Origin of the sequence: Belliella pelovolcani (assembly GCF_900156785.1) — a bacterium.
In the GTDB taxonomy this organism is placed as follows: domain Bacteria; phylum Bacteroidota; class Bacteroidia; order Cytophagales; family Cyclobacteriaceae; genus Belliella; species Belliella pelovolcani.
The window spans coordinates 57,672-173,014 of the sequence record NZ_FTOP01000005.1; the positions used below are offsets into that span (position 1 = coordinate 57,672).

The 115,343-nt window shown below is 40.0% G+C and carries 107 protein-coding genes, 1 tRNA gene and 1 pseudogene (1 of these 109 only partly in view); 62 read left to right on the forward strand and 47 right to left on the reverse strand.

Annotation, left to right across the window (positions count from 1 at the left end):
• The 12 genes from rsmH to ftsZ all read left to right on the forward strand — a co-directional run.
• On the forward strand, positions 1 to 748 hold the 3' portion of the coding sequence (gene rsmH / locus BW935_RS07245; protein WP_076500037.1) for a 16S rRNA (cytosine(1402)-N(4))-methyltransferase RsmH. 158 nt of this gene lie to the left of the window's left edge; the window shows 748 of its 906 coding nt (coding positions 159-906); its start codon lies beyond the left edge, outside the window; it ends in the stop codon at positions 746 to 748.
• Between the two features lie 3 nt (positions 749 to 751).
• Complete coding sequence (locus tag BW935_RS07250) at positions 752 to 1,132, forward strand: FtsL-like putative cell division protein (RefSeq protein ID WP_076500039.1); 381 nt, start codon at positions 752 to 754, stop codon at positions 1,130 to 1,132.
• Complete coding sequence (locus BW935_RS07255; RefSeq protein ID WP_076500041.1) at positions 1,129 to 3,240, forward strand: penicillin-binding protein; 2,112 nt, start codon at positions 1,129 to 1,131, stop codon at positions 3,238 to 3,240. The genes BW935_RS07250 and BW935_RS07255 overlap by 4 nt, the downstream gene beginning before the upstream one ends.
• Positions 3,241 to 4,704, forward strand: coding sequence for a UDP-N-acetylmuramoyl-L-alanyl-D-glutamate--2,6-diaminopimelate ligase (locus BW935_RS07260; protein WP_076500043.1), 1,464 nt, complete (start codon positions 3,241 to 3,243; stop codon positions 4,702 to 4,704).
• A gap of 3 nt (positions 4,705 to 4,707) precedes the next feature.
• Positions 4,708 to 5,919 (forward strand): phospho-N-acetylmuramoyl-pentapeptide-transferase, encoded by a 1,212-nt coding sequence (mraY, locus tag BW935_RS07265; protein WP_076500045.1) that lies wholly within the window; start codon positions 4,708 to 4,710, stop codon positions 5,917 to 5,919.
• A gap of 1 nt (position 5,920) precedes the next feature.
• Entirely contained in the window at positions 5,921 to 7,276 is a 1,356-nt protein-coding gene (gene murD / locus BW935_RS07270; RefSeq protein ID WP_076500047.1) for a UDP-N-acetylmuramoyl-L-alanine--D-glutamate ligase, read from the forward strand.
• The gene (locus BW935_RS07275) at positions 7,273 to 8,445 is read left to right on the forward strand and encodes an FtsW/RodA/SpoVE family cell cycle protein (protein WP_076500049.1); all 1,173 of its coding nucleotides are present in this window, start codon (positions 7,273 to 7,275) and stop codon (positions 8,443 to 8,445) included. Before murD ends, BW935_RS07275 begins: the two co-directional genes overlap by 4 nt.
• 12 nt (positions 8,446 to 8,457) lie before the next feature.
• On the forward strand, positions 8,458 to 9,567 hold the full coding sequence (gene murG, locus BW935_RS07280) for an undecaprenyldiphospho-muramoylpentapeptide beta-N-acetylglucosaminyltransferase (protein ID WP_262484358.1): 1,110 nt from the start codon (positions 8,458 to 8,460) through the stop codon (positions 9,565 to 9,567).
• Positions 9,564 to 10,958 (forward strand): UDP-N-acetylmuramate--L-alanine ligase, encoded by a 1,395-nt coding sequence (gene murC / locus BW935_RS07285; protein ID WP_076500052.1) that lies wholly within the window; start codon positions 9,564 to 9,566, stop codon positions 10,956 to 10,958. Before murG ends, murC begins: the two co-directional genes overlap by 4 nt.
• Positions 10,948 to 11,703 (forward strand): cell division protein FtsQ/DivIB, encoded by a 756-nt coding sequence (locus tag BW935_RS07290; RefSeq protein WP_076500054.1) that lies wholly within the window; start codon positions 10,948 to 10,950, stop codon positions 11,701 to 11,703. Before murC ends, BW935_RS07290 begins: the two co-directional genes overlap by 11 nt.
• A gap of 10 nt (positions 11,704 to 11,713) precedes the next feature.
• Positions 11,714 to 13,033 (forward strand): cell division protein FtsA, encoded by a 1,320-nt coding sequence (gene ftsA, locus BW935_RS07295; RefSeq protein ID WP_076500441.1) that lies wholly within the window; start codon positions 11,714 to 11,716, stop codon positions 13,031 to 13,033.
• 115 nt (positions 13,034 to 13,148) lie between these two features.
• Positions 13,149 to 14,801, forward strand: coding sequence for a cell division protein FtsZ (gene ftsZ, locus BW935_RS07300; protein WP_076500055.1), 1,653 nt, complete (start codon positions 13,149 to 13,151; stop codon positions 14,799 to 14,801).
• A gap of 3 nt (positions 14,802 to 14,804) precedes the next feature.
• Here ftsZ and BW935_RS07305 read toward each other — a convergent pair whose 3' ends face one another.
• A complete protein-coding gene (locus tag BW935_RS07305; protein ID WP_076500056.1) occupies positions 14,805 to 15,329 on the reverse strand; it encodes an NADPH-dependent FMN reductase in 525 nt (174 codons plus the stop codon).
• An 87-nt stretch (positions 15,330 to 15,416) separates the two neighbouring features.
• On the opposite strand from BW935_RS07305, the gene BW935_RS07310 reads away from it, so the two are divergent.
• The 8 genes from BW935_RS07310 (at position 15,417) to dnaN (ending at position 24,593) form a co-directional block, all read left to right on the forward strand.
• A complete protein-coding gene (locus BW935_RS07310; RefSeq protein WP_076500057.1) occupies positions 15,417 to 16,256 on the forward strand; it encodes a purine-nucleoside phosphorylase in 840 nt (279 codons plus the stop codon).
• A gap of 544 nt (positions 16,257 to 16,800) precedes the next feature.
• Positions 16,801 to 17,613, forward strand: coding sequence for a purine-nucleoside phosphorylase (locus tag BW935_RS07315; protein ID WP_076500058.1), 813 nt, complete (start codon positions 16,801 to 16,803; stop codon positions 17,611 to 17,613).
• 106 nt (positions 17,614 to 17,719) lie between these two features.
• Positions 17,720 to 18,631, forward strand: a complete 912-nt coding sequence (gene gldA, locus BW935_RS07320; RefSeq protein WP_076500059.1) for a gliding motility-associated ABC transporter ATP-binding subunit GldA — start codon at positions 17,720 to 17,722, stop codon at positions 18,629 to 18,631.
• Between the two features lie 4 nt (positions 18,632 to 18,635).
• Positions 18,636 to 19,358 (forward strand): gliding motility-associated ABC transporter permease subunit GldF, encoded by a 723-nt coding sequence (gene gldF, locus BW935_RS07325; protein ID WP_076500060.1) that lies wholly within the window; start codon positions 18,636 to 18,638, stop codon positions 19,356 to 19,358.
• Positions 19,355 to 21,028: a gliding motility-associated ABC transporter substrate-binding protein GldG gene (gene gldG, locus BW935_RS07330; protein ID WP_076500061.1), complete on the forward strand. Its 1,674-nt coding sequence runs from the start codon at positions 19,355 to 19,357 to the stop codon at positions 21,026 to 21,028. The genes gldF and gldG overlap by 4 nt, the downstream gene beginning before the upstream one ends.
• A 626-nt stretch (positions 21,029 to 21,654) precedes the next feature.
• Positions 21,655 to 21,846, forward strand: a complete 192-nt coding sequence (locus BW935_RS07335; protein WP_076500062.1) for a hypothetical protein — start codon at positions 21,655 to 21,657, stop codon at positions 21,844 to 21,846.
• Positions 21,847 to 21,894: 48 nt separating this feature from the next.
• Positions 21,895 to 22,983, forward strand: coding sequence for a hypothetical protein (locus BW935_RS07340; RefSeq protein ID WP_076500063.1), 1,089 nt, complete (start codon positions 21,895 to 21,897; stop codon positions 22,981 to 22,983).
• A gap of 485 nt (positions 22,984 to 23,468) precedes the next feature.
• A complete protein-coding gene (gene dnaN, locus BW935_RS07345) occupies positions 23,469 to 24,593 on the forward strand; it encodes a DNA polymerase III subunit beta (protein WP_076500064.1) in 1,125 nt (374 codons plus the stop codon).
• Positions 24,594 to 24,675: 82 nt separating this feature from the next.
• On the opposite strand, the gene BW935_RS07350 is transcribed toward dnaN, so the two are convergent.
• Both BW935_RS07350 and BW935_RS07355 read right to left on the reverse strand, forming a co-directional pair.
• Positions 24,676 to 25,872 carry an ATP-binding protein gene (locus BW935_RS07350; protein ID WP_076500066.1) on the reverse strand — a complete coding sequence of 399 codons (1,197 nt, stop codon included), beginning with the start codon at positions 25,870 to 25,872 and terminating at the stop codon, positions 24,676 to 24,678.
• 317 nt (positions 25,873 to 26,189) lie between these two features.
• A complete protein-coding gene (locus BW935_RS07355; RefSeq protein ID WP_076500068.1) occupies positions 26,190 to 28,073 on the reverse strand; it encodes an alpha-amylase family protein in 1,884 nt (627 codons plus the stop codon).
• A 224-nt stretch (positions 28,074 to 28,297) separates the two neighbouring features.
• Here BW935_RS07355 and BW935_RS07360 point away from each other — a divergent pair, with 224 nt between their 5' ends.
• Positions 28,298 to 28,825 carry a lipocalin family protein gene (locus BW935_RS07360; protein ID WP_076500070.1) on the forward strand — a complete coding sequence of 176 codons (528 nt, stop codon included), beginning with the start codon at positions 28,298 to 28,300 and terminating at the stop codon, positions 28,823 to 28,825.
• Between the two features lie 46 nt (positions 28,826 to 28,871).
• Here the strand turns inward: BW935_RS07360 and BW935_RS07365 are convergent, their stop codons facing one another.
• Entirely contained in the window at positions 28,872 to 29,483 is a 612-nt protein-coding gene (locus BW935_RS07365; protein WP_139325516.1) for a hypothetical protein, read from the reverse strand.
• Positions 29,484 to 29,567: 84 nt separating this feature from the next.
• Positions 29,568 to 30,857 carry a M20/M25/M40 family metallo-hydrolase gene (locus BW935_RS07370; RefSeq protein WP_076500074.1) on the reverse strand — a complete coding sequence of 430 codons (1,290 nt, stop codon included), beginning with the start codon at positions 30,855 to 30,857 and terminating at the stop codon, positions 29,568 to 29,570.
• A 157-nt stretch (positions 30,858 to 31,014) separates the two neighbouring features.
• Here BW935_RS07370 and BW935_RS07375 point away from each other — a divergent pair, with 157 nt between their 5' ends.
• The 3 genes from BW935_RS07375 to BW935_RS07385 are packed head-to-tail and all read left to right on the forward strand — an operon-like array spanning position 31,015 to position 33,114.
• Positions 31,015 to 31,527, forward strand: a complete 513-nt coding sequence (locus BW935_RS07375) for a hypothetical protein (RefSeq protein WP_076500457.1) — start codon at positions 31,015 to 31,017, stop codon at positions 31,525 to 31,527.
• Positions 31,528 to 31,550: 23 nt separating this feature from the next.
• Complete coding sequence (locus BW935_RS07380) at positions 31,551 to 31,994, forward strand: DUF2147 domain-containing protein (RefSeq protein ID WP_076500076.1); 444 nt, start codon at positions 31,551 to 31,553, stop codon at positions 31,992 to 31,994.
• 10 nt (positions 31,995 to 32,004) lie between these two features.
• Entirely contained in the window at positions 32,005 to 33,114 is a 1,110-nt protein-coding gene (locus BW935_RS07385) for a DUF6268 family outer membrane beta-barrel protein (RefSeq protein ID WP_076500078.1), read from the forward strand.
• Positions 33,115 to 33,370: 256 nt separating this feature from the next.
• On the opposite strand, the gene BW935_RS07390 is transcribed toward BW935_RS07385, so the two are convergent.
• The 5 genes from BW935_RS07390 to BW935_RS07410 form a co-directional block, all read right to left on the reverse strand.
• A complete protein-coding gene (locus tag BW935_RS07390) occupies positions 33,371 to 34,018 on the reverse strand; it encodes a hypothetical protein (protein ID WP_076500080.1) in 648 nt (215 codons plus the stop codon).
• A 1-nt stretch (position 34,019) separates the two neighbouring features.
• Complete coding sequence (gene murA / locus BW935_RS07395; RefSeq protein WP_076500082.1) at positions 34,020 to 35,327, reverse strand: UDP-N-acetylglucosamine 1-carboxyvinyltransferase; 1,308 nt, start codon at positions 35,325 to 35,327, stop codon at positions 34,020 to 34,022.
• A complete protein-coding gene (locus tag BW935_RS07400) occupies positions 35,328 to 35,993 on the reverse strand; it encodes a DUF4290 domain-containing protein (RefSeq protein ID WP_076500084.1) in 666 nt (221 codons plus the stop codon).
• A gap of 81 nt (positions 35,994 to 36,074) precedes the next feature.
• The gene (locus tag BW935_RS07405) at positions 36,075 to 38,330 is read right to left on the reverse strand and encodes an ATP-dependent helicase (protein ID WP_076500459.1); all 2,256 of its coding nucleotides are present in this window, start codon (positions 38,328 to 38,330) and stop codon (positions 36,075 to 36,077) included.
• Positions 38,331 to 38,519: 189 nt separating this feature from the next.
• On the reverse strand, positions 38,520 to 39,362 hold the full coding sequence (locus BW935_RS07410; protein ID WP_076500086.1) for a lysophospholipid acyltransferase family protein: 843 nt from the start codon (positions 39,360 to 39,362) through the stop codon (positions 38,520 to 38,522).
• Between the two features lie 208 nt (positions 39,363 to 39,570).
• Between BW935_RS07410 and BW935_RS07415 the strand changes: the two genes are divergently transcribed.
• The 4 genes from BW935_RS07415 to nadD are packed head-to-tail and all read left to right on the forward strand — an operon-like array spanning position 39,571 to position 41,631.
• Complete coding sequence (locus BW935_RS07415; RefSeq protein WP_076500088.1) at positions 39,571 to 40,164, forward strand: sigma-70 family RNA polymerase sigma factor; 594 nt, start codon at positions 39,571 to 39,573, stop codon at positions 40,162 to 40,164.
• A gap of 47 nt (positions 40,165 to 40,211) precedes the next feature.
• The gene (locus tag BW935_RS07420; protein ID WP_076500090.1) at positions 40,212 to 40,484 is read left to right on the forward strand and encodes a mycothiol system anti-sigma-R factor; all 273 of its coding nucleotides are present in this window, start codon (positions 40,212 to 40,214) and stop codon (positions 40,482 to 40,484) included.
• 5 nt (positions 40,485 to 40,489) lie between these two features.
• Positions 40,490 to 41,062, forward strand: a complete 573-nt coding sequence (gmk, locus tag BW935_RS07425; protein WP_076500092.1) for a guanylate kinase — start codon at positions 40,490 to 40,492, stop codon at positions 41,060 to 41,062.
• Positions 41,063 to 41,064: 2 nt separating this feature from the next.
• Positions 41,065 to 41,631, forward strand: a complete 567-nt coding sequence (gene nadD / locus BW935_RS07430) for a nicotinate (nicotinamide) nucleotide adenylyltransferase (RefSeq protein ID WP_076500094.1) — start codon at positions 41,065 to 41,067, stop codon at positions 41,629 to 41,631.
• A gap of 138 nt (positions 41,632 to 41,769) precedes the next feature.
• Here the strand turns inward: nadD and BW935_RS07435 are convergent, their stop codons facing one another.
• The gene (locus BW935_RS07435) at positions 41,770 to 42,381 is read right to left on the reverse strand and encodes an RNA polymerase sigma factor (RefSeq protein ID WP_076500096.1); all 612 of its coding nucleotides are present in this window, start codon (positions 42,379 to 42,381) and stop codon (positions 41,770 to 41,772) included.
• Entirely contained in the window at positions 42,372 to 43,511 is a 1,140-nt protein-coding gene (locus BW935_RS07440; RefSeq protein WP_076500098.1) for a glycosyltransferase, read from the reverse strand. The genes BW935_RS07435 and BW935_RS07440 overlap by 10 nt, the downstream gene beginning before the upstream one ends.
• 135 nt (positions 43,512 to 43,646) lie before the next feature.
• Between BW935_RS07440 and tgt the strand changes: the two genes are divergently transcribed.
• Genes tgt through BW935_RS07455 form a run of 3 tightly spaced genes read left to right on the forward strand, consistent with a single transcriptional unit; the run spans position 43,647 to position 46,774 of the window.
• Positions 43,647 to 44,777, forward strand: coding sequence for a tRNA guanosine(34) transglycosylase Tgt (tgt, locus tag BW935_RS07445; RefSeq protein WP_076500100.1), 1,131 nt, complete (start codon positions 43,647 to 43,649; stop codon positions 44,775 to 44,777).
• The gene (locus tag BW935_RS07450) at positions 44,778 to 45,851 is read left to right on the forward strand and encodes an LptF/LptG family permease (protein ID WP_076500102.1); all 1,074 of its coding nucleotides are present in this window, start codon (positions 44,778 to 44,780) and stop codon (positions 45,849 to 45,851) included. It abuts the gene before it with no gap.
• 2 nt (positions 45,852 to 45,853) lie between these two features.
• On the forward strand, positions 45,854 to 46,774 hold the full coding sequence (locus BW935_RS07455; protein ID WP_076500104.1) for a DMT family transporter: 921 nt from the start codon (positions 45,854 to 45,856) through the stop codon (positions 46,772 to 46,774).
• A 263-nt stretch (positions 46,775 to 47,037) separates the two neighbouring features.
• On the opposite strand, the gene BW935_RS07460 is transcribed toward BW935_RS07455, so the two are convergent.
• The 3 genes and pseudogenes from BW935_RS07460 to ispE all read right to left on the reverse strand — a co-directional run bounded on the left by BW935_RS07460 (position 47,038) and on the right by ispE (position 48,612).
• Positions 47,038 to 47,370 (reverse strand): type II toxin-antitoxin system PemK/MazF family toxin, encoded by a 333-nt coding sequence (locus BW935_RS07460; protein WP_076500106.1) that lies wholly within the window; start codon positions 47,368 to 47,370, stop codon positions 47,038 to 47,040.
• Positions 47,357 to 47,581 (reverse strand): annotated as a pseudogene (locus tag BW935_RS07465) (ribbon-helix-helix domain-containing protein); the annotation flags it as partial. The pseudogene BW935_RS07465 and the gene BW935_RS07460, both read right to left, overlap by 14 nt.
• A 224-nt stretch (positions 47,582 to 47,805) precedes the next feature.
• Positions 47,806 to 48,612: a 4-(cytidine 5'-diphospho)-2-C-methyl-D-erythritol kinase gene (gene ispE, locus BW935_RS07470; RefSeq protein ID WP_076500110.1), complete on the reverse strand. Its 807-nt coding sequence runs from the start codon at positions 48,610 to 48,612 to the stop codon at positions 47,806 to 47,808.
• A 569-nt stretch (positions 48,613 to 49,181) separates the two neighbouring features.
• Here ispE and ilvD point away from each other — a divergent pair.
• The 10 genes from ilvD (at position 49,182) to truA (ending at position 61,632) form a co-directional block, all read left to right on the forward strand.
• The gene (ilvD, locus tag BW935_RS07475; RefSeq protein ID WP_076500112.1) at positions 49,182 to 50,858 is read left to right on the forward strand and encodes a dihydroxy-acid dehydratase; all 1,677 of its coding nucleotides are present in this window, start codon (positions 49,182 to 49,184) and stop codon (positions 50,856 to 50,858) included.
• Between the two features lie 14 nt (positions 50,859 to 50,872).
• Positions 50,873 to 52,555, forward strand: a complete 1,683-nt coding sequence (gene ilvB / locus BW935_RS07480) for a biosynthetic-type acetolactate synthase large subunit (protein ID WP_076500115.1) — start codon at positions 50,873 to 50,875, stop codon at positions 52,553 to 52,555.
• Positions 52,556 to 52,566: 11 nt separating this feature from the next.
• Positions 52,567 to 53,079: an acetolactate synthase small subunit gene (gene ilvN / locus BW935_RS07485; RefSeq protein WP_076500117.1), complete on the forward strand. Its 513-nt coding sequence runs from the start codon at positions 52,567 to 52,569 to the stop codon at positions 53,077 to 53,079.
• A 12-nt stretch (positions 53,080 to 53,091) separates the two neighbouring features.
• On the forward strand, positions 53,092 to 54,135 hold the full coding sequence (ilvC, locus tag BW935_RS07490) for a ketol-acid reductoisomerase (protein WP_076500127.1): 1,044 nt from the start codon (positions 53,092 to 53,094) through the stop codon (positions 54,133 to 54,135).
• Positions 54,136 to 54,138: 3 nt separating this feature from the next.
• A complete protein-coding gene (locus BW935_RS07495) occupies positions 54,139 to 55,650 on the forward strand; it encodes a 2-isopropylmalate synthase (RefSeq protein ID WP_076500129.1) in 1,512 nt (503 codons plus the stop codon).
• Between the two features lies 1 nt (position 55,651).
• The gene (gene leuC / locus BW935_RS07500) at positions 55,652 to 57,052 is read left to right on the forward strand and encodes a 3-isopropylmalate dehydratase large subunit (protein ID WP_076500131.1); all 1,401 of its coding nucleotides are present in this window, start codon (positions 55,652 to 55,654) and stop codon (positions 57,050 to 57,052) included.
• Positions 57,053 to 57,070: 18 nt separating this feature from the next.
• Positions 57,071 to 57,664 (forward strand): 3-isopropylmalate dehydratase small subunit, encoded by a 594-nt coding sequence (leuD, locus tag BW935_RS07505; protein ID WP_076500133.1) that lies wholly within the window; start codon positions 57,071 to 57,073, stop codon positions 57,662 to 57,664.
• Positions 57,665 to 58,043: 379 nt separating this feature from the next.
• Positions 58,044 to 59,672: an alpha-isopropylmalate synthase regulatory domain-containing protein gene (locus tag BW935_RS07510; protein ID WP_076500135.1), complete on the forward strand. Its 1,629-nt coding sequence runs from the start codon at positions 58,044 to 58,046 to the stop codon at positions 59,670 to 59,672.
• Positions 59,641 to 60,702: a 3-isopropylmalate dehydrogenase gene (leuB, locus tag BW935_RS07515; protein ID WP_076500137.1), complete on the forward strand. Its 1,062-nt coding sequence runs from the start codon at positions 59,641 to 59,643 to the stop codon at positions 60,700 to 60,702. The genes BW935_RS07510 and leuB overlap by 32 nt, the downstream gene beginning before the upstream one ends.
• A gap of 138 nt (positions 60,703 to 60,840) precedes the next feature.
• Entirely contained in the window at positions 60,841 to 61,632 is a 792-nt protein-coding gene (gene truA, locus BW935_RS07520; RefSeq protein ID WP_076500139.1) for a tRNA pseudouridine(38-40) synthase TruA, read from the forward strand.
• A gap of 228 nt (positions 61,633 to 61,860) precedes the next feature.
• Here truA and BW935_RS07525 read toward each other — a convergent pair whose 3' ends face one another.
• The 16 genes from BW935_RS07525 to BW935_RS07605 all read right to left on the reverse strand — a co-directional run bounded on the left by BW935_RS07525 (position 61,861) and on the right by BW935_RS07605 (position 78,411).
• Positions 61,861 to 63,000, reverse strand: a complete 1,140-nt coding sequence (locus BW935_RS07525) for a hypothetical protein (protein ID WP_076500141.1) — start codon at positions 62,998 to 63,000, stop codon at positions 61,861 to 61,863.
• Between the two features lie 14 nt (positions 63,001 to 63,014).
• Entirely contained in the window at positions 63,015 to 64,157 is a 1,143-nt protein-coding gene (locus tag BW935_RS07530) for a DUF4221 family protein (RefSeq protein WP_076500143.1), read from the reverse strand.
• A gap of 32 nt (positions 64,158 to 64,189) precedes the next feature.
• Positions 64,190 to 65,266 carry a 6-bladed beta-propeller gene (locus BW935_RS07535; RefSeq protein WP_076500145.1) on the reverse strand — a complete coding sequence of 359 codons (1,077 nt, stop codon included), beginning with the start codon at positions 65,264 to 65,266 and terminating at the stop codon, positions 64,190 to 64,192.
• Positions 65,267 to 65,421: 155 nt separating this feature from the next.
• Positions 65,422 to 66,546: a hypothetical protein gene (locus BW935_RS07540; RefSeq protein ID WP_076500147.1), complete on the reverse strand. Its 1,125-nt coding sequence runs from the start codon at positions 66,544 to 66,546 to the stop codon at positions 65,422 to 65,424.
• A 63-nt stretch (positions 66,547 to 66,609) separates the two neighbouring features.
• Positions 66,610 to 66,858, reverse strand: coding sequence for a hypothetical protein (locus BW935_RS07545; protein ID WP_076500149.1), 249 nt, complete (start codon positions 66,856 to 66,858; stop codon positions 66,610 to 66,612).
• A gap of 81 nt (positions 66,859 to 66,939) precedes the next feature.
• Positions 66,940 to 68,064 (reverse strand): hypothetical protein, encoded by a 1,125-nt coding sequence (locus BW935_RS07550; RefSeq protein ID WP_076500150.1) that lies wholly within the window; start codon positions 68,062 to 68,064, stop codon positions 66,940 to 66,942.
• A 459-nt stretch (positions 68,065 to 68,523) separates the two neighbouring features.
• Positions 68,524 to 68,760, reverse strand: coding sequence for a hypothetical protein (locus BW935_RS07555; RefSeq protein WP_076500152.1), 237 nt, complete (start codon positions 68,758 to 68,760; stop codon positions 68,524 to 68,526).
• A gap of 60 nt (positions 68,761 to 68,820) precedes the next feature.
• The gene (locus BW935_RS07560; RefSeq protein WP_076500154.1) at positions 68,821 to 69,462 is read right to left on the reverse strand and encodes a DUF2911 domain-containing protein; all 642 of its coding nucleotides are present in this window, start codon (positions 69,460 to 69,462) and stop codon (positions 68,821 to 68,823) included.
• A gap of 327 nt (positions 69,463 to 69,789) precedes the next feature.
• Positions 69,790 to 70,605, reverse strand: a complete 816-nt coding sequence (locus tag BW935_RS07570) for an enoyl-ACP reductase FabI (protein ID WP_076500158.1) — start codon at positions 70,603 to 70,605, stop codon at positions 69,790 to 69,792.
• A 107-nt stretch (positions 70,606 to 70,712) separates the two neighbouring features.
• A complete protein-coding gene (gene recN, locus BW935_RS07575) occupies positions 70,713 to 72,365 on the reverse strand; it encodes a DNA repair protein RecN (RefSeq protein ID WP_076500160.1) in 1,653 nt (550 codons plus the stop codon).
• 44 nt (positions 72,366 to 72,409) lie between these two features.
• Positions 72,410 to 73,312 carry a type IX secretion system protein PorD gene (gene porD / locus BW935_RS07580; RefSeq protein ID WP_076500162.1) on the reverse strand — a complete coding sequence of 301 codons (903 nt, stop codon included), beginning with the start codon at positions 73,310 to 73,312 and terminating at the stop codon, positions 72,410 to 72,412.
• Positions 73,313 to 73,348: 36 nt separating this feature from the next.
• Positions 73,349 to 74,557, reverse strand: coding sequence for a bifunctional phosphopantothenoylcysteine decarboxylase/phosphopantothenate--cysteine ligase CoaBC (coaBC, locus tag BW935_RS07585; protein ID WP_076500165.1), 1,209 nt, complete (start codon positions 74,555 to 74,557; stop codon positions 73,349 to 73,351).
• A complete protein-coding gene (locus tag BW935_RS07590; RefSeq protein WP_076500167.1) occupies positions 74,557 to 74,871 on the reverse strand; it encodes a DNA-directed RNA polymerase subunit omega in 315 nt (104 codons plus the stop codon). Before BW935_RS07590 ends, coaBC begins: the two co-directional genes overlap by 1 nt.
• 8 nt (positions 74,872 to 74,879) lie before the next feature.
• The gene (locus BW935_RS07595; protein WP_076500169.1) at positions 74,880 to 75,821 is read right to left on the reverse strand and encodes an outer membrane protein assembly factor BamD; all 942 of its coding nucleotides are present in this window, start codon (positions 75,819 to 75,821) and stop codon (positions 74,880 to 74,882) included.
• A 72-nt stretch (positions 75,822 to 75,893) separates the two neighbouring features.
• Complete coding sequence (locus BW935_RS07600; RefSeq protein ID WP_076500171.1) at positions 75,894 to 76,604, reverse strand: T9SS type A sorting domain-containing protein; 711 nt, start codon at positions 76,602 to 76,604, stop codon at positions 75,894 to 75,896.
• 187 nt (positions 76,605 to 76,791) lie between these two features.
• Positions 76,792 to 78,411 (reverse strand): OstA-like protein, encoded by a 1,620-nt coding sequence (locus BW935_RS07605; RefSeq protein ID WP_076500173.1) that lies wholly within the window; start codon positions 78,409 to 78,411, stop codon positions 76,792 to 76,794.
• Between the two features lie 50 nt (positions 78,412 to 78,461).
• Here BW935_RS07605 and tilS point away from each other — a divergent pair, with 50 nt between their 5' ends.
• From tilS to BW935_RS07630, 5 genes are all read left to right on the forward strand, one after another.
• The gene (tilS, locus tag BW935_RS07610; protein WP_076500175.1) at positions 78,462 to 79,778 is read left to right on the forward strand and encodes a tRNA lysidine(34) synthetase TilS; all 1,317 of its coding nucleotides are present in this window, start codon (positions 78,462 to 78,464) and stop codon (positions 79,776 to 79,778) included.
• Between the two features lie 3 nt (positions 79,779 to 79,781).
• A complete protein-coding gene (locus BW935_RS07615) occupies positions 79,782 to 80,306 on the forward strand; it encodes a Crp/Fnr family transcriptional regulator (protein ID WP_076500177.1) in 525 nt (174 codons plus the stop codon).
• A 198-nt stretch (positions 80,307 to 80,504) separates the two neighbouring features.
• Positions 80,505 to 81,443, forward strand: a complete 939-nt coding sequence (gene mdh, locus BW935_RS07620) for a malate dehydrogenase (RefSeq protein WP_076500179.1) — start codon at positions 80,505 to 80,507, stop codon at positions 81,441 to 81,443.
• 141 nt (positions 81,444 to 81,584) lie between these two features.
• Entirely contained in the window at positions 81,585 to 84,308 is a 2,724-nt protein-coding gene (locus tag BW935_RS07625; protein WP_139325517.1) for a hypothetical protein, read from the forward strand.
• Between the two features lie 42 nt (positions 84,309 to 84,350).
• Positions 84,351 to 86,015: a mechanosensitive ion channel family protein gene (locus BW935_RS07630; RefSeq protein WP_076500181.1), complete on the forward strand. Its 1,665-nt coding sequence runs from the start codon at positions 84,351 to 84,353 to the stop codon at positions 86,013 to 86,015.
• A gap of 57 nt (positions 86,016 to 86,072) precedes the next feature.
• Here the strand turns inward: BW935_RS07630 and BW935_RS07635 are convergent, their stop codons facing one another.
• From BW935_RS07635 to BW935_RS07650, 4 genes are all read right to left on the reverse strand, one after another.
• On the reverse strand, positions 86,073 to 86,600 hold the full coding sequence (locus BW935_RS07635; protein ID WP_076500183.1) for a transporter permease: 528 nt from the start codon (positions 86,598 to 86,600) through the stop codon (positions 86,073 to 86,075).
• A 110-nt stretch (positions 86,601 to 86,710) separates the two neighbouring features.
• Positions 86,711 to 87,262, reverse strand: a complete 552-nt coding sequence (locus BW935_RS07640; protein WP_076500186.1) for a hypothetical protein — start codon at positions 87,260 to 87,262, stop codon at positions 86,711 to 86,713.
• A gap of 46 nt (positions 87,263 to 87,308) precedes the next feature.
• On the reverse strand, positions 87,309 to 88,733 hold the full coding sequence (locus BW935_RS07645; RefSeq protein ID WP_076500188.1) for a site-specific DNA-methyltransferase: 1,425 nt from the start codon (positions 88,731 to 88,733) through the stop codon (positions 87,309 to 87,311).
• Between the two features lie 183 nt (positions 88,734 to 88,916).
• Positions 88,917 to 90,104 (reverse strand): ATP-binding protein, encoded by a 1,188-nt coding sequence (locus BW935_RS07650; RefSeq protein WP_076500191.1) that lies wholly within the window; start codon positions 90,102 to 90,104, stop codon positions 88,917 to 88,919.
• A gap of 211 nt (positions 90,105 to 90,315) precedes the next feature.
• On the opposite strand from BW935_RS07650, the gene BW935_RS07655 reads away from it, so the two are divergent.
• Positions 90,316 to 90,675: a DUF2237 family protein gene (locus tag BW935_RS07655; RefSeq protein WP_076500193.1), complete on the forward strand. Its 360-nt coding sequence runs from the start codon at positions 90,316 to 90,318 to the stop codon at positions 90,673 to 90,675.
• A 399-nt stretch (positions 90,676 to 91,074) separates the two neighbouring features.
• On the opposite strand, the gene BW935_RS07660 is transcribed toward BW935_RS07655, so the two are convergent.
• From BW935_RS07660 to BW935_RS07670, 3 genes are all read right to left on the reverse strand, one after another.
• Positions 91,075 to 91,156, reverse strand: a tRNA-Leu gene (locus tag BW935_RS07660).
• Between the two features lie 69 nt (positions 91,157 to 91,225).
• Complete coding sequence (locus BW935_RS07665; RefSeq protein WP_076500196.1) at positions 91,226 to 91,522, reverse strand: putative quinol monooxygenase; 297 nt, start codon at positions 91,520 to 91,522, stop codon at positions 91,226 to 91,228.
• Between the two features lies 1 nt (position 91,523).
• Positions 91,524 to 92,300 (reverse strand): SAM hydrolase/SAM-dependent halogenase family protein, encoded by a 777-nt coding sequence (locus tag BW935_RS07670; protein WP_076500198.1) that lies wholly within the window; start codon positions 92,298 to 92,300, stop codon positions 91,524 to 91,526.
• Positions 92,301 to 92,403: 103 nt separating this feature from the next.
• Here BW935_RS07670 and BW935_RS07675 point away from each other — a divergent pair, with 103 nt between their 5' ends.
• From BW935_RS07675 to BW935_RS07735, 13 genes are all read left to right on the forward strand, one after another.
• Positions 92,404 to 93,405: a PhoH family protein gene (locus tag BW935_RS07675; protein ID WP_076500200.1), complete on the forward strand. Its 1,002-nt coding sequence runs from the start codon at positions 92,404 to 92,406 to the stop codon at positions 93,403 to 93,405.
• A complete protein-coding gene (locus tag BW935_RS07680; RefSeq protein ID WP_076500202.1) occupies positions 93,362 to 93,799 on the forward strand; it encodes a GNAT family N-acetyltransferase in 438 nt (145 codons plus the stop codon). Before BW935_RS07675 ends, BW935_RS07680 begins: the two co-directional genes overlap by 44 nt.
• Positions 93,800 to 93,838: 39 nt before the next feature.
• Positions 93,839 to 94,384, forward strand: coding sequence for a DUF3575 domain-containing protein (locus BW935_RS07685; protein WP_076500204.1), 546 nt, complete (start codon positions 93,839 to 93,841; stop codon positions 94,382 to 94,384).
• A gap of 92 nt (positions 94,385 to 94,476) precedes the next feature.
• Positions 94,477 to 96,426, forward strand: coding sequence for a ComEC/Rec2 family competence protein (locus BW935_RS07690; RefSeq protein ID WP_076500206.1), 1,950 nt, complete (start codon positions 94,477 to 94,479; stop codon positions 96,424 to 96,426).
• A gap of 82 nt (positions 96,427 to 96,508) precedes the next feature.
• Positions 96,509 to 97,285, forward strand: coding sequence for an enoyl-CoA hydratase/isomerase family protein (locus BW935_RS07695; RefSeq protein ID WP_076500208.1), 777 nt, complete (start codon positions 96,509 to 96,511; stop codon positions 97,283 to 97,285).
• Positions 97,286 to 99,193 (forward strand): RecQ family ATP-dependent DNA helicase, encoded by a 1,908-nt coding sequence (locus BW935_RS07700; protein ID WP_076500209.1) that lies wholly within the window; start codon positions 97,286 to 97,288, stop codon positions 99,191 to 99,193.
• Complete coding sequence (locus BW935_RS07705; protein ID WP_076500211.1) at positions 99,193 to 99,780, forward strand: hypothetical protein; 588 nt, start codon at positions 99,193 to 99,195, stop codon at positions 99,778 to 99,780. The genes BW935_RS07700 and BW935_RS07705 overlap by 1 nt, the downstream gene beginning before the upstream one ends.
• Before the next feature lie 6 nt (positions 99,781 to 99,786).
• Positions 99,787 to 100,338 (forward strand): NUDIX hydrolase, encoded by a 552-nt coding sequence (locus BW935_RS07710; protein ID WP_076500213.1) that lies wholly within the window; start codon positions 99,787 to 99,789, stop codon positions 100,336 to 100,338.
• Between the two features lie 5 nt (positions 100,339 to 100,343).
• A complete protein-coding gene (locus BW935_RS07715; protein ID WP_076500215.1) occupies positions 100,344 to 100,784 on the forward strand; it encodes an acyl-CoA thioesterase in 441 nt (146 codons plus the stop codon).
• A gap of 78 nt (positions 100,785 to 100,862) precedes the next feature.
• On the forward strand, positions 100,863 to 101,534 hold the full coding sequence (locus BW935_RS07720) for a tetratricopeptide repeat protein (RefSeq protein ID WP_076500217.1): 672 nt from the start codon (positions 100,863 to 100,865) through the stop codon (positions 101,532 to 101,534).
• The gene (locus tag BW935_RS07725; protein ID WP_076500219.1) at positions 101,534 to 102,499 is read left to right on the forward strand and encodes an L-threonylcarbamoyladenylate synthase; all 966 of its coding nucleotides are present in this window, start codon (positions 101,534 to 101,536) and stop codon (positions 102,497 to 102,499) included. The genes BW935_RS07720 and BW935_RS07725 overlap by 1 nt, the downstream gene beginning before the upstream one ends.
• 37 nt (positions 102,500 to 102,536) lie before the next feature.
• Complete coding sequence (locus BW935_RS07730) at positions 102,537 to 103,736, forward strand: phosphoglycerate kinase (protein WP_076500221.1); 1,200 nt, start codon at positions 102,537 to 102,539, stop codon at positions 103,734 to 103,736.
• A 163-nt stretch (positions 103,737 to 103,899) separates the two neighbouring features.
• Complete coding sequence (locus tag BW935_RS07735) at positions 103,900 to 104,259, forward strand: hypothetical protein (protein ID WP_076500223.1); 360 nt, start codon at positions 103,900 to 103,902, stop codon at positions 104,257 to 104,259.
• 127 nt (positions 104,260 to 104,386) lie between these two features.
• Here the strand turns inward: BW935_RS07735 and BW935_RS07740 are convergent, their stop codons facing one another.
• The 5 genes from BW935_RS07740 to pruA form a co-directional block, all read right to left on the reverse strand.
• Positions 104,387 to 105,430 carry a proline iminopeptidase-family hydrolase gene (locus BW935_RS07740; RefSeq protein WP_076500225.1) on the reverse strand — a complete coding sequence of 348 codons (1,044 nt, stop codon included), beginning with the start codon at positions 105,428 to 105,430 and terminating at the stop codon, positions 104,387 to 104,389.
• A 292-nt stretch (positions 105,431 to 105,722) separates the two neighbouring features.
• Positions 105,723 to 106,835 carry a DUF4221 family protein gene (locus BW935_RS07745; protein WP_076500227.1) on the reverse strand — a complete coding sequence of 371 codons (1,113 nt, stop codon included), beginning with the start codon at positions 106,833 to 106,835 and terminating at the stop codon, positions 105,723 to 105,725.
• A complete protein-coding gene (locus BW935_RS07750; RefSeq protein WP_076500229.1) occupies positions 106,832 to 108,013 on the reverse strand; it encodes a 6-bladed beta-propeller in 1,182 nt (393 codons plus the stop codon). Before BW935_RS07750 ends, BW935_RS07745 begins: the two co-directional genes overlap by 4 nt.
• 76 nt (positions 108,014 to 108,089) lie before the next feature.
• Positions 108,090 to 109,241: a hypothetical protein gene (locus BW935_RS07755; protein WP_076500231.1), complete on the reverse strand. Its 1,152-nt coding sequence runs from the start codon at positions 109,239 to 109,241 to the stop codon at positions 108,090 to 108,092.
• 410 nt (positions 109,242 to 109,651) lie between these two features.
• Positions 109,652 to 111,289 (reverse strand): L-glutamate gamma-semialdehyde dehydrogenase, encoded by a 1,638-nt coding sequence (pruA, locus tag BW935_RS07760; RefSeq protein ID WP_076500234.1) that lies wholly within the window; start codon positions 111,287 to 111,289, stop codon positions 109,652 to 109,654.
• Between the two features lie 200 nt (positions 111,290 to 111,489).
• On the opposite strand from pruA, the gene BW935_RS07765 reads away from it, so the two are divergent.
• Positions 111,490 to 111,990, forward strand: coding sequence for a hypothetical protein (locus BW935_RS07765; protein WP_076500237.1), 501 nt, complete (start codon positions 111,490 to 111,492; stop codon positions 111,988 to 111,990).
• Here BW935_RS07765 and BW935_RS07770 read toward each other — a convergent pair.
• The 4 genes from BW935_RS07770 to BW935_RS07785 are packed head-to-tail and all read right to left on the reverse strand — an operon-like array spanning position 111,987 to position 114,318.
• Positions 111,987 to 112,595, reverse strand: coding sequence for a hypothetical protein (locus tag BW935_RS07770; RefSeq protein WP_076500240.1), 609 nt, complete (start codon positions 112,593 to 112,595; stop codon positions 111,987 to 111,989). The two genes, BW935_RS07765 and BW935_RS07770, sit on opposite strands and share 4 nt — an antisense overlap.
• 12 nt (positions 112,596 to 112,607) lie before the next feature.
• Positions 112,608 to 113,186 carry a hypothetical protein gene (locus BW935_RS07775; RefSeq protein WP_076500252.1) on the reverse strand — a complete coding sequence of 193 codons (579 nt, stop codon included), beginning with the start codon at positions 113,184 to 113,186 and terminating at the stop codon, positions 112,608 to 112,610.
• A gap of 47 nt (positions 113,187 to 113,233) precedes the next feature.
• Positions 113,234 to 113,929, reverse strand: coding sequence for a YjjG family noncanonical pyrimidine nucleotidase (locus BW935_RS07780; RefSeq protein ID WP_076500255.1), 696 nt, complete (start codon positions 113,927 to 113,929; stop codon positions 113,234 to 113,236).
• 5 nt (positions 113,930 to 113,934) lie between these two features.
• Positions 113,935 to 114,318 carry an ArsR/SmtB family transcription factor gene (locus BW935_RS07785; RefSeq protein WP_076500258.1) on the reverse strand — a complete coding sequence of 128 codons (384 nt, stop codon included), beginning with the start codon at positions 114,316 to 114,318 and terminating at the stop codon, positions 113,935 to 113,937.
• Positions 114,319 to 114,476: 158 nt separating this feature from the next.
• On the opposite strand from BW935_RS07785, the gene BW935_RS07790 reads away from it, so the two are divergent.
• A complete protein-coding gene (locus BW935_RS07790) occupies positions 114,477 to 115,094 on the forward strand; it encodes a carboxypeptidase-like regulatory domain-containing protein (RefSeq protein ID WP_245802665.1) in 618 nt (205 codons plus the stop codon).
• Positions 115,095 to 115,343 lie beyond the last annotated feature (249 nt).

Below are 115,343 nucleotides of genomic sequence, written 5' to 3' on the forward strand. Positions count from 1 at the left end.
CGATCAAGATGCTGATGCGGAAGCAAATATTCCACAAAGCGATAAGTTCACTTTTGTGGCGGCAAATTTTAGAGATCTGAAGCGATACCTCAGACTTTATGGGGTCACACAGGTGGATGGAATCTTGGCAGATTTAGGGATTTCTTCCCACCAGATAGATGAGCCGGGAAGAGGGTTTTCGACCCGATTTGATGGAGACTTGGATATGCGAATGAGTGATGCGATGAGCCTGACGGCAAAGGATGTGCTCAATACTTATGAGGAAGCTAGACTTCACAAGATCTTTGGAATATATGGAGAGATCAAAAACGCCAAGACCTTAGCGCAAGCAGTGGTGGCACAGCGTGCTTTGACACCTTTCTCCACGATCGAGGGATTCAAGTCGTTGCTCAAGAAGTTTGCACCAAGGGGCAAGGAGTTCAAGTATTTCGCGCAAGTCTTTCAGGCATTGCGGATAGAGGTCAACGATGAGATGAAGGCACTAGAAGAGATGCTGCTACAGACAGTGGAAGTATTGAAGCCTGAAGGTCGCTTGGTGATCATGAGCTACCACTCTTTAGAAGATCGCTTGGTGAAGAATTTTATAGCCAAGGGAAAGTTTCAAGGTGAGGTAGAGAAGGATTTCTATGGTAATTTGATCAGACCGCTAGAGCCAGTGACTCGCAAGGCAGTGACTGCATCTGCGGAAGAGCTAGTGGCCAATAACAGGTCTCGAAGTGCCAAGTTGAGAATAGCCAAAAAACTATAAATCATGAGTCAGAATACATTCAAAAAGAAAATCAAGCAGGGTGCTGCTCCCAAAGGGAAGAGAAAGAATCTCTTTACCCTGATGGAGGAGAAGCTCGATGTGCGTGGGATTCTAGGTGAAGGTATTCCAGTGAAGTTTGGACCGCCCTTTTTCTTCGCAGCATTTCTTGCGATGATTTATATCTGGTCCAATCACCGTGCGGACAATATGATCCGCAAGATCGAGCGCATGCAGCAAGAGGTGGAAGACCTCAGGGCAGATGTGACCACGCTAGAAGCGGAGTACATGCTCAGCAGTAAGCAATCTGAAGTAGCAAAAAAGATTCAGCCACTTGGCATATATGAAATAGACGAGCCTCCTATAAAAATCAAATACAAAAAGTGAATATCAAACAATCCATAGTACTGAGAGTAAGAGTTGCCTTCATTGTGGTGACCTTATTTGCTGGGCTGATCTTTTATAGGGTCGCCCATTTGCAGTTTGTGGAGGGGGAGAAGTGGCAAGCCAAATCCGAAAGCCTAAATTTTCAATACAGACAAGTCAGCGCTACTCGGGGTAATATCTATGCGGCAGATGGAAGCTTGTTATCCACCAGTTTGCCTTTTTATAGGGTAGTTATAGATCCATTAGTTGCCAAGCAAGAGGTGTTTGATAAGGGGATTGATTCCTTATCCTATTTACTTTCCTCTTTTTACAGAGACAAATCAGCAGATGCTTACAAGCGTAGCATCAAGGATGCGAGAGTCAGTGGCAAGCGCTATTTGATTTTGAATAGAAAACAGATTGGCTATCAAGAGATGCAAGCCATGAGCAACTGGCCGATCTTCAGAAATGGCCGCTTGGGAGGTGGGGTAATTTTCGAAAAAGTAGAAAAACGCTACCGTCCTTTCAATAATCTCGCTTCTCGTACCGTCGGTTTCCTCAATGAAGACAAGTATGGTGTAGGTGTAGAGTATAGCTTCAATGAATACCTAGAGGGGAAAAACGGCAAGGCACTTTTCCAAAGAATCGCTGGGGGCAGCTGGAAGCCTGTCTTCGATGCAGAGGATGTGAAGCCAGATGATGGATTTGATGTCTATACGACTTTGGATGTCAATATTCAGGATGTGGCTGAGTCTGCACTTTTGCGTCAGCTGATGAGCAAAGATGCAGAATATGGCTCTGTGATCGTCATGGAAGTGGCTACTGGCAAGATCAAAGCCATAGCCAATCTCCAGAAAAACAAGTCAGGGTATGGCTATTCCGAGAATTACAATTTCGCAGTTGGAGACCAAGGGCTGACAGAGCCAGGGTCTACGTTCAAGTTACTCTCAATGCTAGCGCTACTAGAAGAAGGTAAGATCAACCTCAATGAAAAGATTGAGACAGGTGATGGCACATTCAGGTTCTTTGATCGTACCATGCGTGATGCGAAGCAGGGAGGTTACGGAGAGATCACCATCAAAGAGGCCTTCGAAAAATCCTCCAATGTCGCAGTTTCCAGACTGGTCAATGAGCATTTTGGACATCAGCCGAAGAAATTCATGAGCTACATTGAAAAGGCAGGACTTAATCAACCTATTGGATTTCAGCTGAAAGGTGAAGGTGCGCCATATTTCAAAAATCCTGATGAAAGGAACTGGTATGGTACTACGCTACCATGGATGTCTATCGGTTACGAGACAAAACTGACCCCACTACATACACTGATGCTTTACAATGCTGTGGCCAATGGAGGGAAAATGGTCAAGCCAATGATCGTAGAGGGCATAGCCAAAGCAAATAAAATTGAAAAAAGATTCGATACCGAAGTTCTGAGAAAAAGTATTGCTTCAGCTAAGACCATCAGGCAGTTGCAGGAGCTATTGGAAGGCGTAGTGGAAAATGGTACCGCCAAAAATGTACACAACAAAGATTATAAGATCGCTGGAAAGACTGGAACTGCACAGAAGTTGATAGATGGTCGCTATACGCAGCGCTACTACACCTCTTTTGCAGGCTATTTCCCAGCTGACAATCCAAAGTATTCTGCCATCGTGGTGATCGATAGTCCGAAGGGCTTCAATGCTTATGGAGGTGATATCTCAGCACCTGTATTCAAGGAGATTGCAGACAAGATCTATTCTCAAGACTTGGAGATCAATGTCAAATCTCAACCTAAGTTTCAATTTGCAAACTTGAAGACAGATGAATTTCCTTACATCCAAGCTGGAAAAGTCGACGAGCTACAGATGCTTTGTAACAAATTTGGGATTTCAAATCACTACAATGACGGTGGAGAGGCATGGGTCAAGTCTACCGTGGTCAATAAGGCCATTCAATGGAAAGCCAATAAAGTCGAGGCTCCGACAATGCCGGATGTGAGTGGCTTATCCTTAAGGGATGCATTGTATGTATTGGAAAATAAAGGATTGAGAGTAGTCTATCAAGGTAAAGGCAGGGTCAAAAATCAGTCTATCAACCCTGGAGCTACGATCAGTCAGAATAGCGTAATCAGTTTAGTATTAGGATAAATGAAGGATTTAAAAGACATATTATACAAAGTCTCTTTGACAGGAACCATAGGTGATATGGATCAAAATGTCAATAAGCTTGCTTTCGACAGCCGCAAGGTAGACGAAAAAGATGTCTTTGTAGCCATCGCCGGTACACAGGTAGATGGGCATGCCTTTATCCCGACAGCCATTGAAAAAGGTGCGAGTGTAATTGTCTGCGAACAGCTTCCTGAGGACATTCAGGAAGGGATCACTTATGTGACCGTAGCTCATTCCACCAAAGCACTGGGCATCATGGCTGCCAATTATTATGAAAATCCATCTGAAAAGTTGAAGATCGTGGCGGTGACGGGTACCAATGGTAAAACCACAACCGCCACTCTTCTCTATCAGCTGTATATAGAAATGGGCTATCAGGTAGGCTTGATTTCCACGGTCGAAAACAGAATTTCGGATCAAGTTGTACCAGCCACACACACGACGCCTGATGCTTTGAGCCTTCAGGAGTTACTCAAGAAAATGGTTGCAGCAGGTTGTACCCATTGCTTCATGGAAGCTAGCTCTCATGCCATCGTGCAGGAGCGATTGGCAGGGTTGAAGTTGATGGGGGCTGTGTTTACCAATATTTCCCATGACCATCTGGATTACCATGGGACTTTCGATGAGTACATCAAAGCCAAAAAGTTACTATTTGACAGGCTGCCGAAGGATGCATTTGCTTTGACCAATGCGGATGATAAACGTGGAATGGTAATGTTGCAGAATACACAAGCCACGAAGCAGTCTTTTGGTCTAAGATTCCCAGCAGACTTCAAAGCCAAAATCTTGACCAATTCCATAGAAGGATTGGAGCTTGAAATCCAAGGCAAGCAAGTATGGTTCCGCATGATTGGGGAGTTCAACGCTTACAATATATTAGCGGTATTTGGAGTGGCAGTTTTGTTGGGAGAAGAGGAGGAAGAAGTCCTGATGCAACTGTCCAAAGTGCCAGGAGCACAAGGAAGGTTTGATAAGATCACCATTGCGGGAGTGACTGCGATTGTAGATTATGCGCATACACCTGATGCTTTGGAAAATGTCCTCAAGACGATTCAAGGCGTGCGAACAGGTGGGGAGCAGGTCATCACAGTGGTAGGCTGTGGAGGCAATAGAGATAAGACCAAGCGCCCAGTTATGGCTAAAATCGCCACAAACCTCAGTGATAAAGTCATCTTGACTTCAGATAATCCACGTGATGAAGAGCCTATGGCAATCCTTAGAGAGATGGAAGCTGGCGTCAATCCGGTAGACTTCAAGAAGACCATCATCATCGAAGATCGCAGAGAAGCCATCAAGACTGCTTGTGTCATGTCCAACCCTGGTGACATCATTTTAGTCGCTGGCAAGGGGCATGAGACTTATCAGGAAATCAAAGGAGTAAAACATCCTTTTGATGACCGAGCTATAGTGAAAGATTTACTCAACCTTTTGAATAAAAGCTAAAAGATGTTATACCCGATTTTTGAATATTTCGACAAAGTATTGGATATCCCTGGCACCGGGGTGTTTCGCTATATCTCCTTCAGGGCAGGGATGGCGGCACTCTTGTCATTGATCATCACGATTACTTTTGGAAAAAACATCATCGATTGGATTCGCAATAAGCAGATTGGCGAGACGGTAAGAGACCTCGGTCTAGAAGGTCAGCAAGAGAAAAAAGGTACCCCAACCATGGGCGGATTGATGATCATGGCCGGTATCATCATTCCTACTTTGCTTTTTGCCAATGTCAATAATGTTTACATCATTCTTTTGCTGATTACTACCGTTTGGTTGGGCGGAATAGGCTTTTTGGATGATTATATCAAAGTATTTAGGAAAAATAAGGATGGACTTGCAGGTAGGTTCAAGATTGTGGGTCAGGTTGTCATTGGGATAGTAGTAGGTGCTACACTGTACTTTCACGATGGCGTAGTGGTAAGAGAGTTTACCAATCCAGTATCTATCGAGGAAGGTGTTGTAGAGACACCTGCCTTCAAAGACGTGAAGACAATGAAGACCACCATCCCATTTATGAAAAACAATGAGCTCAATTATGAGCGCATATTTGGATTCTTGGGTGAGGCTGCTACACCTATTTTCTACATCCTGATCGTGATTTTCATTGTGACTGCGGTATCCAACGGAGCCAATATCACAGATGGAATAGATGGATTGGCCGCAGGGACTTCGGCCATCATAGGGCTCACCATTGCAATCTTTGCCTACATATCTGGCAACGCCATTTTCTCCCAATACCTGAATGTCTTTTTCATTCCTAATTCTGGTGAGTTGGTGATTTTCTGTGCGGCTTTTGTCGGAGCTTGTGTAGGTTTCCTTTGGTACAACGCTTACCCAGCGCAGGTGTTTATGGGAGATACAGGAAGCTTGATGCTGGGTGGTGTGATTGCAGTATTGTCTTTGACGCTGAGAAAGGAACTGTTGATTCCTGTTTTGTGTGGGATTTTCGTGATTGAGAATGCTTCTGTGATTATCCAGGTGTCCTATTTCAAATACACCAAAAAGAAATATGGTGAAGGTAGAAGGGTCTTTTTGATGTCCCCATTACACCACCATTATCAAAAGAAAAATATTCATGAAGCTAAGATTGTGACCAGATTTTGGATCATCGGGATCCTATTGGCGATCATCACCTTAGCAACTTTGAAATTGAGATAAAATGAGCAAAAAGATAGTCATACTAGGCGCAGGCGAAAGCGGATTGGGAGCAGCATTGCTCGCCAAGCAGCAGGGCTATGCCGTGTGGGTATCTGATATGGGCAATATCTCTGAGTCTCGCAAAGTACAGCTCCATGCTGCTAATATTCCATTTGAAGAAGGGAAGCATACTGAAGCAGAAATCCTCAGTGCGGATGAAATTATCAAAAGTCCGGGGATTCCCAATAAAGCTCCAATCGTCAAACTAGCCTTAGAAAAAGGAATTCCGGTGATTGATGAGTTGGAGTTTGCTGCTAGGTATTCCAAGGGAAAAGTGATTGCCATCACAGGCACTAATGGTAAGACGACGACTACGCTATTGACCTATCATCTTCTTCAGAAAGCTGGATATGATGTTGGCCTAGCGGGGAATGTAGGACAAAGCTGGGCTGGTCAATTGGTCGATGGAGACAAAGCTTGGTGGGTGTTAGAAGTGAGTAGCTTTCAGATTGATGGTTTCTTGAGCTTTAAGCCCAATGTGGCCATCTTGACCAACATCACAGCTGATCATTTGGATCGTTACGATTACCAATTGGATAAATACATCGCTTCCAAAGTATCGCTCTTTAAGAATATGGATGCTGATGACTTGGCGATTGTGAATGGAGACGACTTAAACGTCCACAATGGACTGCTCAAGGCTCCGGTAAAAGCTCAGCTGGCTAAGTTCTCCATTGAACAAGCGCAAGCGTTTGGTGCATATTATGATGGAGAAGTGATAGCTATTCAAGGTGATCAGCATTTCAATATTGATATTTTGAATATCAATTTGAACGGTAAGCACAACATGCAAAATGCCATGTGTGCGATCTTGGCAGCTACCGCTGCGGGAATCAAACCTGATACAATCAAAAAAGCTTTGGCTGATTTTCAAAATGCTCCCCACCGCATGGAATGGGTAGCAGAGATCAATCAAGTGGCATTTGTAAATGATAGCAAAGGAACCAATGTAGATGCGACAATTTATGCATTGGAGAGCTTTGGAAACAAATTAGTCTGGATCGCTGGTGGTGTTGACAAGGGCAATGATTACACCGTGCTTTATCCATTAGTTGAAGAGAATGTAAAAGCTTTGATCTGTTTGGGTACGGACAATGAGAAATTGAAAGCAGCTTTTGCTGGTAGAATCCAAACGATAAGAGAAACTGAAGATATCGCACAAGCAGTTGCTTGGGGCTTGGAGCTTGGGGAAAGAGGATCCGTGGTATTGCTTTCGCCCGCATGTGCCAGTTTCGATCTTTTCAAAAATTATGAAGATCGTGGAGAGCAGTTCAAAGCGGCAGTGATTGCGCTAACAAAAGAAAAAGTCAAATCATGAATAAGGCCAAGGAATTTATAGATAGAAATCTCAAGGGTGACCCAATTATTTGGGCTATTGTGATCCTATTGTCTATCATCAGTATTCTGGTGGTCTATTCAGCGACAGGTACTTTGGCTTACAAATACAAGGGAGGTAATACCGAGACCTATATCGTCAAGCATGCCTTTTTGGTATTCTTGAGCTTGGGAGTGATGTGGGCTGTACATAAGATTCCATATAAGACCTTCGGTATTATTGGGAAGCTCTTGTTATTCGTTTCTGTACCATTGTTGATTTTTACTTACTTCTTCGGTTCCAACATCAATGACGCGAATAGGTGGTTGACCATTCCGGTCATAGATCAGGCGTTTCAGCCATCAGATCTTGCCAAACTTGCGCTGATAGCTACTTTGGCAAGTTTTCTTGCAGGAAAGCAACGGAACATCCGAGATTTCAAAAACACTTTCATTCCAGTGATGATCGCAGTTGGTGTCATTTGTGGATTAATCGGTATTGCCAACATGTCTACAGCAGTTTTGTTATTGGTGACTTGTTTGCTTTTGATGTTTATAGGAAGAGTTCCGATGCGATACACATTTCTAATTGTGATGGTAGGGATGTTGGCTTTGACTGCGGCAGTATTCTTCGGTCAGCGCGGGGGGACTTTTGTATCTAGGATAGAGAATTTTATTTCTGGTGAGGAGATCCCTTATCAGGCAGAGCAATCATATATCGCTATTTCCACAGGAGGGATCACTGGAAAGGGGCCAGGTAATTCGGAACAGCGCAATTCATTGCCCCACCCTTACTCTGATTTTATCTATGCGATCATTATTGAAGAATATGGATTAGTTGGCGGTGGTGGCGTATTGCTGCTTTACCTAGCCTTATTATACAGAGGCATGCGCATCGTCGCTTCCTCTACAAAGCCTTTCGGTGGATTGCTATCTGCGGGATTGAGCTTCGCCCTTGTTTTGCAAGCCATGGTCAATATGGCAGTAGCGGTTGGTCTTGGGCCGATTACAGGATTACCACTTCCATTGCTAAGTATGGGAGGAACCTCTTTGATATTTACTGGATTTTCCTTGGGGATTATCCTTAGTGTCAGCCGTGGAGACCATGAAGATGCAGAAGCACCAATAGTAGAAGGCAACAACAGACCAAGAAGAGCATTTCAACCAGCCTAAACATAAAGCACTATCAAAAAGAAAAGAACATATAGCATCATGATCAGCGGTGGCGGTACTGGAGGGCATATTTACCCTGCGATTGCCATAGCCAATGCCTGGAAATCCAAATATCCAGACAGTGATTTTCTATTTGTGGGTGCCGAAGGTAAAATGGAAATGCAGAAGGTGCCAGAGGCTGGCTACCGCATAGAGGGATTGAAAGTGGCTGGACTTCAGAGAAGTCTTAGCTTATCCAACTTAAGTTTTCCATTCAAGCTCCTAGGAAGTCTCAGCAGGGCAAAGCAATTGCTCAAAGATTTTCAACCAGATGTAGTCGTAGGTGTAGGAGGCTATGCAAGTGGTCCATTATTGTTTGCAGCGCAGAACAAAGGAATCCCAACATTACTTCAGGAGCAAAATTCTTACGCAGGCTTGACCAATAAGCTTTTGTCCAAGAGGGCGAAGAAAATATGTGTGGCTTATCCGAATATGGAGCAATTTTTCCCTGCGGATAGACTGATCTACACAGGCAACCCAGTCAGAAAAGATATCATGGAGTTGGAGGGGAAAAGGGATCAGGCAATGGTACATTTTGGGCTTGTTGAAGAACGAAAGACGCTCTTGGTACTAGGAGGAAGTCTAGGAGCTCGTACGATCAATCAAGCTGTATTGACTGAGATGGGAGCTTTTGAGCGAGCTGGCTATCAGGTATTATGGCAGTGTGGTAAATTTTATTTTGCTGATATGTCTGCTCAAGTGGCTGCGTCTGGATTGAAGCATATCCACGTGAGGGAATTTATCCGAGAGATGGATTTGGCTTATGCTTCAGCAGATGTGGTGGTATCTAGGGCTGGAGCGCTTTCAGTATCTGAGTTGAGTTTGGTAGGCAAGCCGGTGGTGTTTATCCCTTCGCCCAATGTAGCCGAGGATCATCAGACCAAGAATGCCATGGCCTATGTCTCTCAAGACGCAGCCGTCTTACTCAAAGATGCAGATGCAATCGGAAGCTTGAAGGCTACTGTAGACAGCATCACCAATGATGAAGAGAAGGCCAAAGAATTGGCTCAAAACATAAAAAAATTAGCAAAACCAGAAGCTGCCGCGGCTATCGTGGAAGCCATAGCAGCATTGATCCCATGAAGTTGAATCACCTACATAGCGTCCATTTTCTTGGTATCGGTGGTATCGGTATGAGTGCCTTGGCGAGATACTTCAACCACTTGGGTATACCTGTGTCTGGCTATGATAAGACGCCTTCACCGCTTACGGAAAAGTTAGCTTCAGAAGGGATGCAAATCAGCTTTTTGGATAGCGTAGCTGAAGTGCCAGCTCGTGTTAAAGCCAATAAGGAAAACACGCTAATTGTGTGGACTCCTGCCATGCCAAAGGATTCTGAGCAGTTGAATTTCTTTAGAAATGAAGGCTATGCACTGCATAAGCGTGCAGCAGTTCTTGGGATGATTACAGCTAATATGCCGACCATCGCGGTCGCTGGGACTCACGGTAAGACGACTACCTCGTCAATGGTGGCGCATCTATTGAAATCTGGTGGCGAAAATATCGCGGCATTCTTAGGAGGGATTACTCAAAACTATCAGAGCAACCTGATTCTCCATGACGAGCAGGCTGGAGCATCTACTGTAGTGGTTGAAGCGGATGAATTTGATCGATCTTTCCTTCATCTACACCCCAATACAGCAGTGCTGACAAGTGCAGATGCCGATCATTTGGATATTTATGGTGATGATCAAGTGATGATGGATGGGTTTAGAGCTTTCTTAGACTTGATTGCCCCTGACGGGAAATTATACATTCAGTCCAAGGCTTACGAGAAATTGGCTAAGTCGGACTTTGGAACAGTCAAAGTAACCAAATACGGCGTCAAAGCTGGAGAAATACAAGCTGAGAACGTCAAGGCTTTGCCGGGGTATTTCAGTTTTGATTTTGTCAAAGGGTCAAAAAGAATCAATAGCCTTGAACTGAGAATGCCTGGCTTCCACAATGTGGAGAACGCATTGGCAGCGATAGCGATTGCTTTGGATTACGGCTTGACTGAGGATAAAATTACAGCAGGATTGCGGTCATTCAGAGGAGTGAAGCGCAGGTTTGAAATACACGTGCAAGAGGATAGCCAGGTCTATATCGATGACTATGCACACCATCCAGAGGAGATATCAGCCTTTTTGGGATCGGTTAGGGCCATGTATCCTTCAAAGCGACTGACAGCTATCTTTCAGCCGCACCTGTTCACAAGGACAAGGGACTTTGCAGCAGGATTTTCAGAAAGTTTGTCCTTAGCGGATGAAGTGATTCTCTTGGATATCTATCCTGCAAGGGAATTGCCAATCGCAGGAGTGACTTCAGAAATGCTGCTAGCTGATATCAGTGCTGATAAGAAATCCTTGCAAAGTAAGGAAGCGATCTTGGATTACCTGAATGCCAATAGACCAGAAGTATTGGTCACCATTGGTGCAGGAGATATTGACAGATTAGTAGAACCGATAGCTAAATGTATGAGAGATGAAAACTAGAACGAAAAAGACGATCGTTTTTAGCCTCTTGGTCATGGTGCTGGCAGGCTTCATCGGATTTGTAGAGAAGCAAAGTGCAGATAAGCGTCTCAATCAGGTGCATATCAAAGTAAACCCAATCGCTGACGTGTATTTTGTGGATGAAAAAGATTTGCTTCAAAGATTAGAGACAGAGTTTCCGCTGTTGAAGACAGGTGTTTTGGTTAGTGAAGTAAACCTCAATCAACTTGAGAAAAAGGTTGAGAGTCATCCTTTTGTAAAAAATGCAGAAGTCTTTAGTGATTTGAAAGGGAATATCTGGGTAGAAATAGATCAACACAAGCCCATGGCTAGAATTGTACGACCTATGGCAGCGGACGGCTACATTTCTACTGAGGGGGTCATCTTACCTACTTCGCCCAAGTACACCACGCGAGTATTGACACTAGAGGGTAGTTATGCTGAGCGCTTGCTGCAAGAGCAAAAGTTAGGAGTAGAGCACCAAGGCCTGATGGACTTGATCAGATTTATTGAGAAAGATGAGTTTTGGAAAGCTCAGATCACGGGTTTGGAGCTCAACAGAAAAAATGATATCCGCATGTACCAGCAAGTAGGCAAGCAGGTGATAGAGTTTGGGGCAGCGGAGCAGATTGAAGAGAAATTTAAGAAGATAGCACTCTTCTATAATGAGATTCTACCTGCCAAAGGTTGGAATACATACAGCAGAGTGAATGTAAAATATAAGGATCAAATCATTTGTGAATAATTGAATGGCTATGGAAAATGACAAATTAATCGTCGGTTTAGACATCGGAACCACCAAGATCTGCGCAATCATCGGGCGTAAGAATGAATTTGGAAAACTAGAAGTACTCGGTATGGGCAAGGCTGTCTCTGATGGGGTCATCAGAGGAATCGTGACCAATATCGATAAGACTGTCAACGCCATTCAAAAGGCAGTGCAGGATGCTTCTGATATGGCGGATGTAGATATCGCAGAGGTGATTGTCGGCATAGCTGGACAGCATATCAAGAGCACTGTGCACCATGGCGTGACTTTTCGCAAGGCCAACGAGGATGAGATCACTGTCGAGGATGTCAGAAGGCTCTCCAATGATATGGAGAACATCGTCGTGCCTCCAGGGAATTCTATCATTCACGTGATGCCTCAGGATTATACGGTGGATTATGAAGATGGCATCAAAGATCCAGTAGGGATGTCAGGTTCTAGACTTGAAGCTGATTTCCATATCATCACTGCGCAGACCACTGCTATCAACAATATCAATAGATGTGTAAAGAGAGCAAGCTTGATCTCCAAAGACCTGATCCTTGAACCTTTGGCAAGCTCACTTTCAGTATTGAGTGATATCGATAAAGAAGCAGGTGTGTGCTTGGTAGATATTGGAGGTGGAACTACAGATATAGCCATATTCTACGACAATATCATCAGACATACAGCGGTGATTCCTTTGGGAGGAAATATCATCACTACAGATATCAAAGAGGGATGCATGGTCCTGCATCACCAAGCAGAATTATTGAAGACAAAATTTGGAAAAGCCATAGCCGAAGAAGCCAACCCAAATGAAATCGTCTCTATTCCTGGCTTAAGAAATAGACCGCCGAAAGAGATTTCTATCAAAAACTTAGCTGCCATCATCCAAGCTAGAATGGAAGAGATCATTGAGTATGTACAAAACGAACTCGTAGCCAGTGGACATTACAAAAAGCTAGCAGGAGGAATTGTCCTGACAGGTGGAGGATCTCAACTACAAGGTGTAGCTCAGCTATTTGAGTACATGACTGGACTAGATACCAGAATAGGTTATCCAAATGAGCACCTTGGTAAGTGTAAGATTGAAGAAGTAAAGAGTCCAATGTACGCTACTACGGTAGGATTGGTATTGGCTGGCTTCAAGTCTATCGATGATAGGGATACGCAATATAACGAAAGAACCAAGCAGGTAAAGGAGCATGAAATGAATGTCAGGACTTCAAAAGTGGTGGCGTCAGGAGATAACCTCTTTTCCAACATTCGCAATAGACTCAAAGACATGATCGGTAGTGATATCGATGAAGATAGTAATTACTAGGGCTTATCGAATTGTGGGGAGTTGATCGGTCTTACTGTTCAATTCCCCCTTGATCAAGCGCTGAAACATATGAAAAACAAGTTCACCAACAAATAATTTCAAAATGTCAGATAACATGAAAGATTACAAGTTTGATCTTCCAAAAAATCACAAATCTATCATCAAGGTGATAGGTGTTGGAGGAGGTGGTTCCAATGCGGTGAACCACATGTACAATCAAGGTATCAAAGATGTGGAATTCGTAGTAGTCAATACGGATGCACAGGCTTTGAAAAGTAGCCCAGTACCTTTGCGCTTGCAGTTGGGTGCCAACCTAACCGAAGGTCTTGGAGCGGGTGCCAATCCAGAGAGAGGTAGAAATGCCGCTTTGGAAAGCAAAGAAGAGATCAGAGAATTGCTTTCTGATAATACCAAGATGGTATTCATTACGGCTGGTATGGGAGGTGGTACTGGGACAGGTGCTGCTCCAGTGATCGCCAAGATCGCCAAGGATTTGGATATCCTCACGGTAGGGATCGTGACGGCTCCGTTCATGTTTGAGGGAAGAAAGAAAATGGCTTCTGCACAAGCAGGGATTGAAGCTTTGAGAGAAAACTGTGATACCGTTCTCGTGATCCTCAATGACAAATTGAGAGAAGTCTACGGTAATTTGGCTATCCGTTCTGCTTTTGCCAAAGCTGATAATGTCCTTACCACGGCAGCCAAGTCAATTGCTGAAATCATCACTGTACATCAAGATGTCAATGTGGATTTTGAAGATGTGAAGACAGTCATGAAGGATGCTGGTGCAGCAGTGATGGGTTCCGCAGTAGAAGAAGGTGAAGGCAGAGCGATCAAAGCTGCTGAGAAAGCAATCGCCTCTCCACTTTTGAACAATGTGGATATCAAGGGTGCTCAGAAAATATTGCTTTCCATCATGTCTGGTGAGGAAGAGGAATTGTCTATGGACGAATTGAGCGAAATCACGGAATACATCCAAGAGCGTGCAGGTGCTGATGCAGAGTTGATCTTCGGTCAAGGTATTGATCAAGATTTAGCTAAAGCCATCCGTGTGACTGTAATTGCTACAGGGTTTGAGATGGATAGCTTGACGACCCCTACAGCAGCCAAGGCTGTAGAACCTCAAGAACAGAAAAAGGTAGAAGTTTCAGAAACTCTTGAAGAGGAGAATGTGAAAAAAGTCATTCACCTAGAGTCTGGCAAGACCTCAAAAGTGGAAGAAGATGCACCAGCACAGTCTGGTCAGACTTTTACTTTCACTTTTCAAAAGCCGCTTTTCCCTACTCCAACTGAAAATAATTTCAAAATGGAGCAACCAAAAGCGGTTGAACCAGCGCAATCTATGGCACCAAAGCAAATAGAGGTGGAGCAAGAAGATGAACCAGAATTTGAGTTTGTCAAAGCCAATACAGCTGAGCCTGAGAAGAAGGTATTTACTTTAGAAGAAGAAGAGCCAGAGGTGCAAGCTTCACAAAAAGAGGAAGCTCCAGCTGATAGCCCAGCTTACAGCAATGACTATTATGAGCAATTGAAGCAGAAGGCCATCCAAAGAGCACACGAACGCTTCGAGAAGCTGAAAAGCTTGAAAAATAACGCACACAATCCAGAGGAATTCAAGGACAAGTTGGAAACTCCTGCTTATGTGAGAAGACAAGTGAAGCTGAATGATGTGCAACACAGTTCTGAAAGAAGTATCTCAAGATTCAATTTGACTGATGACAATGAATTCTTGAAGAACAATAGATTTCTACATGACAATGTTGATTAAGTCTTAGTACTTAATCAACATTTCAGCCTGGGAACGGAGCAATTCCATGTACAGCCTGTTGGTGAGCAGGTTATCTGACATATTTTCCTCGATCTTCGCAAATTTGAGTTTGAGGGGAAGTACATGCATCCCAAGGTAATGGAAGATGTCGGTGAGGTGGCTCAATGCGATGCCACCCCCGCCTATTCCTGAAGATAGCCCCATCAGGGCGCATTTTTTATCTCTAAATGTATTAGGGTAAGTCATTCCATCAATAAATGCTTTCAGAATTCCTGGAAATGAACCATTATATTCAGGGACAATAAAAACAAATTTTTCCCCTGTCTTGACTTGATCATGAAAAGCATTGTAAACAGGGTTTTTCCCATTGTTTTCGTAGAGTGCCGAAAACACAAAATCAGCAGGCAGATCTCGCATATCTAAAATTTCTGATGATACGTCCATGCTTGCTAAGGTTTCTTGATATATTTCAGCGAGTTGTCTCGAAAGTGAATTTTTGCGATTGGTACCTACGATAATTTTGATCATGTTTTTTTCTTTAGGAACAATTACAAAGTAAAGGCGGAATAGTTTAAACAAAAATGAATTCCTTATTTTAGACCAAAATTTAAAGAAATGCGACAGGAACCTCAAATAGACTATTCCACCCAAGTACAACATGCCGTAGATCATATTCACCAAGTATTTGCAGATCCAATTTCCATTGGAATTATTTTGGGAACTGGCTTGGGGCAGTTGATACAGCAGATCGAAATCGAGCATGAGATTCCTTATCAGGAGATTCCGTTTTTTCCTGTTTCTACGGTGGAGAGTCATAGCGGGAAGTTGATCATTGGGAAGCTTTCGGGCAAGCGCGTATTGGCCATGCAAGGGAGATTTCACTATTATGAAGGCTACTCGATGAAAGAGGTGACTTTTCCAGTGCGCGTGATGAAGCGCTTGGGTGTCAAGCAGCTGATTGTCTCCAATGCAGCAGGTGGTCTACACCCCGAGTATCAGGTTGGTGGGCTGATGATCCTCAATGACCATATAGATCTCTTTCCTGAAAATCCACTGAGGGGGAAGAATTTGGATGCATTTGGTGTGAGATTTCCAGACATGAGTGAGCCTTATAGCAGGAGGTTGATCAACAGTGCTTTGGAGATTGCTCAGGGAAATAAATTGGAAATCAATCAGGGAGTATATGCGGGTGTACAGGGTCCCAACCTAGAAACCAAAGCAGAATACAAATACCTAAGGACTATCGGAGCAGATGCGGTAGGAATGAGTACGATTCCTGAGGTCATCGTGGCTAGACACATGGATATGGAAGTATTTGCAATATCAGCCATCACTGACTTGTGTTCCCCAGGGAATATCAAGGAAGTGAGCATCGCAGAGGTCCTGGCTGCTGCTGCCATCGCCGAACCCAAAATGTCATTGATCATTAAAGAGCTGGTAAAGCGGGTAGCGTAGTGTTATTGTACCAAGTACCAAGTACAATGTACCAAGTACCAAGTATGATGTACCAAGTAAGAGGTGTCGATGTAGGATTTGAAGGCTATATCTGTGGACTGAGATGTGAATTCATGTAAAACAAAACATGTGAAAACCCGAAGGGGTTAAACTTAGATTAGCCCTGTATGAAAAGCAGGGTAAATAATTCAGATCTAATTGTTTTATCAACCCTGAAAGGGTTGAATTTCTTTATTCAAAGGGGAAAAATGCACTAATAAATAAAACAGCTTACTAAACCGTTTCTGTTACAGTAAAAAAGTTTCAGCCTAAACCATAAGTTGTACAAACTGCGGTATCCATAGCGCTCGCCGAAAGGAAAAAATATTAACTACTATTTTCCAAAAAAAAACCAAGCACCTCAACTTCAAATAACTCAATCAACCATTAACCAATCACTAATACATTCCTGAACCTACCAATTCTTCCACCCCTATTCCCCCAATAACCCAATAACTCAATCAACTAACAACCTTCCAACTTTATAACCTTTCAACTATCCCCCATGACCTATTTCGAAAAAGCAAATTCCGCGGCAGCCTATGTTCAGTCTCAAGTTTCTCAAACTGCTGACACTTTGGTGATATTGGGTTCTGGTTTGGGTGGGTTTGTGGAGGTTTTGGAAGAAGCTGTTTCCATTCCTTATGGTCAGATTCCATATTTCCCTGTTTCTACTGTTGCAGGCCATTCAGGTGAATTGATGTTGGGTAAGGTTGGAGACAAATGGATCTGGGTAATGAATGGCAGATTTCATTATTATGAAGGCTATGAATTGGGTGAGACCGTATTTCCTTTAAGAGTTTTGAGTTTGTTGGGAGTAAAAAATCTGGTCGTATCCAATGCTGCGGGTGGCTTGAATCCTGATTTCAAAGTAGGTGATTTGATGCTGATCACTGACCATATCGACAAGTTTCCATCTAATTCACTCAGAGGTAAAGATGCAATAGATTTTGGAGTAAGGTTTCCCGATATGAGTGAGCCTTATGATCTAGCTTGGAGAAATCTGGCCAAGGAAAAGGCAAAATCTTTACAAATCAACCTAAGAGAGGGAACATATACAGGAGTGACTGGTCCAAGTCTAGAAACAAAAGCAGAAATCCGATACTACAGAACATTGGGTGGTGATGCGGTCGGGATGAGTACAGTTCCAGAAGTGATCGCTGCCAATCAAATGGATATGAAGGTCCTCGGCTTCTCCGTCATTACCAACGAATGCAATCCAACTGACAACAAGCTTTTTGCACATGAAGATGTGGTGGACGTGGCCAGTAGATCTGGGAAAGCGATGCAGGAGTTGGTGAGATTGGTTTTGGGTTAGAATTTAAATACTCGTTAATTCAAAGAAAAACACCCTGTCATAGGGGATTTTTTTGCTACTTCCCTACATCTGCTTAACTTCGTCTGATAATTTTCAATAAGCGTCCATGTCCCTGATCGTTCAGAACCTTACCAAAATCTATGCGCAGCAAAAGGCCCTTGACCAAGTTTCCTTTGAAGCTGAAAAAGGGCAGGTTTTGGGTTTTTTAGGTCCTAATGGCGCTGGGAAATCCACCACCATGAAAATTGCCACAGGGTTTTTATTGCCAGATGAAGGGGATGTGCTGATCAATGGGATTTCTGTAATGAAGTCACCCCAAGCTGTGTCTAAGCTTATCGGCTATTTGCCGGAGCATAATCCGCTATATTTGGATATGTATGTGAGGGAGTTTTTGGGATTTATCGCTGGACTTTATGGCATCAAAGGTCAAAAAGCCAAAAGCAGAATCGATGAATTGATTCCGCTTTGTGGTTTGGAAGTGGAAGCACACAAAAAGATCCATCAACTTTCTAAAGGATATAGACAGCGTGTCGGATTGGCCAAAGCACTGATCCATGATCCTGAAGTAATCATCTTGGATGAGCCGACCACAGGTCTAGACCCTAATCAATTGGTGGAAATACGTGCTTTGATTAAGAAAATTAGCAAGGAAAAAACCCTGATTCTCAGCACACACATCATGCAGGAAGTGGAAGCCATCTGCGAGAAAGTAGTGATTATCAACAGAGGAAAAATTGTAGCTTCTGACCTTTTATCCAATCTAAAGTCTGAAGCGGGTAAAGTAGCACTGACTTTAGAAACAGAAGAGCCTTTAGAATTGGATTGGTTTGAGGGGATTGGAAAAGTTGAATTTGTGCCTAACAAGCAATTTGCTGTTTCGATTCTCGTTGAAGATGGCAGTGTCGGAAGAAAAGCTTTACTTCAAATCGTACAAGAAAAAGAGTTGAATTTGATCAGTATTCAGCAAAAAGAAAAGAATTTGGAATCTATTTTTCAACAAATCACCCAAAGCAAATAATTTGATGCGCGCATTGTATTGGAAGGAAATCAACGCATTTTTTGGAAACCTTTCAGGATTCCTAATTTTAGCTGTTTTCCTGATTTCCATTGGTTTGATGGTCTGGGTTTTCCCTGACTCTTCAGTGTTGGCTTATGGTTTCGCGGATTTGGAGCCACTATTTGTTTATACACCTTATGTTTTCACTTTTCTGATTCCTGCGATCACGATGAAGATGATTGCAGAAGAAAGAAAATCAGGGACTTGGGAAATTTTGAGAACTTCACCACTAGGAGATTTGGCAATTATACTAGCAAAGTTTCTAGCCGCATTTACACTGGTTTTTATCGCCGTGTTACCCACTTTAGTCTATTATTACAGCATTGTGCAGCTAGGTGAACCTGTAGGGAATATTGATCATGCTGGATTCTTTGGATCTTGGATTGGGCTTTTGCTGATTGGCGCGGTCTTCGCTTCCATTGGGATTTTTGCCAGCGCATTGACAAGCCATCAGATCATTGCGTTTATCTGGGGAGTATTCATGATTTTCTTGCTTTACTTTGGACTGACAGCTTTGGTGCAGTTGCAGGTGATGTCTTCCTTTGCACTCTTGTTGGAAGAATTGAGTTTGAGTTACCACTATGAAAGTATGAGTAGGGGAGTAATCGAAGCGCAGAATGTCGCCTATTTTCTCTCTATTATCATTTTGATGTTGGGTTTGACTGTTATTTTGATCAGAAGAAAATGAAAAACAAAAGCAGCAAACATATTCTGAAATCACTCGGTTTGATCCTTTTGATCATCGTAGTAATCAATATGCTTTTTAGATTGGTCCATTTTAGGATTGACTTGACGGAGGAAAAAAGATATTCCCTGCATCCTGCTACTGTGCGGGTATTAGAGCATCTTGAAGAGCCACTTGAAGTAGAAATCCTACTCACTGGCAACCTTCCAGGAGGCATGCGCAGGCTACAAAGGTCGATAGAGCAAATGGTCCGAACTTTCAATGCCTACAGTGCTCAGAAAATCAGTTTTTATTACCTCGATCCGCTTGCACTTCCTGCTGAGCAACAAGAGGACTTTATTGTTGGTTTGACGGACTATGGAATCCAGCCCACCAATCTTTTTGTCAATGAAGATGGAGGACAGAAGACCAGAATGATTTTCCCAGGAGTATTGATCAAGGATTCCGAGTATGAAACAGGAGCATTGCTCCTCCGGGGAGAAAAGGGCATGTCACCGGATCAAATTTTGAATAATTCTGTGGAGAATTTAGAGTTTGAGCTGATCAATGCAGTGCGTAAGCTCGTGAGCAAGCAGCAATATGCCGTAGGTATGCTGATGGGAAATGGTGAGTTGGAGGGCGATGATGGCTTTGGGATCGTAGAAGCATTGGTGGAGGATTTTGAAGTTTTCAAGATACCACTGGAGCAAGCAAAAAAGGTAGAAGATTTGGATCCTTTTGATGTGCTGATTATAGCCGGTCCAAAGGAGACTTATTCAGAGAGAGAAATTTACCTTGTCGATCAATACTTGATGAGAGGCGGGAATCTTGTCATCTTGCCCAATGCTTTGGCTTATGATATGGATGAAGCTGGTGGAGATGGAACAGTGGCTATGCCCTTCGATAATGGGCTGGATCAGCTGCTCTTTAGGTTTGGTATTCGGGTCAACAAGGATTTTGTTCAAGACATGAATTTTGGATACCACCCTGTGATGGCAGGTAATTTTGGGGATCAGCAGCAGTTGGTTCCTTTGCCTTGGCCATTTTACATTGCCGCAGGGAGGATGGCAAAGCATCCTGTTACCAAAGGCCTAGATCAGATCGTTTTTAGATTTACTTCAAGCTTAGATACAGTCAAAGCTGATGGTGTGAAGAAAACGCCCTTGATCTTTGGATCTGATTTTGGAAAGAAGCTAGCAGCGCCTGTTCGGGTTGCTTTTCAGGATATGGAGGATGGTCCTGACTTGGAATCCTATGCCTTACAAAACCTACCCCTACTTTATTTACTGGAGGGAGACTTCACATCTTTGTTCAAAAACAGATTTTTGCCTGATGGGATGCCAAAGGAAGGTTTTTTGGAATCAGGTAGGCAAGGAAAAGTATTTGTAGCAGGTACTGGAAGGCTATTTGAAAGTTCTTTTGATCCGAGGTCAGGCGAACCTTTGCCAATAGGCTTGGATCCTTACAGTGATATGCAGTATGGCAATCGGCTATTGCTCCAAAACATGATCAATTATTTGGTCGAGCCAGAAGGTATCATCGCCACCAGAACCAAGCAATTCCAAATCCGTCCGCTCAACAAAGTAAAGGTCAGTCAAGAGAAAGTAAAATGGCAAGTGATCAATGTCTTGCTGCCAGTGGTATTGTTGGGTTTACTTTCATTGGTTTGGATGTTTGCTCGCAAAGGCAGATAAGGTGCAAAGGAATGTAATTGAAATGAATATGTTGATTTTCAGACTTTAAAAACTTGCCCGTCGAGGCGGATTTAAATATTGAGAAAACTGACAGACCCCCGTCGTTAGATACATCTATTTTTATGCGATTCACCGACCACGAAGTGGTCAAACCTCTCAATAGCCTCGGGTGAGACCCGTGGCGATAAATGACAAATGCCCTGCCAATTTCAGACCCTGACAGGGTCTGAACACTCTCTTACAAAAGGTTGAATCGCTTCAGAGGTCTTGATCTTTCCTGTGGCGCTTATCAATTTTAGCTGATATCCAAAAAAAATTACACTCTCCTATCACTCGAGGTAAATTTTATATGGGGATATAGGTGATAATCATCAATTAAATTTTTTCAATAAGTGAAAATTGTTTTTTGGTGATGAAAATGGCTTTTAGTAATAACAAGCTGTTTGAATAGGTAAATAAACAACTATTATGTTTTTTTAAACAATATAAAAAATTGAAATTATTATAAAAAATATTTAGGGAGAACTTGTTTTTTAATTTCGGGGGGGTACTTTGAGCATCGAAAAGTCTTCGATATCTAATCTGAATACTTTTTAGGAGTGTGTGGAAAAACTTATCTAATTCTTATGAAAAATTCAATTTTAAAATCAGGTTTAATCATGTTTGCCATGGTTGGGATGTTCTTCGTTAATGTGCAGGATGCAAATGCTGTTCCTTGTACATTGAAAAAGATAAATGAAGGCGGGGCTACTGCAATATATGATTGTGGTGAGTATGGAGAAGTGACAGTTGCAAGAGGTACTACTGTAAGAGCCTAATAATTTTGGAGGGGAAACCCTCCACTTTTTTACCATTAACAAAATAATATGAAAATTAAAATATATTCGTGTCTTCTTATTGTTATTAATTTGATTTCATGTCAACAGTCAGAAGAAAGAGTTTTCAAGATTGAATCAGGAAATTTAAAAATTATCGACTCGGTTCAAATCGATGATAGTGGATTTAGTTTTTCATCAGTTTGGAATACCAAGATTTATAATGACACTCTTCTGGGATTTGGAGATGGTTCATTTTCCAGCATTAATATATTTCATACCAAAACAGGAGATTTTCTGATGACCTTTGAATCAGATAGTATCGAAAGTTTTATAATTCCCAAAAAGAGTTATTCAAATTTTGCCGTAAATGGAGACAATTTCTTTCTTCTTAATCACCTTTTAAGTAAAGTATATGTCTTTACCTTAAATAAAGAATTTATTAGAACAGTTGATTTAAAATTTGAAAAGGAGTTATTTAAAGCTCAGTTTGACACTTTTTTTGAGTTTTATGATAATCAATTTTTTGTAAGTACAGAATATTCAGGTGGGACAATAAAAGAAACCTTTTCATATTCTCCTCTACTTACAATTATTAATAGCAATGGAGAATTTAAATACAAAGTAGGGAATTATCCAAAGCCTTATACAGAGGGTAATTTGGTTTTAAGTGCTAATGAAAACAAGATTATTAAAGACGGAAAAATCTATATCCTGAATGTGGCTGGAGTTCCGATTTTGAAAGAGTATTTGCTTAATGGTGACTTGGACGGCGTGTATAAGTTGGAATCTGAACATCATGATCCTGAAATTGGATATTACACCAATGATCCATTTTCCGCTCCGCTAACTGATCAGTTCAATGGATTGGCTTCCGATCAAAATTCTTCTGAAAAAATATTTTATGCGACTTACAGTTCATTTGATACCCGTGATAGAGAATATGGTTTGGGTACTTATAAATGGATGTTGATGAAAATTGATCTAGAGAATATGACAATCAAAGAAAAGGAACTGGCGGGATCATGGCATTTAAATGAATTAAGAAAATTGATCCCTCAAGTCAAAGGAGACACAGTGAGTATTTTAATCAGGGAGAAAGATGAGAACTTGTATTTGAAGCGATTGATATTTGATTAAAAGGGTAAGGTGTTTAGTTAATGTTTTGAGAAAATGATAGTTAGAATTATATGGGTTATTGTGTTTTGAATGGGGATATCAGGATGCAATCGACAACAAGAAAACATTTTTTAAATCATTCCAGGGGAGCTTACTATTATAGACTCTGTTCAAATAGATGATAGTGGATTTAGTTTTTCATCGGTTTGGAATACCAAGATTTATAATGACACTCTTCTGGGATTTGGAGATGGTTCATTTTCCAGCATTAATATATTTCATACCAAAACAGGAGATTTTCTGATGACCTTTTCTATAAATCCCATGACCCTACCGCATCTATGCTCCTTTGAAATCTTTGCGAGAAGCTTTCCTCCTTCATCCTTTTGAATTCCTCCTTTCCATCACTTTTTTTCAATCAAAATTCCAGTCATTGGCTGTCTTTATGATTTTATTTATAAATTTACCCTGTTATAATATTTCGACATTAAATAAGCCTTATCGATATGAAATTCATTGTTTCCTCTTCTGCACTATTGAAGCAGCTTTCCGCAATCAACGGAGTAGTGACTACCAATCCGGTAGTGCCTATTTTGGAAAACTTTCTCTTTGAAATCAAAGAAGGGAAATTGACCATCACTGCCTCAGATTTACAGACTTCTATGATGACTGAAATCGATGTAGAAGCTAAGGAAGATGGAAACATCGCTGTACCAGCAAAGATCTTGATAGAGACTTTGAAGAACCTACCTGAGCAGCCAGTGACTTTTAGCATTGATCATGATACTTATAGCATCGAGATCAGTTCTGACAATGGTAGGTACAAGTTGGCAGGAGAAAATGCAACAGATTTCCCAAAAATTGCTGCCGTAACCAACGCTTCTTCTGTAGATATGTCTACTGAGGTATTGAGTAGTGCTATTAGCAATACCATCTTTGCAACAAGCAATGATGAATTGAGACCTGCCATGACCGGGGTGTACATCAACTTGAGCAGCACCAATACTACTTTTGTAGCAACTGATGGACACAGGTTGATCAGGTACAGAAGAGTGGATGTGGCTTCGCAGGATGCAGCCAGTATCATCATTCCTAGAAAAGCGCTTAACTTATTGAAGTCTACTTTGCCATCTGAGAATATCCCTGTGACTGTAGAATTCAATAGCTCCAATGCATACTTCAATTTTGGGAGCATCAAAATGATTTGTAGATTGATCGACGAGCGTTTCCCGGATTATGAAAATGTCATCCCTGTAGACAATCCAAACCACATGACGATTGATAGACTTGAGTTTTTGGGCTCTCTAAGAAGGATCGCAATCTATGCAAACAAGACCACGCACCAGGTGAGGTTGAAGCTTGCAGGTAGTGAGCTACAGATTTCTGCCGAAGATTTGGACTTCTCTAACGAGGCCAATGAAAGGCTTTCTTGCGAGCATGATGGGGAGGATATTGAGATTGGATTCAACGCCAAGTTTTTGGTAGAGATGCTGAATAATATTTCTTCCAAAGAGGTAACACTTCAGTTTTCAGCACCAAACAGAGCTGGTCTAATCGTGCCTTCTGACAAATCAGATAATGAAGACATCTTGATGCTTGTGATGCCAGTGATGTTGAATAATTATGTATAAAAAATGGTTTTAGATACTTTTCTGCTCTCGTAGAATTGATATATGTAAATATTCAAAAAAGCCCCTTTAGATTGGGGCTTTTTTAGTATAAAAATCCAAAAAGATACAATGGGATTTTGTTACCAATGCCATGGAGCATTTCATCAGCAGCTACAAAAGAATCTGGAATATTGGCTATCTGATTGAAATTTTTGTTTTTTCCTCCAATCTCAAATTCGAATTTATTGTCAATTAAAAAATCACCATTTTTTGCTGTGGTGAGAGATGCACCACTGTTTTCAAGTTGATTATAGAAAAAAGTCTCTCTGATATTTCCTTGGTTTTGATTTTCCAATGCGAGGGCATAAATAAGGTTGGTATTTGAGAGATAAATCTTGTCTGGTTTATTCATCATACTTATTCCTTTAGAAGAGCTCCTCAGGTTTTTGATTAGTTTGGACACTTCCAACATATGGAGCATTTCAAGTAGCCTTGGTCTTGTCGTTTCTGTTTTTTCTGCAAGTTTTGTAATGTTTGGACTGAAAGGAACAGAAGTAGAAAGAAGATAGAGAAGCTTTTTCAATTTTGCCTGTGTACTTGTAGATATGTCTTTTCCTTCTGGTAGATCATAATCAATGATGACGTTTATCAGTTGATTGATTTTAGAAGTATAATCTCTTTCACCCTCCAAGAAAAAGGGATAAGCGCCAGTTTTTTTATAAGATTCAAATTCCAACATCAAATTGGGTATCAACTCTTGAATCTGATATGTGATTTTCTGATGGTCATTTAAGAGTGTATCGAAAGAATAGATTTCCAGGTTTATTTTCAATTTCAGACTAAGATATTCTCTAAATGATAATTCAGGTAATTCAAAATAGACCAGTCTTCTACTCAAATCTGCTTGAGATTTTTGCAGTTCCAAAATTGAAGATCCAGATATGATAAGCTTCAGATCAGGATAGAAATCATAAATATTCTTTACGGCAGTTTGCCAATCCTCATATTTATGAACTTCATCCAATAGTAGATTTCTACCTCCCAAATGATAAAACCTTTCTGCTAGTTCAACCAAGCTATTTTGTTTGAAATATAAGTCATCCAAACTCAGGTAGAGAGATTTGTCAAGTGGCAAGTTTTCTTTGAGATATTGCAGCATCAATGTTGATTTGCCTGTTCCTCTAGCGCCCAAAATACAAATTCCTCTACCACTCCAGTTGATCTTCTGGTAATGACTTCTCTTAAAGTCTGTCTTCACAGACTGTAATAAGTTTCTATATCTATTTAATAATGCTTCCATTGTATTTTCAAAGATACAAAATTAATTTAAAAACGTATCTTAGAACATACGATTAAATTGTAAAAATGTATTTTTGGAAATACAGTTTGTTTGTATCAATTGTATTTTTAGATCTTGGTATTTGAAGGTTAAGGTAAAGCTAATTCAAATAGCCCTCCGTTCTAAGGGAGGGCAAAAGCAACATTCCAATTGAAAAGAATCGCAACTTCGATTGACACTTGCTTTAGCTGGAGGCAAACAATTCAATGATTCAGTTTTGGCTTTAACCAAATCAATTTCTACTCTCTAATCCTTCAATAACTTAATGAACTTAATTTCTAATCAACTCCTTTAAGCTCCAAAATCCAACTCTCCAATGGCTCCAAATCTACCCTGACTGTTCCTAGACCAGCATGGATATGTAGTTTTGCCTTGGCTGACTGGTATAGCTTTTCCTCCAATTCATATTCTCCATCTTCCAATCCCCAAGCGGTGATGATGCTGGCAGGGATTTGTAAGTCAAAGCCAAAGGTGTCATTTTGAGCAAAATTGGTGATGATGATGAGCTTTTGTTCATGCGACCACCTGATGTAAGAGAATACTCGGTCATTGTACCATTCAGTATTACCTCTATTGAATGCATGGATTTCAGCATAATTACCTGCAAGTGCAGGACTCTTGATCGTGAAATTCAATAATCTTTTATAGAAATCTCTGAGCTCTTTTTCAGAAGTACTGAGTTGACCTCCATCAAATTTCCCATCATTCATCCATCTTTGATGGTGGGGAACGCCAATGTAATCGAAGATAGACGTCCTACTCGCACTTCCAAAGCCTGCATGCTCTACCGCTGGCTCGCCAACTTCCTGTCCAAAATAAATCATCATTGGTGCTTGATCGACGGTGGCCGAAAGCACTGCAGCAGGTTTGGCGATTTCCGCTTTTCCTGCAAATTCTGGACTGGCAATTCTTTGCTCGTCATGATTTTCTAAGAAATGCAACATGTGCTGACTGATATCAGAAAGCCCCTGCTGAATCTGGATAAGATTGTCAGTGGAGCCTCTGCCTTGCATGATGTTTTTCAGCGTATCATAGAGCTCTACCTTATCGTAGAGATAGTCCATTTTGCCCAATTGGATGTAGTTTCTGTGTTCTCTTGGATTGTAAATTTCAGCCAAGAGAAAAGCATCAGGATTAGCCATCTTAATAGCGGAGTTCATGTAACTCCAAAATTCCACAGGAACCATTTCCGCCATGTCAAATCGAAAGCCATCCACACCTTTTGCTGTCCAGAATAGGGCAATATTTCTGAATTTCTTCCATGAATCTGGTACATCCTTATCTTGCCAAAATTCAAAATGTGCTTCAAAATCAGCTTCTCTGAAATAGTCTGGCAGCTCAGGGAAGTCCTTGCTCCCATCTGGCTTGATACCATAATTGATCTTCACTGTCTCGTACCAATCATTGAAATCAGGTCTAGCTTCTCGTGAGCCATTTCCAGTCCATTTGGCAGGGTTTTCATCAAAACTTCCATCAGCTAAGGGATGATCTTCCCCTCCGAGTGGACGATAGTCACCTTGTGGCAATGGAACTTCAAATGCTTTCTCTGGAATGTAATAGAAGTTATTATCTCTTTTGTATGCTACACTAGTATCATCATCGGCTCCAAAGTCTTTGACTCCCTCAGGATTGTTTTTGCCTTCGTACTTTCTTGCCACATGATTGGGGACGATGTCTATCAGAACTTTCAATCCTTGAGCATGGGTTCGCTTGATTAAGGCCTCGAATTCCTCAAGCCGCTTGCTTGGATCATCAGCCAGATCTGGATTGACTTGGTAGTAGTCCTTGACCGCGTATGGCGATCCAGCTCGACCTTTGACCACATCTGGATCGTCATTAGAAATTCCATAAGCTGTATAATCCCTAATCACTGCATGGTGAGGAACACCTGTGTACCAGATATGGGTGGCACCTAAATCTTTGATTTCTTGAAGTGCTTTTTCGGTAAAATCTGAAAACTTCCCGACACCATTTTCTTCCAAAGTACCCCAAGGTTTATTATTGGTATTGGTATTTCCAAAAAGCCGTGTAAAAACCTGATAAACGACTATTTTATGATTTTCTTCCATTTCGGATGTTGGTTCAATAGGGTTACTGTCGCATGCCAAAAAGCCTAATGCTAAACTTCCAGCCACAGACATAGAGGTAAGTAATTTCTTCATAAGACCAAATATAAAAAATGTTAGCAGGCAAAAGTTTAAAAACGCTTAAAACTCAAGCCTAAGAAATAAGAGTTATGGTTAAACGAGTGATTTGAATTGTAGTTAAGTTTAAATAAAACCAAAAAAATGAATTTATATAAAAATTAAATCATTAAATATTATATAAATAAATGGAAATATTTTATTTTAGAGAAAATATGTTTCTCTTTAAACTACAGACGAGTATGAAAAATTCTTTACTGAAATTCTCATTTGCAATATTTGCAATCCTTAGCCTTACTTTCTTTACTTCATGCGGGAATGATGATGACCCTGAGATGGTGAGTATTGAGGGTACTTGGGATTATGATGAATTCGATTTAGAAATCAGTATCAATAATATGTCAGATGTTGATTTTTTTATTCAAGAATTTGGAGCTACACCTGCTCAAGCAACAGCAGCTTCTCAATCCTTAAAAGATGGTTTCTTTGAAAGTGACGATTTCGAAGGAACAAGATTTATTTTCGCATCAAATGGTTCTTATGAAATCAGAGTTGATGATCAATTAGATGAATCAGGAACTTACTCAGTAAATGCTGACAATACAATATTAACATTAAGTTCAGATTCGGAGTCAATAGACTTTGAAATAGCAGAATTGAGCAGAAATAGACTAACAATCAGTGTTGAAGAAAGATTTGAATTTGACCTGACTGATGATGATATTGATGAATTATTAGAGTTAAAAATTATCATATCTTTCATCCGGTAATGATAAATGCTAGAGGTTGCAGGTATATCTGCGACCTCTAGCTTCTTTAATTTTTCAAGTTTGATCTCCCAAAGAAGTATTTAATACCTAGATTAACCTGTCCCAGCCTAGCTTCAAAATTTCTTTCCTCTGAGAAAGGGTTTCTATAGTTAGCTCCATATCTAAAAGTCCCAATATTTGCATCAAATCCCCATTTTTGATTCGGTAAAAACATAAATGCTGGAAATATGGAGAAATTATAAATGGTGCTTTTTGATTCAGTAAACTGTGACATAGAGTCCCTATTGATCTGTCCAATTATAGCGCTTCCTTCTAAACTGAAAAGAAATATTTCTGTAATTGGGAAAAATTTTCTGATAAAAATTCCACCTGCCAAACTATTACTTCTCCTTTCTTCAAATAGATTGGTAGCAGGATTAATAGTTGGGATTTTGGTTCTGTTAAAATTAATTGTTGGGCCAATGGCAATAGACTCATTCAAAAATATCCCTAAATGAGCGTGTGATGAAAAAAACAAGTTGTAAGGTGTCATTCCAGCACCAGTATCATATTTATAGGTCTCGAGAGAAACGGACCCTCCCAGATATTTTGTTCCTTTGGAAAATTGACCAAAAGAAAGGAAGGGTAAAAAGAATAGAATGACGAAAAGCTTTTTCATAGCATATAAATAATATCCTGAAAGGTAAGCTTTAGTTTTGAATTTCAAACGATATTTTCTTTAGTAAAATTTAGAATGTAGACTTTACTTCAATAACCTATATACAAACAAAGTGCTTCTCTTGATCAAGTCAGGGTATTGCTTCATATTGATGGTCTCAGCTGGTGAATGTGCGCCTGAGCCAGAGGCACCAATTCCGTCTATACAGTCTAAGAATTCAGCTACATAAGAAATATCGCCTGCTCCCCTAGACCCTGGATCTCCAGCTTTCACTTCCCCGTAACCCATATCCATACTGACTTGATTCAAAATGTCAACTAGTGCCATATTCCCTTCAGTAGGAGGCATGGATGGAATCCCATCTTCAAAGGTGATCTCAGCGGTAGTTCTATTGAGATTTTGACCTACTATCCCTCGCATTTTTTCTCTTGCGGCTTCTTTTTGTGGTTCTCCCAAAAACCTTAAATCACCTGTTACTAAGGCTTCTATTGCCACAATGTTGGTCTTACCAAGTGCCTCTCCTTTACCCGTTTCGGAATTATAGCTGATGTCAGATCCTCCAATAAATTGACCAGGGTTGAAAGTAAGGTATTGCTCCTCCGATAGTTGCACCCTGAATTCATTCAAAATCCTAGCAGCTTCATAGATAGCACCATAGCCTGCATTTTCTTTGAAAACACCCGAAGAGTGCACTTGTCTACCTGTTGTTTTGAGTGTCCATCCTGACGCACCTCTGCGGGCAACGGTAGCAATATTGAAGCCTTGTGCGGTTTCACATCCTAACGCGACATCGTGCTGCTTGGCTCTTTCTACAAAATCTAATCGGCTGACCCAGCTAGGTTTGCCGGCATTTTCTTCATCACCTGTAAAATAAACAGTGATCGTTCTATCTTCTAATAAACCCAATTCATGCAAAGCCTTGAGACTAGCAAAAATCATAGCGTTTCCTCCCTTCATGTCATTCACTCCTTGTCCTTTGGCGGTGTTTTCGTCCACCATGGTGAAAGGGTGAAATGGCATGTCTTTTTCAAACACCGTATCCAAATGACCTATGAAAAACAATTTTTTACCCTGTGACCCTTTTCTAGTGGCTACAAAATGTCCTGCTCTCCTCAATGAATCTGGAAGTGTAACCCATTCAGTTTGGAAACCGATTTTAGCAAACTCCCTTTCATATACTTTAGCTACTGCTCTGACTCCTTCTAAATTGAAAGTGCCTGAATTGATATTGACAGTTTCTTCCAGAAGTTTGACCGTCTCTTCATAGTTTTTTTCGATCTGCTCTAAGAGCTTTTGTTCAATAGGATCAAGATTCTGAGAGAAAACTGACAGAGGAGCAATCAATAAGAAAATAATAAGAAGTTTGGTTTTCATGGTTGTGATTCTAAGTATTCTGTGTTTCTTTTGTCAACACAAGATATCCAAATAATCAGATTTCTGTAACAAGTCTTTCTGTAAGTGGTTAAAAACTGGAATAATTTTGGTTTTGAATCATTATGAGATCTGATTCGTAAAACTAAACATGTTACTTATGCAAAATCATTTCCAAAAGCTGTTTTTCAGCATCTTGGCTATCATAGCCTTGTCCGCTTGTTCGGGCAACCTGACTACTGTTGAAATTGAAACACCCGAAATGCAACTTTCCGCTGAGGGGCCGCTCTTTGAAGGCGCTAACTCAGCCACTGCAACTTGGGAATTTGATATCAATCAATTGCTTGGTGAAGTCGAAGGAAAGGTTTCAAAGGCAAAGGTGTCTGCCGTAGAAGTGACCTTGAAGCCGTCAGAGGGTAGCCCAGCATTGGAGAAAATGGTTTTTGAAGTGACATCTAAAAACACTTCCATGACACGCGTGGGGCTTTTCGAGGGAAGTATCAATGAAGGCGAGACTTTTTATTTAAATATCGCAGATCAACAAGAAAATTTGGCGAAAGCTTTTGAAGATGGTAGAATCACCTTTGTGGGGGATTTTGATCTATTGGAAGAAGAATTCTGGGAGAATCTTGAATTTTCGCTAAAAGTCAAATTTGAATTAGGAATCAAATAATCATCTATAAACTCAAAATAACTATGAAAAGATTAATCGCAATAATCGCATTCCTTTTTACAGGAACTTTCGCAATGGCGCAAGATGCTGACGCAATCGTCGGTGTATGGGAGCCAGGTAATGGCAAAGCTAGGGTGAAGATCGATAACATCGATGGTAAATACTATGGTAGAATCGTATGGCTAAAAGAGCCAAACGACCCAGAGACTGGCAAGCCAAAAACAGATGTCAACAACTCCGATGAGAGTATGAAAAATGTGCCTTTGAGAGGTTACAGAATGCTGAAGGATTTTGAATATAAAGGAAAAGGAGTGTGGGAAGAAGGTACTATTTATGATCCTGAGACAGGAAATACCTACAGTTCTGTGATCACCATGAAGGATGAAAACACATTGGATATCAGAGGCTATGTAGGTGTCAAGACCTTTGGGAGATCTGATACTTGGAGAAGATTAAAAGTCAATTAATTCAGCCGTTATGAAGATCAAACTCCTATTGGCAAGTATTGCCCTGTTATTGACAGGGCTTTTTCCATTGTTGGCGCAAGACGATGATGACGAGGATTGGGATATCTATGGAGATCTTGAATTGGTCGATGATACCAAAGTAAAGCGATTTGCAAAACCAACAATAGTTGGCATGAGTCCAACACGTTTTTTGAGTCTTTCTTATGATCGCCAGTTACCTTACAACATGAATCTTTCTGCAACGAGATTTCCCGCTAGTGGAAATTCAGGTTGGGGAGTAGACGAGGATGCTCCTGTTTCTGAGACTGGGAGAGTGAATTTCACTGGTGGTATTCGCTTCAATTCAAATATTCCGGTGATATCCAAAAGTAACTTGGTCTGGCAGACAGGTATTAATTATATGCGAACAGGCTACAGTATTACTGATATAGAAAACCAGGGAAATGGAACTGGCTTGGCTACAATCTTGGACGAAAGAGGATTAAACAATTTGAATTGGACCAACACCTTCTTCGTACCGATCAGTGAACAAAATTTCTTCATCTTTCAAGGTTCTTTTGACATGAGCGGAGATTATGGCTGGAATTTACAACCTTTCAATACAGTGAGGTGGAGCTTAGCGGCTGTGTATGCTAAGCGTGTGAGTGAAAATAAGCGTTGGGGGCTTGGCCTTGCTAGAACTTACAGAGTGGGTAATCTAAATTATGTTCCAGTAGTGATGTATGATGTAACAAGTGCAGATAGGAAATGGGGAACAGAAATCCTCTTTCCTGCGAGAGCCCATGGTAGATACAATTTCAGTAAGACTTCTCTTTTGTTGTTTGGCTACGAGCTCGAAGGGCAATCCTATAGAATTGATCAGTTCTCAGTAGGGAATAATAGCTACGAAATCAGAAGGGGTGAATTAAGACCGAGGCTGGAGTATCAAAAACAGTTATCGGGACCTTTTTGGATGAATGTTCAGGCAGGTTATAGGATAGATTACACCTTCAATGCTGACGAGTTGGAAGGTAGCCGAGAGTTTTTCAGAGGTTTCTTTGGACAGCAGCAATACGGCATGATCAACAATCTCGGGAATGCAGTTTACTTTAATATAGGAATCAGTTTTGTGACTTTATAATTGCTTATTAAATCTTCAATAGTCCACGGTTGATAGACCACAGTATCCCTAACTTAATTTGTGACGTAATTTGGAGGTTAATTTAAGTGTAGACAAAAATTTGAAGGTGAACTTCCCCAAAGCTATGATCAATATGATAGCGTTTTGGGGAAGTTTTTTTTGGGCCATTTTTTCTTTTTAGGACTTTAAAAGTAACTCTTGGTTTTATCAATGGATGAAATGGTGAAGATTGATTCAATTGTTCTACCGAAATCAATTAATCCACTTTGATATCGGTAAACCAAATAAACTTCACTCCATCTGCATTGAAATGTTCTGTGGCGAAAGTGACCCCATTAAATACTCGCTCAGCTTCCCAAGTAAAGGCTCGCCCTTCTGCACCATTTCCTTTTCTGAAAACCCATTCTTTGATCATGTATTTTTCATCTAAATAAAGATCATAGGCATCTCCCGGAGTGTAACCATCTTCATTGTTATAGATGATGGTGAGTTTGGTGCTGTTTTCTCCAGAAATGGGGGCTAAGACTTCATCCTCTTCTTCAAAAGTATAGCCTGTATCCCAAATCAGTTGGAAAGGGTACATCAACCAGTATTTGTCATTGATAAATGCAGCATCCGCTCTTGGAAGTTCGTCTTTTGGTAAATCTAAGCTATAAGTATAACTCGTGTCAGCATCAGCATAGTAGACTGTTCTTTCTTTGATATTCCATTGCCAGTCTCGGGTCCGGACCACATCTCCAGCTTGGACATTCCAAGTATAGGCGATGGAGTTGAGGTTTTCGAACTTGTCAAATCCATATGCTGCAGCTACTTTTTGTGGAGTAGTCATGTCTGATTCTGAGGAAGCACAAGAGATCAATAGCGCAAAACTGATTAAGCTTAATATTTGAGATATTTTTTTCATTTCAGTCAATCCTCACTATATCTGCTCCTAACGCATTCAATCGCTGATCAATGTATTGGTAACCTCGGTCGATCTGTTCAATATTATCGATGATTGAAGTACCTTCTGCTGAGAGCGCAGCTATCAATAGTGCAACTCCTGCTCTGATATCAGGCGAAGTCATGCGGATACCTCTCAGTGGGTATTTTCTATCCAGTCCAATTACAGTAGCTCTGTGTGGATCACAAAGGATGATCTGTGCGCCCATATCGATCAGCTTATCCACGAAAAACAAGCGACTTTCAAACATTTTTTGATGTACCAAAACTGTCCCTTTGGCTTGTGTTGCCGTCACCAAAACAATGCTCAATAAATCTGGGGTAAATCCTGGCCAAATCGCATCCGCAATGGTCAAAATCGAGCCATCGATGAAAGTTTCGATTTCGAAATGCTTCTGTGCTGGAATATGAATATCATCACCTCTAAATTCTAAGTTGATGCCCATTCTTCGGAAAGTATCAGGAATAATTCCCAATCTGTGGATTTGAGCATTTTTAATGGTGATTTCGGACTGGGTCATCGCTGCTAAGCCGATAAAAGATCCAATCTCGATCATATCAGGAAGTAGCGTGTGCTCTGTTCCTTTGAGCGATTTGACGCCTTCTATGTTCAATAGGTTAGAGCCGATTCCAGTGATTTTTGCTCCCATGCGGTTGAGCATGTCGCATAGTTGTTGCAGATAGGGTTCGCAAGCGGCATTGTAGATCGTAGTCTTGCCTTTGGCAAGCACTGCGGCCATCACAATATTGGCAGTACCTGTCACTGAAGCTTCATCGAGCAGCATATATGCTCCTTGAAGGTTTTTGCCATCGATATGATAGATTTCACGTTTTTTGTCGTAGTGAAATTCCGCTCCAAGTTTTTGGAAACCTGTGAAGTGAGTGTCCATCCTTCGACGGCCAATTTTATCCCCTCCTGGCTTGGATAGCCTACCTGTCCCAAATCTTGCCAATAATGGCCCCAGGATCATCACCGAACCTCTTAGGGAAGATGCTTTTTTCAAGAAATCTTCTGTGTCTAGGTACTTCAGGTCGATTTTGTCAGCTTGGAAAGTATAAGATTCTGGTCCAATTTTTTCCACCTTAACACCCATGTCAGCCAAAAGCTCAATGAGCTTATTGACATCGCGGATGTTAGGAATTTTGTTGATGGTGATTTTTTCTGGAGTCAATAATACAGCACAAAGAATTTGTAGCGCTTCGTTTTTTGCTCCTTGTGGAGTGATTTCACCTTTCAGCTTCAATCCTCCTTTTACTCTGAATGAAGCCATTTACCTTCTTTTTTTGGAGAATCCTCCGTTATTAGTTCTTCTTCTGTTGCTGCTGAAGTTCCTTCTATTGTTACCACTGCTCTCAGCTTCTACTGGGATTTTGAAATCCCTTCTGGTATTGGTCTCAAAAAGTCCCATTTCTTTTACCTTCTCAAAATCAATGTGCAGCTTACCTTTGGAAAGGGTTTTGATGTCGTCCAAAATGATCTGATCGTCAAAATTATCTCTGTTCCAAGTAGAATGAAAACTTCTCATCAGTTGACCTATATAGATGATGGCCGCTTCCTGTTCTTCATCATCTTCTATTTCTACGGCCTTCTCGATTAGTTTTTCGATGTTTCTACCATAGTGCTTAAACTTCACTTCCCCGACCGGGTAACCTATACGGTTTGGTTTTTTGCCCAATAGTTCTTTTTCTGGCATCGGGTAGGGGCCATCTACATCTAAAGTGAAATCGGACATGATATATAAGTCATCCCAGATCTTCTGATCACTTTCTTGCTTGAGAGAAGGATTGAGCTGTTTTACAATTTCGACCAAAGTATAGGCACTCTGTGTGCGCCTCTCTCTATCCTCGATTCCGGCAATGTGAATGGCCAGTCTTTGGATATTCTTTCCGTATTCTTTCAAAATGACTGTGTTTTTGTTGTCTTCAATTTGTTTCATAACCAAACCTTTTTGCTTCGCCTCCTTGAAGGTACAAAAAATATGGTTTCAGTTTGGGTTCTTTTTTTAATGCTGAGCAAGTCAGTCTATTATCCGAAGCTTCGCAAAGCTAAGTAATAAAGTTTTTTCTCCAAAATTCTCAAATTGTATCGTCGCTTTTTTATTGATTCCTTCGACTTCTATCTTCGAAACTTTTCCAAAACCAAACTTCGGATGCTCTACCAGCATATCCACGGCCAAGTTGTTGGTGTTGGAAGGTTTGAAGTCTGGACTTGGTGTATGTACCTTGGCGGTAGATTGAGGGCGCATGGCTGGGTTTTTTTTGATCCCGATAAATCCATTTCTGCCTTCGCTTCCTTCGTTTCTCAAGGCTCCTGCTGGGGATGCAGTCATGCGCTTGTTGACTTTGATACAGCTAGGGTCGATTTCCTCCAAGAATCTGCTAGGTTCACAGTTCAATAATCGCCCATACCTGTACCTGCTGAGCGCATATGTGAGGTAAAGCTTGTCCATGGCCCTGGTCGTTGCTACATAGAAAAGTCTCCTTTCTTCTTCCAAATCTTCCCTGCTCTGCATCATCATTTGGGATGGGAAAAGGTCTTCTTCCATGCCGACCACGAAGACTTGTTTGAATTCTAGACCCTTTGAGGAGTGAATCGTCATCAAAGTCACGGAATCTGTCGTGTCCTTATCCCTGTCATTGTCAGTCAAAAGCGCGATCTCTTGTAGGAATGCACCCAATGACTTGTCTTCATTCTCAGGATTGTCGACATATTCTTTGATGGCATTGAGCAATTCTTGGACGTTTTCGTAGCGATTAAGACCTTCGATGGTCTTGTCTTCATACAGGTCTCTCAATAAGCCCGATTGCTTGGCTATAGAACTTGCCGTTTCAAAAGCATCTTTCCGTTCCATTTCTATCCCAAAGCTTTTGATCATGGTGGTGAAATCTTCCACAGCATTGGAAGCTCTTCCTGATAGAAAGCTATTGGCATTGGTCATCACTTCCCAGAGTGGGATATCGTGTTCGTAGGCAGCCACCAGCATTTTTTCTACTGTAGTGTCACCTATGCCTCTTTTTGGATAATTAATGATTCTCTTGAAGGCCTCTTCGTCGTCTTTGTTGACGACAAATCTGAGGTAAGCCATCAAGTCTTTGATTTCTTTTCTCTGGTAAAATGAAAGTCCACCGACGATCTTATAGGTGATATTCATTTTTCTCAATGCCTCTTCCATAGATCTCGATTGAGAGTTGGTGCGGTAGAGAATGGCGAAATCGCTGTTATTGAGCTTTTTGTTGTTTTTTTCTTCAAAAATTGTGGTAGCTACCACTCGGCCTTCTTCATTGTCAGAGCTCGCTTTGATCAGTTCGATCATGTCTCCGTCAGCATTTTGAGTCCAGACATTTTTTTGAAGTTGCGCTTTATTTTTGGCAATGATGCTGTTGGCAGCTTGGACGATGTTTTTGGTAGAGCGATAGTTCTGCTCTAGTTTGACCACAAAAAGGTCGGGATAGTCTTTTTCAAAATTCAAGATATTTTGAATATCTGCACCACGGAAGGCATAGATGCTCTGTGCATCATCTCCAACTACACAGATATTTTGATGAACTGCTGCGAGCTTTTTGGTGATGAGGTATTGGGAGAGGTTGGTATCCTGAAACTCATCTACCATCACATATTTGAATCTTTGTTGATATTTGTTCAAGACATCAAGATGGTCTCGGAAAAGGACGTTGGTATTGAATAACAAGTCGTCAAAGTCCATGGCAGAGGACTTGAAGAGGCGCTTTTGGTAGGTTTTGTAGATCTCTCCCATACGAGGCTTCATGGCAGATTCATCATCGGCTTTGATGTATGGGTCATTGAGATAGGCCTCCCAAGAGATCAGTCTGTTTTTTGCTCCGGAAATCCGAGAAAGTACTGTGTTTGGTTTGTAGACTTTGTCGTCCAGCTTCATTTCTTTGACGATGGACCGGATGAGTGACTTGCTGTCATCAGTGTCATAGATGGTGAAGTTAGATGGATAGCCTAATTTTTCTGCTTCTACTCTGAGGATTTTGGCAAAAGTAGAGTGAAAAGTCCCCATCCAAGTGTTGCGTGCTTCCAGTCCTATCAGTTGTTCGATTCTGTGCTTCATTTCAGCAGCAGCCTTGTTGGTAAAAGTTAAGGAAAGGATATTAAAAGGGTCAATACCTTTGGCGTGGATCAGATGGGCAATTCGGTAAGTAAGTACCCTTGTTTTGCCCGATCCGGCGCCTGCGATGATCATCACAGGTCCATCAGTATGTTCTACAGCTTCTTTTTGTGGGGGGTTGAGTCCTTTGAGGTAATCCATTCTTAATCTATCCATTCTACAAGCTTCAAAGTTAATGGATTTTTTGGCTTTAATGGAACGCGGATGACGCAGATTTGGTAGATGATCGCGGATAGGTAGAACACTGATGGCGCAGATGTAGCAGATGGTCGCAGGTAAAAAAGATCAGCGTTTATCCGTTCTATCCGCGTCATTGGCGTTCCATTTCCATTACCTACTGACCTTCCAACGATTGTGGCTCCAGAGGTATAGGCTTGGGCTGTGGCGGATGGTCTGCTCGGTACGTCGGATAAATTCATCTGTAATACTATGATCAGCAGCTTCTTTATAAGGGGGTGTATCCATCAGGCTGTAGGTGAAGATGTAATGTCCACGCTTGGGTTTGCGTACATCAGAATAGATCACGGTATGATCGAACCGCTTGGCGAGTTTTTCTGCTCCCTCAAAGAAAATCGTCTCCCGATTCATAAAAGGCGCCCAGTAGCGAATCTCTGCATTTGTAGGCCTTTGATCAGCAGCCAGTACTATCAAGCGTGGTACTTTTCTATTTCTTAGATATTCCCTTTGAAATGCCGCTCTTTCTACCAGCATTCCACCAAATCTACTTCGGATGGTTTTCATCAGTTTTTCGAAAAAAGGACTGTTTACTTTGAGGTACACTACCTCGCATTGCGTACTGACATTGGCCATCATGTGTAGCAAATGCATCTCCCAGTTGAAAAAATGCCCTGTCATACCTACTACAACTTCACCTTTAGCGACAAGGTCTAACGGAATGTGCGCATTTTCGATCTGAACTCTTTGAGCCAATTCTTCTTGGGAAATCGTGTACATCTTGATGATTTCAGCAAAAGAATCTGTCAGATTCCTGAAAAACTCCCTTTCGATCTTTGTCCTTTCTTGATCAGTTTTCTCTGGAAAAGCATGTAAAAGGTTCTCTCTGATCACTTTCTTTCTATACCCGATCAAATAATACCCAATCAGATAAAGTAAATCCGAAAATACATACAACACACTTAAAGGAAGGTAAGAAATAAGTTTGATCAGAAGCATTACATTGTTTGATCTAGCAGGTTAAAGTTGGGTGTTTCAGTTGACAAATATCCTAATATCTACCAATATCCAATAATATCAATCTTAAAAATCAGGACTTGTTAATTGACAATAATAGTTTTGCCTTAGTCTATTTGTTGAAATAGCTCTTTTTACTTTCTTCAAAAAAATTAGCTATAATTTACCTCAATGCTTACTTTTGAGTCTTATGTCTGAAGTGCAGCGAAAAAAATATACCGAGCAGGAAAAAAATAGGATCTTCGATGAGGAGTTTATGCCTCATATAGATTCCATGTACAATTTTGGCTACAGGCTTACCTTTGATGAGGATGATGCCAAAGACCTTGTGCAGGACACCTATCTTAAAGCTTACCGTTTCATCAATTCCTTTGAGCAGGGCACCAATGCCAAGGCTTGGTTGTTCAGGATTTTGAAAAATAGCTTTATCAATGATTACCGCAAGAAGAGTAAGCAGCCCGCCAAGGTAGATTATCAAGAGGTGGAAACTTATTACAACTCTGAGGATGTTGACTATAAGATGACCTCAGATCTTCGCGTAGATTCCTTGAAGGATATGCTAGGGGACGAGATTTCCAATGCACTGAATAGCCTAGCGGTAGATTTTCGTACAGTGATTATTTTATGTGATTTGGAAGGCTTCACTTATGAGGAAATGGCCAAGATTCTTGATATCCCAATTGGGACTGTGAGATCTAGGTTACACAGAGCGAGGAACTTATTGAAAGACAAGTTGCGTTCTTATGCGCAAAATATGGGATATAAAACAGATGAGGAAGAATAGATTTCCTTCAAAAAATAATAGTAAAGATTACCCTAGATTAAAGTACAATGGAAAATAATTTGGAAGGTTCAGGAGAAAGGAAGCTGCAATGCTCTGATGTGAGTAAGTGCTTTCAATTGCTGGAAAGCATCCTAGATGGAGCGAATATTCCAGACTCACAAGAGATTCTCAAGTCTAAATTGGCAAAATGCCAGCCTTGTTTTGAGCATTATCACCTAGAGCAAGCGATCAAAGAGGTGCTTAAGAATAAATGCACCAAGCATGAGGTTCCCTCCGAACTGGTAGCAAATATCCGCCAAAAGATCGAAGAGATAAAGTAAGTAATATGTCATCAGGAAAAGCAATTATTTTTTCAGCTCCTTCAGGTTCGGGCAAAACGACCATTGTCCGACATTTAATCAGTAAGTTTCCAGATTTGGGGTTTTCTATATCCGCTTGCACTAGGGACAAGCGTGGTAGAGCCGAGCAAAACGGAAAAGATTATTACTTCCTCAGCCCCGAGGAATTCAAAAGTAAAATAGATCAAGACGCATTTATAGAGTGGGAAGAAGTCTATGAAGGCAACTTCTACGGCACATTGAAAGAAGAAATCCAACGTATCTGGGACTCCGGTAGACATGTGATATTCGATGTGGATGTCAAAGGTGGGCTCAATCTCAAAAAATACTTCGGCGATCAGGCTTTAGCCATATTTGTCAAGGTTCCTTCCATGGATGTATTGACAGAGAGATTGAAGGATAGAGGGACTGAGTCCGAGGAGAGTCTATCACGTAGGCTATACAAGGCAAAATTCGAAATGGGTTTTGAGAACAAATTTGATGTGACCATTGTCAATGATGACATGCAAAAGTCATTTGCAGAAGCAGAGAAAATGGTAGGTGAATTCTTAGCAAAATAACTTTGAAAATCGGGCTTTTTTTCGGATCTTTTAATCCTATTCATATTGGACACTTGATTATTGCCAATGTGATGCAGGATCAGACTGATTTGGATGAGGTGTGGTTTGTGGTCAGCCCTCAGAATCCTTTCAAAGCTAGAAAAACATTACTTCATGAACATGATCGGCTAAAGATGGTAGAGCTCGCCATCGCCGATCATTTCTTTTTTCGGGCTAGCGATGTGGAGTTCCACATGCCCAAGCCAAGTTATACGATCGACACACTCACTTATCTTTCCGTACAACACCCACAGCACGACTTCAAATTGATTGTGGGAGGTGATAATCTGACACATTTTCATAAGTGGAAAAATCACGAGCAGATACTCGAGCATTATGGACTCTATGTATACCCTAGACCCGGGGAATCACCTAGCCTTGAGCATCCTAATGTGAGATTTGTAGCAGCGCCATTGATGGATATCTCGGCGACGTTTATCCGTGACTCTATCAAATCAAACCATTCCGTTCGATACCTGCTTCATGAAAAAGTGGAGGAGTATATCAGGGATAGGAAGCTTTATTTTTGAAATTACATTCCAGTGTTCCATAAGGATAGCACACGGAACTTGTCCCGATCCCTTTCGGGATAACGCAGATCATGCGAAAGATCGAAGAAAACAAAATCAGTGTAAATCTTCTCAATCTGTGTTATCCGCGTTCTATCATCAAATATGCTTCTCCTTTCCTGAAGCGATCTCAAAAAGCAGTTCTCTGGATCTATGTAATTGGGCTTTGACAGTGCCTAGGGGTTTGTCAAGTTTTTGTGCAATCTCGTCGTAGGAGAGTTCTTGGAAGTAGCGTAACTCTACCAATTTGCGGTATTTGGCAGGGAGCTTGTCTACGAATACACGCACCATCTCAATCCTTTGAGACTTGATAAACTCATCCTGTGGATTGTTGTCATCATCTTCCACATCGATTGTTACAGCATTACCACCATCATCACTGAGCGTGGTGTTGAGGCTCATGGTTTTGAGTTTTTTCTTTCTGATGAAGTCTATGGTGTTGTTTGTGGCGATTCTGAAAAGCCAAGTACTGAAAGTGTAGTCTTTTTTGAATTTGTGAAGGTTTTTGAAAGCTTTGGCAAAAGCTTCCATCGTGAGGTCTTCAGCATCGTCTGCATCTCTGATCATTTTTAAGATCATAAAGTACACAGCTTTTTTATAGCGCTTCATCAATGCAGCATAGGCTTGCTGATCTTTCTGATCTACGGCTTGATCGATCAGATCAAAGTCCTCTAATGCCTTGTTTGAAAAACCTCTTGAATTTACTTCCATCTAACTGTTTTTGAACGGTACCCTAATGTGCCTATGATCCAAAAATACCCCAGATATATGACATCAGAAAATATTGGCCAATACACTTTGCCTATTCCTTGCAATTTTTTCCTTGCCGATGTGAATACCCAAGTGAGCATCAATGATCTCACGGTAATTATACCAAGAATCACTGCAAAATGTTCCCATTTTTCGGCTAGACCTAAAAAAATCAATAAACTTATTCCTGTGATCCAAAATAAGAGATGGGAAAAGGTGTAAAGCCCGATTTTTTGTTTGTCTTTACCTCGGTAATATTTACCAGCATGAAAATGCCTTTTCTTCTGCGTAAAGTAATTCTTCCAAGTACTTTTTGGTTTGGATAAAGTGATACTATCTGGGGTGATGACTACAGCTGTGTTTTTCCCATTTGCATACTTGTTGATAAAAAGGTCATCATCTCCACAATCAATTTGCCATAGGTCTTTAAAAGCTTTTTTCTCCATAAAGAAGCCCCTGCGATAGCAAAGATTTCTTCCAACCCCCATAAATGGTGCTTTCCATAGTGCAAAAGAAAAATAGAGTAGTGCTGTCCAAATTGTCTCAAATTGAATCCATTGATTTAAGAGTCCCCTATCCTTCTCGTATGGCGCATAACCCAGTGCAAAGGTTTTGCCCTCTTCCCTAACAGGGGCTGTCATCAATTTGATCCACTGATCAGTTTGTGGAATACAGTCTGCATCAGTGAGGAGAAGTACATCATTTTTGGCTACTTTGATACCCAAAGTAAGCGCATATTTCTTCGATGTCACATGATCTGGCGTGTACTTGACTGTCACAGTACGCAACTGAGGATACTGCGCCATCATCTTTTCCAAAAGCACCCTTGTTCCGTCAAAAGAACGATCATTGATCACCATGACATCGTAGTTAGGGTAATCCTGTGAGCAGAGTATAGGGATCAGTTTTTTGAGGTTTTCTTTTTCATTGTGCGCTGCAACAATTACTGTCACACCTTCTGGATTAACAAGGTTAGATTTTTCAGTATTTTTAATTTTGAAAAATGCCAACCTGCTAAAAATAAATAGGATATAAATCAATTGTACCGCCGTAGCTGCTAAAAATACTATCCACAAAATCTCGTTGATCATTCTGAAAGGGTTTAATGGGCAAATATAAAAGCAAAATCAGCATTCAATTCAAGAATAAGCTTATATTTTTGTGGGCGGATTGATCTAGTAAGAGCAATATCCGTATATTGAATTCTGAGTGCCGAAAATCTTAAGATGAAATTTATACTAGAACATACAGACCCTCAATCTAAAGCGAGGGCTGGAATCGTCAAAACAGATCATGGGGATATAGAAACCCCTATTTTTATGCCTGTAGGGACTGCTGGCTCGGTCAAAGCTGTTCATCAGCGTGAATTGACTTATGATGTCAAAGCACAGATCATTCTAGGCAATACTTATCATCTTTACCTCCGCCCAGGCTTAGATGTTTTGGAAAAAGCTGGTGGCTTACATAAATTCAATGGCTGGTCCAAGCCGATCTTGACAGATAGTGGAGGCTATCAGGTGTTTTCACTAGCAGGAACCAGAAAGATCACAGAAGAAGGGGTAGTGTTCAAGTCCCATATTGATGGCTCAAAGCATGTGTTTTCGCCTGAGGGAGTGATGGACATTCAGCGTACAATTGGTGCAGATATCATCATGGCATTTGATGAATGTACGCCCTATCCTTGTGAGTTTGGCTACGCCAGAAATTCCATGGAAATGACACATCGCTGGTTGAAGCGCTGCATTGAGCGCTTTGATAGTACTGAGGGGAAGTATGGCTATAGTCAGACTTTATTCCCCATCGTACAGGGCTCAGTTTTCAAAGATCTGAGGAAGCAGTCAGCAGAGTTTATCGCTTCTTGTGACCGAGAAGGGAATGCTATCGGAGGACTATCGGTGGGAGAACCTGCTGAGATGATGTACGAGATGACAGATATGGTGACGGATATCTTGCCAAAGGATAAGCCAAGATACTTGATGGGTGTTGGTACACCAGCTAATATTTTAGAAGGGATAGCGCTTGGCGTAGATATGTTTGACTGTGTGATGCCTACAAGAAACGCCCGCAATGGCATGCTTTTTACCTCGGAAGGGATCATCAATATCAGGAATGAAAAGTGGAAAGATGACTTCAGTTCTATTGATCCAGGGATCAACTCTTATGTAAGTAGCTTCTATTCCAAAGCATACCTGCGACACTTGACCATTGCTAAGGAAATTCTAGCTGCTCAGATCGCAAGTATTCATAATTTGGCATTTTACCTCTGGCTAGTAGGTCAGGCAAGAGAAAAAATCAAAACTGGGGAATTTGCCATTTGGAAAGATCAAATGGTCAAAAAAGTAAGTACAAGGCTGTAAATGAAACTGTTGGATAAACTCATCATCAAGGATTTCCTCAAAACCTACTTCTTCGTGGTTTTGATGTTGATCCTTATTGTCTTAGTCTTAGACTTTACTGAGAAGAATGATGCATTTATCCGTAATAAAGTTCCAGCTTCTGAGATCCTGAAGTATATGGCCAATTATGGCCTTTATCTCAATAATTTGCTGACTCCGATTACGGTTTTTATATCCGTGATCTTTATCACTTCTAAGATGGCAGGACGTACCGAGATCGTTGCGATCCTGAGTTCAGGGACATCTTTTATCAGGATGCTTCTGCCTTTTTTTATAGGGGCTTCCTTGATTGGAGCAGCTAGTTTTTTATTAAACGGATGGGTGCTTCCAGGAGCGACAGCAGGAGTGACGGAATTCAAGACCCGCTACTTGGAAGAGACGAAGTTTTACAATGAATCCAATATTCATATCAAAGTAGCCCCAGATGTGTATGCATATATTTCTAGGTACTATCCTTCTGGAAATATGGGGTACAATTTCACACTTGAGCAAATCAGAGATGGAGAATTGGTAGCTAAGCTTTCTGCAGATAGGATAGTCTGGGATACTGCAATCAACTCCTGGACAGCCAAAAACTGGAAAATGCGTGTGCTGCATGAAAGAGGGGAAGATTACACGACAGGAGATAATCTGGACACATTGTTGTCTATTCGACCAGATGATTTTGATTTGCCTTCCAATCATCACGAAACCTTGACCTTGCCAGAGTTGAGTAGACAAATACAGATTTTAGAAGATCGAGGTGCTGATAATGTGAATTATTATAGAATCGAGCGCTATGTGCGGTATATGTCTCCATTTGCTGCTGTAATTCTGACGTTTATAGGAGTGATTCTTTCATCCAAAAAGACCAGAGGTGGCTCTGGTTTTCAGATTGCACTAGGTTTTATGTTGGCCTTTGTATACATCATTTTGTTTTTGCTGTCTCGTACTTTTGCAGAAGCCGGTACGACTTATCCGATTTTAGCGATTTGGTTGCCTAATGTTGTTTTTGCAGTCACAGGTTTGGTCTTATACAAAACAGTGCCTAGGTAGTCATGCTTCAGAACGCTACGATCAAAGATTATTTGATGCTTCATTTCATAGTGGTGATTTGGGGCTTTACTGCAATACTGGGATTGCTCATCAGTATTCCATCAGTGGAGATTGTCTTTTATAGGACTTTGCTAGCGAGTGGTTTTTTGGGTTTGGTGTTTTTGGTGAAGAAGCAAAAAGTCAGATTGTCTCAGCAGGAGTTAGGTAAAGTAATAGGGACTGGTTTTTTGATCAGTTTACACTGGATTTTATTTTTCTGGGCTGCTCGAGTTTCTACCGCATCTGTATGTCTTGCAGGTATGGCGACTACCTCGCTTTGGACAGCTTTTATAGAGCCGATGGTCAATAAATCCAAAATCAAGTGGTTCGAAATCTTGCTTGGCATGATGGTGATATCAGGGCTATATGTGGTATTCAGCTTTGAGGGTGGTTACTGGCTCGGACTGAGTATGGCGGTAGCATCGGCATTGATTGCAGCGATCTTTACAGTGATCAATGGCAGGCTGACCAAGAGGCATTCTCCTTATGTTTTGACATTTTACGAAATGCTGGGAGCTTGCATATTTTCAGTTTTATTTATGCCTTTTTATGCTGCTTTTTTCACAGAAGGAGCGGGGTTGCAACTGATTCCACAAGGTTGGGATTGGTTTTGGTTATTCCTATTGGGTGGGGTTTGTACTGTGTACGCTTTTTCTGTTTCGGTGGAGTTGATGCGCAGATTGACAGCTTTTGCGATCAACCTGACGGTAAATTTAGAGCCAGTCTACGGAATCGTATTGGCGGTATTGATTTTTGGAGAAAAGGAGCAGATGACACCTGGTTTTTATCTGGGAACTTTGATTATTTTGATTTCAGTATTGCTCTATCCAGTGTTCAATTATTTCAATAGGAGAAGGCAAGCTAAGAGGGTGTTGGGGGTGTGAGACAAAAGTTGAACTAGTGGGGTTTGTTTAAAGTGATAACCTTCTAATTAATAGGCACATTTCTTAACTTACCTTTTTGATCAAAATTGTTATATCCTTTAATTTTATCGATGAAGTAGAATTAATTTCAATCGCTAAAATTCAAGCGCTTTATCCAAACAATTTTTGATAGGAACACTGTTTTTTGGCCTGACTCCTAGCATTGGCCTTTTATTCTAAAAATTTGACGATCGGTGTATGGTATTGGTCACGTTTGTTGAATGCTAGAGCGTAATAATATCTCCCAAAGTTGCCAAAGCTATTTGCAGATCCTTCTCTGAAATTTTACCGATTTTTTCCACCAAGCGCTCTTTCGAAATGGAGCGATTATGAAATACCATCATTTCAGATATTTCCCTCAGGTTGTTAGTCGTGTCAGGGATTAAAATTGGGTTGCCTTGATAATTTTTTATTTTGGAAGTCAAAGGAACAGTGATGACTACTTTGAGGTGTTTATTGAGTAAGTTTCCGCTGATAATGACTACTGGACGAAAGCCAGCTTGCTCAGAACCTTTACTAGGATTCAGATTAGCATACCAGATTTCACCTTGTTTCATCTTCTATCTGCTTGAAATATTCCGCCATCCCTTCTTCTGCCAAATTGATCATGTCCTTGTCTTCTTTGGCTTGACTATATGATTTTACATAGGCAGCTCTTTTGAGATGCTCAAGGTATAATCTCAATGCTTTTTCAATTAGCTTGTTTTTAGGAATCTCTAATTTCTTGGCATGCTCGTCGAGCATTTCCAATAAGTCATTTGGAAGTGAGCTTGTGAATTTGTCATATTTTTACATTTGAAATAAAAATACAAAATATATTTATGAAATATAAATCAATGTCGTTTAGATAAAACTACAAGTTGAATTTAAACTTTTCCAAAGTTGTGTTAAAAGTAAATACAACCATTGTTTACAAATCTGAACTTTGGAAATTTACCCTAAACTAAACGACATTGAAATATAAATCTGACGTGAAATATATACGACCTCTATTACATCACTCCCTCAAATACAAAGTAACCTTCATTCCAACTCCCATTATTGACTTTCTTATCGAATAACCCAAACACTGTTGATCCTGATCCGGACATGGCAGCGTAGAAAGCACCCATTTCATAGAGTTTGGTTTTGATAGCTGCAATCTCTGGATATCGAGGGAAGATGCTGGCTTCAAAGTCGTTGACCAATTCATCCTTCCAGCGACTTCGGTCTGCAAGTACTGCTTTCAGATCCACGGCGGGGGCGGTTGGGGTCACGCCTGCATAAGCTTCTTTGGTTCCAATATGGATTTGTGGATTGATCAATAGCAGGTGCGTACATTTGAGGTCAAGGTCTATAGGTTCTAGGATTTCTCCTCTTCCAGTCGCGATTTTTGGAGTATTCTCTACAAAAAATGGACAATCACTCCCCAACTGCGCAGCGTAATCTTCCAAGAACCAATCTTCTAAATGAAGGTCAAAGAGATTGTTCATCAGTTTCAGTGCAAAAGCGGCGTCAGCTGATCCTCCTCCAAGTCCGGCGCCCATTGGGATATTTTTGTGTAGATGGATATTGAGGTGAGGTAGTTCATTGAAGTCTTTTCGAAAAAGCTTCAAGGCCTTCATGATCAAATTGTCCTTATCAGAGCCAGGAATTGGTAGGCCGGTACTCGTAAAAGTAGTTTTTTTATCCAAGATGATTTCAAGTGCATCATAAAGCGGGATGGGAACCATACAGGTTTCAATATCGTGATAACCATCTTTTCTTTTGGCTGTGATATGCAAGCCAAGATTGATTTTTGCATTTGGGAAACTGATCATGTGCCGAAATTAAAAATTCCTGATCAAAATTAACTCATTCTTAAAAAAACCATTGTTTTTGGAATACAAACAATATAAAATTCTGAAAACGCTTATTTTTCCTTTTCAATAAAACATGCATTTTATTAAATTATAATTGCTTAATAAATTTTATCATTATAAAAAAATTAACAAAATGCATATTTTGTTGCTGATTATGAAAAATCAGATTTTATTTAAAAATTTTTAAACAATTTCAATAAATTGGAAATTTTATTTTGAATTAAGTTAAAAAATATCTTCAAAATTTTTATAAAATAATTAAATACAGCGCTAAAAGATTGTGTTTATCGTAAAAAAACAATTAAAATATTGTAAGTATCGAAAATGGGCTTTAATATTGTATCGTTGATTGAAATTAAAAATAACCGCATGTCACGTCTAGTCATCTTTATTGGATTCCTAATTCTCATTATTGGAAAGCAATGAGGCGCTAGACTATATCATTCACACAACCATATAAATCTAGGTGCCTCATACAAGTGAGGCACTTTTTTTATAACCGCCTATTAAATAAACCTATTAGACCCATGAGTTTGAAAAAATACAGTTGGGAAATCAGTCAAAACGAAGAACATCCCGCAGGCAAGGCCATGCTGTATGCTACGGGTATGTCTGACAAACAGATGAATCAGCCTTTCGTAGGGGTGGCCAGTTGTGGCTATGAAAGTAACCCCTGCAATATGCACCTCAATGACTTCGCCGGTCTGATCAAAGATGCCACCAAAGCACATGATCTGACCGGTTTGGTTTTTAATACCATTGGAATTTCGGATGGGATCTCTATGGGAACTTCTGGGATGCGATACTCCTTGGTCTCGAGGGAAATCATCGCTGATTCCATAGAGTCGTTTATTTTGGGGCATTCATTTGACGCATGTGTTGCCGTAGCTGGATGTGATAAAAATATGCCCGGAGCGGTGATGGGAATGCTGAGGATCAATAGACCTTCCATCATGGTATATGGTGGTACTATCCGATCAGGTAATTATAAAGGAGAGAAATTAAATATTGTCTCAGCATTTGAAGCTTACGGAAAGCGTGTCAAAGGAGAGATGAATGATGTTGATTATCAGGGGGTCATTCAAAACGCTTGCCCTGGTGCTGGTGCTTGTGGTGGTATGTACACCGCCAATACCATGTCTTCTGCCATAGAGGCCATGGGAATGTCCTTACCTTATTCATCATCGAGTCCAGCAGATAGCCCTGAGAAACTAGCCGAATGCAAGGAAGCATCCAAATATATCAAGATACTCTTAGAGAAAAATATCACCCCCAAGGACATTGTGACTCGAAAGAGTTTGGAGAATGCAGTAAGGGTGGTAGTAGCTTTAGGAGGGAGTACCAATGCGGCGCTACATATACTTGCTATTGCCAAGACGGCCGGTGTAGACTTCACACTTGAGGATTTCAAGAGGATCAACGATGAGACTCCATTATTGGGTGATTTCAAACCTTCAGGTAAATTCATGATGGAAGATCTGCACGAGCAGGGTGGCTTGCCAGCATTTTTGAAGTATTTACTGAATCATGGCCTGTTACATGGCGATTGTCTCACAGTCACAGGAAAAACTTTGGCTGAGAATCTTGCTGACATAAATCCTGTCGTACCATCTGTGGTGAATGTGATCCATCCTTTGGAACAGCCATTGAAGGCCACGGGTCACCTCTGTGTACTCAAAGGTAATCTAGCTCCAGAAGGCTCTGTGGCCAAGATTTCAGGGAAGGAAGGAAAGTCATTTACAGGTCCTGCAAGGTGTTTTGATTCAGAATTAGAGGCCAATGAAGCAATTAAAAACAAGCAAGTCAATAAGGGCGAAGTGATCGTCATCAGGTTCATAGGGCCAAAAGGAGGGCCTGGAATGCCTGAAATGCTAAAGCCAACCTCAATGATCATAGGTGCAGGTCTGGGTTCAGATGTAGCCTTGATTACTGATGGTAGATTCTCAGGAGGTACGCATGGTTTTGTAGTAGGACATGTGACTCCAGAAGCTTATCTGGGAGGACCTATTGGTTTGCTCCGAGATGGAGATAAGATCACCATCGATGCTGATAGCTTAGCATTGAGCTGTGATGTAAGTGAAGAGGAGTTTGCCTCAAGAAGGAAGTCTTGGAAAAACAAAGACTTGAGTGACTTGCAAGGTACTTTGAAGAAATACAATCAATTGGTGTCTACAGCTTCTGAAGGCTGTGTGACAGATAAATAATCAATTCCAACACCATGATAAGAGGAGCAGATATCGTAGTGAAATCATTGATAGCTGAAAGTGTGCAGCACATTTTTGGCTATCCAGGAGGAGCCATCATGCCTGTATATGATGCGCTATATGATTACCACGATCAGATCAAGCATATACTGACACGCCACGAGCAAGGAGCAATTCATGCGGCGCAGGGCTATGCACGTGTATCAGGAAAAGTGGGCGTGGCTTTGGCCACCTCAGGCCCAGGGGCGACCAATCTGATCACTGGTTTGGCAGATGCAATGATAGATAGTACCCCGCTCGTTTGCATCACAGGACAAGTGGCAGCGCATCTCTTAGGCTCGGATGCTTTTCAAGAGACTGATGTAGTTGGGATTTCTATGCCTGTGACCAAGTGGAATATCCAAGTCAGAAGGGCTGAGGATATTGCTCCCGCTATTGCTAAGGGGTTTCATATCGCCAGATCAGGTAGGCCAGGTCCAGTACTGATTGATATTACAAAAAATGCTCAGGTAGAAGCTGGGATTTTCAATTATGTGCCATGCTTGAGTATCCGATCTTATAGACCTTTTTTTCCAGTAGATCCAAAAGCGATAGTTCAGGCTGCTGCATTGATCGATCAAGCAGAAAGACCTTATGTCCTTTTTGGTCAAGGTGTGATTATTGGGAAAGCCGAATTGGAGTTGAAAGCATTTTTGGACAAAACAGGTATTCCTGCAGCATCTACTTTACTAGGCTCGGGGGCATTGTCAGAAGATCATCCGGCATATGTTGGGAAGCTGGGTATGCATGGTAATTATGCACCTAATCTATTGACTAACCAGTGCGATGTCTTGATCGCCGTAGGGATGAGGTTTGATGATCGGGTGACGGGTGATTTGTCTAGGTACGCCAAGCAAGCTAAAGTCATCCATTTAGAGCTAGACCCCGCAGAGATCAATAAGAATGTCAAATGCGAAGTTCCTGTATTGGGTGATTGTAGAGAGAGTTTGTCCTTATTGATAGATGCTGTCCAGGAAAACAGCCACCAAGAATGGTTGGGGAAATTCAGAGAGTTGGAACTCCTAGAGCAAGAATCTGTGATCAATCATGACCTATCGCCGACCAAGACCGGCTTGACCATGGGGGAAGTCATTCGCTATATCAATCAATACAAAGCAGATGATGCGGTACTGGTGACAGATGTAGGACAGCATCAGATGATCGCCTGGAGGTATTTCAATTATAAGAAAAGTAAGACACAGGTTACTTCAGGCGGATTAGGCACCATGGGTTTTGCATTACCAGCAGCATTGGGTGCTCAGATGGCTGATTATAGCAAGCAGGTGATCTGTGTGGTAGGTGATGGCGGAATACAAATGACCATCCAAGAGCTAGGTACCATTATGCAGACTAAGGCACCTGTTAAAGTTGTCTTGCTCAATAATAATTTCCTCGGCATGGTGAGACAGTGGCAGCAAATGTTTTTCGATAGGAGGTATTCATTCACTGAGTTGGATAATCCGGACTTTATCAAGCTGGCTGATGCTTATGGAATCAAAGCAGTCAAAGTAGAAGAGAGAGAGGATCTCAGTGAAGCAATTGCAGACATGCTACTCCACAATGGTCCCTACTTCTTGGAAGTAGTAGTAGAGAAAGAAGACAATGTATTTCCAATGATCGCTACAGGATGCTCTGTAGAAGAAGTGAGACTTAGCTAAACTAGGCTTATATGAATCGTTACACCATATTAATCTACACTGAGAATTTTATCGGTATCCTCAATAGGATCACCATCATCTTCACTAGAAGAGGAATCAATATCGATGCATTGACTGCTTCTGAAAGTAGACTGGATGGAATCCATAAGATCACCATCGAATGTACCGTGACTGAGGCACAGATCATACACTTGGTGCAGCAAATCGAGAAGATCACTGATGTGATTAAGGCTTATTACTTCAAAGACTCGGAAGTAGTCTATCAGGAAATAGCACTCTACAAACTGCCCATAGATAGTCTAGACGCTAGCCTTGAGAAAGTGATCAGACAGTACAATGCCCATATCATTGCCGCAGAAAAGGAATTTGTGGTCATCGAATTCACAGGACACAAAGAAGATACTCAAGCCTTGTTAGAGACATTGAAGCCTTACAGTTTGCTTGAGTTTTCTAGGTCTGGTCGAGTGGCCATAGCAAAGCCTAGATTTTCCGTATCAGAATATTTAAATCATCAAACCTTATAAAAACCAATAACTATGAAACTGAAATTTGGATCAGTAGAAGAAAATGTAGTAACCAGAGAGGAGTTCCCTTTGGAAAAAGCTAGAGAAGTACTAAAAGACGAAGTGATCGCAGTACTGGGATACGGTGTGCAGGGGCCTGGTCAGGCACTGAACTTGAAAGACAATGGCTTCAATGTCATCGTAGGTCAAAGAAAGGATTCCAAGACATGGGATAAAGCTGTTGCAGATGGCTGGGTTCCTGGAGAGACTTTGTTTGAATTGGAAGAAGCTTGTGAGAAAGGAACTATCATTCAGTTTTTACTTTCTGATGCTGGGCAGATTGCACTATGGCCCATGGTGAAAAAATATTTGACACCTGGCAAAGCCTTGTATTTCTCTCATGGATTTGGAGTGACTTACAAGGAGAAGACAGGTATTGTCCCTCCTGCTGATGTGGATGTGATCTTGGTAGCTCCAAAGGGTTCAGGTACATCTCTGAGAAGAATGTTTGTAGAAGGTAGAGGCTTGAACTCTTCCTATGCCATCTTCCAAGATGGAACAGGCAAAGCAAAAGATAGAGTCGTGGCACTTGGTATAGGTGTTGGTTCTGGATATTTGTTCGAAACAGATTTCTACAGAGAAGTGACCTCCGATTTGACTGGAGAAAGAGGTACCTTGATGGGTGCTATCCAAGGGATCTTTGCAGCACAATATGAAGTATTGAGAGCAAATGGTCATACTCCATCTGAAGCCTTCAATGAAACTGTGGAAGAATTGACTCAGAGCTTGATGCCACTGGTAGCTGAAAATGGTATGGACTGGATGTATGCCAACTGCTCTACTACGGCTCAGAGAGGTGCTTTGGATTGGTGGAAGCCATTCAGAGATGCTACCAAGCCCGTGTTTGAGCAATTATACGATTCAGTCAAGACAGGTAAAGAGGCTCAAAAGTCAATAGACTCCAACAGTAAGTCAGATTACAGGGTCAAGTTGGAAGAGGAGTTGAAGGAATTGAGAGAATCAGAAATGTGGCAAGCAGGTGCTGTCGTCAGAAAGTTGAGACCAGAAAATAATTAAGTTATGAGTGAAAAGCTATGGATATTCGATACCACCCTGCGAGATGGGGAACAGGTGCCGGGTTGTCAATTGAATACCCGTGAAAAAATCGTGGTCGCTAAGGCATTAGAAGAACTAGGTGTTGATATCATTGAAGCTGGATTTCCAATATCTAGTCCGGGAGATTTCAATTCAGTAGTAGAAATCTCCAAGGCAGTATCCAATCCGATTATTTGCGCCCTTTCTAGAGCTGTGGAAAAGGATATTGAAGTAGCTGCCGAAGCGCTCAAATATGCCAAAAAGGGAAGGATTCACACTGGTATTGGTGTGTCTCCTTACCATATTCAATACAAATTGCGATCTACACCTGAAGATATCATTGAGCGGGCTGTCAGAGCAGTCAAATATGCCAAGCGGTATGTGGAGGATGTAGAGTTTTATGCTGAAGATGCAGGTAGGGCAGAGAAGGATTTTCTTGCACGTATAGTTGAGCAAGCTATCAAAGCAGGCGCTACCGTGATCAATATTCCCGATACCACAGGTTACACTTTGCCAGAGCAATACGGTGGTATCATCAGATATTTGAAGGAAAATGTGTCCAATATTGACAAAGCTATCATCGCCACGCATTGCCATAACGACTTGGGAATGGCGACAGCAAATACCATCTCAGGTGTGCAGCATGGGGCAAGGCAGGTAGAAGTGACGATCAATGGGATCGGTGAAAGAGCTGGAAACACCTCTATGGAAGAAGTGGTCATGGCGATCAAGTGCCACCATGATATTCCTGTGGAAACGAGTATTGTCACCCCTAAGATCTACGAGACTAGCAGGTTGATTTCCAAGTTGATGAATATGCCCGTGCAGCCAAATAAAGCCATAGTAGGTAGAAATGCCTTTGCACACTCCTCTGGGATTCATCAAGATGGTGTATTGAAACATAGAGAAAATTACGAAATCATTGATCCTAAGGAAGTTGGTGTACATGAGTCATCCATCGTCTTGACCGCTAGAAGTGGAAGAGCCGCCTTGAAACACCACTTGGATGCACTCGGGGTAGTATTGGAAGGGGAGGCATTGAGGGAAGTTTATGAAGACTTTCTCGTCCTTGCAGATTCCAAGAGAGATATAGGGCCTAAGGATCTGATGGGACTAGTAGGCAAATATATCGATGATTCTACTTTGATAGAATTGGAGCAAGTGAGCTATCAGTCTAATGGATCAATCCAAGCAGAAGTGAAATTGAAACTCGGAGATCAATCTCATCATGCATCATCTACAGGGAATGGGCCAGTAGATGCAGTACTCAAAGCCATCGAAAAAATTGTGAAACCAGAGATTGAATTGGAGGAATTCCTGATTCAGGCGATCACTGCTGGAAGTGATGATGTAGCCAAAGTGCACATGCGGATCATGCAAGGCAAAGTTCCTTACTATGGATTTTCATCAAATACCGATATAGTATTGGCATCAGCTCAGGCGTTTGTCGATGCACTCAATAAAATACCCGTCAAAAATAAAGTGACAGTAGCCTAACATGGAAAAGAAAACATTATTTGATAAAGTATGGGATGCTCATGTGGTCAAGTCAGTACCTGATGGTCCTGATGTGTTCTTCATAGATAAGCATTTTATCCACGAAGTGACCAGCCCAGTTGCTTTTCTCAATCTAGAGAAGCGTGGCGTAGGAGTTTTGTATCCCAATAGGACAGTAGGTACTCCTGACCACAATGTACCCACCATCGATCAGGACAAGACTATCAAGGACAAGTTGTCTAGAATGCAGGTCGAAAAACTAAGAGACAACTGCAAGAAGCATGGTATTGAGTTGCATGACTTGGGGACTGCCCATCATGGTATCGTACACGTGATTGGGCCAGAGTTGGGCATTACCCAACCAGGTATGACCATCGTCTGTGGGGATAGCCATACTTCAACCCATGGGGCATTCGGTGCAATAGCTTTTGGTATCGGTACCTCAGAAGTGGAAATGGTACTCGCTACACAATGTATCATGCAGAGTAAGCCAAAGAAGATGCGTATCACAGTCGATGGTGAACTTGGTGCTGGAGTGACTTCTAAGGATATTATTCTATACATTATTTCAAAAATCTCAGCTGCAGGTGCGACGGGTTATTTTGTAGAGTATGCAGGTACTGCTATTCAAAGTCTCAGCATGGAAGCCAGAATGACTATATGCAATATGAGCATAGAGATGGGAGCAAGGGGTGGATTGATTGCACCAGATGAAGTTACTTTTGATTATTTGAAAGGGAAGCAGTATGCGCCTCAAGGAGCTGATTGGGAAGCTGCAGTAAGTGAGTGGAAGTTACTCAAGACCGATGAAGGAGCGACTTTTGACAAGGAATATAGCTTCGATGCAGCAGATATTGAGCCGATGATCACTTATGGCACCAATCCCGGAATGGGGATCAAAGTAGTCGGTAACATTCCAACCACCGATGGCATGGAAGGTAGCAATAAGAAGACTTACTTAAAGTCACTTGACTATATGGGTTTCCAACCTGGAGAAGCAATCAAAGGCAAGAAAGTTGATTTTGTCTTTGTGGGCAGTTGTACCAATGGCCGTATCGAAGACATCAGGGCAGTAGCACAATTTGTCAAAGGCAAAAAGAAAGCAGAGAACATTACCGCTTGGATAGTGCCAGGTTCTAGGGAAGTAGAGAAGCTGGCTTATGAAGAAGGCTTGGTGGCGATTCTAGAGGCAGCTGGTTTTGAATTGAGACAGCCAGGATGCTCTGCATGCCTAGCCATGAATGATGATAAAATCCCCGCAGGAAAATATGCTGTGTCTACGTCCAACAGGAACTTTGAGGGAAGACAAGGGCCAGGTGCAAGAACAATGCTTGCCAGTCCATTGACAGTGGCTGCGGTCGCTGTGACAGGAGAGATATGTGACCCTAGAGAAGTGCTTTAATTAAAAAAATTAGAAAAAATGGCTTACGATAAATTTAATGTATTGACTTCTACGGTCGTCCCATTACCAACTGAAAATGTGGATACCGACCAGATCATTCCCGCAAGATTTCTTAAAGCTACGGAGCGTGAAGGTTTTGGAGACAACCTTTTCAGAGATTGGCGATATGATGTAGAAGGCAATCCAAAAGCAGATTTTGTGCTGAATGATGCTACTTATTCTGGCAAGGTATTATTGGCGGGGAGAAATTTCGGCTCGGGCTCTAGTAGAGAACATGCCGTTTGGGCGCTTTATGATTATGGATTTAGATGTGTTGTATCTAGCTTTTTCGCTGATATTTTCAAAAATAATTGTCTGAATATCGGAGTACTTCCTGTGACGATTACACCTGAATTTGCAGAGGTATTATTCTCAGCAATTGAGTCAGATCCTAGCACTGAAGTAGAAGTGGATATTGACAAGCAGACAATCACCCTTTTGAGTACAGGTCAATCCGAAACCTTTGATATCAATTCCTATAAAAAGGAAAATATGAAGAATGGTTTTGATGACATCGACTATCTCTTAAATCTAAAAACTGAGATAGAGGAGTTTGAGAAAGGGGTAAGGTAGAGGAAAGACATAAGACACAAGATTCAAGAGACCTTTGAGGTCTTCTAGACCTCGAAGGTCTTCAGAATTAAAGTTATTAAAATGAAAGTATAATGAGTCAAATCGAAGTCTTCTTTCATAAATCAAGAAGGTATTTTACATAAAATAGTGAAAACAACCCTGAAAGGGTTAAACCTTGAATATCTTGTCCGTCGTGGCGGAACCCCGGGTCGCAACCCAGCGATTAAGATGACATCATCAAGCACCAACCCTGAAAGGGTTGAACTTGAAGATCCTGTAAATCAAATTGATATCGTTTTTCCAATAACACATCAAATACCAAAACTTCATCCTTCATCCTTCCAAAATCTTAAATCCTTACGCTACAATCTAAAATCACATGGGTACGCACAGAAAAATAGAAATCATGGATACCACACTGAGGGATGGCGAACAGACCTCGGGGGTGTCATTTCTACCTTCTGAAAAACTCCAAATAGCCAAGTTACTCTTGGAGGAATTGAAGGTGGATCGTATTGAAGTGGCTTCTGCACGTGTCTCCAAGGGAGAGCTTGAGGGTGTGCAGAAGATTACCCAGTGGGCAGGAGAGAGGGGGTATTTAGACAAAGTAGAGGTGCTTGGTTTTGTCGATACGCCAGCTTCGGTAGACTGGTTGGTAGAAGCTGGAGCCAAAGTCATGAACCTCTTGACCAAAGGCTCGCTCAACCACCTCACCCATCAACTCAGAAAAACACCTGAACAGCATTTTGAGGATATCCGTAGCTGTGTCAATTATGCGAAAAGTAAAGGCATAACAGTCAATGTTTACCTAGAAGACTGGAGTAATGGTATGCGCAATTCTATGGATTATACGATGGAATTGATCGCTTTTCTCAACGAAATCTCTGTGAGAAGAATCATGCTCCCAGATACGCTTGGTCTACTCCATCCTAGAGAGGTTACCCACTTTGTCAAATTGATTACAACCGAATTTCCGGACTGTCATTTTGATTTTCATGCGCACAATGACTATGATCTCTCAGTGGCGAATGTGCTGGAGGCCATTTATAATGGAATTGCAGGCATTCATACCACTGTCAATGGACTTGGAGAGCGTGCTGGAAATGCCCCCTTGGAGTCAGTAATTGCCGTCTTGAAGGACTTTACAGATTATCGAATTGGGCTCAACGAGAACAAGATTTTCAGGGTGAGTAAATTGGTAGAGCAGTTTTCTGGTCAGCATATTCCTGCCAATAAACCTGTGGTTGGAGAGAATGTATTCACCCAGACTGCAGGGATTCATGCTGATGGAGATAACAAAAGGAACCTTTACTTCAATGACCTGCTTCCAGAGCGATTTGGTCGTCAGCGAAAATATGCTCTTGGCAAAACTTCAGGAAAAGCCAATATCCTCAAGAATCTTCAGGAGCTTGGAATATCCTTAGAACCAGATGAATTGACTAAAGTAACTGAAAAAATCATCGAGCTTGGAGATAAAAAGGAGCGTGTGACTACAGAGGATCTACCCTATATCATTTCTGATGTATTGCAAAACAATTCGATTTCGAAGAATATCTTTATCGAAGGATATCACATGACTCACTCCAAAGGTCTGAAACCTACCGTGCAATTGAAGATGAGTATACATGGGAAACCTTATGAAGAGCATTCTTCCGGAGATGGTCAGTATGATGCTTTCATGCGCGCATTGGTTAAAATTTATAGATCTCAAGGACTCCAGCTTCCTAAATTGACCGATTACCATGTCTCTATTCCTCCTGGGGGAAAGACAGATGCATTTGTAGAAACAGTCATTACTTGGGATTATGGAAAAATTTTCAAAACCAAAGGTTTGGATTCGGATCAGACAGTAGCAGCAATGATGGCTACTGAGAAAATGTTGAATATTATAGATAAAATGAGTCATAGCGCTCCTGATCGAGTAAATCTCAAGGAGCTGAAAAATCAAAACCCAGAACAAAACAAAGAGAATTTCTATGGAAATGAATATAGCGCTTCTGCCAGGTGATGGCATAGGACCTGAAGTAATCGCTCAGGCTGTAAAAGTGGTCAGAGCTGTTGGAAAGAAGTTTGGCCATACGATCAATTTTGAAGAAGCTCCTGTGGGTGCGGCTGCAATCGATCAAACAGGCAATCCCTATCCAGATACTACGCATGAAGTTTGCTTAAGAGCAGATGCGGTGCTTTTTGGAGCTATCGGAGATCCTAAGTATGACAATGATCCCAAAGCTAAAGTGAGGCCAGAGCAAGGTCTCTTGGAGATGAGAAAAAAATTGGGGCTTTTTGCCAATGTACGTCCAACTTTCACTTTTCCATCACTGATTCACAAATCTCCCTTGAAACTTGAAAGAGTGGAGGGTGTAGATTTTGTTTTCTTTAGAGAACTGACAGGAGGGATCTATTTTGGTGAACCAAGAGGAAGAAATGAGCAAGGGACCAAAGCATTTGATACCAATGTCTACACCAAAGAAGAAATCACGAGATTGGCTCGGATGGGTTTCGAAGCTGCGCAGAAGAGAAGAAAATTGTTGACTTGTGTAGATAAGGCTAATGTATTGGCTACTTCTAGATTGTGGAGAGAGACTGTACAAGAACTTGCTCCAGAGTACCCTGATGTCAAAGTAGAATATGAGTTTGTAGATGCAGTAGCTATGCGCTTAATCCAATGGCCAAAAGCTTATGATGTATTGATTACAGAGAATCTTTTTGGAGATATTTTAACTGACGAAGCTTCTGTGATTTCAGGCTCTATGGGTTTGATGCCTTCAGCTTCAGTTGGTACAGAAAACAAGCTGTTTGAACCTATTCACGGTTCCTATCCACAAGCAGCAGGCAAAGACATCGCGAATCCATTGGCTACGGTGCTTTCAGCAGCAATGATGTTTGAATACGCTTTTGACATGAAAGCCGAAGCCCAAGCCATTTCTGATGTAGTCAATAAATCCTTGGCAGAAGGAATCGTAACCGAAGATATCGCCGAAGGTGCCAAAGCCTACAAGACCTCCGAAGTAGGGGATTGGTTGGCGGAGAATCTTTGATTGCTATCATTGTCATGAATAATTACAGCTAGCTTTCGCAAAGTTTTAAAACTTTGGGAAAGCTTTTTTTCATTGAATTGCTACTTTTGTATTCCATTTACACTTCCCTATTTTTAAGCTTTCATTCAATTCAATTTCATGCAAAACAAACCCTTCACCTACCTTTTTTATATTCAATATTTAGGTCTGCGCTATCATGGCTGGCAAAGGCAGCCGGGATTGAAGACTATTCAGGGAAGGCTTGAGCGAGTGATCAAATATGTGCTAGGGCATGAGGAGTTCAATATTTTGAGTGCGGGTAGGACAGATTCGGGAGTTTCCTGCCACCGAGGTGCATTTGAGTTGTTCAATATGACTGAGATCGAACTGGAATCATTTATCACTCAAGTCAATGAAAATTTGCCAGATGATATCAGATTGCTCGAAGGGCAGCGGGTATCTTTAGACTTCAATATCATCCAGGATGTGACGGCTAAGGAATACAGGTATTATTTTGCAGTAGGGGAGAAGTTTCATCCCTTTGCAGCAGGCAGTCTTACTTTTTTTCAAGGAAATGTCGATATAGCACGGATGAAATCAAGTGCTAGACTTTTCATAGGAGCGCATGATTTCAGAAGATTCTGCGCCAAACAAAAGCAGTCGGATAATTACCGTCGTGAGATATTTGAATCTGAGATTTTGGAAGATTCATTGATTTTGGCAGATGGTTCTGAAGCGTGCAGATATTGCTACAGGGTAAAAGGAAAAGGCTTTCTGATGCATCAGGTCAGACTGATGATGGGGAGTCTTTTGGGTATAGGCCGTGGAGAAATCACCGAAAATGATATTCTAGAAGCTTTTCAAAGTCAAGATCAAAGTCCCTTTTGTGGCAAAGTGCCAGCGAATGGCTTGGTGTTGTATGGTGTTGAGTTTCTAAAGCAATCAAATTGACTTCCTCAGTGACATCAGACAATCTCACTTCATGGACATTTTTAGGATCAACTGCAATACGCCATAAATCATCTGTAGTGCTTTGATTGCAGCCTATCAGCAGTAAAACCTAGTAGTGTATTTGAAATTGATTATATGGTTTATATCTTCTCATTCATATTTTTTTAGTAAAAAGCTCTTCAAACCTTTCATTGGGTTTTGGAGCATTAGGATGAATAAAACGGCCTTTTATTGACTAAGTTCAAAAACCGAGTACTTAGAAAAATCCTGCTCAACCTCAACACTTTCTTGATTTCTAAATAAAATTGAAGCCTTTCCAATGGTTAAAATTTCCGAATGCGGCTCCATGTCTTTTGGAAATGGAATTTCTGTTGTTTTTTCACCCTCGATGTCAATAATCATCAATTGATAAGAACTTGGATCTTGATATGCTAGGTAGCTAGGGTTTTTCTCTGTTTCTATTTGTATATCTCCTTCTGATTTTCCGGTATAGTAAAGTAACAAGAGATGTCCATTTCCAAGTTTACTGAGAGAGACATTCCGAGCTTGATTCGTTTTTAAAAATGAAGCATGATTCAATTCAATTTTTCTAAGCAATTTGAAATCATCATTGAGATCATAGATTCCAAGCAAATTACTATTCCTGAAAGTCAAATACAGTAAGTTTTCATTTTGATCGAGATGAAAAAATTGAATAGGACTAAGGTATTGTTGCTCTAGTTCAGCCTGACCAAAGAAGTCTAGATCTAAATTCAAAGCCCAATTGATCTCATTTGAATTGGTATCATAATATTCTATGAGTTTCTTTTCCCTCAGATTTTCTTTGGGGTCAAATCTATGGACTCCAATATTTGGGAAAAAACTACAAAAAAATTGAATTCCTGAATCTCCTTCTTTTGTAAAATAAGGCACATTAGTACGAGGGCCAGTATAAAGATTGACTGTGTAATAAGAAGAAAAAATAGTCCTGTCAATGACACTCCATGATTCATTATAGTGGATGAACTCTTGAGAACTCAACAAATAGTAACCCGACTTATCTCGATCAAATGACGCGGCAATTATATTAGACTTATACTCGTCAGGTCCTTCACCCACTCTTTTGATATTTTCTGATATTTCTCCAGCTTTATCAAGCAATAGAAACTCTTCTCTAATAACATCATAACCCAAAAAAACGCCCTTATCCTCTTCAAAATCAAGTATCCGAATTCTATTTTCATGGTTGACCTTAAAGGAATCAACCTTTACTAAACTAAATCCTTTCTCACTATATGAGTCATCAGATACCTTCTTGCTACATGAAAATACAGTAGAGGCTATTAAGAGTAAAGTGAAAATTAAACTTCTGTTTATTTGTATATTCATATTCCAACATTTCTTTATTTACTCAAACTTAACCTGACAAACCCAAACTCATCTTCTAGATTGATGAATAACCAAAGCTTTCCGTCTTTCATGAAATAATCATTGTCAAATTCTGACAATTCCTTGATTTCACGTTCCATAAGAAAATTGAATTCGGTATCAAAAACACTTAGAAATACTTTTATTTCTTGGACTTCACCATAAGTTTCCGTTGACTTTTCTGTACCTTCCTCTGCATAGATTGTTTTCGTGGATAATCGATAATACTGCTTAGATTCAGGATCCCATACGGGCTTATAAAATTTCACTTGTTCGTAGAAATGTTTTACCTCCTTTATTATTTCTTCAAGAGATCCAACCCTAATATTTGGAGGATTTACTCTTTTGGGAGTAAGAGTAGGGTTGTAGTCTACAAATTTCAAAGCTTTTTCTTTTAAGTCATAATATACGATCTCGTTAGAAAATTCATAACTAACAATAATCTTATTATTTTGATTTTGAAACTCTATACTAGGATCTACAATATTTCCAGACCGAGCACTTCTAATGCTCAAATCGCCATAAGATTTTTTTGAATTGAGGCCTAAACGGTTTACTTTATTTTCTTCTACAGACAAGACATCAAGATTAATTTCAACATTTTCATAATCGTAAGAAAGACCAAAAACAAGTAAATCTTCCGCTTCTGCTATGATTTGTCTCCTTGGATATTCTCGATAGACTTCTCCATTTGAATTAATTGATTTTCTCCAATCTATTCTTTGAATTAAGTTTCCAGAATTATCAAAAATCCCAGATTCTACATATGATTTGATAAAAAAGCGATTATCTTTTAACACATTGAAACCCACGAAAATTTCGCCAGTTCCATTTGGTCCTTCTTTTTCAAAACCAATTCTTTTTTTAAACTCAAGCTTTTCAAGATCTATTTGATCTAAGGAATGATTAAAAGAGTTGTAAGAAAAAATTGTCCTCCCGTCAAGATCTAAATCAGAAAATGAAGCAAATCCCCATAAATCTAATATTTCATTTTTGGAGTCAATTTTCACAGTATCTAATTGATAATAAAATACCTGAGGAGAGTCAAAGGTGCTTTTTTGCCCGCAAGAGTATAGAAGAATGGATATAAGCAGAAATTTAGACTTAAAGTGATCCATGTTGTTTTAAAATTTAAACAAATAGGGTATTATTACCTCAGTTTGACAATACCAATTATAGGGTTAAGTTCCTCCTTTGATCTATTAGAGAATTTTGCTGTTTTGATATAAAAGAATAAATCGTTTTTTAAGTCTAATGGTCTTAGAATGACAGGATCCTTTTTAGAATCTAAGATTCCATTTTTGGCTACAAAACTCTCACCGCTTACCTTATTTTGAATAAATAACCTTCTTTGACGTTCCTGGTCATATTCACAAATTAGGTATGAATTTGAGTTCAATATGTTTAATATTTGTAATTCCTTAAATCCATCATCATCAATAACTTGTTTTTTTTCAAAGTTTAATTTTATGACTGGCTGTAGATCTTTTTCGACTATTTGATATACCGTATCTCGTAGTAGATTTTCTCTTGTTAAGACAGGGAAATAGAGAAATGTCCCATCTTTATTCTCTGAGATGTAATGCATATATTGGTAATTCCCCACCATTTCTTCTTTTAGAAAGACTGACTTTACAGGAATTGTAAACTCTATTTCCAAATCCGAAGAGGCCTTTCTCAAGAATGCTTCGTTTGTAAACCCATCTTCAATTTTGTTACTGTAGGTTTTTAAAAACATGTATAAATTTCCTTCGCTGAAATGAATATAGTCTGTTCCATGCGATAGCTTGACCTCTTTTTTGAAATTGAAAAATTTATCATAAATCAATATTCGACTATCAGAAGCGATATATATATTTCCTGATTTAGGGTCTATTGCAAATGTTACTATACCATTGTACTCACCAGGTCCATCCCCTTGATTTGAAATCTTATCAACTAGTTTTCCTCCAAGGTCAAAAATTAAAATTTTGTTTATGTCCGCTACAAATAGGTGGCTTTCATATAATTTGACATCACGAACTGTTGATAGTAAAGAGTTTTCACTTGTTTCTAGTTGTAATTCTTTAGACCATTCTGATAAATCAGAAATATTTATAATATCATCAGATTGCGAAGGAACAGTATAGGAAGTCAATTCATATTCAATAGGGGCAGAGCAACCAACAATCGAAGAATAAATACTGACAATGGCAATTATAATGTTGATAGTATATGATTTATACATTATTCACGTTATTTTTTTTATAATTTAATTATTGTATATTAATTTTACATAAGTTCAATTGATCGAGTCAATCCTATAAGTAGTTACATCTTCTTTGCTTTCATTAAAAAAGCTGGATCAAATTTTCCACTCTGCATATTTCTTTATACCACTCTTCATTTCGTAATCTGATAAACCCCATACCGCACAAAATCCTCTTCTTCATCTGGATTGATCAACTTTACCAGGATGGAATTATTGGGCATGGCTATTTTGATTTGTCCATGTGGGATTTCTAGGTCTTTACTGAGCTGTTTCTCTTCGTCAAAGATGATGATGCGATGATAATTTGGGTCTTTAGAAGGTCTATAATATTGGTCTTCCTTTATTTTTGCTTCAAAGATGTTCTTTGGTATTTCCTTGAAATAGTCCAAAACGATTAATCCTCCGTCTAGTTGAAACAAAGCTGAATTTTGAGATGCGAGGGAATAGAACCCAGCATTTGATAAATTTTCCCGAGAAATGGGGGATTTCTTAAAACTGCCGAACTCCCCATGGTTTATCTTTATTTTTGATATTGTTTTTGAGGTCTGTAAGTCAATGACAGTTATTTCATCATCAAAAGTTGAAGTCACTAAAAGCTGATCTTTCTTTTTATTCATTGTAAAGATCGGGTTATACATGGCTTTTATGGAAATATCTAGATGCTTGTATATTGGTCTTTCAGAAATTGGAGCTAAATAATACTCTTTTCCAGATTTCATATCAAACAGCTCAATCAAACTCTGATTATCGAAGCTTTTTACACTCATAAATCTTGCTGTTCTCGAAGGGTAAGTGGCAAATACTAAATTCTCTTTTCCATTTCCTTTGTAAAAGTAAACGGGTGCGGGAGAATTGAAAAAAGTGAGAAATGGATTCCTTAGTGCAAATTTCTTACTTTCTTTGAATTCTAAATTTCTATCGTAAATTAGAAGTTGATGGGTAGTGATCACCCAAATATTACCACCTTCACCGAATCCCAAAAAATTCATTGCTGTATTGACCTGACCTGGTCCTTGGCCTTGAAGTTCTTTTCTCTTTAATATGGTTCCCTTTTGATCTAATAAAATTACAACGAAGTCTTTACTACCCCTTTCAAAAGCTATATATTGCTTTTTGATTGGATCATAATCCACAATCTCTACTGAACTCAAAGAATTGATTTGAAACTCGCTAGTTTTCCGAAGTTTATACTGAGCAAAGGAATAGGTGGAGAAAAATGTCAGCATTAAGCATGTAGTAATGAAATTGATTTTCATAAGCCGATATATCATTTAGAATTTACAAATAAGCTGACCGTCAACAGTCAGCTTATATAAATATCAAAGTAGCTCTGGATCTTCGCTTTCTCCACAGTTGCAGGTTACATTTTCTTCGTCTGGGCAGTAAAATCTACGTGTACTTAAGGTACAATCATTTACAGTCATAGAGCGTTGCCAGCTTTCATTACATCTAATTTCGCATGATCCAGCATTATCCAAAGAAGCTGATCCACTACCTACAATTGTTGCCAACTGACTTCTCTGGAGCATTTCTCCTGTAGAAAGCCCCAATTTTTCTAAATTTATCATAATTTTAATTGTTTTAATGATTGTTATGATATTCCGATCATTTTAAAGCATCCGGGATTTCTGCCTTTTTATTATTTGCATTCATTTTGTAATCTGATAAACCCCATACCTCACAAAATCCTCTTCTTCATCTGGATTGATCAACTTTACCAGGATGGAATTATTGGGCATGGCTATTTTGATTTGTCCATGTGGGATTTCTAGGTCTTTGCTGAGCTGTTTCTCTTCGTCAAAGATGATGATGCGATGATAATTTGGGTCTTTGAAATGGTGATAAAATGGATCTTCAGTGATTTTTTTCTCAAAAGTCCCGTATGGAATTTCTTTGACATAGTTCAAGATAATAAGTCCTCCATCTAGCTTTATGATTTTCAAATTCAAAGAAGCTAACGTATGAGGAGGGTAGCTAGGTAAGGTTTTGATAGATATGGGTAATTTTTTGAAACTCCCAAAATCTCCATGGTTGATGTTAATTTTTGATATGGAATTACCTGTGAGTAGGTCTATTATAGTTATTTCATTATCTAGAGAAGCAGTGATATACAATTTGTTTTTTTCTTTATCCTGTGTGAATACAGGTCTATATAAGGACTTGATAGAATTGTCTAAGTCTTTAGATATTGGCCTGTTTCTTATCGGGACAAGAAAATAATTTTGGTTATTAGATAAGTCATGGAGTTCCATCAAATGTTGAGATCTTAAGTCTTTTACACTTGTAAATCTAGCGGTATTTGAAGGGTAGGTTCCAAAGACAAGTTCATTCTTGGACTTATCCTTGTAAAAAAATATTGGAGATTCAGCTAATCTATATGTAAAAAATGCATTGCTATTGACATATTTAACAGCGGTTTTGAAATTCAAGTTTTTATCGAAAGTAAGCAATTGGTTTGGCGTGATTACCCAAATGTCTTTTTTATCAGAATATCCTAGGGCATTCATTGCTGAATTAAATTGACCAGGGCCCTGTCCCATCAGATTTTTTTTCTGGAGGATGTTCCCTTTGTCATCAAGAATCAATACAACAAAACCCTTGCTTTCATTTTCATATCCCAAATACCGCTTATACACAGGATCATAATCCACAATCTCTACTGAACTCAAAGAATTGATTTGAAACTCGCTAGTTTTCTGAAGTTTATACTGTGCAAAGCAATTGGTGGAGAAAAATGTGAGTATTAAGCATGTAGTAATGAAATTGATTTTCATAAGCCGATATATAATTTAGAATTTACAAATAAGCTGACCGTCAGTAGTTAGTATCCAAAAACATCAAACTAGCTCTGGATCTTCACTTTCTCCACAGTTGCAGGTATTTCTGTTAAATCTAACTCTCTCAAAGTACGATTGCTTATAAGGCTTAGAATAGAAAGACTTGTTTATTGACTAGGATTGGGCACAAATCGGAAGTATTTCTTAGATTATCCAGAATAAATGAAGCTACTGTTATAAACGTAAAGATTAATACTATAAAAAGCAAGTTTAGTAGGAATTTTTGAGGTCGAGTTTAAGTAGGGCTTCTACTTCTACAAGGTGGTTAGGCGAAACAGTATCTTTCGAAATTAATCATGTATTTTCACAATTTATCAAACTAGAAAAAGCCATCTAAAAAAAGGTTTTAGTCAAGTAAAGTTAAATAGAATATTATTTTAGATGTTTTTTATGCGGTTAATTTGAAAGATTATATTTTTGATATAACTCTTCCATCACCATACTATGAGTTCTTACTTTACCTTCTTGATAATCATTTACTCCCCTATTGATGGACTCTTTGGTATCCTCATCTAAGGAATTCCAAAAATCCATTTCATCTTCAAAAAGAAGATTTCTAATTTGATTTAAAATAATCTCATTTTCGGTTGCCATGATTTTTTCAATCAAGGTATATTTTAATAATTTGTCCATGATGAAATTTACAATTATTTCCTAAATAATAAAAGCTGCCCTTTCGGACAGCTTTCTGATTTATTTGATGCTGAATGGCATACTTACTTTGACCTGATCCCAGCTGAGGGAGATGGCACCTTCAGTGTCTGAGACTTTATCCACTTCGTAGGTTAGTCGCTGCACTTCATTGTCTAGATCGTTTGGCTTGACGCTTACCCTTACCAAATCATCTGCTTCATCATATTCGTCTGCTAGATGCTGGTCATAATGCTTATTGATAATCAATGTCCATTCCTCTCTTCCAGGAATGGTAAAGAATCCATACATCCCAGCAGGTACTTCGACATCATTGATAACTACATCTTCTGAGAATGTCACTGCTGTGGCCCAGTGCGAACCACTGACCCATACTTGATCATAAGAAACCAAGCCATTCCAGATTACACGTCCCCTTTTTCCTGGAGAACCATAATTGATCGTGACAGTAGCATCACCAATGGAACGAATAGCTTCTCTTCTAGCACTGCCTTTGAATGTATCTTCTATCAAGCCAGCATTGACGCTGTCGGCATAAGCTACTTTCTCCAAGAGATGCTCTTTCTCCAAGTTAGAAAGCTCTTCAGCTTCTGCTTCAAGGGTGACTTCTGTAGTTTCCTTATTTGCACCACCACAAGAGAATAGTAAAGTGGCGGAAAGTATGGTGATTAGTATTTTTTTCATGTTACTTTAAAATAGATGTGAGACGTTAGATATGAGACTCAAGACATAAGATTCAAGAAAATGATGGGGATTGTTTTTGTATCAAGTATGATGTACCAAGCAATAAAATTTGAAGAAGGCAAGATTTTATTTTTCAATCAGACTTACCAATCTTCCACAGGCCAATCCCGATACTCGGGACAAGCTATTCCAACTTTCCAACTTTCCAACCTTCCAACAATTCCCCAATCATCCAATCTTGCAATCCGCCACGGCGGACAAGTTATTTCAATTTTTCAATCTTCCAATCTTCCAATCCGCCACGGCGGACAAGTTCTTCTAATTCTATCACTCCCCTGTCAATCCTTCCATCAAATCCTCAGAGATTCCAGTGAAGGAGTAACCCCCATCATGGAATAGGTTCTGCATGGTCACATATCTAGTCAAATCGGAGAACATGGTGATGATGTAATCAGCACAAGCTTCGGCAGAGGCATTGCCCAGCGGAGACATTTTGTCAGCGAAGTTGTAGAAGGTGTCAAAGCCTCCAATTCCTGTTCCAGCTGTTGTTTTGGTTGGAGATTGAGAGATGGTGTTGACTCTTACTTTTTTCAGCTTACCATATCTGTAGCCGTATCCTCTAGCGATGCTTTCCAAAAGTGCCTTGGCATCTGCCATATCTGTATAGAAAGGATATACTCTCTGTGCTGCGATATAAGATAGCCCCATGATAGAACCCCATTCGTTCATGATGTCCATCTTCTCAGCTACATGCATCATTTTATGAAAAGAAATAGCAGATACATCATAAGACTTCATGGCCCAATCATAATTTAGGTCACCATAAGATCTGCCTTTTCGGATATTAGGGGACATCCCGATAGAGTGTAATAAAAAGTCAAAATTCCCGCCCAAGTATTCCTTGGCTTCGGTATATAGTTTTTCTAAGTCTTCCAAAGAAGTGGCATCAGCAGGAATGACGATGGTGTTGCATTCTTGTGCAAGCTCATTGATGGCACCCATTCTCATGGCTATGGGAGCGTTGGTCAGGACAAACTTAGCGCCTTGTTCTTTGGCTTTGAGGGCTGTTTTCCAGGCGATTGAGTTTTCGTCCAAAGCTCCAGTGATGATACCGACTTTTCCTTTTAGTAAGTTCTCAGGCATAGTATAGATGTGTTTTAGTTCAATTTTGATGGGTAAAAATACAGAAAAAATTTAGATCATCGTGGATTTAGCCTTGCTAGCCCTATTTCTATGACCTCATTCAATGCTTAGATTTTCAATAAATCCTTTGCACTTTCGATCGCACTATTGCTTGGATTGGCGCCAGCGATCATTTTGGCTATTTCTTGAATTCTTTCTTCTGCCGTAAGCAGCTTTACCTTGGAGATGGTTCTCGCAGTACTATTGTCTTTGTAGACAAAGTAATGTTGCTCTCCTTTGGCAGCTACTTGAGGGAGGTGGCTGATACAGATGACTTGGTGATTTTGGGAAATTTCCTGCATCATACGTACCATTTGCAAGGCTACTTCTCCTGATACTCCCGTGTCGATTTCGTCAAAAATCAACGTAGGCAAGGCCATTTTGTCCGCCATGATGTATTTGATGGCGAAGATCAATCTTGAGAATTCTCCTCCTGAGGCGACTTGCTTGAGGGCTTGGGGTTTTACTCCCTTATTTGCTGAGAATAGTAAGTCCACCTGATCCATACCGCTTGGAGTAGGTGTGCTGCTCAGCTGAGATAATACGATGCTGGCGTTCTCCATGCCCAATTGCTGGAGAAGGCCACTCAACTCTTTGGCGAATGGATCAAAAGCAGATTGCCTCTTGGCACTCAGTACCTTCCCTGCTGCCAATACTTCTTGGTAAAGTTGCGCTGATGTAGTGCGGAGTCGTTCTAATTCCTCGTCCAGGTGATCTAATTGGAAGGCCTTATCGGCCAGTGTTTTCTCCAGCTCCATCAATGCTTCCACTGAGTCTAAGGCATGCTTTTGTTGGAGTTGGTAGATTTTGCTGAGGCGCTCTCTGGTAGTTTCAAGTTTTTCGAAGTCAACTTCTATTTTGCTGTCTTCGTCCTCAAGTCCCTCAGCGATATCTTTGAGTTCGATCAAGGCTGTCTGGAAGCGCTCTCTATAAGTATCAAATTTTTGTGCAAGTCTACCTAGTTGTTGCAGAGCGCTATTGGCTTGGCTCAGTATATTGATTCCGCCAAACTGATCGTCTTGCAGTTGGTGGAGGATTTCATGGATTTTGCTTTTGATTTCCTCAGCATTTTCCAATATTTCTTGTTCAGACTCTAAGTCTTCTTGCTCTCCTGCTTGCAGGCCAAGGCTGGAGAGCTCCTCCAATTGAAACTGATTGAAGTCTGCTTCTTTTTTTAAGTCTTGTGCTTCTAGCAGGAGCTTTTCATAAGCCTTTTTGGCTTGCTGATGAGATTTGAATGCTTGGCGATACTGTGCAAGTTCTACTTGGGTGCCAGCATATGCATCTATCAAGTTCAATTGATAGCCACCATCACCTAGCTGTAAGCTGTCATGCTGCGAATGCACATCCATCAAGGCTTTACCTAGCTCTTTGAGGTTTTCCAGCCTAACAGGGGTGTCATTGATAAATGCCCGGGATTTGCCATTGGGGCTGATTTCTCTTCGGATGATGCAATTCTCCTCGTAGTCTAAGTCTTCGGCTTCAAAAAACTGCTGCAAGCCGTAAGATTTGATGTTGAATTCCCCTTCGACGATACATTTTTTCTCTTCATCGAAGAGGGCTTTGGTGTCGGCTCGATTTCCCAGTAGCAACCCCACCGCCCCCAGCATGATGGACTTCCCTGCGCCAGTTTCCCCTGTGATCATATTGAGTGAGGAACAAGGCTTCATTTCCAAGCTTTGGATCAAGGCATAATTGTTAATGCTAAGGGATTTGAGCATAGAAGTTGGTCTTTATTGAATCAGACAAATCTAAGAAAATGATCTTAACCTTTGAGCAGGTCATTGTACTTTCTGGCGTTGTTGGGGTCTACTTTGAGAAGTAGTTCCACAGCCTCGGTCCTGATCTCTAGCGGTGCTTTTTTGAAGATTTTGCTGATCTCGTCTCCTTTGGCATCCATAAAAGAAATGGTGAAAATTCCGTTTGGTTGTGCTGTATTGGCATCTTCTACCTTTCGGATCGCTTCAAGCATATTTTTGAAAGCTTCTTCTGGATCTCTATTGAGTAGGTCCATGCCTTTTCTATGATAGAGGTATAGCGCTTCTCTGATGGGAGCAAAGACTGATGAAGTATAGATGTCATTGATCAGCCAGTACCTATTTCTCCTATCGCTAGGGTTTTGATTCCATCCTGGTCTTTGGGATTGTTGCGCATTATTGACTATGGCATTGGCAATCTCAAAATAAGGATCTCCTCCTCTCAAAGAGAAAGAATCATAATCTAAACCCAAAGCCATGTAGGCATAGTAAGCTAGGAGTGAGGAGATGTTGTTCAAAAATGAAAAACGATTGAATTCTAATGGCTGATTCTGAATGAATTCGAATGACCAGTTACGATCAATGAAATTGAAAACCATAGACTCGTAGTTTGTACCATAGATAGGGCGCACTACTTGTACCTGAACGGTTGCATTGTATAGTCCTACTTGGGGCATGTCATTGATGGTAATCAACATATTGCCCTTGATACGCTCCATGGGTTTAAATTCCTCATTTGTCCAATTTCTACCGTTGAGAAACTGTTCAAATGTGTTTTTCATATTCTCAAAAACTTCCTTCTCTTGAGTTCGTGCTCTGTCAGAGTTGATGATCACTTGGAAATTCAATTCTTGACTGAAACCGATCAGCGGGAGGAGGATGAGGGTGAATGCTGAAATAACTTTTTTCATGGAAGGATGAAATTCATTTCATTAAAGGTAAAAAAATCAAACGGTTTTTTGGAGTTTTTTGATAGCCATTAAGATTAGCTTAGCAATGTCAGTCTTAGGCAATACTTCTGAATTTTCCACGGCTCCATTTTGATCAAAAATAGTCACTTTATTGGTGTCATGCTGAAATCCCGCGCCTGATTCTTTCATGGAATTGAGCACGATCAAATCGAAATTCTTTTTAGCGAGTTTTTCCTGAGCATTTACAGCTTCATTTTCTGTTTCTAAAGCAAAGCCTACATGGATTTGATGTGAATTTTTGAGTGCAGCCAGACTCTGGGCGATGTCTACATTTTTGATCAATTCAATGGTCATAGACTCACCAGCTTTTTTGATTTTCTGAGATGCTACATTTTTCGGAGCATAGTCGGCTACAGCTGCGGCAAAAATAGCAATGTCAACTTTCGGATGGATTAACTTGGAGGTTTCATACATCTCTTGCGCACTGACTACAGAATAGATTTTGATTTGGGGGTGAGTTGGTTGCATAGCACCCTTGCCAAGAACCAAATGTACTTCGGCACCTCTCTTGGCAAACTCCTCTGCAAGTGCAGCTCCCATTTTACCACTAGAGTGATTGCTGATGAATCTTACTGGATCAATGGCTTCTTGGGTAGGGCCAGAGGTGAGCAGTATTTTTTTTCCTGTGAAGTCTTGCGTGCTTGCAAAGTGAAGGAGAACTTCTTCCAATATAAGCTCGGGTTCCATCATTCTTCCTTGTCCTGAAAGTCCAGAAGCTAGTTCTCCAGCTTCTGCATCTAGGATGATGTTACCGTATTGACTGATTTTCTTGAGGTTTTCCCTTACACTAGGGTGCTGATACATATCTAGATCCATCGCTGGGGCCACCATGACGGGGCACCTAGCTGAAAGGTAGGTTGCTGTGAGTAAGTTATCACATATCCCATTGGCGAATTTAGCCAAGGTGTTGGCAGAGATAGGAGCTACTAAAAATAAATCCGCCCAAAGTCCCAGTTCCACATGGTTGTTCCATTCACCAGTTTCATTTTTGTAAAACTGATGATAGACGGGATTTTTGGAAAGGGTGGCTAATGTAAGCGGGGTAATAAAATCAAGAGCAGAGGCACTGGCGATCACCTGTACCTCTGCTCCTTCTTTGATCAGTAAACGTGTCAAATGGGCAGATTTATAAGCAGCAATACTGCCAGTCACACCCAAAAGGATTCGCTTACCCTGTAGTTTCATTATCCTTCAATGTCAGTTTCTGGATGACGGGAATAAACCTTTCCTTCCATGAATTCTTCCATTGCCAAAGTAGATGGTTTTGGCATTCTTTCGTAGAACTTAGAGATTTCGATTTGCTCTTTGTTTTCGAAAACTTCTTCCAAGTTATCCACAGTAGAAGCAAATTCTGATAGTTTGCTGTTCAACTCTTCTTTTTGTGTAGAAGAAATTTGCTTTGCTCTCTGTCCGATGATGTGGATAGATTCGTAGATGTTACCAGTCGGCTCAGCGACTTTGTCCAAATCTCTGGTGATGATGGATGGATTGATTGCCATATCTTTGATTAATTATTGTTTTCAGTAATTGGAATTGTTCTTACCGCCTCACCTTCAGGCGAGATGGCTTTATTGGCTTCTTGTTCGGCTTTTAGTTTAGCCAAGCGCTCTTCATAATCTTTCTTCATAACTATGAAGTTGTCATATTCCTTGGTTGTCTTGATCGCGTAGGTTTCTACTTGTCCAAGGTATTTGCTCTGAGGGTATTTTCTCTTGAATTGCTCTGCAAATCGCGCAGAATCTTTAAGTCTATCTTCTTTTTTATCGAAGACACTTCGCTCAGCATAATTGTAAGCTACTTCGACGAGTCTAAAGGATAACTCCTCGTTATGCTTGCTATCCGGATAGTTTTTAGCAAAGTTTTGGAAATTGATGATGCAAGCTTTATAAAACTCACCTGGGAAAAGCCCTTCTGTCAATCGATGATACATCATAGATTCTTGATAGGCTTTTTCTTCAAATCTCCTTTGGAGGTCATCGATCATTCCCATAGCTCTCTCGTAAGAGTCTGATTCCGGGAATTTATTGATGAAAATTTGAATGGCATTGACTGCGTCTCTGCTACTTTTCTGATCTAGATTGAAGTCAGGAGCATCTAAGTACAAGGAGTAGGCGTTCATAAACATGGCTTCTTCAGCCATCGGACTTCTACTGTATGTTTGGTAGAATGTATTGAAATAACCCGCTGCTTCTATGTATCTTTTGGTTCGGAAATGACTGTAAGCATAATTGAAATCCGCTAATTCAGCCCTTTCACTACCTCTGATTACAGGCAATACTCTGTCATATAAGATAATGGCTTTATTGTATTCACCTTTTTCATAATAGCTGTTGGCAGCATCATACAATTCTTCCCAATTAGTACTTTTTTCAAGTTTGTAAAACTTGCCACAAGCGCTAATGGATAGGATCAAAGAAAGCGTGAATATATAAAAGAGGGATTTTTTCATAATTTTCAAGGTGCAAATATAGGGGAATATTAATTTGTATCAAACTTAGTATGATAGGCTAAGTGGGGAGCTTTATTCGACAACGAGTTTCTTGGTGACTATATTTTTATTGTCTACAAATAATGTATAAAAGTAAACGCCCGGCCTCAGGTCTTCTACATTCATGACTAATGTTCTTTGTCTTGGGTCTAATCTGTATTCAGCAATTGGATTTCCAATAAAGCTATTGATACTGATTTTGGCATTGGCATTCGGATTTTTGAAATTATAATCGATTTGGGCTATACGATTGCTTGGGTTAGGGTACACACTGCCTATAGAAATGTCTTTGTGGTCAGTCTGGTCTGCATCTTTGGCTGGATTGGAGACATTATAAATGGCGTCAATTACAAATAAATCCCTGTTATTTTCAGGATTGATGAAATGCAATTCAAAGTTTCCTTTTGTCTCTACTATCCCAAAGTCAAATTCAAGATACAGGTCTGTCACAATTTCGCCAGGTTTCAAACTTAGACGCACTTTTGCAAGATCTTTTCTCGGGTCAAAGCAATTGTCACCAATACAGATTTTGATATTTTGGGAAGTACCAATATTTCCTCTTAGAAACCTCAAGTTGTAATCCTTGCTGGAATTGCTTTCGTTTTGAATGATGAGGGATTTTCTTTGGGCTGTTCCAATTTTGCCGTTGAACTCTATGTTTTCTGATAATACGCGCACCTGCGCTTCCGAATCATACGGAAAAAGCAAGATCAAACATGCACATATCAAAAGAAAGGATTTCATGTAGAGTTTTTATTCAATAAGCCCGACTAATTATCTGATTTACTTATACTAATACGTATAAAAATACCTAATTGGTTTCAGGTTAAAAAGATTTAGTGGTTAATTTTTGTTAACCTTTTATAAAATTTTTTTTGCGCTTCTACGTTTTCACGGATTTATAAAAATAACAGGGTGCTTTTAATTTATTTTAACCCCCGGATTTAACCCGTTCATCTATTAAAATTTGTATTTCTTCATCAGTTGGGAGTGGAATTTCTACCTCAGGAATATCGAATAAATTTTCTTGATTTTTTCTTCTATTGATTGGATTTCTCCATGCTCTGATGATTTCCATGTTCGGTTTTTCGTCTTCCCTCCATTTGAATCCATCCAAGATTTTCTGATCTTCCTTGAGCATATGGGGAGGAGTGAATTGACCTTCAGGTTTGACCAAGTAGTTGATCTTGCTCACATTTCCTTCTTTAAAAAACATGATGATGTTGGCACAAATATTTTTATTGACACCCCGTAATGTGCTATCATTGAGCAAATCAAAATACAATGACTCTCCATTGCCTGTGACATCGAGTCTTTGGATTTGAGATTCACTGAATAAGCCTACCATTTTTCTACCTTTTAGTTGATTGAAGTTGCCTAAGGTGTCCTTACTTACGGAGAATGCTTTTTGGGTAAGAAAGACTTTCTCGATTTCTTCATTGGCAATCAAAAACCTGATGCTATCGGCTGTAATTTGTGTTTTGTCGTTCCAGATCACGGGGTCATTGTACAAGTGAATGGTCGAGTCTGAATAGATATAAGCCAGAGAATCTGATCTGCCTGCCAGTTCTGATTTGATCATGCGGACATTGTGAAAGGCCTGCAAGAATCGCTCAGCTTCATCCTCACTATCCTGAGAAATCAAAGTGTCGGCAATCATATACATGGTATCTTGCTCAAAATACTTCTTGACTAAGGCATTCCCATATACTTTAGAGTATTTCCTGTCTTCCCAGTACTTACCTTCTTCTCCAAAAATCTCTATATCTCGCTCCTTGTTATAAACGGCTACATCTCCCCTTCCTTCGTAATAAAGTTGATTTTCGTCGTAATACAGATTGTCGGCATAGACCCATGAAGTCTCTGTTTCAACATCGCCTTCATAGAATCTGAAAATTTTATTCTCAGTATCATAATAGCTTCCCTTTTGCGCATTCAATCTATTTCCTTCTGCTGAAACCACATTGGTAAGGCCTACCGTCTCGGCAGTTTTCGGGATTGTTCTGTAGATCAGGAAATTGGTTTTCAGCGTATAATCTGGGTTTACTAGAATCACATCATCTGTAAAGGTGATTTTTTCTATGGCGGTCTCATAGACACCATTTTTGCTCGTCAGCACATTGGTGGAGTCTACGACTTTTCCGTCATTGAAGTAATTGGCCACGCCTGTCTCTCTGTTGTAATCCAAAAACTCAGTATAGAGTGTGGTGGATTCATTTTTGAAAACTACGTTGGTTCTGAGCTTGGCGATCTTGGTGTTGCCATCATACTCTGCATACCTACTTCTAGTGGTGACAGGGTCTTTTTGATCTACTATTCTCACGTTACCGAATAGTTTGGCTTTGTTTTCTGTTTCAAAAAAATGCGCTGAGTCACAATAGATCAAAGAGTTTTGGTGTTTCATCACTGCATTACCAAGCAATCTTTGGAATCCTCCGCTGCCGACCAGTCGATCAGCTTTTCTGATTTCCAAGAGATTGTCATTTTGGGCTAGTGCCAAAAAGGATAGGAATAAGAAAAATATGGAGGGAAAGAGTTTCTTTTTGATCATTTGATTCGAGAGTCGGCAACAAAATTAAGCAAAAATGATATTTTTGGTCTATGGTTGAACATTTTATCCAGCATATACGCACAAAAAATCTTTTTGATTTAGAAAAACGCTATTTATTGGCAATCAGTGGTGGTTTAGATAGTACATGTCTCGGGCATTTACTCAAGGCAGCTGGTGTCAAGTTTGCATTGGTTCATTATAATTTTGGTTTGAGAGGAGCAGAGAGTGATGAAGATGAAGCTTTTGTAAAAGAAATGGCTGACTTGTGGAAGGTTTCTATTTATTCTCAAAAGGCAACTCCAGGAGTATTTGATCAGACTGGTAAGTCGATTCAGATGATTGCAAGAGAGTTGAGATACGCTTGGTTTGAAAGTATTTTGGAGACTAAAACTTATGCAGGGGTAGTCGTAGCGCACCATCTCGAGGATCAATTGGAGACCATTTTCCTCAACTTACTCAGAGGTACGGGTATAGAAGGTATGTATGGCATGGCTGAAAAAAGAGATTACTTGATTAGGCCATTGTTGCCTTTCAAGAAATCAGATTTGCAAGACTATATGGTCAGTCAAAGACTTCCTTGGCGAATCGATAGCAGCAACGAAAAGAATATCTACAAACGAAATTTCATTAGAAACGAAGTATTTCCACTGATTCAATCGGTATTCCCAGATGCGGTGACTACTTTAGAAGGGAGTTTTCAAAGGATCAAAGATACAGGCAAAGCATTTTTTCACCTTTACACACTATGGCGGCTTGAGCATGTCGTGGAAGAAGGGGGCTTCCAATATCTACCCATCAAAGCATTAGACAATCTTCCAGGTAAGCACTCTATGCTGTATTATTGGCTGAGAGATAGTGGGTTTGGGATGGCTGAAGTGGAAGAGGTATTTGCTGTTTTGGATCAAGGTGAATCTGGGAAGGTGTTTTTTTCAGGAAAGTATGTTCTCAATGTAGATCGAGCGTATTTGATCTTGGGTGAGCAGGATTTTTCTCAACCTGAAATCAAGATTGATAAGACCGCAATTTCCTTGGTGCTCAATACCGCGAAATATGATATCTTGCATCTGCAAGCTCCATCAGAGTTAGACAAGAGTACAGACAATGCCATGCTGGATTTGGATAAGCTAGAATTTCCTCTTTCAGTCAGGAATTGGCAAATTGGGGATAGATTGGTGCCTTTGGGGATGAAGCAATATAAAAAAGTTTCAGACCTGCTGATCGACCTGAAAGTCCCCGTCATTCATAAAAAAGGAGTTAGAGTATTGTGTTCCGGAGATGAAATTGTGTGGGTGATCGGGTATAGAGTGAGTGAATTATTCAAAGTAGACGTAAATACAAAGGCTATCCTGTATTTCAAAAAAAGATAAGTTATGATAAATCCATTTTCTAAAACCTTCACTGCATCCGAGCACGCAGTATTTGACTTTCTTTCTCAGGTTAAGTTTTTTGAGCGACTGAAGCATGGGGAGATGGCTAGGTTTTTACCTACCATTCATAATAGAAAGTATCAAAAGGACGAGGTGGTGTTTTTTAGAAATGATCCAAGTCAAGCATTATATGTAGTAAGAAGAGGAGCTATCAGATTGACTGTTGATATCAAAGAAAGCTTTGAGACAATACTGGAAGTTGGAAAAGGCGGAGCGTTTGGGGAGAATTCACTTTTGGAGAATACCAAGCGGATTTATACTGCTATTGTAGATTCGGAGGAAGCTGAATTGATGGTGATACCGCATTTTTCGGTTCAGGAAATATTTGAAGCACACCCAAAAATCAAAGCTAAGATGATGACTTCACTTTCTGAATTTTACAATCAGAATAATCAAAAGCTCTTCAAGTCCTATCAGAATTCCTTTGGCTTTTTCAATTTGGCGCAGATGTTTGACCATGAACAATAACTAGACAGGCGACGACAACGTATGGTCTAGGCAGCTTCCTTGACATTTACCATCAATTGCTTATCTATACCGATTAGCAAAACATTTTTTTCATTTTTGAAGTATTCCAAGCAGTGGCTTTATAAAATGTGCTTTGTTTAATAACTTAGCGACACTTTTGAGAAAAATCATTTAAACTTAAATACAAACATATAAATCATGGCAAAAGTAACCGTAGTTGGAGCTGGGAATGTAGGAGCAACCTGTGCTGATGTATTGGCATACAGAGAGATTGCTGAAGAGATCGTATTGGTAGATATCAAAGAAGGCGTGGCCGAAGGCAAAGCCCTAGATATCTGGCAAAAAGCTCCAATCAATCAATATGATAGCAGAACTGTAGGAAGCACCAATGACTACTCAAAGACCGCTAATTCTGATGTAGTAGTGATCACATCAGGTCTTCCAAGAAAACCAGGGATGACTAGAGATGATTTGATCGAAACCAACGCAGGTATCGTAAAGTCTGTGACTGAAAATGTGATCAAACATTCTCCAGATGCAATCATCATCGTGGTATCCAATCCACTAGATGTAATGACTTACCAAGCTCACATTACATCAAAATTGCCAAGAACCAAAGTAATGGGAATGGCTGGAATCTTAGATACTGCTAGATATAGAGCATTTATCGCCGAGGAATTGAATATTTCTCCAAAGGAAATCCAAGCAATTCTAATGGGTGGACATGGTGATACTATGGTGCCACTTCCAAGATATACTACTGTAGCCGGTATTCCAGTGACAGAATTGATCGACAAAGATACCCTAGATGCAATCATCGAAAGAACGAAGTTCGGTGGTGGTGAATTGGTGAAGTTGATGGGAACTTCAGCGTGGTATGCACCTGGTTCTGCAGCTGCACAAATGGTAGAAGCGATCTTAAAGAACCAAAAAAGAGTATTCCCAGTATGTATCAAGCTAGATGGTGAGTACGGAATCGATGACTGCTACTTAGGTGTACCAGTGATTTTGGGCAAAAATGGCATCGAAAAAGTGATCGAACTAGATCTAAATGAAGAAGAAAAAGCACTCCTAGAAGTGTCTAGAGGCCACGTGAAAGAAGTAATGACTGTGTTGGACAAAATCACCAACAAATAAGAACACTTTGAGAAACCTAAAAATCCCGACAAACCATCGGGATTTTTAGGTTTCTAATTTTTTGAATTAGCTTCACAAGAATAATTAGTATTTTGAATTCGTTTCCTAAAAGTACTCTCAGAACCTTTCACCCAAATAAGCGTGCAGATTGTCAAAAAAGCCCTGATCTTTTTACTTGTAATTTCCCTTGCAGTGGCAGGATACTTCTTTTATAATAGTAGTTATTGGAAAGGAAGAATAAATGCACTAGAACTAGTAGCTGCAGATGCAATTTTTGTATTTGAGACCAAGGAACCCGTGATGGCTTGGAATCAATTGGTGACTCAGCCAGTTTGGGAAAGGATTTCTGAATTACCATCTGTAAAGCAAGCTGAATCACAGCTTTTAGGCTTAGATAGCCTTGTAGGTAGATCTGGTAATTTGGATCGCTCGCTCAAAGGAAACCAGATGGTAGTTTCTCTTCACAGTGTTGGTAAGGAGGAATTTGACTTTTTGTTTACGCTTTCTTTTGCGTCCAAGGCTGACCGTTCTTTTATACAGTCCCTAGAAGATAATCTTCCAGAATTGTCTCAAATCAACACAAGGAATTACAGTCAAATCCCTATCTACGAGTTTCAAAGTGTCAATCTGGAACGTAATCTGAGTTATGCCAAGATCAATAATGTATTGGTGGCAAGTTATTCTTCTTTTTTGGTAGAAGAAGCGATTCGATTACATCAGAATTCAAGTGTGCCAAATTTCAAGACAGCACATCCTGAGTTATTGAAATCATTGGAATCTCCTCAGGGCTTAGGGGTGTTTAGGTTGACTAGTGAAGGCCTTTCAAAATTACTAACAGGTATTAGTCGAAATGAGCAACTCGATTTGGTTCGTCAGTTTGCAGTCAATCAGATGTCTGGGAATTTTGAGTTGAAATTTGCAGAAGGGAAGTTTCATTTGGAAGGAAAAACTTTTTTCAAAAAGGATGCAAGACCTGATTTCTCCAAAGGAACAGGAGATTTTAAAGTTTCTGCAAACCTGATTCCGAATAGAACCTCAGCTTTGTTTCGATATAATTTCAGGACTCCCGCCCAATTTGGAGAGCTAAAGAATCTGAATTTTCAGGCAAAGAGCACTTATAGAGGAGAAATTGAAAAGAAACTCATTGAGCAAGATTTCTTGAGGAAGTTAACAGGGAATGCTTTTCTAATCATGATGGAAACCCCAGCGAATCAACCACAAGATAAAGTGTTGTTATTAAAGACGGCAGAGGTAGATGCGCAGCTTGACTTATTGAAGACATTTGTGCTTTCAACAGAAAATGTAGGCAACGAGAGTTTGCCAACGGATTTTTATCAAGATCAGGAGATTTTTGTGATCAGTACAGAGGAGTTTCCAGCGCACTTGATGGATGGGAAGTTTATAGGTTTTGAGGATACCTACATCACAAGTTTGGGAGAGTATTTGGTTTTTGCGAACAGTAGTAAATCTATAAAAGTGTTTTTGGATGATTATAAGGCGGACAATACTTGGGGGAAAAGCCTTCAACAAAAACGATTTGTTGAGAGCTTGGATACAGACTCAGGATTTAGTTTTGTCTTGAATATACCGAGAGTTTGGAATGCGCTGCTAGATGTAAGTTCTCCAAATTGGAAGGTGTTTTTTGAAAAGTATGGGCCTCAGTTAAGGACTTTTGACCTTCTTGGCCTTAGTGTACGAGATGCTGATCGGGATTTGCAAGCAAAGATTGACTTATTGTACGCCATGGGTCCCATCAAGGCTGTACAAGGGATCACTTTGACTGAGAATAGAAGCATCAATTTTAGTTATTTATTGACCTACGGACCCAAAAGTATTGAGAATTTCAATGATGGCAGTACAGAATTTGTGGTGCAAGATGAGCTCAATCAGTTTCATTTAATTACAGGAGAAGGTGAGTTGGTATTCACACTTCCATTAGAGTCGCCCATCATATCAGATATTTATCAAATCGATTATTTCAAAAATGGCAAACTCCAGATACTCTTTGCTACCGAGAATAGGTTGTATTTGGTAGACCGACTTGGTAATATGGTCAATGGCTATCCTTTAGAGGTGCCAGGCAGGAAGCTGACCCATTTAAATGTGGTTGATTATGACAATACTAGAGACTATAGATTTTTTATAGCCACGGATCAAGCCGAGCTTTTTCTTTTCAATAAGTCTGGCGATGCTTTAGAGGCTTGGGATCCCAAAACTGTCAGTGCAAACCTTGCTGTGAAGCCTGCTCATAGAAGAGTCGCAGGGGTTGGGGATCAAATGCTCGCGCTTACAAGGAGAGGTGATTTGTATTTCTTCAATAGGAGAGGAGAAGTGATGCTGGATTCGCCAGTTAATCTAGGAGCAGCAGTTAGTTCAGATTACATTGTTTTAGAACGAGGAAATGCGGTTTCCAGTAGGATTGTGACAGTCACAGAGGATGGTGAGGTGATCAGTGTCAATTTCCAAGGAGAGATAGCCTATCGTAATCAGTTGCCTAGACCAGATATAGAAAGTAAGTTTTACCTGATTAGAGATCAGAAAGAAGACAACTACGTCTTTGCAGTCCATGAATTTAATAAGGTGACGATTATGGATGCGGCGTATAAACCACTTTTTTCTTATAACCTAATAGCCGAGGAAGTTGAGTTGCAGCTTTTTTCTTTCGGCTTAGAGAGACAGATTTTGGTGCTTATTGACAAGACCCAAGAGTTTACCTATTTATTTGATCTTTCGGGGCAAATGCTCAATACGCTTCCGATCAGTACAAAGACTCCTTTAGATATCAAATATTCAAGTAGTCAAAATGAATATAGGATTTTTGCCTCGTCGGGGAATTCTCTGTTAGAATACAGGTTGCCGCTCTAGAATTTCTATCTTTGCAGGCTGAAATCCAATAATTCTATTCCAATGAAATTTAGATTCCTGCTTTTATTCTCGTTTTTATTTGTCCAGTCGATATTAGCTCAAGTGATTTTGGACGAGAATCAAATTCCCATTGACCCTGAGCAGTACCATAGCTTGACTTCTCCCTATGCTACTACGCTTACTTTTTTCTATAATCTCAGAGAGGATAATTTTGAACCAGAAGAGGCTGCCAAAACGCTGAGACTTTCTGATCAGTCTGAAGTGGAAGCCAAAAAACTAGTAGTCAAGTTGAAGCAGATATTTGATGGCAATGGCGTCTATGTCAAAATCAACGAGATCCCAAATGACCCGAACTACATCGATTCACTGCATAATAATCAGGCGAGATATTTCTTTGATACCAAAAGATTGCCAGGGGTTTATTTGGAGAAAGTAGGCAATGACTGGAAATTCAGTGCATTCACCGTATCTCAGATCAATGAGCTGCATCAAGATACTTACCCCTATGGAACAGATAAATTGCTAAATGTTTTACCAAAACTGGGAAATGAGGTGTACCTAGGCCTTTATTTTTGGCAATTGGCAGGATTGTTTATATTGATTTTGCTATTATTTATCTCGCATAAAGTCATTACAATTATACTAGATAAGGGCCTACTTTATGCGCTGGAGCGATTTGGTTATGGATATATAGGAGAAAAGTACCTGCTTCCAGTAGCGAAAGTGATTAGTATTTTTGTAATCGTGCAGCTTTCTTCACTATTCATCCGAGTTTTACAACTTCCGATTGAGACAGTGTCTTGGATTCTATTGTTATTGAATGCTGCTAAGCCATTTATTATTACGATAGTATTTTACAAAATCGTCGACATTGTTGCGATGTACTTTGCGAAGTTGGCGGAGAAAACAGAGTCGACCTTAGATGATCAATTGGTGCCTTTGCTGAGAAAAACGCTTAAAGCATTTGTGGTCATCGTCGGTACCTTGTACATTCTCAAAGAAGGACTTCAAGTTGATATCGTTCCCTTTTTGACTGGTCTTTCGATAGGTGGTTTGGCTTTTGCTTTGGCAGCTCAGGATACGATCAAAAACTTCTTTGGTTCTATAATGATATTTATTGATAAGCCTTTTCAAGTTGGGGACTGGATTACCTCAGGAGATGTAGATGGGACGGTGGAGGAAGTTGGGTTTCGATCTACTAGGGTACGGACTTTCAGAAATTCTGTGATGTATATTCCTAATGGGAAAATAGCAGATGCCACCATTGATAATCATGGCTTGAGGCAATACAGGAGGTTCTTTACTACTTTGACGATCACCTATGACACACCTCCGCATTTGATACAGGCTTTCGTAGATGGTTTGAGAAAGATAGTTGAATCACATCCTGATACGCGGAAGGATTATTACAATATCTACTTCAATAACCTTTCTTCCTATAGCCAAGATGTGATGTTTTATGTGTTTTTTGAGGTGCCTAACTGGACTGAGGAGTTGAGAGCGCGTCATGAACTGTTGATTTCGATTATCACGCTAGCCAATCAGCTTGGAGTACGATTCGCCTTCCCTACACAGACTTTGCATATGGAAAGCTTCCCTGAAAAGAAAACATTGGTCCCAGAGTATCATCATGATGCAAAAGCCTATCAGGCGAAATTGCAGGATTTTGTATCCAAGGAGTTGAACAAGAAGCAAGATTTGAATTGATTAAAATCACTGAACTTTGTAAGCGAATAGAAGCCTCTAACATTCATGGAGGCTTTTTTATTGACCTAAAATCAAGGCATAAATCATCACAGCAACAAAGGCTAATACTGGCCCCAAGACAATCATCAAGAGGCCTCCGCTTCTAAAACTTTTTTGTTCGATCATGCCTGTTGAGAAAGCAATGGCATTGGATGGGGTAGAAACTGGCAGTAGCAATGCGCAGGAGCAACTCAAAGCTACGATCAAAGGCACTGTAAAACCCCAAATACCAGGAAGTGCAAGTCCTAAGGGGACTAGAATTGAGGATGCAGCTGTATTGCTCATGATGTTGGAAATCAGAACTGCAATGATAAAAATCCCTACAGCAAAGGGAGGAATGGCTTCAGTTACCCACAAGCCAATGGCTAAAACCGAAAGAAAAAACACATAGTTGATGTCATCTGCGTATCCGAGTTCCCGGAAAAAATAACCAATCAGTAAGGCTAAAAGAAAATTACCCGTGAAAGTAGATGTATTGAAAATCCAGCCGAGTTTTAGTTTCCGGTATAGTCGGATAGCTGCTTGTCTTGAATCATTGTAGGCCATTCAAACTGTCATTGGTAAAGTTTAAAGATAAATAATCCCTGAGAGAACATAGGGCATGTTTTGAAAAGTTATAGTAAACTTTTGATTTTGTCATTTAATAAAAGCGCTATCTAACAAAATAGCTCTAAAAAAGCTTCAAAATCTTTGTTTAGCAATCCCCACCTGAACTCATGGTTTGGGGTCAAGTAGTCATAGCCTTTGAAAGTGTTTTTTTTAACTACTGGTCTTTTTGCTATTTGTGCCCCTAAGGTCCAGCCGTAGAATCCGATTTCTTGGAGCTTCTGATCAATCCAGCCAATGACTACATAATCCTTTTGGTTAGGCTTTTGCTCTTGTGGATAGCCATAAGTCCAGCGATCATTGGGTGGATTTGTTGTGCTTTTTAGCGCTACTTTGATGTCAATCACTTTGCCTGAAATCAAGAAATCATAATCATCGGTATTTCTTTCTAGAAAAGAGCGCTCGTCTTTTTGATATGTTACCCCGCGCTGATCCAACCAATGCGCAAATGCCAATTCTCCAAGGCAACCCCAAAGCGCTTTTTCAACGCGCTGTTTGCTATTCAAGCTAAACCTCGAATAAAGCCCATTTTTGACCATACCATTGGCCAATTCCAAAGCCGTGGCTTTGGCCTCGTTGTAGTTAAAGTCTCGTACTATCATGTCTAAAAAAGTTTATATTGATGATAAATGAAGATAATGCTATCTCTTACTTCAATTCGTAATAAATAAAGCCAGCATCATTAACCTTTCCTTTGAGTAATTGGCTTACATTAGTCACCCTCTTGTGGGTGATTTCAGAGATTTTGCGATATCCTGCTGCATAGGCAGGGCTATTCTTTTTGATTTCTTCTGGCAGTTGTACGCATATGTATTTTCTATTGCCTCCATCTTTTTCATTCATTTCCAAGATAGCTTGTGCCGTGGCACCTGAGCCTGCAAAGAAGTCCATAAATACACCATTTGGATCATCAGAAAACCCGAACAGGTATTTGATCAAACTTGGGGGCTTAGGGAAATCAAACACTTTGGCTCCGAGTAGCTCAGTTAAAGATTTGCTCGCTGATTCGTTGGTTTCTACTCCGACTTTTGTGTTGATCAAGTTGGGCGGTACTTCTTCATCATAAGCTGTCTTTTCATAAGAGGGGCTGAGTTTGATGGTGGGGATATGTATGGTCGTTCCCTTTTGGATTTCAGTGTCTAGCTTGGGTTGTGTCCATTTGAATTTACCCCTAAGTATGACCTCCTTGACGAAGACGCCATTATGTACTTCGGTATCCTCAAGGAGTTCTAGCGTGTATTTGTCTGTTTGGTAAGTGCCTTTTGGTATCACCCTGTCTGGGATTTTAGTTTTTACCAGATTTTTAGGGAAAATTAATGTGTTGATTGCATTGCTCTGGTTGAGCAGTCCATTGCTACTAGGGCTGGTTTTTTTGATTCCCTTGAATTTTATCTTGTCTTTTACTTTCTGATAGCACAGGACATACTCTAAGACTTTCTTGCTTTTCCTTGAAAGATTGGCGGGGGTTTCGGTCTTTGCCCAAGAGAAGATGTCAATGAAGTTCTCCTCTCCATAGATTTCATCAAGTAGTAGCTTCAGATTAGCAAGTTCATTTTCATCTATGCTGACAAAAATGACCCCATCATCTCGGAGAAATTCTCTACTCAAAATCAATCTGGGGTAGATCATTGATAGCCAATTGCCATGTAAAGTATCGAATGGATTATTGACCTTTTTGTTTTTTTGAGCAGCAAACTTATCCGCATAGACAAAGCTCTCTGATCCAGTATTATAAGGAGGGTCTATATAGATGGCTTTTATGCTTTTGGAATAATGTTCTAGAAGCAATTTAAGGGCGTCTAAGTTATCGCCTTCAATGAAAATATTCTTGGATATGTCAGCATCAATTGATTTTTCAGCATTTAAAAGATATTTAAATTCAGATCGGGTGTATGCCTGTTTTTTGGAGTTTTCTTTTCCCGTCCAATGTAATCCTGATTTTTCTCGGTTTTTGGTCTCTAAAATCTGTTTTAACTTTTTCAGATCTATTTCATTATTTAAAAATACCTCAGGATGATATTTTCTAATGATTTCCATAAGGCTTTCCATATTTTCAAAAGTAAACTGGATCATTTTGATGCTTAAGTATTTTTAGAAATGAGCAATTTGAAAATGTAGTTTAAAATTGCGGGAAATGAAATAGTATGTTTTTTTAAGTAGGAAACAATTAAGATGATATCTCGGTATTTTTTTGCTAAAGCCTGAATCCTAATAGCAACTAGATAATATGCGTAAAGGAACTAGGCTTTAGCTAATTTATAAATTTTGTATCATCTTCAAAAAGGCAATCAAACCAATTACTTCCGTATCGCCCTTTATTGGAAACTGATCGGTGCCAGAGTATACTACAAATTTCTTTTTAGCTTTTATATCTTCAGCAGCTGTGTGAAAGCCTGAACTGATACTTGGAGCAAGTGATTTTTTGATTTCTATTGCCCATACCGCATCTTCCGGCCCTTCCAATACCAGATCAATTTCATTTTTATTGCTTGAGCGATAGTAGGATGCTTTCCAAGTAGATGGGAGCTGATTGAGGATGTTTTCTATCACAAAACCTTCCCAGCTTGAACCGACGACAGGATTTCCAAGAAGTTGATCGAAGTTCGAAATATTCAGCAAACTATGCAGCAGCCCCGAGTCACGGATATAGACTTTAGGAGATTTGACCAATCTCTTTTTTGTATTTCCTGACCATGGCTGGAGTTGACGAACCATAAAAAAATCTTGCAGTGTATCAAGATATGTTCTGATGGTAGTGTGACTCACTTCAAGACTTTTTCCTATTTCGCTTAGCACGGCTTGCTGACCATGATAATGTGCCAGCATTGTCCAAAACCGCTTCATTCTTGCGGCAGGGACTTGTGGACCAAATAGTGGGATGTCTTTTTCTACATAAGTAGTAATAAAGTCATAGCGCCAATCCCAGCTGTTACTGTCACTTTCAGCCAAATAGCTATCAGGGAAACCTCCTCTAAACCATAATTTTTCAAAATTGAACCCCAAAGAATCATCTTGATACAATTCCCAAGCGGTGAAAGGAGTGAGTTCTAAATACCTGATTCTACCAGCCAAAGTTTCTGAGGATTGCTGTAGGAGATCTTTTGATGCAGAACCAATCAGAAGGAAATGCCCTACTTTCTCGCCAGCTCTTTTGCGAATATCAATTAATCCTCGTAGTGTCTTAAATAACTCTGGTTTTCTTTGAACTTCATCGATAATCAAAAGCTGATTTTCAAATCGTCTTAAATAGCTTTCAGCGTCATCCAGTTTGGCCAAGTCAGAATCTAGTTCTAGATCTAAATAATGAATCGGCTTGTCAATTGACTCACGTGAAAGCTCCAGCGCCAAAGTAGTTTTCCCGACTTGCCTTGGCCCAAGAATCACAGCAACTGGCATAGATATTAAGGCATGTTTTAGCTTGTTTTCAAGATCTCTCTTTTTCATTTTGGCTTTCAATTTGCATCAAAAATAAATAAATAATATGCAAATTGAAAGTTAGACTTTCAATTTGCATAAATTATTGCTTATAATTATGTAATTTGAAAGTAATTTGATTTTAGGATTATGGGTTTTTATTATTGAAATATAGACTTTATTATAAAAATCAATCAGTAAGACTTTCAGTTATATTAGTGTGCAATTAAAAATTTGAATGATGGCAAAGAATGTATTTGGTGAAGAGTTGATGATTTGTAGTACAGAGCCATTGACGGGGTATTACAGAAATGGCTGCTGTGAAACTGGCGAAGATGATTTGGGGACACATACAGTCTGTGCAGTGATGACTGATGAATTTCTGCGCTTCAGTTATAATAGAGGGAATGATTTGATTACACCAAGACCAGAATATTCCTTCCAAGGATTGAAAGCTGGAGATAAGTGGTGTCTTTGTGCATCAAGATGGATAGAAGCTTACAAAGCAGGTTGCGCCCCAAAAGTGATACTCGAAGCCTCTAATGAAAAGACCCTTCAATATATTTCTTTGGAGGAGCTAGTGGGTTTTGCGTATGTTTAGCGCTGTCTGGATAAATAAAGGAAAATTTTATTTAAAAAAGCATCTCAAAATTCAATATGAATTTGGCATTTATTCATTTCGTATTTCTAGGGAAAACCTTCAATAGGAATGTGGCTTTAACCTAATCTATAGAGATGTGGTTATGATTGTCAAGGATAATTCAATAGGAATGCGGCTTCAGCCCATTCAATAATAGGAATTCATAGACAAGCACAGGCTTTAGCCGAAAAATCCGCAAAGACCTACCAAAAAATCAAAAACTCCCCTTCAAAATTGCTTTTGAAGGGGTTTGTTGTACCCAGGGCCGGAGTTCCCGATAGTCATCGGGATAAACTTCTCCTCTGGCCTATGTCATAAAAAAAGCTCCAACTTGTGAAAGAAGGAGCTTTTTGCTTTAAGTACCCAGGGCCGGAGTCGAACCGGCACGCCCGAGGGCATTGGTGTTTGAGACCAACGCGTCTACCAATTCCGCCACCTGGGCAGGTGAACTAACCGTTCCTTGCTGAACGGGATGCAAATATGATTACTATTTTTTTTCTGTGCAAGCCACTCAAGGGAGTTCAACCATTTTTTTTGCACTAAAAGCACTCGGTTTCTCTGCAAAAAGAGGCTTTGTTACAGCCCATACGGACTTAAATAATTCAGAATCACGATATTGATTTAAGGCGGCCTCATCGTCCCAAAAGCTATATGTCATGAAAATATTTTTAAAATTTTCATCTTGCCACAATTCCAAATGATGACAGCCAGGGAAATTGCGTATCTTTTCTTTGTTTGCATGAAAGTTTTCTAGAAATTCTTCCACTTTATCTTCCTGAAAAGTCATTCTTACAACTCTTGTCAGCATTTTATTCAGCAGTTTCAAAATTGATGTAAATAGGCGTATCCAGTCTTAGACCTAGTAATTCAGATCCATTGCCATGATTGATTCCAATTTCAAGTAATTCCAGACTATTGAAGAAGGCAAAGCAATCTCCTGCTTCTACATTGTCATAGGACTTATTGATACGGGTCAGGACTTCCCTGCTAAACTCTATGGTGAATTTGCCTGGATTGAGTTTTTCGAATACCTCTTTGGTGATGTTGGTGATCAAATTACCGTAATTGTCTACCCTCACCACATGTCCTACGATTTGTTTTTTGGTGGCTTTGAATTGTCGCGACATCATTTTTTTCATCTGCATCAGTGGTCCTCCGAAGTCATGAATGGCTGCTCCTGAAGCTACTTTGGCTGCTATTGGGGCAAGGACATCTTTGGCTGGGAAGGTGCTATCCTTGAGATGGATATCTGCAAACTGTACAATGATGCCAGGATCATAATCTGCCAAAAGGCTCAAAACTCCATTGTTGGGGCCGATGAAAATATGTTCTTCTAGTTTTATTCCAATGAATCCATCAGTCATATTGCTCGTACCATTGATGGCCACTAAGTGTACAGTGCCTTTGGGGAAATCCCTGAAAACTGATCTCAGGATAAACCCTGCATGAGCAATGTCATAGGTATTGATTTGATGCGATATATCTACAATATTCAGTTGCGGGTTGATAGATAACATTTTCGCCTTCACTGCAGGTACATAATAGTCCCCTTCCCCAAAATCTGAAATGAATGTTACCAGTGCCATATAAGCAAGTCTATTAAAATTTTATATTTTTGTAGTAGGTGTGAACAAAAATAGGGATTTTATCCTTACACCTTAAACAAACTCTAAAATCAAATTCAATAGATTGGTAGAAAAAGTAATTACTTTAGAAAATATCTTACTGCTGGACTTTTTGGGCTCTGGAAATGAGAATATACGCCAGATTGCAGCCGCATTCCCGCAAAGTAAAATTGTATCCCGAGGAAATGAAATAAGGATTCAAGGTCGTGCACCAGAGATCCTCAGGATCAATGATGTCATCAATATGCTATTGCAGCATTTCAATAGGTTTGGTCATATTACCCCCGATCATGTCAAAGAATATATTTCCTTGGAGGGTGTTCCCTTTGAGGAAAATCAAAAAAATGACGTTATCGTCTATGGAAACAAAGGACTTGTAGTAAAGCCTAAATCTCCTAATCAGAGAAAATTGGTGGAGGCCTGCTTCAAAAATGACTTAGTCTTTGCTTTGGGGCCTGCGGGAACAGGGAAAACATACATTGCTGTAGCTTTGGCGGTGCGTGCGCTTAAAAACAGAGAGGTGAAAAGAATTATAATTACCAGACCTGCTGTAGAGGCTGGAGAGAATTTAGGTTTTCTTCCTGGAGATCTGCAAGAAAAACTAGACCCCTACTTGAGACCAATCTATGACGCTCTCAGCGATATGGTTCCTTCAGAGAAGTTGAAGTTTTATCAAGAAACTAGAGTGATTGAAATTGCTCCGCTTGCATATATGAGAGGTCGGACTTTGCATGATGCCTTTGTGCTTTTGGACGAGGCACAGAACACCACCAGTGAGCAAATCAAAATGTTTCTTACGAGGATGGGACCCAACTCAAAAGTGATCATCACAGGCGATCAATCACAAGTAGATTTACCCAAAAGACAGAAATCTGGCCTTTCGGAGTCACTCAAAGTATTGAAAGATGTAAAAGGTATAGGCGTGGTCAATTTGAGTGGGAAGGATGTCATCAGGCATAAATTGGTCAAGTCCATCATAGAAGCCTACGAAAAATCAGAAGCAGAGAAAAAGCAAGAAAGAGATGAATATATCCGTAGAAAAGGTAAAGACGAAGGAACAGCTTGATACGATTTTCAAAATCAGAGAAATCGTCTTTGTCATTGAGCAGGAAGTTGATCCAGCAGAAGAATATGATGAATTTGAAGCGAGTTCTACACATTTCTTGGCTACAGTCGAAGGTGAACCTGCGGGCACAGCCAGATGGAGATTTACCAAAAACGGCGTCAAACTTGAGCGCTTTGCGGTATTGAAAGAAATGCGAGGTAAAGGCGTAGGTCAAGCCTTGGTTCAGGCAGTTATAGATGATATTGCTGAATCTGAACAAGCTAAAGATAAGTTGCTTTACATGCACGCCCAACTACCAGCCATGTCACTTTATGCAAAGTTTGGGTTTGAAAAAGTTGGCGAGATGTTTGAAGAGTGTAATATTATGCATTATCAAATGGAAAGATATTTGTAGTTTTGAATCGTTTTCGCACAATAAATAAATTTTAAGATCATGAAAAAATTATTACTAGCAGCTTTTGCGCTTTCTTTTTTTGCTTCCACATCTTTTGCACAGGAAGAAAGAGCACACAGTATTGGTGAAGTGAAATTGAACTTCTTAAATACAATTCTTCTTGGTTCGATAGAATTGGGTTATGAACATTTTCTTGGTAAAGATCAATCTATTGCCGTAGAAGCGCATTTCAATGATAGGTTTGCTTACATCTCAACTCCTGATGGAAGAGATTTCAACGCTACATCACTTCAGGTTTCTTACAATTTTTACTTTGATAGTGAAACTGACGGCCAGGTATATATATTCCCTTATTTCAAATATAGATTTGGAGATTTCTCAGAATCAGTAGATCAATCTCAACCGCTCATCACGAGTATGAATAGTGCGATTCTAGGTCTGGGCGCAGGATATAAGTGGGTATTCAATGATCAATTTGCCATGGGACCATACGTTTCGATAGCTAGGGGATTCAGTGAAGAGGTAAATGATCGTTTCTCAGCGATTGAATTCAAGGCAGGATTCTCTATTGGCTATCGGTTCTAAGAATCAAATTAGTCGACTAAAAATACATGATAGGGAGCTTCAGGCTCCCTTTTTTTATTTTATTGCTTAATTTAAAGCAAAGCTTTAGTCGGATGATTTTTAGTGAGTTTCCTTTTTTACGGTACACCCTTTTTTTGATTTTAGGGATATTACTCTACCAAGTTTTGGGGAGTCAATACTTCATATTGTCTGTTGTCTTGTTGACTTCTTTCTATTTTTTATATGCTGTTTTAGTGATCTGGAATAGATTGAAAAAGCAGTATGGCTACCAAATATTGATCCCGCTTATTGCTTACATTCAATTGATTTTGCTAGGGTATGTGGTTACTTATTTGAAGGATTTTAAAAACGACCCCGATCACTTGATCCATCAAAAACAAGAAATCAAAGGTTATATAGCGGTTGTACTTGGAAATGATGAAGTCAAACCAAATTCAATTGCCAATAGACTTCGGATGATTGAGCTCATTGATGAAAGTTTGAATCCAATCGCTGTTACAGGAGAGGTTTTGATTTATCATCGATTAGAGCATGGCTTGAAATCAGGCGATTTGGTTTTTGTGGCGGGGGAACCTGAGTTGCTAACTCCCCCAACCAATCCAGCTGAATTTCATTATCAAAGATTCATGCAAAGGCAGCAGCTTGCACATAGGCATTTTATCGGAGAAAAGGTTTTCAAAATTGGTTACCGCAGTTCACAACCAATAGAAGATTTCTTCTTGAAGATTAGGTCTGCAATCATTTCCAATATAGATGCTAAATTTCAAGATAATCAAGCCAAACAAGTCGCTCAAGCACTTTTGCTCGGGCAAAAGAAGAATTTGGAAAAGGAAGTAAGCGAAGCTTATGTGACAGCAGGAGCCATGCATGTGCTTGCAGTGTCGGGATTGCATGTTGGGATCATTTATGGATTCTTTTTCCTTTTTTTCAAACCATACCGAATGAAACAGGGAGCGAGGATTGTCTATCTCAGTATCATCATTCTTATCATCTGGGCTTATGCAATGTTGACCGGAATGTCACCTTCAGTGATGCGGGCAGCGACCATGTTTTCTCTGATGGCACTGGCTCAGATGAAATCTAGAAGCCCCTCTGTTTTCAATGCGATTGCACTATCAGCATTACTTTTGCTGATTTTTGATCCTTTTTTAATTTATTCAGTGGGTTTCCAGCTGTCCTACCTGGCATTGTTTGGAATTATTTTGATTCAGCCCATTTTGGTTTCTATTTGGATACCAAAGTGGAGGGTAGTGGAATATATTTGGCAAATCAGCATGGTGGGATTAGCGGCTCAGTTGATGACATTTCCCATTTCGACTTATTATTTTCACGTCTTTCCTACTTATTTTCTAATCTCCAATCTGGTGGCAATTCCTGGCGCATTCTTGATCATGTCTGTCGGTATTCCGATGATGTTATGTTTTCAGGTTCCGATTTTAGGACAATCACTTGCTTGGATGACAGAGCAACTCATCTCTTTTGTCAATTTTCTGATTTTTGGAATTCAATCCATTCCTTATTCGAGAATAGCTCATATTAACCTCAGCTCGGAATTCATGATCTTTTATTGGTTTATCCTCGCTTTAGTAATTTCCCTCTTTATCAATCGTAAAAAATGGATGCTTTATGCTGGGTTCACTACTCTTTTAATTTTTGGAGGCTTTCAAGTGATTCGTGCTTTTGTGAAAAATGAAAAGGCCTTGACCATTTACGCAGTAAGTGACGGAATTGCTTTGGATTTTGATCATAGTTTTTACTTAGATTTTGGTGTGCCGGAGTCTGAATTATCCTTTAAAGTTTTCCCGAATAGATCTGCAAATCTGAGGAGAGCAGAACCTTTGCCAATACTTTTGAGGGGAGATTCTTTGATAATCCCGCTTCCAGAATTAAAGCAGCCGCTGTACTTTTATCATGGGGAATGGATGAATCAATCCGAATTCACAATGTATCAATATGCTTGGAATGGAGATGCTTGGCAGGAAATCAACGATGAAGCAATGCAACCTAAAATCTCAACTGCTAGGAAATTGGTATTTAAATAGGCCTTACTTTGCACAAGCCAAAGTTCTGCTCTATATTTCCAATAAGTGTATTTTGACATAAACCCGAAAGAATTTAGATACCATGAATCAACCCATCCATCAAATTGTCAAAGAAAGGGTAGGATACTTAATCCTCAATCGACCGGATAAGCGAAATGCTCTCAATGCAGATATGGTCACAGCAATGAAAGCTGTATTGACAGATCTTGAGAATAATCCTGAAGTAAAAGTGATTGTGATCAAAGCGGAAGGGAAGGTGTTTTGTTCTGGTGCTGACCTCGCTTCTTTGCAACAACTTCAAAGCAATACTTTTGAGGAGAATCTCCAGGACAGTAGACATCTCAAAGAGTTGTTTTATCAGATTTATACCTCTCCAAAAGTGATCATCGCTCAAGTTCAAGGGCATGCTTTAGCGGGGGGGTGTGGACTGGCTACTGTATGTGATTTTGCATTTGCCGCGTCTGAAGCTAAGTTTGGTTATACAGAAGTGAAAATCGGTTTTGTTCCGGCTATAGTTAAGGTCTTTTTGATCAGAAAAATTGGAGAGGGGAAAGCCAAGCAGCTTTTGTTGGATGCTGACTTGATTACGTCAGAAGTGGCAAAGGCATTTGGGTTGATCAACTGGGTGGTGGTAGCAGAAGACTTGGAAGATCAAGTTTTTGCCTATGCGCAGAAGCTAGCCAATCAAAATTCAGGAATAGCCATGGGGCTTACCAAAGAGATGATCGGCCGTGTACAGGAAAAGTCCCTAGAAGATGGCTTAGAATACGCTGCAAGTATGAATGCCAAAGCACGTGGGTCTGCTGATTGCAAAAAAGGAATTGCTGCATTTTTGAACAAAGAGCCATTGAGCTGGTAGATGAAAACTCAAGCGATACAGACACTTCAGAAGTTTTTTGGTTATCAGGATTTTCGTCCTGCACAGCTGGATATTGTCTTGACTGCAATGGCTGGAAAAGACTGTGTTGCATTGTTGCCTACAGGTGGAGGGAAATCTATTTGTTTTCAAGTGCCTGCTTTGGCACAAGAGGGAGTATGTCTAGTGGTTAGCCCCTTAGTTGCACTCATGAAAGATCAAGTGGATAATCTGCGCAAAAGAGGCGTATTGGCAGCGGCTGTTTATTCTGGTATGAGTAAGCGTGAGATTGATACCACACTGGATAATTGTGTCTATGGGAATTATAAGTTCCTATATGTATCTCCGGAAAGGTTGAAGACAGAGATTTTCATTGAGCGATTCAAGCGCATGAATGTATGCTTGATCGCTGTCGATGAAGCACATTGTATCTCGCAATGGGGCTATGATTTCAGACCTCCCTATCTGGAAATCGCAAATATCAGAGCTTATCATCCTGAGGTTCCCTGTTTGGCACTCACAGCCTCAGCTACCCTCAAAGTAAAGCAAGATATCATCGATAAACTGGAATTGAAGGATCCAGCGGTTTATGTGAGGTCTTTTTCGAGGAAAAACCTGAGCTATGCTGTTCGGATGGTGGAAAATAAAATAGAGAAGGCCGTCGAAATATTGAATAGAATACCTGGGTCTGCCATCATTTACACTAGAAATAGAAAGGGGACAAAACAAATCGCTCAGGAATTACACAGATTAGGCTACTCAGCTACTTTTTATCATGCAGGACTAGATGTCGCTACGAGAGAACTCAGGCAACAAGAGTGGAAAAAAAACCACATACGCATCATGGTCGCTACCAATGCTTTTGGGATGGGGATTGACAAACCTGATGTCAGGCTGGTGATCCACCTTGATCTTCCAGAGAATTTGGAAAACTACTACCAAGAGGCAGGAAGAGCAGGGAGAGATGAGTTGAAAGCCTATGGGGTTTTGTTGACCAATGAGCAAGATATGGAAACATTGATTCAAAGAGCAGAGATTGCTTATCCTCCTCTTGATTTTCTCAAAAGAGTCTATCAATCCCTAGCCAACCAATATAGAATAGCAGTAGGCAGTAGCTTGTTTGTCAGCTATGATTTTGATCTAGGAGATTTTTGTAATACTTATCAGTTGGATTTGCTGATGACTTACAATGCTTTGAAGGTTTTGCAGGAAGAGGGTTTTATTGAGCTAAATGAAAGTTTCTTTGCTCCTTCTAGCATTCATTTTTTGGTGGATCAATCCAAATTGTATGAATTTCAGATAGCCAATGCCAAACTTGATCCTTTGATCAAAGCTTTGCTTAGGACTTATGGAGGGGAGCTATTTGTGGAATACATCAAGATTCAGGAGGCGAAATTAGCGAAGCAGCTTCAGCTTCCAGAATCAGATTTGGTCAGACAGCTTGAGCTTCTTGATCAATTCAATGTTTTGGCTTATAACAAACGTAAGGATAGTCCACAGGTCACTTTTCTGACGCCACGCTATGATGCTGGTAAATTACCATTGAACACCAAAAGAATTGCCGAGCGTAGAGATAATGCAAAGTCCAAAGCAGCTTCAATGATTGCTTATATTGAAAATTCGCAACTTTGCCGAGCCAATCAGATTTCTACATATTTTGGAGAAGAAACGGATCATTTTTGTGGTATTTGTGATGTCTGTGTAGAGCGTCGTAAGACTACATCAGATAGAGATGATCAGCTCAAATCTAAGATTATCCAAACTTTAAAGGATGGAAAAGAGTTTTCTATACAATCACTACCACATGTTGGGCTCAAAGATGATCAAGAGACGGTGGACTTACTCAGGAATTTGGAAGATGAGGGGAGGATCGTGTCAGAGCCCAATGGAATATACAAATTGAAAGAATAATGGCTTCATTTATAGATGATTTGCTGGGGAAATTGTTTCCCAAAAAAAGCACTTCGATCAAGCATAAGGAGAATTTTACCCAGACGGAAGAGGCAATCGCTGATGTCACAGCTTGGGCTCAATCTACTGAGGGAAAGAATTTACTCAACTTGGTGAAGAAAAATTACCACTTCAAAACATCTGGCATGAATGCGAGCCCAGAGGTTCATATACTCAAATCTCCATATGCCAATGGTTTTGCAGTGAGCTTCGATAGGCCATTTGATGCGAAAAGTTTTTCAAAACTTTTCTTTGCTTTTGGCCAACGAATGTTAGATTTGGGATATCAAAAAATCAGTTTAGACCGCAAATTCGAGGAAATCAATGAAGCGGTGAAAACGACTGAGAAGCAATATTTCAAGCCTCCTTTGAGCAATGCTGATTTCAATGAAAAAATAGATCAGCTTTTTGGAAATGTGAGTATAGAAAAAATCAGTGTCAACGATCAACCCAGCTATTTGAAAGTTCTCGTAATGGTCTATTCGGATTCCTTGTACAAGGATGCGAGGCCTTTTGAGGACTTTATGGACGATTTATTTGAAAATTAATATCCAATGGATAGAACATTACTGAGACAAAGTCTCGAGAAATACAGAACGCCCTTTGAAGAGGAGTCAGCTTTTGCACCAGAGTTCATCGCATTGACTTTTGAGGAGGATGCTTTTCTTCGCTCTAGGTTGAGCGGACATTTTACTGCCTCTGCATGGGTAGTCAATAAAAGAAGGACACATACCTTGCTCACCCTTCATCGAAAACTCAACCGTTGGCTTCAATTGGGAGGTCATGCTGATGGTGAAGAGAATCTTCTGGAAGTAGCTATGAAGGAAGCGCAAGAAGAAAGCGGTTTAACTTCTCTGAGGTTTGTGGGGAATGGGATTTTTGATATTGATAAGCATATTATTCCTCAAAAAGGTGACGTCCCAGAGCACTATCATTATGATGTGCGATACCTGATAGAAGCAGAGCTCAACGAGCCCTTGACCTTGAGTAATGAGAGTATGGATTTGGCTTGGGTGCCATTTGACACAGTCGAAGATGTAGTGGGGTACAATCCATCGATTTTGAGGATGTTAGAAAAAACAAGTAGGTCAGAATACGTAATTTAAAATAGATGCACATAACTAATTTTGAGGAGGTTAAGGCCTCCTTTGCTTTTTCTGAACCTATACAGATCCGTTTTTCGGACATTGATGGATACCTTCATGTCAATAATGGTATTTATTTCAATTACTTTGAGCATGCCAGAGCGATGTATCTCTATAAGGCTTGCAATTGGGATATCATGACCATCGGCACTGTAGTGGCCAATGTAAATATTGATTATAAGCGACCCATACATTTTGGAGATCAGGTAGAGGCCTTTGTGCGCTGTGTCAAAGTGGGCAATTCATCATTTGTATTAGAGCAGGTGATAGGAGGGACTACCCTTCAGGGTGAGCAGGTCATCTTTGCAACGGCACATACGACTATGGTAGCTGTAGACATGAAGACCATGAAGCCAGTACCTGTACCAGAAGACTATGTTTCAAAGTTGAAAAATGCGACTGCCTAGCAGGATAATTCCTTATCTTTGCCAAAAAATCTAAAAGACGTGAAGCATTTATTGATAGGATTGTTAATTCTGACCGTTATGGGAGCATGTGGTGCAAGTGAGCAGGAGTTGTTTGATCAGGGTGTCGCCCAATTGGAAGCTAGTGAGTATAGCAAAGCCATTGGTTATTTTGATAGGGTGATTGAGAAAAATGAGTCCAATACCTCAGCCCATAATGCAAAGGGAGTTGCATATTTTCAACAAGGGAAATTTGATGAAGCTATAGTCGCTTTTACTACATCGATCAGATTAGACTCTAGCTCTTACAAGCCATTTTTTAACAGGGGCAACGCCTACTTGGAGAAAAAAGCATACAAAGAAGCGATTAGAGATTATAATTTCGCCAACGGCCTAGATCCCCAGCAATTGGATATTTATTACAATCGTGGCCTGGCACTTTTGGCATTAGAAGAATATGAAGATGCCATCATGGATTTTGATATATCCCTACAAGCCAATCCAAACCAAGCTTTGGTGCAATTCAATAGAGGAAAAGCACAGCTTGGAAACAATGATCCGCTGGGTGGAATGGAGTCTTTGATCAATGCGATCAATTTGGATAGCAATAATGGACCAGCATACTACTTGTTGGGTGTGACGCAAATGAGTGCCTTGGGTCAGAAAGAAGAAGGATGTGCCAATCTGAAAATGGCCCTAAGCCTTGGATACGAAGAAGCTCAAACCTGGGTAGATGACTTTTGTCAAGACTAATGGCTGAGATTGGGAAAGATATCATCAAAGCCAAAGCAATTTTAGATGCAGGCGAACTGGTGGGGATTCCTACAGAGACAGTCTATGGCCTGGCGGGCAATGCCCTACAATCAGATGCAGTAGCCAAAATCTTTGAAACCAAAAATAGGCCGAGCTTTGATCCATTGATTCTTCATACTTCTAGTTTGGATAAGGTCTATGATTTCGTGTTAGATGTTCCCGAAGTTCTCAGGGAGCTAGCAGATGCTTTTTGGCCTGGTCCATTGACTTTATTGTTGCCAAGAAAGTCAAACGTACCTGATTTGGTGACGAGTGGGTTGGAGACTGTAGCCGTACGGATTCCTTCTCATCCATTGACTAGGTCCTTGTTGACTTCTTTAGACTATCCACTTGCTGCCCCTAGCGCCAATCCCTTTGGCTACATCAGCCCAACCCAAGCATCACATGTCAATGATCAATTGGGAAAGAAAATACAATACATCTTGGATGGGGGGCTTTGTGAAGTAGGTTTGGAAAGTACCATTGTTGGCTTAGAGGAGGGTGAGGTGACTGTATTTAGATTGGGAGGGTTAGATTTGGCTCTGATCGAGCATATCGTAGGCCCAGTACAAGTCATGTCCCATTCATCTAGCAACCCTAAAGCTCCAGGCTTATTGAAAAGTCACTATGCGCCAAGCAAACCTTTTATTCTTGGAGATATAGAGGAGTTGGTTGAGCGCTATCAGCAGAAAGGACTAGATTTTGCGATCATGACTTTCCAGCAAGATCTCTCCCAAGTAGCGGAAAGAAATAAAATTATCCTCAGCCCAAGAGGAGATATGAAAGAAGCTGCTAAAAATCTATTCTCAGCCATGCGAATTTTGGATAGCATGGATGTTTCCGTAATTTTATCAGAGCTTATGCCCAACGAAGGATTGGGTAAAGCCATCAATGACCGACTCAAAAGAGCTTCGGTACAAGCATAGAACTCAAAATCTAAAAAACCTTATAAAACCATTAATCATGAACAAAAGAATAAAAAGCGTAGATAACCTAGATTTTTCAGGAAAAAGAGCCTTAATCAGAGTGGATTTCAATGTGCCTTTGGATGAACATCAAAATGTATCAGATGCAACGAGGATCTCAGCAGCTATACCTACCATTCAAAAGATCCTAAAGGACGGTGGATCTGTAATTTTGATGTCGCACTTGGGTAGACCTAAAGATGGTCCAACAGATAAGTATTCTCTTCGCCACGTAATTTCTGAATTACAAAAACTGTCTGGAACTTCTGTGAAATTTGCTCCAGACTGTATTGGGCAGGAAGCACAGCAGCTCGCTGCAGGTTTGAAGCCAGGTGAGATTTTATTGTTAGAGAACCTTAGGTTTTATAAAGAAGAAGAAAAAGGAGACGAGGATTTTGCTAAAAAGCTAGCTTCCCTGGGTGATGTATATGTCAATGACGCATTTGGAACGGCTCATAGAGCCCATGCTTCAACTGCGGTGATTGCCAAGTTTTTTGATACCAAAGTAAGTGGGTATTTGTTGAAGTCAGAATTGGAAAATGCGGATAAAGTGATGGAAGAGCCGCAAAGACCCTATACTGCCATCATGGGTGGAGCGAAGATCTCTGACAAAATTTTGATCATTGAGAGGCTTTTGGATAAAGTGGACAACCTAATCATCGGAGGAGGTATGTCTTACACTTTTGCCAAGGCACAGGGAGGGCAAATTGGTGATTCCTTATGTGAAGCCGATAAGTTAGATTATGTATTGGAACTGATGAATAAGGCCAAATCCAAAGGAGTGAATTTAATTCTTCCAGTGGACACAGTTACTTCTAAAGCTTTTGCTAATGATGCTGAGCAGGGACTGGCTGTGAGCGGTGAGATTCCTGATGGTTGGATGGGCTTGGATATCGGGCCTGAGACCAGAAAGCAGTTTGCAGAAGTTGTCAAAAATTCCAAAACCATTCTTTGGAATGGGCCAATGGGTGTATTTGAGATGAGCAGCTTTGTGCACGGTACTGTAGCTATTGCAGAGGCAGTTGCCGAGGCTACTCAAAATGGCGCTTTCTCTTTGATCGGTGGTGGGGATTCTGCCGCAGCTGTAAATAAGTTTGGCTTTACTGATAAAGTATCCTATGTTTCTACAGGTGGAGGCGCCTTATTGGAGCACATGGAGGGAAAGGTGTTACCTGGCGTGGCAGCACTAGAGCCATAATATAAAAAGCAAAATCAAATCAAGAAGTAGCAATAATAGAATACAAAACACCGTCTAGAGAGATCACTAGGCGGTGTTTTATGTTTTATAGGCTAAGAAAATTCAAATTCTAATTGATTTTCAAGGCAATTTTCTAATTTTGAAAGAGTTAAGTAAGGGGAAAATGAAAAGAGTAATAATTTTTGCATTATGGGTTTTGTTCGTGAGTGCTTGTACCGAGTTTGAAAGCTTGGATGGGCCATGCACTGTTTTTTTGAAAGAGACCGATGAATTTGGGAATCAGCTTTCGTATGTAATAGATCAAGACGTAAGGAGAAATAAGAAAACTGGGGTTTTTACTTATAGGGAGTTGCTGGAAGATGGCAGGACTAGACTTTGGTCTATTATGAGAGAGGCCGAACCAGATGATGAGGGTGTCTATCGGTATTTTTCAAAAAGTCAGGAAGGTGGTGTCAAGGAAGTTGATTTTGTACAATGTGGAGATGTATTTTATTTACTTCCGGAGGAAGATGATGAAGATTGAATCTGAGATATTGACCTAAAGAAATCAAAAAAACGAAGAAATTGAATTTTTTGTGATTAGGCATGATTACAAAACTATTTAACCTTTGGGGTTTCAAAAACCCCAAAGGTTTGTTGCTTTTTGAGATTTACTTACCTCTAGAGTCTACATCTTTAATGAACTTGATTAGCCCCTCGAAGAATACTTTTTGATCATCATACTGAGCTAAATGACTACCATCTGGACAAAACAAGTATTTCCCATCCTGGACTTCTGTAGCCATCCATTCCATGTGCTTGGGGTCCATGGTGTCATGGCCTGCACCTATGACTAGGGTAGGTACTGAGATGTTTTTGAGATCTGCTCTTCTATCCCAACCTTTGAGCGTTGCTCCTGCTGTGATGCCAAATTCAGAATGTCCCTGCATATACACGTAGATGTTTGGGTTTACATGGGTGAGTGACCTGATGACAGCTTCTGGCCATTCATCAAGTGGCATGCGCAATACGTGGTATTGGTAATGATGCTCCATTAGAAGTGCTTCGTAGTTTGGATTATCAAAATCTTCTTCTTCTTCTATTCTTAAGATTTCCTGAAAAACTTCTTTTGGCATTTGAGGCCCGAGCACTTCTTTGGCGTATTTTTCATATTCATCTAGACTAGCCATCATATTGGAAATGATCAGCCCTTTGAGTTTGTCTTGGTGCTTGAGTGCATATTCCATAGCGAGCATACCTCCCCAAGATTGACCAAAAAGGTAGAAATTATCCTGGTTCAATCCCAGCGCGGCTCTTACTTGATCGACTTCATCCACAAATCGGTCTATGGTCCATAATTCTTGGTCTTCAGGTTGATCAGAATAATAAGAGCCTAATTGGTCGTAATAGATGAATTCTATTCCCTCAGCAGGGAAATATCCATCGAAGCAGGAGTACAATTCATGCGTCATTCCAGGGCCTCCATGAAGTAAAAGTACTTTCATTTTTGGGTTGTTACCAACCCGTTTTGTCCATACTTTGAATTTACCCTTGGGTGTGGTGATAGGGATCATTTTTATTCCTCCTTCAAACTGATCGTCACGATTGGAGAAGTCTAGGTAAGCATCGGTTGATATTCTTTCATTTTGCGTTGTTGTTGTACATTGCAAAAGGAAAATGGACAGAACCAGAAGTGTAATCGATGATTTTTTCATAGGGTTTGTTGGTAGGGTGGAGAATTGTATTGATATTCAATAATAAGAACTGAATGTACTCAAAATCGTGCTTTTATCCAATGTCAAATCTGGCATGCAGGAATTCAGTTGTTGGGGCGTATGTTTGACGAGCCTACCTTGATCAAAGCCAGTTTTGCTTATGAACAAGCTACCAAGCATAGGAAATCACCAGAATTTAAATAATCATTCTAAAGAGAATTATGGATAGGGATAAAATTTTAGCTTATTATTTTAATAGAATAGACGACAAAAGTTTCGAATTGGATCAAGTTTAAAAAGTAAGCCTTACGTACGCTTCTCTGTCATCAGATGCTTGATTTTGGAGCTTGAGGTAGAAGCCTGAAGGTGAAGCGAAACCCCTCGGAGCAAAATCAGCAGTAGAAAAATCTAGTTCTCCTAAGTATTCCAAGTCGAGATTCAGCAGGATAAAACTATTTTTGGAATTGAATTGCTTCTCAACGACTTCCTGAGAGATGATCAGATGGCGTAAAATCAGTTTTTGGTAATTATCCACCATCAGGGACTTGTATCGGCTAGTTTCATTGGATGGTTGGAATACTGTATATTCTCCTCTGCTTTCAGTTTTTCCTTTCTGAAAGATCAATGGGTGTCTGCTTCCTGCATAGACCCAAGATTGCTTACCGTTTTTGGATATTAGGAGTGAATCTGTGACAGGAAAACCTATCAAATGTTGATCAGAGCTTGAATCGTAAGTATGATAGTATACCCCTAACTCGGGGTCATCCAAATGATCTTGGTATGTTTTAGGGAAGTTGAACTTCACGATAGGCTCAGCGCTATTTTCCTTAAAATCAAACGTCCAAACCCAATCTTTGTAGGCGAGTAAAGGTTCTTTTAAAACAAATGGGACATCTGTCACGATCAATCTTTTATTTGCTTCATTCCAATGCATCAGGCTAGAGAAAGCATTGAAGTTAGCTGCCATTCTATCACTAGGAAGATCTGGAAGTGGGATTTTTTGAATCACTTTTCCACTCAAGTCTGTTTGAATGATTTGCTTCTGATCTGAAATAAAAAATATACCATCTTTTGTGATCAAGTTGCCTGCGATAAATCTACCTATCCCATCTGGACCTTCTTTTTCAAAAGTAACTTTCTCTACCAATGCTCCTGAGCTGTAGTCATATTTCAGCAAGCTGCTGCCCACAAACCCCAATAAAAATTCAGCAGCTCCACTTTTTTGGTAGGTGAATAGTTGAGGTAAGGATTTGGTTTCAAGGTCTTTTTCCAAATACAGCGTGTCTTGGATGTAAGCTTTTAGTTCCCCTTGGTAAGACATGGTCATGTCTGTACTTTTTTGAGTACAAGAGAAAGCAACTGCGCCTATCAATACAAGCCGAAAGGATAGAAGACTGTATTTCATGGTTTGATCTTGTATTTCAACAGGATAGGGTCTTCCTCATCATTGAGTTGTCCAATTGCAGCTTCGAGTTTATCGTTATATTTCCCAAAAATTTTCGACTTTACTGCAGCTTCAACAGCTTCAGGATAGAGTACCTCATAATAGTAACCATCTTTGCTATACCCTTTTCCATTGATTGAGGAACCGAAGGCATTGGCCAAGTGATATTTCATACTTGGGTAATGGATGTATAAATTATAAATCGGGAAGCTAGATAAATCATCTTCGTCAATTGCTTCATTCTTTTTGATGCCAAAAATCAATATTCTAATCATGTCTCCTGCGGTCGTAAGCGCCCCCACGTTGAAGCTGAATTTTTGATTGGTGATCACTGTTTCAAAAAATTCATCAGCGTCTGATCGGATGGAGACGGGGAGGTTGTTGTCGGCTAGATTGAGCGCAACCAAAGGTCTGATGCTATCTTGAAAGTGGTATATAGTATCTGATGCACCAAAATTTAGCGCAAAGGAGTTATCAGATAGTGCTCCTATTTGTCCCTCAACCAAGTTGGATGTCACCTCCCATGCTTTTGGATAAAGCGCCTCTTTTTCTTTGTTGGCCTCGTTGAACAGGTAGAATGGATGATACTGATTGTTTGCATCGTTTTCATACCCTAGATCAGAGACAATCAGCCATCGATCTTGATCGATTTTTTTGAAGTCAGGGATAAAGGGGATTTCTAAGCCCTCCATTGTTTTGGTTCCCATAAACTCAAAAGTCTCTTTGTCATACAGCTTGGCAGATCCTCTTTGGTCCCAAATGGCGATTTTGCCATCATACCAATCCAAGCCATTGAGAAATGGATACTCTTCAGGTCCATTGCCTTGCTTTATGAATGTTTTGAGGTACTTGCCACTCTTATCAAATACGTGAATAGAAGCATCCTGATAGTCACCCGTAGAAAAGTAAAGGTGCTCATCTTCTAGTATGAATGCTTGATTATAGGAAAGTTTCAGTGGGTTTTCATCTGGAATGATAAAGGGGATAAACTCTATAGCTTCAATGATTTCATCCATGGGTTTGATTTCCGCAGCTGTGATATTGAGAGTTTGGAAAGTCGTAGTGGCGTCTTTGTCACTGCTACATGCTGTTAGGATGGTCAAAGTAATCACCCACGCGAAAGTTAAATTCTGATTCATCTTGATTAAAAGTAAGTTGAGAAAACTAAAAATACTTACCTAGATGGTTTAAGCAAAATTTTTCCTTGTTTTTTTATTATTTAAAAACTCTATTAAGATTATATTTCATTAATACATATTCGTCTTCGGATTTTTGATTGGGTTGATTAATGTAAAATATACCATCATCAACAAAACAGCTTTCCAAAGAATTATCATTTGGTATCTTAAAATCTAAAATGGCTTCTAAAGTCCAATTTATATCATAAATCAAAATTTGATAGTCTTTTTCTAGCTTAGAAGAATTTCTGACATCCATAGCTTGGAGTTCATCCTCACTCAAATTCTTTGGCAGTCCAACTATTCGGAGATATTTTTCAATGTTGTTATCGTATAAAAGCTTAATGTTTCTATGACTTTTTGGGTTTGGATTCCATTGTGCACTCATTCCATTTCTTTTAACCAAGTCTGGAAAATAAGTGAAGTTTTGTCCATTATTCACTTTGATTTTTTGAACAACCTTACAGTCTTTGATTTGATAAATTGAATCAGATAAAGCAAACATATACCAGAACTCTTTATTTTGAGTGTTCTCAACCCCTAGAGAAAGTGTAGCCGTTGGGCTATCAGAATAACTCTCGTCAAAAGGTGACTTAAGGTCTGAAATGCATTGGATTCCATTTTCTAAATCCAATTCCACGACCCAAGACCGAAAATCTATATTAAATCCACCTTTTACGGTCATCAATTCAAAAGGGTTAAAGATTATTTGATAAGTGCCTTTTCCAGTTTGTATTAGATTTCCAGATTCTTTTGAGATTTGAATAAATTTATCATTGGAAATTTCTGATATGGGTATTTTTTGAGAATGATGTAATTTCCCATTTTCATAAAGATGAAAATATCCGGATTGGTTAAACACGGCATAAGTACTTGAAGAAAGAACTGATGAACCATTCATTCCACCTTTCATGGCTTCAGGACCATCATTTGGAATTTGGTAAGAAAACGTTCTTTGACCTGATTCGAAATCAAATAGCTCGTATTTGTTGATTAACTCATTGACAAAAAATTTATTTCTGTTATCATTTACTGTTTTATTAATTTTTAGAATATTGCTGTCATTTGGTTTGAAAATAACCACATACCCATTTTCAAGTTCTGATAGATTTGCAGTCTTTATCAAGGATTCTTTCTCGGAACAAAATGAAAATAGAATAAGCATTGAGAGGAAAATGAGTTTTTTCATGGCTGAGTGGTATTAAGTAAAAATAATTTTTAAATATATAGTTTTAAAAACAAACGCACAAAAAAACACCCTAAGATTTATTTCTTAGGGTGTTTTGTTTTTATTGATATTGCTTTTGGTTACTAACCGATATTTAGTTCAACCCCATTCGGGGTTGTCCTATCCATCTCTTACTTTGATCCCCGGGTAGCAACCCGGGGCTAATTAAGGTTTAACCCTGCCTACAGCAGGCGGGCACTTCGTGGTTGTTATTCTTAGATTCAAGATTTAAGATAACCTGTTTTTAAGATTAAGCTTTATTTTTACCTGCACCCAAATATATCGCCGAAGGCTTATATCTATGTATATCGCGCAGTATATATCACTCTCTACCTCTCAAGATCTCGCGATGACAAAAACTTATCAGCTATCTATTTATCTTCACCAAGGAATGGATATTTGTAATCCACTGGAGATACGAAAGTTTCTTTGATTGTTCTAGGAGAAACCCATCTGAGCAAGTTGATCATGGAGCCTGCTTTGTCATTAGTTCCTGAAGCTCTTGCTCCTCCAAATGGCTGTTGACCTACCACAGCACCTGTTGGTTTGTCATTGATGTAGAAGTTGCCCGCTGCATTTCTCAATTTTTGAGTAGCCAATTCAATAGCATACCTGTCTGTTGAGAAAATTGCGCCAGTCAAGGCATAAGGAGAAGTTTGATCTACCAATTCCAATGCTTCTTCGAAATGCTCAGCATTGTACACATAGATCGTCAATACTGGACCGAAGATTTCTTCTTGCATGGTCGTGTACATCGGGTCTGTTACCACCAAGACAGTAGGTTCGATGAAGTAACCTTTAGATTTGTCGAAGTTTCCACCGGCGATCACTTCTACACCATCTGCTGCTTTGGCATCGGTGATGTATTTGGAGATCTTATCAAAAGCTTTCTCGTCAATGACTGCATTGATGAAGTTGGTAAAGTCTTCTGTTGGCCCCATTTTCATGGAAGCGAGGTCTTCAAGCAAGTATTTTTTTACATCACCCCATAGGTTGCTTGGAATGTAAGCTCTTGAAGCTGCCGAACACTTCTGTCCTTGGAACTCGAAGGCTCCTCTGGAAAGTCCCACGGCTACAGCTTTTGGATTGGCGGACTTGTGTGCGATTACAAAGTCTTTTCCACCTGTTTCTCCGACGATTCTTGGGTATGATTTGTATTTATAGATATTGTTACCGATGGTTTTCCAGATATTTTGGAATACGCCGGTGGAGCCTGTAAAGTGGATTCCCGCAAAATCAGGGTGATTGAATATCACTTCCCCAGTGGTAGGGCCATCTACATAGATCAAGTTGATCACACCATCAGGTACACCGGCTTCCTTGAATACATCCATCAAGACTTTGGCTGAGTAGATTTGCGTATAGGCAGGTTTCCAAACTACTGTATTGCCCATCATGGCAGCTGAAGTAGGTAGATTACCTGCGATGGCAGTAAAGTTGAATGGAGTCAATGCGAACACAAAACCTTCTAAAGGTCTTTGTTCTACTCTGTTCCATACTCCATCACCAGATACAGGTGGTTGCTGCCCATAGATCTCTGTCATGTATTTGACGTTGAATCTAAGGAAGTCGATAAACTCACAAGCTGAATCAATTTCTGCCTGGAAGGCATTTTTTGACTGCCCAAGCATGGTTGCTGCATTGATTTTTGCTCTGTAAGGACCAGCTAGTAGGTCAGCAGCTTTTAAGAAGATGGCGGCTCTTTGTTCCCATTCCATGGATTCCCAGGCTTCTTTTGCTCCCAAAGCAGCATTGATCGCTTGTTCTACATGAGATCTGTCACCTTCGTGAAAGTAACCCAGTACGTGCTGATGGTCGTGTGGGGGAGACATGGGCTTCTTTTTGCCTGTTCTCACTTCCTCAGAACCGATATACATCGGAACATCTACTTGCTGAGCTCTGAATTCTTTGAGTGTTTTTTGAAGTTCTATTCTTTCCGGTGAGCCCGGCGCATAAGATTTTACCGGTTCATTTTTAGGTTCCGGTACATTGAAAAAACCTTTAAGCATATGATTTGAGTTTATGTGATTTCTGAATGTGACAAATATAAGCAATGTGGCTTGGAATGCCTTTTTTATAGGGTTCTTTTATCTCGCTTGTAAATTCTATGAAATAGACGGTCATGTTTTATAATTAACTCTTTGACATAAAACATGAATTTATCAGAAATAGGAGGGAGTTTGTAGAATATTTATTTAGTTTTACTCCCATGTATTTAAGGAAGGTTTTATTGTTAGTCTCGGTTTTTATTTTTTCATGGCCATTGTCTGGAATCAGTCAAAATGACTCGAAAAGAGAGGCGATTTATCTAGAAGGGTTGGGGTCTGGAATTATTTACTCTTTCAACTATGATTGGAGATTCAAAGATCAAGCTAATGGATTAGGAGCTAAAGTTGGCTTGGGATATACCGCGATAGATGGTGTAAGGGTTACTACAATTCCTTTTGCGGCCAATTATTTACTAGGAAAGCGAAAGGGCTTTTTGGAACTTGGCTTAGGTGCCACTGTGGTTTTATTGGCACAAACCAATGCATCTGCCGCAAGTTCAGACCCTCGATTTTCAGGCAGTGGATTGATTTTCAATGGAATTGTTGGATTTAGAAGGGTAAGCTCTTCTGGTTTTTTGTGGAGAGCAGGTTTTACTCCGTTTTTTACTGGCGATCCTGCCGAACTTTTCGTTCCACAGATTTCGATTGGATATGCATTTTAGAGAAAAATACCAGCTTTCGGGCCAATAAAAATTCCTCTTGTATTGAGCTTGCTATCTAAAAAGAGACCTCCCTCTATGCCTAGATGGACTTTATTGGCCAAGATTTTCTTTATACTGTAGGTTACTGGGAAATGAAGACCCACTTTGGTATCTCTTACCCAAGATAACCCAGTGTAAAGTCCTCTTTCTTCATCAAAATTTTGTGCTGCATAATATTCGTCTTTTTCTACAAACCCACCAAGTCCAAGTCCAACACTTCCTTCTAATTTTAGAGGGAGCTTTACTTTTCTTCTAAATGTAAAATATAGATGGTCAGTAATCACTGTTGCAGAGGTGATAAAGTTTCCAAAAGAAAGTGGTGTATTTGCTAAAGATGCTTTTTCATAGTTAAATACCGAATGATTGATGGCTGTGCCCATTTCCCAATTGTCATTTATTTGAAATAACATACCAAAATTCATATTGAAGCCCATTTTTGGTAGTTCATATTCAACTTGGTTTGGTACTCTGTAACTCCCAAAACCAAGACTCAAATCTAAATTTTGAGCTGAACTACTTATCATCACGGCCTGGAATAAAAGGAAACATAAAAGATATTTTTTCATAGGAGGTAAAATTTAAAATCTAAAGCTAAACTCTGGGCCTACATGGAACCCCCCAAAAGTATAAAAAGGTGTAAGAAATGCACCTGTTTTTATCCCAATGATGATTTGGTCATTCAAAGGTTTGTTAAGATTCAATTCCAGAGGCATGGTGAAATCTCTTTTGAAATCTTTTTTTCCAGATAAATAATTCTTTTCTCCTTCCCAGTGCTCCAAGAAGTAACCGATACCAGTTCCTGCATGAAACTCCCATTTATTTTTCAATTTGAATTTCCTTAAAAAAATAAAAGAAACGGCATTGAAGCTCACTCGAGACTTTTCCTTTCCGAAACGTTGACCATTGATTCTTTCCTCTGCTCCAGCTGGTGAAAAGTGAAATTTACCATGGAGATAATTTGAGGATAGGGAAAGTTTTTCATTGAAGTGGTAATTGAATTTGATTCCGGTGCTAGCTCCTACCTCTCCATCTACATAATACCAAAAATCTATTGGTGTAAAAACACCCCCATGGATTCCGATATCGTAGTGTTGGCTATATGCTGAAAAGGAAGTAAAAGAGAATAATAAAAATAGAACAATTAAATATTTTTTCATGTATTTGAACTTTATTGCTCTAAAACTAATGTAATTTTAGTTTTTTATCACAATAATTTCTCCAATTCTTTCAAATGCTTGATCGTATGAGTTGGCTTCATGTCAATTCCTTTGCCATGTGGGTCAAAATATACTTGATCAATATTTGCATTGATGGCACCGAGAATATCTGAATTAGGATTGTCTCCGATCATGATGACATCCTGATTATTGATTCCCAAGTTGTCTAGCGCATATTGGAAGATTCTCGGGTCAGGCTTTTTGTGACCCGTAGTCTCTGAAGTGACGATCAGCTCAAAGTAAGGGCTCAGTCCAGATGCATTCAATTTTTTGGATTGGCTTTCATTGAAGCCATTGGTAATGATGTGCATGGGATATTTTGGCTTGAGGTAGTCCAAAATCTCCAAAGCATATGGGAAAAGGTATTGCTTGGTAGACGTCCTATGCATGAAGTCAGGCTCAAGCCCAACAGGTACTGAGTCGGGGTCTACACCAGCATTCTCGAAGACCAGCTTGAACCTCGTGGCTCTAAGTCCCTCTTTGTCGATCTTACCGACATCATAGAGTGCCCAAAGTTTGAAGTTGACATTGTAGAAGGCTTGAATAAAATCTTGCGGACCAGCGATGCCCAACTTTGCCAATTGGAATACATCATAGAGTTCAGAAAGTGATTCTTGGACATTGCGGTCATAGTCCCAGAGCGTATGGTCTAGGTCGAAGAAGATGTGTTGGTATTTTTTCACTGGATTTACTTGCGGTAGGGATTGTTTTGGATCTTGTTGATGGCCAACTCCCGGTTTGAAAATAGGATATGATACACTTCCTGATCTTTGATCAGGTTGATGTCTTTTTGTATAAACTTAAAAACTTGCTGAATGATTTCTATGGCTTCGTCTAAGATGTAATAAAAAGTCCACTGGTCTACTCTTCGGCTGCCGACTAGACCTGCATTTTTGAGGTATATCAAGTGGCGGCTGGTTTTGGTTTGGGTAAAATCAAGGATATGCTCCAAATCAGAGATTGAAAGCTCTTTGTTTTGCATTAGCAAATGGAGTATTCTCACCCTAGGCTCTTCCGAGAGTGCCTTGAAAATCCGCATCCCGTAGCTCAAGCTGATATTCTTAAGTCTCATTAATAACTTTTAACAGAGAAATTCGGTTTGAAATTAAGTAAATCAGCCGAAAATAGGCTAATATTATACCGTGGTTTAAACTTAGCCTATTTCAGGTCGTAAATAAAATAAAACGATAAAATTTGGACTCAATTATAAAAAATATAGCCTCTTTTCTTATTTTGTTTTGTTTGGTCTTAGTATTCAAGCCTACCCAAGCGCAAGACCAACAGGAGAGAAAAGTCATCCAACTGTCTGGAATCATCCTCAATGCCGATAGTACCGACGCAGTACCCGGAGTCAATGTTTATGTGCCCAAAAAGGGTAGAGGAACAAGTTCTGGTCGATTTGGGTATTTCTCCATGCCAGTATTAGAAGGTGATTCAGTGGTTTTTAGTTTTATAGGTTTGAAAAGACAGGTATTCAGTGTGCCAGATAATGTAGCAGATGACAAAATCAGTTTGATCGTCACCATGCAAGAAGACGAAATTGCCCTTGCTGAAATCGAGGTCATGCCCTATCCATCCGAGGATGAATTCAAAAGAGCGATATTGGCGATGAATTATGATGCGCCGATGACTGTAGATACCAGGGGAAGCTTGAGTCCAGAGACCTTGCTTCGCTATGCAGAGAATATGCCAGCATCGGGTAATGAAAACTTCCGTGGATTCCAACAAGGTCAAATTATGCAAATCCAAGACCGGTACGGCCCTAGACCTTTCAGGTTGCTAGATCCATTTGCTTGGTCACAGTTTATTCAGTCGATCAAGAGAGGGGATTTGAAGAAAAAGGATTGAGGAAAGGATGATTGAGGAATTTAAAGGATGAGGGATGAAGGATGAAAAGGTGGGATTGTAAATTTTAGATTGAAGAGATGATGCAATCAGCTCCGAAGTACCTGTCTACTGCAGGTAAGGTTGAATCTTGAATAACTTGCTGTGGTGGAGAGCTGGGCTTCAACTTGGAGGTGAAGTTTGATGACGTTGACAATAACCCCGAATGGGCCTGCCTGGCGTCAGACAGGGTTAAACTTTCAATACTTGTCC

Excerpts from the sequence above, each read along its gene's own strand:
- BW935_RS07250 (WP_076500039.1), top strand. The coding sequence starts at position 752 with ATGAGTCAGAATACATTCAAAAAGAAAATCAAGCAGGGTGCTGCTCCC.
- BW935_RS07260 (WP_076500043.1), top strand. The coding sequence starts at position 3,241 with ATGAAGGATTTAAAAGACATATTATACAAAGTCTCTTTGACAGGAACC.
- mraY (WP_076500045.1), top strand. The coding sequence starts at position 4,708 with ATGTTATACCCGATTTTTGAATATTTCGACAAAGTATTGGATATCCCT.
- murD (WP_076500047.1), top strand. The coding sequence starts at position 5,921 with ATGAGCAAAAAGATAGTCATACTAGGCGCAGGCGAAAGCGGATTGGGA.
- BW935_RS07275 (WP_076500049.1), top strand. The coding sequence starts at position 7,273 with ATGAATAAGGCCAAGGAATTTATAGATAGAAATCTCAAGGGTGACCCA.
- murC (WP_076500052.1), top strand. The coding sequence starts at position 9,564 with ATGAAGTTGAATCACCTACATAGCGTCCATTTTCTTGGTATCGGTGGT.
- BW935_RS07290 (WP_076500054.1), top strand. The coding sequence starts at position 10,948 with ATGAAAACTAGAACGAAAAAGACGATCGTTTTTAGCCTCTTGGTCATG.
- ftsA (WP_076500441.1), top strand. The coding sequence starts at position 11,714 with ATGGAAAATGACAAATTAATCGTCGGTTTAGACATCGGAACCACCAAG.
- ftsZ (WP_076500055.1), top strand. The coding sequence starts at position 13,149 with ATGAAAGATTACAAGTTTGATCTTCCAAAAAATCACAAATCTATCATC.
- BW935_RS07305 (WP_076500056.1), bottom strand. The coding sequence starts at position 15,329 with ATGATCAAAATTATCGTAGGTACCAATCGCAAAAATTCACTTTCGAGA.
- BW935_RS07310 (WP_076500057.1), top strand. The coding sequence starts at position 15,417 with ATGCGACAGGAACCTCAAATAGACTATTCCACCCAAGTACAACATGCC.
- BW935_RS07315 (WP_076500058.1), top strand. The coding sequence starts at position 16,801 with ATGACCTATTTCGAAAAAGCAAATTCCGCGGCAGCCTATGTTCAGTCT.
- gldA (WP_076500059.1), top strand. The coding sequence starts at position 17,720 with ATGTCCCTGATCGTTCAGAACCTTACCAAAATCTATGCGCAGCAAAAG.
- gldF (WP_076500060.1), top strand. The coding sequence starts at position 18,636 with ATGCGCGCATTGTATTGGAAGGAAATCAACGCATTTTTTGGAAACCTT.
- gldG (WP_076500061.1), top strand. The coding sequence starts at position 19,355 with ATGAAAAACAAAAGCAGCAAACATATTCTGAAATCACTCGGTTTGATC.
- BW935_RS07335 (WP_076500062.1), top strand. The coding sequence starts at position 21,655 with ATGAAAAATTCAATTTTAAAATCAGGTTTAATCATGTTTGCCATGGTT.
- BW935_RS07340 (WP_076500063.1), top strand. The coding sequence starts at position 21,895 with ATGAAAATTAAAATATATTCGTGTCTTCTTATTGTTATTAATTTGATT.
- dnaN (WP_076500064.1), top strand. The coding sequence starts at position 23,469 with ATGAAATTCATTGTTTCCTCTTCTGCACTATTGAAGCAGCTTTCCGCA.
- BW935_RS07350 (WP_076500066.1), bottom strand. The coding sequence starts at position 25,872 with ATGGAAGCATTATTAAATAGATATAGAAACTTATTACAGTCTGTGAAG.
- BW935_RS07355 (WP_076500068.1), bottom strand. The coding sequence starts at position 28,073 with ATGAAGAAATTACTTACCTCTATGTCTGTGGCTGGAAGTTTAGCATTA.
- BW935_RS07360 (WP_076500070.1), top strand. The coding sequence starts at position 28,298 with ATGAAAAATTCTTTACTGAAATTCTCATTTGCAATATTTGCAATCCTT.
- BW935_RS07365 (WP_139325516.1), bottom strand. The coding sequence starts at position 29,483 with ATGAAAAAGCTTTTCGTCATTCTATTCTTTTTACCCTTCCTTTCTTTT.
- BW935_RS07370 (WP_076500074.1), bottom strand. The coding sequence starts at position 30,857 with ATGAAAACCAAACTTCTTATTATTTTCTTATTGATTGCTCCTCTGTCA.
- BW935_RS07375 (WP_076500457.1), top strand. The coding sequence starts at position 31,015 with ATGCAAAATCATTTCCAAAAGCTGTTTTTCAGCATCTTGGCTATCATA.
- BW935_RS07380 (WP_076500076.1), top strand. The coding sequence starts at position 31,551 with ATGAAAAGATTAATCGCAATAATCGCATTCCTTTTTACAGGAACTTTC.
- BW935_RS07385 (WP_076500078.1), top strand. The coding sequence starts at position 32,005 with ATGAAGATCAAACTCCTATTGGCAAGTATTGCCCTGTTATTGACAGGG.
- BW935_RS07390 (WP_076500080.1), bottom strand. The coding sequence starts at position 34,018 with ATGAAAAAAATATCTCAAATATTAAGCTTAATCAGTTTTGCGCTATTG.
- murA (WP_076500082.1), bottom strand. The coding sequence starts at position 35,327 with ATGGCTTCATTCAGAGTAAAAGGAGGATTGAAGCTGAAAGGTGAAATC.
- BW935_RS07400 (WP_076500084.1), bottom strand. The coding sequence starts at position 35,993 with ATGAAACAAATTGAAGACAACAAAAACACAGTCATTTTGAAAGAATAC.
- BW935_RS07405 (WP_076500459.1), bottom strand. The coding sequence starts at position 38,330 with ATGGATTACCTCAAAGGACTCAACCCCCCACAAAAAGAAGCTGTAGAA.
- BW935_RS07410 (WP_076500086.1), bottom strand. The coding sequence starts at position 39,362 with ATGCTTCTGATCAAACTTATTTCTTACCTTCCTTTAAGTGTGTTGTAT.
- BW935_RS07415 (WP_076500088.1), top strand. The coding sequence starts at position 39,571 with ATGTCTGAAGTGCAGCGAAAAAAATATACCGAGCAGGAAAAAAATAGG.
- BW935_RS07420 (WP_076500090.1), top strand. The coding sequence starts at position 40,212 with ATGGAAAATAATTTGGAAGGTTCAGGAGAAAGGAAGCTGCAATGCTCT.
- gmk (WP_076500092.1), top strand. The coding sequence starts at position 40,490 with ATGTCATCAGGAAAAGCAATTATTTTTTCAGCTCCTTCAGGTTCGGGC.
- BW935_RS07435 (WP_076500096.1), bottom strand. The coding sequence starts at position 42,381 with ATGGAAGTAAATTCAAGAGGTTTTTCAAACAAGGCATTAGAGGACTTT.
- BW935_RS07440 (WP_076500098.1), bottom strand. The coding sequence starts at position 43,511 with ATGATCAACGAGATTTTGTGGATAGTATTTTTAGCAGCTACGGCGGTA.
- tgt (WP_076500100.1), top strand. The coding sequence starts at position 43,647 with ATGAAATTTATACTAGAACATACAGACCCTCAATCTAAAGCGAGGGCT.
- BW935_RS07450 (WP_076500102.1), top strand. The coding sequence starts at position 44,778 with ATGAAACTGTTGGATAAACTCATCATCAAGGATTTCCTCAAAACCTAC.
- BW935_RS07455 (WP_076500104.1), top strand. The coding sequence starts at position 45,854 with ATGCTTCAGAACGCTACGATCAAAGATTATTTGATGCTTCATTTCATA.
- BW935_RS07460 (WP_076500106.1), bottom strand. The coding sequence starts at position 47,370 with ATGAAACAAGGTGAAATCTGGTATGCTAATCTGAATCCTAGTAAAGGT.
- ispE (WP_076500110.1), bottom strand. The coding sequence starts at position 48,612 with ATGATCAGTTTCCCAAATGCAAAAATCAATCTTGGCTTGCATATCACA.
- ilvD (WP_076500112.1), top strand. The coding sequence starts at position 49,182 with ATGAGTTTGAAAAAATACAGTTGGGAAATCAGTCAAAACGAAGAACAT.
- ilvB (WP_076500115.1), top strand. The coding sequence starts at position 50,873 with ATGATAAGAGGAGCAGATATCGTAGTGAAATCATTGATAGCTGAAAGT.
- ilvN (WP_076500117.1), top strand. The coding sequence starts at position 52,567 with ATGAATCGTTACACCATATTAATCTACACTGAGAATTTTATCGGTATC.
- ilvC (WP_076500127.1), top strand. The coding sequence starts at position 53,092 with ATGAAACTGAAATTTGGATCAGTAGAAGAAAATGTAGTAACCAGAGAG.
- BW935_RS07495 (WP_076500129.1), top strand. The coding sequence starts at position 54,139 with ATGAGTGAAAAGCTATGGATATTCGATACCACCCTGCGAGATGGGGAA.
- leuC (WP_076500131.1), top strand. The coding sequence starts at position 55,652 with ATGGAAAAGAAAACATTATTTGATAAAGTATGGGATGCTCATGTGGTC.
- leuD (WP_076500133.1), top strand. The coding sequence starts at position 57,071 with ATGGCTTACGATAAATTTAATGTATTGACTTCTACGGTCGTCCCATTA.
- BW935_RS07510 (WP_076500135.1), top strand. The coding sequence starts at position 58,044 with ATGGGTACGCACAGAAAAATAGAAATCATGGATACCACACTGAGGGAT.
- leuB (WP_076500137.1), top strand. The coding sequence starts at position 59,641 with ATGGAAATGAATATAGCGCTTCTGCCAGGTGATGGCATAGGACCTGAA.
- truA (WP_076500139.1), top strand. The coding sequence starts at position 60,841 with ATGCAAAACAAACCCTTCACCTACCTTTTTTATATTCAATATTTAGGT.
- BW935_RS07525 (WP_076500141.1), bottom strand. The coding sequence starts at position 63,000 with ATGAATATACAAATAAACAGAAGTTTAATTTTCACTTTACTCTTAATA.
- BW935_RS07530 (WP_076500143.1), bottom strand. The coding sequence starts at position 64,157 with ATGGATCACTTTAAGTCTAAATTTCTGCTTATATCCATTCTTCTATAC.
- BW935_RS07535 (WP_076500145.1), bottom strand. The coding sequence starts at position 65,266 with ATGTATAAATCATATACTATCAACATTATAATTGCCATTGTCAGTATT.
- BW935_RS07540 (WP_076500147.1), bottom strand. The coding sequence starts at position 66,546 with ATGAAAATCAATTTCATTACTACATGCTTAATGCTGACATTTTTCTCC.
- BW935_RS07545 (WP_076500149.1), bottom strand. The coding sequence starts at position 66,858 with ATGATAAATTTAGAAAAATTGGGGCTTTCTACAGGAGAAATGCTCCAG.
- BW935_RS07550 (WP_076500150.1), bottom strand. The coding sequence starts at position 68,064 with ATGAAAATCAATTTCATTACTACATGCTTAATACTCACATTTTTCTCC.
- BW935_RS07555 (WP_076500152.1), bottom strand. The coding sequence starts at position 68,760 with ATGGACAAATTATTAAAATATACCTTGATTGAAAAAATCATGGCAACC.
- BW935_RS07560 (WP_076500154.1), bottom strand. The coding sequence starts at position 69,462 with ATGAAAAAAATACTAATCACCATACTTTCCGCCACTTTACTATTCTCT.
- BW935_RS07570 (WP_076500158.1), bottom strand. The coding sequence starts at position 70,605 with ATGCCTGAGAACTTACTAAAAGGAAAAGTCGGTATCATCACTGGAGCT.
- recN (WP_076500160.1), bottom strand. The coding sequence starts at position 72,365 with ATGCTCAAATCCCTTAGCATTAACAATTATGCCTTGATCCAAAGCTTG.
- porD (WP_076500162.1), bottom strand. The coding sequence starts at position 73,312 with ATGAAAAAAGTTATTTCAGCATTCACCCTCATCCTCCTCCCGCTGATC.
- coaBC (WP_076500165.1), bottom strand. The coding sequence starts at position 74,557 with ATGAAACTACAGGGTAAGCGAATCCTTTTGGGTGTGACTGGCAGTATT.
- BW935_RS07590 (WP_076500167.1), bottom strand. The coding sequence starts at position 74,871 with ATGGCAATCAATCCATCCATCATCACCAGAGATTTGGACAAAGTCGCT.
- BW935_RS07595 (WP_076500169.1), bottom strand. The coding sequence starts at position 75,821 with ATGAAAAAATCCCTCTTTTATATATTCACGCTTTCTTTGATCCTATCC.
- BW935_RS07600 (WP_076500171.1), bottom strand. The coding sequence starts at position 76,604 with ATGAAATCCTTTCTTTTGATATGTGCATGTTTGATCTTGCTTTTTCCG.
- BW935_RS07605 (WP_076500173.1), bottom strand. The coding sequence starts at position 78,411 with ATGATCAAAAAGAAACTCTTTCCCTCCATATTTTTCTTATTCCTATCC.
- tilS (WP_076500175.1), top strand. The coding sequence starts at position 78,462 with ATGGTTGAACATTTTATCCAGCATATACGCACAAAAAATCTTTTTGAT.
- BW935_RS07615 (WP_076500177.1), top strand. The coding sequence starts at position 79,782 with ATGATAAATCCATTTTCTAAAACCTTCACTGCATCCGAGCACGCAGTA.
- mdh (WP_076500179.1), top strand. The coding sequence starts at position 80,505 with ATGGCAAAAGTAACCGTAGTTGGAGCTGGGAATGTAGGAGCAACCTGT.
- BW935_RS07630 (WP_076500181.1), top strand. The coding sequence starts at position 84,351 with ATGAAATTTAGATTCCTGCTTTTATTCTCGTTTTTATTTGTCCAGTCG.
- BW935_RS07635 (WP_076500183.1), bottom strand. The coding sequence starts at position 86,600 with ATGGCCTACAATGATTCAAGACAAGCAGCTATCCGACTATACCGGAAA.
- BW935_RS07640 (WP_076500186.1), bottom strand. The coding sequence starts at position 87,262 with ATGATAGTACGAGACTTTAACTACAACGAGGCCAAAGCCACGGCTTTG.
- BW935_RS07645 (WP_076500188.1), bottom strand. The coding sequence starts at position 88,733 with ATGATCCAGTTTACTTTTGAAAATATGGAAAGCCTTATGGAAATCATT.
- BW935_RS07650 (WP_076500191.1), bottom strand. The coding sequence starts at position 90,104 with ATGAAAAAGAGAGATCTTGAAAACAAGCTAAAACATGCCTTAATATCT.
- BW935_RS07655 (WP_076500193.1), top strand. The coding sequence starts at position 90,316 with ATGGCAAAGAATGTATTTGGTGAAGAGTTGATGATTTGTAGTACAGAG.
- BW935_RS07665 (WP_076500196.1), bottom strand. The coding sequence starts at position 91,522 with ATGCTGACAAGAGTTGTAAGAATGACTTTTCAGGAAGATAAAGTGGAA.
- BW935_RS07670 (WP_076500198.1), bottom strand. The coding sequence starts at position 92,300 with ATGGCACTGGTAACATTCATTTCAGATTTTGGGGAAGGGGACTATTAT.
- BW935_RS07680 (WP_076500202.1), top strand. The coding sequence starts at position 93,362 with ATGAATATATCCGTAGAAAAGGTAAAGACGAAGGAACAGCTTGATACG.
- BW935_RS07685 (WP_076500204.1), top strand. The coding sequence starts at position 93,839 with ATGAAAAAATTATTACTAGCAGCTTTTGCGCTTTCTTTTTTTGCTTCC.
- BW935_RS07690 (WP_076500206.1), top strand. The coding sequence starts at position 94,477 with ATGATTTTTAGTGAGTTTCCTTTTTTACGGTACACCCTTTTTTTGATT.
- BW935_RS07695 (WP_076500208.1), top strand. The coding sequence starts at position 96,509 with ATGAATCAACCCATCCATCAAATTGTCAAAGAAAGGGTAGGATACTTA.
- BW935_RS07700 (WP_076500209.1), top strand. The coding sequence starts at position 97,286 with ATGAAAACTCAAGCGATACAGACACTTCAGAAGTTTTTTGGTTATCAG.
- BW935_RS07705 (WP_076500211.1), top strand. The coding sequence starts at position 99,193 with ATGGCTTCATTTATAGATGATTTGCTGGGGAAATTGTTTCCCAAAAAA.
- BW935_RS07710 (WP_076500213.1), top strand. The coding sequence starts at position 99,787 with ATGGATAGAACATTACTGAGACAAAGTCTCGAGAAATACAGAACGCCC.
- BW935_RS07715 (WP_076500215.1), top strand. The coding sequence starts at position 100,344 with ATGCACATAACTAATTTTGAGGAGGTTAAGGCCTCCTTTGCTTTTTCT.
- BW935_RS07720 (WP_076500217.1), top strand. The coding sequence starts at position 100,863 with ATGGGAGCATGTGGTGCAAGTGAGCAGGAGTTGTTTGATCAGGGTGTC.
- BW935_RS07725 (WP_076500219.1), top strand. The coding sequence starts at position 101,534 with ATGGCTGAGATTGGGAAAGATATCATCAAAGCCAAAGCAATTTTAGAT.
- BW935_RS07730 (WP_076500221.1), top strand. The coding sequence starts at position 102,537 with ATGAACAAAAGAATAAAAAGCGTAGATAACCTAGATTTTTCAGGAAAA.
- BW935_RS07735 (WP_076500223.1), top strand. The coding sequence starts at position 103,900 with ATGAAAAGAGTAATAATTTTTGCATTATGGGTTTTGTTCGTGAGTGCT.
- BW935_RS07740 (WP_076500225.1), bottom strand. The coding sequence starts at position 105,430 with ATGAAAAAATCATCGATTACACTTCTGGTTCTGTCCATTTTCCTTTTG.
- BW935_RS07745 (WP_076500227.1), bottom strand. The coding sequence starts at position 106,835 with ATGAAATACAGTCTTCTATCCTTTCGGCTTGTATTGATAGGCGCAGTT.
- BW935_RS07750 (WP_076500229.1), bottom strand. The coding sequence starts at position 108,013 with ATGAATCAGAATTTAACTTTCGCGTGGGTGATTACTTTGACCATCCTA.
- BW935_RS07755 (WP_076500231.1), bottom strand. The coding sequence starts at position 109,241 with ATGAAAAAACTCATTTTCCTCTCAATGCTTATTCTATTTTCATTTTGT.
- pruA (WP_076500234.1), bottom strand. The coding sequence starts at position 111,289 with ATGCTTAAAGGTTTTTTCAATGTACCGGAACCTAAAAATGAACCGGTA.
- BW935_RS07765 (WP_076500237.1), top strand. The coding sequence starts at position 111,490 with ATGTATTTAAGGAAGGTTTTATTGTTAGTCTCGGTTTTTATTTTTTCA.
- BW935_RS07770 (WP_076500240.1), bottom strand. The coding sequence starts at position 112,595 with ATGAAAAAATATCTTTTATGTTTCCTTTTATTCCAGGCCGTGATGATA.
- BW935_RS07775 (WP_076500252.1), bottom strand. The coding sequence starts at position 113,186 with ATGAAAAAATATTTAATTGTTCTATTTTTATTATTCTCTTTTACTTCC.
- BW935_RS07785 (WP_076500258.1), bottom strand. The coding sequence starts at position 114,318 with ATGAGACTTAAGAATATCAGCTTGAGCTACGGGATGCGGATTTTCAAG.